Origin of the sequence: Flavobacterium myungsuense, from assembly GCF_042677265.1 — a bacterium.
Lineage (GTDB): Bacteria > Bacteroidota > Bacteroidia > Flavobacteriales > Flavobacteriaceae > Flavobacterium > Flavobacterium myungsuense.
The window spans coordinates 1-109,862 of the sequence record NZ_JBHTIZ010000022.1 but is presented as its reverse complement, the minus strand read 5'-3'; the positions used below and the strand labels follow the sequence as shown (position 1 = coordinate 109,862).

Annotated in this window: 79 protein-coding genes, 1 tRNA gene, 1 other RNA gene, 2 pseudogenes and 1 riboswitch; of the genes and pseudogenes, 58 read left to right on the top strand and 25 right to left on the bottom strand. The window is 33.6% G+C overall.

The window, feature by feature from the left end; all coding sequences use genetic code 11:
• The first annotated feature begins 508 nt into the window (after positions 1–508).
• The 3 genes from ACFQ0S_RS08350 to ACFQ0S_RS08340 all read left to right on the top strand — a co-directional run bounded on the left by ACFQ0S_RS08350 (position 509) and on the right by ACFQ0S_RS08340 (position 6,285).
• Complete coding sequence (locus tag ACFQ0S_RS08350; RefSeq protein WP_379759090.1) at positions 509–2,776, top strand: aconitate hydratase; 2,268 nt, start codon at positions 509–511, stop codon at positions 2,774–2,776.
• Between the two features lie 336 nt (positions 2,777–3,112).
• Positions 3,113–4,705 (top strand): DUF4832 domain-containing protein, encoded by a 1,593-nt coding sequence (locus ACFQ0S_RS08345; protein ID WP_379759087.1) that lies wholly within the window; start codon positions 3,113–3,115, stop codon positions 4,703–4,705.
• 170 nt (positions 4,706–4,875) lie between these two features.
• Positions 4,876–6,285, top strand: coding sequence for an APC family permease (locus ACFQ0S_RS08340; RefSeq protein WP_379759084.1), 1,410 nt, complete (start codon positions 4,876–4,878; stop codon positions 6,283–6,285).
• An 81-nt stretch (positions 6,286–6,366) separates the two neighbouring features.
• Here the strand turns inward: ACFQ0S_RS08340 and ACFQ0S_RS08335 are convergent, their stop codons facing one another.
• Entirely contained in the window at positions 6,367–7,758 is a 1,392-nt protein-coding gene (locus ACFQ0S_RS08335) for a trypsin-like peptidase domain-containing protein (protein ID WP_379759081.1), read from the bottom strand.
• A 132-nt stretch (positions 7,759–7,890) separates the two neighbouring features.
• Between ACFQ0S_RS08335 and dapF the strand changes: the two genes are divergently transcribed.
• The 5 genes from dapF to ACFQ0S_RS08310 all read left to right on the top strand — a co-directional run bounded on the left by dapF (position 7,891) and on the right by ACFQ0S_RS08310 (position 11,914).
• Positions 7,891–8,694 (top strand): diaminopimelate epimerase, encoded by an 804-nt coding sequence (dapF, locus tag ACFQ0S_RS08330; RefSeq protein ID WP_379759078.1) that lies wholly within the window; start codon positions 7,891–7,893, stop codon positions 8,692–8,694.
• The gene (locus ACFQ0S_RS08325; RefSeq protein ID WP_379759076.1) at positions 8,688–9,218 is read left to right on the top strand and encodes a GNAT family N-acetyltransferase; all 531 of its coding nucleotides are present in this window, start codon (positions 8,688–8,690) and stop codon (positions 9,216–9,218) included. Before dapF ends, ACFQ0S_RS08325 begins: the two co-directional genes overlap by 7 nt.
• A 10-nt stretch (positions 9,219–9,228) precedes the next feature.
• A complete protein-coding gene (mltG, locus tag ACFQ0S_RS08320) occupies positions 9,229–10,272 on the top strand; it encodes an endolytic transglycosylase MltG (RefSeq protein WP_379759073.1) in 1,044 nt (347 codons plus the stop codon).
• A gap of 3 nt (positions 10,273–10,275) precedes the next feature.
• The gene (locus tag ACFQ0S_RS08315; protein WP_379759070.1) at positions 10,276–11,181 is read left to right on the top strand and encodes a DUF2279 domain-containing protein; all 906 of its coding nucleotides are present in this window, start codon (positions 10,276–10,278) and stop codon (positions 11,179–11,181) included.
• Positions 11,182–11,278: 97 nt separating this feature from the next.
• Positions 11,279–11,914, top strand: a complete 636-nt coding sequence (locus ACFQ0S_RS08310; protein WP_379759067.1) for a peptidoglycan-binding protein LysM — start codon at positions 11,279–11,281, stop codon at positions 11,912–11,914.
• Between the two features lie 44 nt (positions 11,915–11,958).
• Here ACFQ0S_RS08310 and ACFQ0S_RS08305 read toward each other — a convergent pair whose 3' ends face one another.
• The 3 genes and pseudogenes from ACFQ0S_RS08305 to dnaA form a co-directional block, all read right to left on the bottom strand.
• Entirely contained in the window at positions 11,959–12,672 is a 714-nt protein-coding gene (locus ACFQ0S_RS08305) for an SAM-dependent methyltransferase (protein WP_379759100.1), read from the bottom strand.
• Positions 12,673–12,738: 66 nt separating this feature from the next.
• Positions 12,739–13,140 (bottom strand): annotated as a pseudogene (locus ACFQ0S_RS08300) (low molecular weight protein-tyrosine-phosphatase); the annotation flags it as partial.
• 18 nt (positions 13,141–13,158) lie between these two features.
• Positions 13,159–14,586: a chromosomal replication initiator protein DnaA gene (gene dnaA / locus ACFQ0S_RS08295; RefSeq protein ID WP_151106501.1), complete on the bottom strand. Its 1,428-nt coding sequence runs from the start codon at positions 14,584–14,586 to the stop codon at positions 13,159–13,161.
• Positions 14,587–14,784: 198 nt separating this feature from the next.
• Here dnaA and ACFQ0S_RS08290 point away from each other — a divergent pair, with 198 nt between their 5' ends.
• Positions 14,785–15,192 carry an acyl-CoA thioesterase gene (locus tag ACFQ0S_RS08290; RefSeq protein ID WP_379759064.1) on the top strand — a complete coding sequence of 136 codons (408 nt, stop codon included), beginning with the start codon at positions 14,785–14,787 and terminating at the stop codon, positions 15,190–15,192.
• A gap of 6 nt (positions 15,193–15,198) precedes the next feature.
• Here the strand turns inward: ACFQ0S_RS08290 and ACFQ0S_RS08285 are convergent.
• The 3 genes and pseudogenes from ACFQ0S_RS08285 to ribD form a co-directional block, all read right to left on the bottom strand.
• Positions 15,199–15,808 (bottom strand): annotated as a pseudogene (locus ACFQ0S_RS08285) (IMPACT family protein).
• Complete coding sequence (locus ACFQ0S_RS08280; RefSeq protein ID WP_379759061.1) at positions 15,809–16,411, bottom strand: HAD family hydrolase; 603 nt, start codon at positions 16,409–16,411, stop codon at positions 15,809–15,811. It abuts the pseudogene before it with no gap.
• On the bottom strand, positions 16,404–17,411 hold the full coding sequence (gene ribD / locus ACFQ0S_RS08275) for a bifunctional diaminohydroxyphosphoribosylaminopyrimidine deaminase/5-amino-6-(5-phosphoribosylamino)uracil reductase RibD (protein WP_379759096.1): 1,008 nt from the start codon (positions 17,409–17,411) through the stop codon (positions 16,404–16,406). The genes ACFQ0S_RS08280 and ribD overlap by 8 nt, the downstream gene beginning before the upstream one ends.
• Before the next feature lie 150 nt (positions 17,412–17,561).
• On the opposite strand from ribD, the gene prmC reads away from it, so the two are divergent.
• The gene (gene prmC, locus ACFQ0S_RS08270; protein WP_379759058.1) at positions 17,562–18,479 is read left to right on the top strand and encodes a peptide chain release factor N(5)-glutamine methyltransferase; all 918 of its coding nucleotides are present in this window, start codon (positions 17,562–17,564) and stop codon (positions 18,477–18,479) included.
• A gap of 15 nt (positions 18,480–18,494) precedes the next feature.
• On the opposite strand, the gene ACFQ0S_RS08265 is transcribed toward prmC, so the two are convergent.
• Complete coding sequence (locus ACFQ0S_RS08265; RefSeq protein WP_379759056.1) at positions 18,495–19,739, bottom strand: ABC transporter permease; 1,245 nt, start codon at positions 19,737–19,739, stop codon at positions 18,495–18,497.
• Positions 19,740–19,910: 171 nt separating this feature from the next.
• Here ACFQ0S_RS08265 and hisS point away from each other — a divergent pair, with 171 nt between their 5' ends.
• Positions 19,911–21,287 carry a histidine--tRNA ligase gene (gene hisS, locus ACFQ0S_RS08260; RefSeq protein ID WP_379759053.1) on the top strand — a complete coding sequence of 459 codons (1,377 nt, stop codon included), beginning with the start codon at positions 19,911–19,913 and terminating at the stop codon, positions 21,285–21,287.
• Between the two features lie 77 nt (positions 21,288–21,364).
• Here hisS and ACFQ0S_RS08255 read toward each other — a convergent pair whose 3' ends face one another.
• Both ACFQ0S_RS08255 and ACFQ0S_RS08250 read right to left on the bottom strand, forming a co-directional pair.
• On the bottom strand, positions 21,365–29,557 hold the full coding sequence (locus tag ACFQ0S_RS08255) for a T9SS type A sorting domain-containing protein (RefSeq protein WP_379759050.1): 8,193 nt from the start codon (positions 29,555–29,557) through the stop codon (positions 21,365–21,367).
• A gap of 397 nt (positions 29,558–29,954) precedes the next feature.
• Positions 29,955–30,028 (bottom strand) — tRNA-Met (locus ACFQ0S_RS08250).
• A gap of 150 nt (positions 30,029–30,178) precedes the next feature.
• Here ACFQ0S_RS08250 and ACFQ0S_RS08245 point away from each other — a divergent pair.
• Together ACFQ0S_RS08245 and ACFQ0S_RS08240 are read left to right on the top strand one after the other, a co-directional pair.
• Positions 30,179–30,571 carry an START-like domain-containing protein gene (locus tag ACFQ0S_RS08245; protein ID WP_379759047.1) on the top strand — a complete coding sequence of 131 codons (393 nt, stop codon included), beginning with the start codon at positions 30,179–30,181 and terminating at the stop codon, positions 30,569–30,571.
• A 57-nt stretch (positions 30,572–30,628) separates the two neighbouring features.
• Positions 30,629–31,465 (top strand): aminotransferase class IV, encoded by an 837-nt coding sequence (locus ACFQ0S_RS08240; protein WP_379759044.1) that lies wholly within the window; start codon positions 30,629–30,631, stop codon positions 31,463–31,465.
• Here the strand turns inward: ACFQ0S_RS08240 and ACFQ0S_RS08235 are convergent.
• The 5 genes from ACFQ0S_RS08235 to ACFQ0S_RS08215 all read right to left on the bottom strand — a co-directional run bounded on the left by ACFQ0S_RS08235 (position 31,462) and on the right by ACFQ0S_RS08215 (position 36,048).
• Positions 31,462–32,022: a YqgE/AlgH family protein gene (locus ACFQ0S_RS08235; protein WP_379759041.1), complete on the bottom strand. Its 561-nt coding sequence runs from the start codon at positions 32,020–32,022 to the stop codon at positions 31,462–31,464. The genes ACFQ0S_RS08240 and ACFQ0S_RS08235 overlap by 4 nt on opposite strands.
• A 119-nt stretch (positions 32,023–32,141) precedes the next feature.
• Positions 32,142–32,414 carry an HU family DNA-binding protein gene (locus ACFQ0S_RS08230; RefSeq protein ID WP_379759038.1) on the bottom strand — a complete coding sequence of 91 codons (273 nt, stop codon included), beginning with the start codon at positions 32,412–32,414 and terminating at the stop codon, positions 32,142–32,144.
• Between the two features lie 177 nt (positions 32,415–32,591).
• Positions 32,592–33,539, bottom strand: a complete 948-nt coding sequence (gene fmt, locus ACFQ0S_RS08225) for a methionyl-tRNA formyltransferase (protein ID WP_379759035.1) — start codon at positions 33,537–33,539, stop codon at positions 32,592–32,594.
• On the bottom strand, positions 33,539–35,434 hold the full coding sequence (locus ACFQ0S_RS08220; protein ID WP_379759032.1) for a RecQ family ATP-dependent DNA helicase: 1,896 nt from the start codon (positions 35,432–35,434) through the stop codon (positions 33,539–33,541). Before ACFQ0S_RS08220 ends, fmt begins: the two co-directional genes overlap by 1 nt.
• A 47-nt stretch (positions 35,435–35,481) precedes the next feature.
• On the bottom strand, positions 35,482–36,048 hold the full coding sequence (locus tag ACFQ0S_RS08215; protein ID WP_379759029.1) for an AAA family ATPase: 567 nt from the start codon (positions 36,046–36,048) through the stop codon (positions 35,482–35,484).
• Positions 36,049–36,196: 148 nt separating this feature from the next.
• Between ACFQ0S_RS08215 and ACFQ0S_RS08210 the strand changes: the two genes are divergently transcribed.
• The 4 genes from ACFQ0S_RS08210 to ACFQ0S_RS08195 all read left to right on the top strand — a co-directional run bounded on the left by ACFQ0S_RS08210 (position 36,197) and on the right by ACFQ0S_RS08195 (position 39,497).
• Positions 36,197–36,493: a DUF493 family protein gene (locus tag ACFQ0S_RS08210; RefSeq protein WP_379759027.1), complete on the top strand. Its 297-nt coding sequence runs from the start codon at positions 36,197–36,199 to the stop codon at positions 36,491–36,493.
• Between the two features lie 3 nt (positions 36,494–36,496).
• A complete protein-coding gene (locus tag ACFQ0S_RS08205) occupies positions 36,497–37,216 on the top strand; it encodes a DUF4290 domain-containing protein (RefSeq protein WP_379759024.1) in 720 nt (239 codons plus the stop codon).
• A gap of 80 nt (positions 37,217–37,296) precedes the next feature.
• Positions 37,297–38,607 (top strand): UDP-N-acetylglucosamine 1-carboxyvinyltransferase, encoded by a 1,311-nt coding sequence (gene murA / locus ACFQ0S_RS08200; RefSeq protein WP_379759021.1) that lies wholly within the window; start codon positions 37,297–37,299, stop codon positions 38,605–38,607.
• A gap of 23 nt (positions 38,608–38,630) precedes the next feature.
• Positions 38,631–39,497, top strand: a complete 867-nt coding sequence (locus tag ACFQ0S_RS08195) for a cation diffusion facilitator family transporter (RefSeq protein ID WP_379759018.1) — start codon at positions 38,631–38,633, stop codon at positions 39,495–39,497.
• A 7-nt stretch (positions 39,498–39,504) separates the two neighbouring features.
• Here the strand turns inward: ACFQ0S_RS08195 and aroQ are convergent, their stop codons facing one another.
• Entirely contained in the window at positions 39,505–39,918 is a 414-nt protein-coding gene (gene aroQ / locus ACFQ0S_RS08190) for a type II 3-dehydroquinate dehydratase (protein ID WP_379759015.1), read from the bottom strand.
• Positions 39,919–40,307: 389 nt separating this feature from the next.
• Here aroQ and ACFQ0S_RS08185 point away from each other — a divergent pair, with 389 nt between their 5' ends.
• The 4 genes from ACFQ0S_RS08185 to ACFQ0S_RS08170 all read left to right on the top strand — a co-directional run bounded on the left by ACFQ0S_RS08185 (position 40,308) and on the right by ACFQ0S_RS08170 (position 44,066).
• A complete protein-coding gene (locus ACFQ0S_RS08185) occupies positions 40,308–41,021 on the top strand; it encodes a hypothetical protein (protein ID WP_379759012.1) in 714 nt (237 codons plus the stop codon).
• Between the two features lie 74 nt (positions 41,022–41,095).
• Positions 41,096–41,992: a site-specific tyrosine recombinase XerD gene (gene xerD / locus ACFQ0S_RS08180; protein ID WP_379759009.1), complete on the top strand. Its 897-nt coding sequence runs from the start codon at positions 41,096–41,098 to the stop codon at positions 41,990–41,992.
• 171 nt (positions 41,993–42,163) lie between these two features.
• On the top strand, positions 42,164–43,681 hold the full coding sequence (locus ACFQ0S_RS08175) for a PAS domain-containing protein (RefSeq protein WP_379759006.1): 1,518 nt from the start codon (positions 42,164–42,166) through the stop codon (positions 43,679–43,681).
• On the top strand, positions 43,674–44,066 hold the full coding sequence (locus ACFQ0S_RS08170; protein ID WP_379759003.1) for a response regulator: 393 nt from the start codon (positions 43,674–43,676) through the stop codon (positions 44,064–44,066). Before ACFQ0S_RS08175 ends, ACFQ0S_RS08170 begins: the two co-directional genes overlap by 8 nt.
• 62 nt (positions 44,067–44,128) lie before the next feature.
• Here the strand turns inward: ACFQ0S_RS08170 and rny are convergent, their stop codons facing one another.
• The 4 genes from rny to ACFQ0S_RS08150 all read right to left on the bottom strand — a co-directional run bounded on the left by rny (position 44,129) and on the right by ACFQ0S_RS08150 (position 46,495).
• Positions 44,129–45,694, bottom strand: coding sequence for a ribonuclease Y (gene rny, locus ACFQ0S_RS08165; RefSeq protein ID WP_379759000.1), 1,566 nt, complete (start codon positions 45,692–45,694; stop codon positions 44,129–44,131).
• 48 nt (positions 45,695–45,742) lie between these two features.
• Positions 45,743–45,849: non-coding RNA, 6S RNA (ssrS, locus tag ACFQ0S_RS08160), on the bottom strand.
• A 52-nt stretch (positions 45,850–45,901) separates the two neighbouring features.
• Positions 45,902–46,195 (bottom strand): cell division protein ZapA, encoded by a 294-nt coding sequence (locus ACFQ0S_RS08155; protein ID WP_379758997.1) that lies wholly within the window; start codon positions 46,193–46,195, stop codon positions 45,902–45,904.
• 9 nt (positions 46,196–46,204) lie between these two features.
• Positions 46,205–46,495, bottom strand: coding sequence for a hypothetical protein (locus ACFQ0S_RS08150; protein ID WP_379758994.1), 291 nt, complete (start codon positions 46,493–46,495; stop codon positions 46,205–46,207).
• Positions 46,496–46,683: 188 nt separating this feature from the next.
• On the opposite strand from ACFQ0S_RS08150, the gene ACFQ0S_RS08145 reads away from it, so the two are divergent.
• The 7 genes from ACFQ0S_RS08145 to ACFQ0S_RS08115 all read left to right on the top strand — a co-directional run bounded on the left by ACFQ0S_RS08145 (position 46,684) and on the right by ACFQ0S_RS08115 (position 58,718).
• Positions 46,684–48,375: a M23 family metallopeptidase gene (locus ACFQ0S_RS08145; RefSeq protein ID WP_379758991.1), complete on the top strand. Its 1,692-nt coding sequence runs from the start codon at positions 46,684–46,686 to the stop codon at positions 48,373–48,375.
• Positions 48,376–48,386: 11 nt separating this feature from the next.
• The gene (locus tag ACFQ0S_RS08140) at positions 48,387–50,864 is read left to right on the top strand and encodes a TonB-dependent receptor (protein WP_379758988.1); all 2,478 of its coding nucleotides are present in this window, start codon (positions 48,387–48,389) and stop codon (positions 50,862–50,864) included.
• 36 nt (positions 50,865–50,900) lie between these two features.
• On the top strand, positions 50,901–51,626 hold the full coding sequence (locus ACFQ0S_RS08135; protein ID WP_379758985.1) for a hypothetical protein: 726 nt from the start codon (positions 50,901–50,903) through the stop codon (positions 51,624–51,626).
• Between the two features lie 134 nt (positions 51,627–51,760).
• Positions 51,761–52,738 (top strand): pyruvate dehydrogenase complex E1 component subunit beta, encoded by a 978-nt coding sequence (locus tag ACFQ0S_RS08130; RefSeq protein WP_379758982.1) that lies wholly within the window; start codon positions 51,761–51,763, stop codon positions 52,736–52,738.
• 124 nt (positions 52,739–52,862) lie between these two features.
• Positions 52,863–55,358 (top strand): DUF5686 and carboxypeptidase-like regulatory domain-containing protein, encoded by a 2,496-nt coding sequence (locus tag ACFQ0S_RS08125; protein ID WP_379758980.1) that lies wholly within the window; start codon positions 52,863–52,865, stop codon positions 55,356–55,358.
• A 179-nt stretch (positions 55,359–55,537) separates the two neighbouring features.
• The gene (locus ACFQ0S_RS08120) at positions 55,538–56,068 is read left to right on the top strand and encodes an inorganic diphosphatase (protein WP_379758977.1); all 531 of its coding nucleotides are present in this window, start codon (positions 55,538–55,540) and stop codon (positions 56,066–56,068) included.
• 115 nt (positions 56,069–56,183) lie between these two features.
• Positions 56,184–58,718, top strand: a complete 2,535-nt coding sequence (locus ACFQ0S_RS08115; RefSeq protein WP_379758974.1) for a sodium-translocating pyrophosphatase — start codon at positions 56,184–56,186, stop codon at positions 58,716–58,718.
• A 68-nt stretch (positions 58,719–58,786) separates the two neighbouring features.
• On the opposite strand, the gene ACFQ0S_RS08110 is transcribed toward ACFQ0S_RS08115, so the two are convergent.
• Positions 58,787–59,401 carry a deoxynucleoside kinase gene (locus ACFQ0S_RS08110; protein WP_379758971.1) on the bottom strand — a complete coding sequence of 205 codons (615 nt, stop codon included), beginning with the start codon at positions 59,399–59,401 and terminating at the stop codon, positions 58,787–58,789.
• Positions 59,401–60,192: a hypothetical protein gene (locus ACFQ0S_RS08105; RefSeq protein WP_379758968.1), complete on the bottom strand. Its 792-nt coding sequence runs from the start codon at positions 60,190–60,192 to the stop codon at positions 59,401–59,403. The genes ACFQ0S_RS08110 and ACFQ0S_RS08105 overlap by 1 nt, the downstream gene beginning before the upstream one ends.
• Before the next feature lie 210 nt (positions 60,193–60,402).
• On the opposite strand from ACFQ0S_RS08105, the gene ACFQ0S_RS08100 reads away from it, so the two are divergent.
• On the top strand, positions 60,403–61,878 hold the full coding sequence (locus ACFQ0S_RS08100; RefSeq protein ID WP_379758965.1) for a M28 family peptidase: 1,476 nt from the start codon (positions 60,403–60,405) through the stop codon (positions 61,876–61,878).
• A 130-nt stretch (positions 61,879–62,008) separates the two neighbouring features.
• Here ACFQ0S_RS08100 and metK read toward each other — a convergent pair whose 3' ends face one another.
• Positions 62,009–63,259, bottom strand: a complete 1,251-nt coding sequence (metK, locus tag ACFQ0S_RS08095) for a methionine adenosyltransferase (protein WP_379758962.1) — start codon at positions 63,257–63,259, stop codon at positions 62,009–62,011.
• 363 nt (positions 63,260–63,622) lie between these two features.
• A riboswitch (SAM riboswitch) is annotated at positions 63,623–63,727 on the top strand.
• A gap of 78 nt (positions 63,728–63,805) precedes the next feature.
• On the opposite strand from metK, the gene thrA reads away from it, so the two are divergent.
• The 14 genes from thrA to metF all read left to right on the top strand — a co-directional run bounded on the left by thrA (position 63,806) and on the right by metF (position 82,287).
• On the top strand, positions 63,806–67,198 hold the full coding sequence (gene thrA / locus ACFQ0S_RS08090; protein ID WP_379759093.1) for a bifunctional aspartate kinase/homoserine dehydrogenase I: 3,393 nt from the start codon (positions 63,806–63,808) through the stop codon (positions 67,196–67,198).
• Between the two features lie 55 nt (positions 67,199–67,253).
• Positions 67,254–67,688: an OsmC family protein gene (locus ACFQ0S_RS08085; RefSeq protein WP_379758959.1), complete on the top strand. Its 435-nt coding sequence runs from the start codon at positions 67,254–67,256 to the stop codon at positions 67,686–67,688.
• 43 nt (positions 67,689–67,731) lie between these two features.
• Positions 67,732–68,904, top strand: coding sequence for a trans-sulfuration enzyme family protein (locus ACFQ0S_RS08080; RefSeq protein ID WP_379758956.1), 1,173 nt, complete (start codon positions 67,732–67,734; stop codon positions 68,902–68,904).
• Positions 68,905–69,074: 170 nt separating this feature from the next.
• Positions 69,075–69,485, top strand: coding sequence for an RrF2 family transcriptional regulator (locus tag ACFQ0S_RS08075; protein ID WP_379758954.1), 411 nt, complete (start codon positions 69,075–69,077; stop codon positions 69,483–69,485).
• Positions 69,486–69,590: 105 nt separating this feature from the next.
• The gene (locus ACFQ0S_RS08070) at positions 69,591–70,493 is read left to right on the top strand and encodes a sulfite exporter TauE/SafE family protein (RefSeq protein WP_379758951.1); all 903 of its coding nucleotides are present in this window, start codon (positions 69,591–69,593) and stop codon (positions 70,491–70,493) included.
• Positions 70,493–71,194: a phosphoadenylyl-sulfate reductase gene (locus ACFQ0S_RS08065; RefSeq protein WP_379758948.1), complete on the top strand. Its 702-nt coding sequence runs from the start codon at positions 70,493–70,495 to the stop codon at positions 71,192–71,194. Before ACFQ0S_RS08070 ends, ACFQ0S_RS08065 begins: the two co-directional genes overlap by 1 nt.
• A 111-nt stretch (positions 71,195–71,305) precedes the next feature.
• Positions 71,306–72,205 carry a sulfate adenylyltransferase subunit CysD gene (cysD, locus tag ACFQ0S_RS08060; protein WP_379758945.1) on the top strand — a complete coding sequence of 300 codons (900 nt, stop codon included), beginning with the start codon at positions 71,306–71,308 and terminating at the stop codon, positions 72,203–72,205.
• A 110-nt stretch (positions 72,206–72,315) separates the two neighbouring features.
• On the top strand, positions 72,316–73,560 hold the full coding sequence (locus tag ACFQ0S_RS08055; protein ID WP_379758942.1) for a sulfate adenylyltransferase subunit 1: 1,245 nt from the start codon (positions 72,316–72,318) through the stop codon (positions 73,558–73,560).
• A gap of 60 nt (positions 73,561–73,620) precedes the next feature.
• Complete coding sequence (locus ACFQ0S_RS08050) at positions 73,621–75,711, top strand: nitrite reductase (protein WP_379758939.1); 2,091 nt, start codon at positions 73,621–73,623, stop codon at positions 75,709–75,711.
• Positions 75,711–76,295: a precorrin-2 dehydrogenase/sirohydrochlorin ferrochelatase family protein gene (locus ACFQ0S_RS08045; RefSeq protein ID WP_379758936.1), complete on the top strand. Its 585-nt coding sequence runs from the start codon at positions 75,711–75,713 to the stop codon at positions 76,293–76,295. The genes ACFQ0S_RS08050 and ACFQ0S_RS08045 overlap by 1 nt, the downstream gene beginning before the upstream one ends.
• Positions 76,296–76,313: 18 nt before the next feature.
• Positions 76,314–77,366 (top strand): NAD(P)/FAD-dependent oxidoreductase, encoded by a 1,053-nt coding sequence (locus ACFQ0S_RS08040; RefSeq protein ID WP_379758933.1) that lies wholly within the window; start codon positions 76,314–76,316, stop codon positions 77,364–77,366.
• Positions 77,367–77,486: 120 nt separating this feature from the next.
• Positions 77,487–78,488 carry a homocysteine S-methyltransferase family protein gene (locus ACFQ0S_RS08035; protein WP_379758930.1) on the top strand — a complete coding sequence of 334 codons (1,002 nt, stop codon included), beginning with the start codon at positions 77,487–77,489 and terminating at the stop codon, positions 78,486–78,488.
• Between the two features lie 82 nt (positions 78,489–78,570).
• Positions 78,571–81,252: a methionine synthase gene (gene metH, locus ACFQ0S_RS08030; protein WP_379758927.1), complete on the top strand. Its 2,682-nt coding sequence runs from the start codon at positions 78,571–78,573 to the stop codon at positions 81,250–81,252.
• A 78-nt stretch (positions 81,253–81,330) separates the two neighbouring features.
• Entirely contained in the window at positions 81,331–82,287 is a 957-nt protein-coding gene (gene metF / locus ACFQ0S_RS08025) for a methylenetetrahydrofolate reductase [NAD(P)H] (RefSeq protein ID WP_379758925.1), read from the top strand.
• Positions 82,288–82,344: 57 nt separating this feature from the next.
• On the opposite strand, the gene ACFQ0S_RS08020 is transcribed toward metF, so the two are convergent.
• Positions 82,345–84,483, bottom strand: coding sequence for a beta-1,3-glucanase family protein (locus tag ACFQ0S_RS08020; RefSeq protein WP_379758922.1), 2,139 nt, complete (start codon positions 84,481–84,483; stop codon positions 82,345–82,347).
• A 57-nt stretch (positions 84,484–84,540) separates the two neighbouring features.
• On the opposite strand from ACFQ0S_RS08020, the gene ACFQ0S_RS08015 reads away from it, so the two are divergent.
• Positions 84,541–85,635 (top strand): acyloxyacyl hydrolase, encoded by a 1,095-nt coding sequence (locus ACFQ0S_RS08015; RefSeq protein ID WP_379758919.1) that lies wholly within the window; start codon positions 84,541–84,543, stop codon positions 85,633–85,635.
• A gap of 6 nt (positions 85,636–85,641) precedes the next feature.
• Positions 85,642–86,391 carry a head GIN domain-containing protein gene (locus tag ACFQ0S_RS08010; RefSeq protein WP_379758916.1) on the top strand — a complete coding sequence of 250 codons (750 nt, stop codon included), beginning with the start codon at positions 85,642–85,644 and terminating at the stop codon, positions 86,389–86,391.
• Positions 86,392–86,413: 22 nt separating this feature from the next.
• On the opposite strand, the gene gldA is transcribed toward ACFQ0S_RS08010, so the two are convergent.
• Positions 86,414–87,313 carry a gliding motility-associated ABC transporter ATP-binding subunit GldA gene (gldA, locus tag ACFQ0S_RS08005; protein ID WP_379758913.1) on the bottom strand — a complete coding sequence of 300 codons (900 nt, stop codon included), beginning with the start codon at positions 87,311–87,313 and terminating at the stop codon, positions 86,414–86,416.
• 493 nt (positions 87,314–87,806) lie between these two features.
• Between gldA and ACFQ0S_RS08000 the strand changes: the two genes are divergently transcribed.
• From ACFQ0S_RS08000 to ACFQ0S_RS07940, 13 genes are all read left to right on the top strand, one after another.
• The gene (locus tag ACFQ0S_RS08000) at positions 87,807–88,691 is read left to right on the top strand and encodes a prephenate dehydratase (RefSeq protein WP_379758910.1); all 885 of its coding nucleotides are present in this window, start codon (positions 87,807–87,809) and stop codon (positions 88,689–88,691) included.
• Positions 88,688–89,833, top strand: coding sequence for a pyridoxal phosphate-dependent aminotransferase (locus ACFQ0S_RS07995; RefSeq protein ID WP_379758908.1), 1,146 nt, complete (start codon positions 88,688–88,690; stop codon positions 89,831–89,833). Before ACFQ0S_RS08000 ends, ACFQ0S_RS07995 begins: the two co-directional genes overlap by 4 nt.
• Positions 89,834–89,886: 53 nt before the next feature.
• On the top strand, positions 89,887–90,738 hold the full coding sequence (locus ACFQ0S_RS07990; protein WP_379758905.1) for a prephenate dehydrogenase: 852 nt from the start codon (positions 89,887–89,889) through the stop codon (positions 90,736–90,738).
• 73 nt (positions 90,739–90,811) lie between these two features.
• On the top strand, positions 90,812–91,894 hold the full coding sequence (locus ACFQ0S_RS07985) for a chorismate mutase (RefSeq protein ID WP_379758902.1): 1,083 nt from the start codon (positions 90,812–90,814) through the stop codon (positions 91,892–91,894).
• Between the two features lie 237 nt (positions 91,895–92,131).
• A complete protein-coding gene (gene rsgA / locus ACFQ0S_RS07980; protein WP_379758899.1) occupies positions 92,132–93,109 on the top strand; it encodes a ribosome small subunit-dependent GTPase A in 978 nt (325 codons plus the stop codon).
• Positions 93,110–93,139: 30 nt separating this feature from the next.
• Positions 93,140–93,499 (top strand): four helix bundle protein, encoded by a 360-nt coding sequence (locus tag ACFQ0S_RS07975; protein ID WP_379758896.1) that lies wholly within the window; start codon positions 93,140–93,142, stop codon positions 93,497–93,499.
• Between the two features lie 42 nt (positions 93,500–93,541).
• Positions 93,542–93,994: a D-aminoacyl-tRNA deacylase gene (gene dtd / locus ACFQ0S_RS07970; RefSeq protein ID WP_379758893.1), complete on the top strand. Its 453-nt coding sequence runs from the start codon at positions 93,542–93,544 to the stop codon at positions 93,992–93,994.
• A gap of 176 nt (positions 93,995–94,170) precedes the next feature.
• Entirely contained in the window at positions 94,171–94,662 is a 492-nt protein-coding gene (locus ACFQ0S_RS07965; RefSeq protein WP_379758890.1) for a hypothetical protein, read from the top strand.
• 298 nt (positions 94,663–94,960) lie between these two features.
• On the top strand, positions 94,961–97,447 hold the full coding sequence (locus ACFQ0S_RS07960; RefSeq protein ID WP_379758887.1) for a hypothetical protein: 2,487 nt from the start codon (positions 94,961–94,963) through the stop codon (positions 97,445–97,447).
• A 71-nt stretch (positions 97,448–97,518) separates the two neighbouring features.
• The gene (locus ACFQ0S_RS07955) at positions 97,519–98,133 is read left to right on the top strand and encodes a transposase (protein ID WP_379758884.1); all 615 of its coding nucleotides are present in this window, start codon (positions 97,519–97,521) and stop codon (positions 98,131–98,133) included.
• A gap of 103 nt (positions 98,134–98,236) precedes the next feature.
• Complete coding sequence (locus ACFQ0S_RS07950) at positions 98,237–98,563, top strand: nucleotide pyrophosphohydrolase (RefSeq protein WP_379758881.1); 327 nt, start codon at positions 98,237–98,239, stop codon at positions 98,561–98,563.
• 603 nt (positions 98,564–99,166) lie between these two features.
• Positions 99,167–99,625 (top strand): hypothetical protein, encoded by a 459-nt coding sequence (locus ACFQ0S_RS07945; RefSeq protein WP_379758879.1) that lies wholly within the window; start codon positions 99,167–99,169, stop codon positions 99,623–99,625.
• 98 nt (positions 99,626–99,723) lie between these two features.
• The coding region (locus tag ACFQ0S_RS07940) for a YDG domain-containing protein (protein WP_379819077.1) at positions 99,724–109,862 on the top strand (10,139 nt) is incomplete at its 3' end.

Here is a 109,862-nt window from a genome sequence, read left to right as displayed (position 1 = left end):
GTTCAGTATATCAATAAATTCATTTTTGACAGACCTATAAACAATATTAAAAATCAAATAATTTAATTACACCCAACGGGTTAAGTTTACTATCATATTCTATTTATTTATTGCAGTATAATATTGTATTACAAGTAATGAAATTTTGCTTTAATATTAGTGCGTTTTCAATGATACAATTGCACTTTTTTACTTTTATTTACATTATATTAGTTTTTTTTCTAAGTTTTATCATGTATAAATACTTTGAAAAACTAATTATGAACTTAGGCAGCAATCAAAAATTCAATTGAATTCTCTTTTTACACCTAGATTTTTAAATATTTGAATGATAAGATTAATTTAAATTACGAATTTTCAATTATTTAAAAACATGAAAGTTTTAGTCTAATTCTTTTTTAGGATATGTTTAGGATTCCTCAGTGCTAAAAGCTTTTTATTCTCAATAAGATTGTTTAATTTTGTGCCACTTATATAAAAAACAGTAATAATATAATTCACTCATAGTATGGCTTTTGATATTGAAATGATTAAAAAAGTGTATGCAAACATGACTTCTCGTGTAGATGCAGCTCGACAAATAGTAGGACGTCCACTTACATTAACAGAAAAGATTTTATACAATCACCTCTGGGAAGGAAATCCAACCCAAGCTTTTAAAAGAGGGGTCGATTATGTCGATTTTGCACCAGACAGAGTAGCTTGTCAAGATGCAACTGCGCAAATGGCTTTATTGCAATTTATGCATGCAGGAAAGAAAACAGTTGCAGTTCCTACAACCGTTCACTGTGATCACTTAATTCAAGCTAAAGTTGGGGCTTCTAGCGATTTAGCTGTAGCAAATACACAATCTAAAGAAGTTTTTGATTTTCTTTCTTCTGTTTCTAACAAATACGGAATTGGTTTTTGGAAACCAGGTTCAGGAATTATTCACCAAATCGTTCTAGAAAACTACGCTTTTCCTGGAGGTTTGATGATTGGTACCGATTCACATACTGTAAATGCAGGAGGATTAGGAATGCTAGCTATTGGTGTTGGTGGTGCTGATGCAGTTGATGTAATGTCAGGAATGTCATGGGAATTAAAATTCCCTAAATTAATAGGCGTAAAATTGACCGGTAAACTCTCTGGCTGGACTGCCCCAAAAGACGTAATTCTTAAAGTAGCAGATATTCTTTCTGTAAAAGGTGGAACTGGAGCTATAGTTGAATATTTTGGAGAAGGAGCGTTGTCAATGTCATGTACAGGAAAAGGAACTATTTGTAATATGGGCGCAGAAATTGGAGCTACCACATCTACATTTGGTTATGATGAATCTATGAGAAGATATCTATCTGCAACTGGTCGTCAGGACGTTGTAGATGCTGCCGATACTGTAGCTTCATATTTAACAGCTGACCCAGAAGTATATACTGACCCAGCAACTTATTTTGACCAAGTAATTGAAATTAACCTTTCAGAATTAGAACCACATATTAATGGTCCTTTTACTCCAGACCGTGGAACTCCTGTTTCTCAAATGAAAGCTGAAGCCGCTGCAAACGGTTGGCCAATTAAAGTTGAATGGGGTTTAATAGGTTCTTGTACCAATTCATCTTATGAGGATATGGCTCGTGCTGCTTCAATTGTAAATCAAGCAATCGAATTAGGAATTAGCCCAAAAGCAGAGTTTGGTATTAATCCAGGGTCAGAACAAATTAGGTATACAATTGAAAGAGATGGCATGATTGCTACTTTCGAAAAAATGGGAACTAAAGTTTTTACTAATGCTTGTGGACCATGTATCGGACAATGGGATAGAGCAGGGGCTGATAAAGGGGAGAAAAACACCATTGTTCACTCTTTTAACAGAAACTTTTCTAAACGTGCCGATGGTAACCCAAACACTCATGCTTTTGTTACTTCACCAGAAATGGTTGCTGCTTTAGCTATTTCAGGTCGCTTAGATTTTAATCCTATAACTGATACTTTGATAAATGATAAAGGAGAAGAAGTTAAATTGAGTGCGCCTTATGGTGATGAACTACCTAAAAAAGGATTTGCTGTCGAAGATGCAGGATTTCAAGCGCCAGCTGAAGATGGTTCAAAAGTACAAATTGTTGTAAGTGAAACATCAGATCGTTTACAATTATTAGCTCCATTTGATGCTTGGGACGGGAAAAATATTATGGGAGCTAAATTACTTATTAAAGCTTTTGGAAAATGTACCACCGATCATATTTCTATGGCTGGACCTTGGTTGCGTTTCCGAGGACATTTAGATAATATTTCAAATAATATGTTAATAGGTGCTGAAAATGCTTTTAACCAAAAAGCGAATTCAGTTAAAAATCAAATAACAGGACAATACGATACTGTTCCTGCTGTAGCTCGTGAATACAAAGCAGCTGGAATTGCTTCAGTTGTAGTAGGAGATCACAATTACGGCGAAGGGTCATCTCGTGAGCATGCAGCCATGGAGCCTCGTTTCTTGGGAGTGAAAGCAGTTTTGGTAAAATCATTCGCACGTATTCACGAAACGAACTTGAAAAAGCAAGGAATGTTAGGTCTTACTTTTGCAAACGAAGCAGATTATGATAAGATTCAAGAAGACGATACTATAAATTTTATAGATTTAGTTGATTTTGCTCCAGGCAAACCATTAACTCTTGAATTCGTTCACTCAGATGGTTCTAAAGATAGTATCTTAGCTAACCATACCTATAATGATGGACAAATTGGCTGGTTCGTAGCTGGGTCTGCTTTAAATTTAATTGCAGCTGCAGGTAAAGCATAATTTATTCTTTAAGTTTTATAGAAATCCTCGAAGTTTTTTCGAGGATTTTTTTGTTTTTAAGTGATTTTTTATTTTACAGGCTTTTCGGTAAATACTTTTTTTTAGATTGACTAGCTACATTTTAAATTAATTTATTGATTTTAAAAATATATCTAAATTCTTACAAAAAAAATATTTTAACGTATTTAATCGAATTTATCAATCACTTAATCGATTTTTTTATTTTTTTATTTTTTTTAAATATTTATTTGTAGTGCAATATTGTTAATCCCAAATTAGCAGTAAAGCAAAAAACATTTCCCCAAATGTTATTATTAATCTTAACCTACTATTGTTATGAAAAAAGTATTACTCATGCTGCTTTTTACAGCGGCTCTGCAGGCACAAACAAAAAGTTATGTGTCTAGCACTGAAAATTTCTCAAATCCTGAAAGAGGATGGTACAAGTATTCTAAAGCTCAAAGTACAACTACATTTTCTTTCTTAAGCCAATCTTCCTTGACTAGTTCACGGATAAATGAAAAAGTAACTCTAATTTTAAGAATTTATGATTTAGGAGCGTTTAAGAATACTCCAATTTCTCAAACCTTTTTAGATAACATCCTGAAAGATTTTAATACATTACGGTTATCGGGCGTTAAGGCTATAATTAGGTTTCGATATACTGAAGTTGATGCTGTTGATGCAACTAAGGCGCAAATCATTTCTCATATCGAACAATTAAAAACAATTACTATTCCTAACCAAGACGTAATATCAAATATTGAAGCTGGATTTATTGGTCAGTACGGGGAATGGTATTATACCAATAATTTTGGTAATAACGGAGTTGTTTCTGCACAAAACCTAGCTGACAGAAAAGAAATAGGACTAAAAATATTAGAATTAGCTCCGGACAGAATGGTGGCCTTTAGAACACCAAGTTTTCAACAAATTATTAGTGGAACTACCTCAATTTCACCTGCAGAAGCTTATAATGGTTCAGCTAAATCTAGGGTTGCATTACACAATGACGCTTTTTTATCTAGTGCTTCAGATGTTGGTACTTTTAAAAATACCGCTCTCGAGTATCCTTATTTAGAAGGGCAATCTAAGTATACTTTTTGTGGTGGAGAATCCAATCAATTGAATACTACGTATCAAAATTGCACCAATGCTGTTAGTATGTTAAATAAGTTTCATTACAATTATTTAAATATAGGATATTATGGAGCTACTTTAGATTTATGGAAAACGAGCGGTTGTTATGATGAAATACAAAGAAGACTAGGGTATCGATTTGAATTGTTGAATTCTACAATTACTAATAATGATTTAACCATCAATTTGCAAAATGTTGGTTTTGGTAATGTTTTTAATCAAAGAAAAGCATTCATTGTATTAAGAAATACTTCTACTAATGTTGAATATTCTTTTCCTATAAATTCAGATGTACGTTTATGGCATAGAGGTACACAAACACAAATTGTTCAAAACTTAAATCTTGATGTGCCAGTAGGAACGTACTCATTATTTTTAAATTTACCAGACCCGCAAATAGCAAATCCTTTATTCTCTATTCAATTTGCTAATGTTGGAGTTTGGGATGCTACTAAAGGCTATAATAATTTGAATCAAACTTATACTAAAACAACTGCAACTGTATCTATAACTCCAGAACCTATAGTAATTACAGAGCCAATAATAGTTGTAGAACCGGTTGTAACTTCTACTCCAGTTGTTGTTGAACCAGTAAAAATTACTTTGATAAATAATTCGATAATTACAGTAACGAATTTGCCAGTGAAAGAATTTACGATTGAGGTTTACAATTTGTCTGGAAGATTGAGATCCAGATCAACAAATATTTCTAATTTAAGAAGTGGATATTATATAGTAAAAGTATTCTCGGGAGGAATTATATACACTCAGAAGATTTATAAAGTTTAATAAGGGAAATAAAGATTGATTTTTTTGTATTTATGTTTTCTCAAATGACAAACCTGTTCTTATATAGAGCAGGTTTGTCTATTTTTAGATGAATTATATTCTAAATTTATATTTCAGTTTCATTTTTTGATGAAAAAGTATATCTTTAGCCACACTCTAATCGAAATTTTATGTCAGATTCTAATAAAGATCAATTTAAAAGAGAACTAGGATTACTAGACGGAACAATGCTTGTCGTTGGTTCTATGATAGGTTCAGGAATATTTATTGTAAGTTCAGATATTGCTCGACAAGTAGGTTCAGCAGGCTGGTTAACCTTAATTTGGATAATTTCTGGAATTATTACAATGATAGCTGCTGTTAGTTATGGTGAATTGAGCTCCATGTTTCCAAAAGCAGGCGGACAATATGTCTATCTAAGAGAAGCCTATGGGAAATTAATTGCTTTTTTATACGGTTGGAGTTTTTTCGCGGTAATACAAACAGGAACAATTGCGGCCGTTGGGGTTGGATTTTCCAAGTTTGCAGCCTATCTATTTCCTCCAATGAGTGATGAAAATATTCTTTTTGAAATAGGTGTATTTAAACTCAATGCAGCTCAAATAGTATCTATAATTACTATTATTTTCCTAACGTTTTTAAATAGTCGTGGGGTAAAGAAGAGTAAAATGATGCAAACCATTTTAACAATTATTAAAATTTTATCGCTTTTTGGATTAATTATTTTTGGTTTTCTATTGGCTGCAAAAGCTGAGATTTGGAATGCCAATTGGTCAGATATGTGGGCTACAAAATCATTCGTTAAAGATTCAAGTTCTTGGTTACCAATAAGTGGTGTAGCATTAATTTCAGGAATTTCTGCAGCTATGGTCGGTTCTTTGTTTTCTAGCGATGCATGGGTGGGCGTTACATTTATAGCTGCTGAAATAAAAAATCCGAAACGAAATGTAGGTTTAAGTTTGTTTCTTGGAACTTTTATAGTTACCATAATTTATGTATTAACAAATTTAATGTACCTAGCGGTAATTCCTTTTGATGAAATTGCAACGGCAAAATCAGATAGGGTTGCTGTTGTAGCTTCGCAATATATTTTTGGAGATATAGGAACTTATATTATTGCCATAATGATTATGATTTCAACATTTGCGTGTAATAATGGTTTAATAATGGCAGGAGCTCGTGTCTATTATACTATGGCAAATGACGGATTGTTTTTTAAGAAAGCAGCAAAACTAAATGCATCAAGTGTTCCAGAATGGGCTTTGTGGGCGCAATGTATTTGGGCATCAGCATTGTGTTTGACAGGAAAATATGGTGACTTACTAGATTTTGTAATAATAATCGTTTTGATTTTTTATATTTTGACTATATATGGTATTTTTATTCTTCGTAAAAATATGCCAAATATAGAAAGACCTTATAAAGCTTTTGGCTATCCTTTTTTACCCTTGTTCTATATAATTGTAGCAAGTGCTATTTCTATTGCTTTATTGTTTACCAAAACAAGTACTTGTGGATGGGGAGTTTTAATTATGTTAATTGGAATTCCAATTTATTATATTTCTAAACCAAAGGAGTAATAGTAGCAAATAATATTCATTAAAAAAGCCATCTTAAAATTGATGGCTTTTTTGAAAATATTGAAAAACTAGTAAGATGAATTATAAAATTAATCGGATAATTTGTCCAGTTACAGTCATCATTTCTATTTGCACGGTTTCTTTTTCGTCAATATTAGAAAATATTTTTGATGCCGTTTCAATATCTGTAATTTTAGTATTTCCAATGCTTAAAATAATTCCACCTTTTAAATCATTTGCATAAACATTAAGACGCTCATTATTAAGTTCTTTTATTTTTACGCCATAATCCACTCTGAATTTTTTCTTGTCGGCAGCTGTAATATTTTCTAGTTCAAGTCCTTTAAATTCTGTACTAGACACACTAATTTTTGACAATGTTACTGTAGTGGTCATCGTTTTTTCTTTTCGAATAAAAGTAACTAATACCTTGTCGTCAGGTCTTTTTGTATTAACGTAACCAGATAACTCCGCAAAAGTAGATATGTTCTGATTGTCTAATTTAATAATGATATCTCCTGTTTGCAAACCTGCTTTTTCAGCTCCAGAATTTTTAGTTGTTTTTTTAATGTAAAAACCTTGTGTTTCTTTAATGCCTAATTCTTTTGAAGCAGAACCATTTAGCTCAGCACCTTCAACACCAAGAATACCTCTTTGTACATTACCAAACTCCATAATGTCTTGAATAATTTTCCGAGTAATATTTGAAGGTACAGCAAAAGAGTACCCCACATAAGAACCCGTTTGGGAAGAAATCATAGTATTGATACCTATTAACTCACCATGAGTATTGACCAATGCACCACCGCTATTGCCCGGATTTACAGCAGCGTCAGTTTGAATAAAAGATTGAATTCCGTTTGTATCTAAATTCCTCGCTTTTGCAGAAACAATACCAGCAGTAACTGTTGAGGTTAAATTATATGGATTACCAACTGCCAAAACCCATTCACCTACTTTTACATTATCAGAATCGGCAAAAACAGAATACGGTAATTTTTCGTTAGCATCAATTTTTAAAACAGCGATATCCATTTTGGCATCTGAGCCAATGAGTTTTGCTTTGTATTTTTTCTTATCATTTAAAGTAATTTCTAATTCTGATGCATCCTTAACCACATGGTTATTGGTTACAATATAACCATCCTCAGAAATAATCACTCCTGAGCCTGTTCCTACTTGTTCTTGTTGTTGCTGACCTCCAAATCCATAGAAAAATTCTAACATTGGGTTAGTAGTTGTTCTAAACGAAACATTTTTTACGTGAACAACAGTATGAACTGTTTTGTCTGCGGCCTCAGTAAAATCTATTGCCTCACTACTCAAACCTACACTTCTAGAATAATTTTCAGGCGCTAGTGTTACTATTGATTTAGGCCTTATCAAATCACTTTCAAATAATAGTTTGTATGCACCAAGTGTTGTTGCACCGCTTAATAAAGAGACTAAAAATAAATTTCCAAATCTTTTCATTTTTATTATAGTTTTAAATTATTTAAAAGTAAAAGTAAAAAAATATTTTTTCTATAAATTGAGTTTAACGCACGTTTAACAATGATTAACTTTTAATTAATAGTTGTACTTTTGTATTATTACAATTTAAAAATGCAAACAGAATTTTACAAATACCAAGGCACAGGAAATGATTTCGTGATGATTGACAATCGTACTAATTTTTTCCCAAAAGAGAACATTAAATTAATTGAACAACTATGCAATCGCCGTTTTGGAATAGGAGCTGATGGATTAATTCTTTTAGAAAATGATTCGATTGCTTCGAATCTCGCAAATGCTACTGATTTCAAAATGGTCTATTACAACTCTGATGGCAATCAAAGTTCCATGTGTGGAAACGGTGGCAGATGTTTAGTTGCTTTCGCCAAAAAATTAAATGTTATTGAAAATCAAACTGTTTTTATCGCTACAGATGGTTTGCATCACGCAACAATTTCAGAAGACGGAATCGTTTCGCTTCAAATGAAATCAGTAGATGCTGTAAAAATAACACCCGAATATGTTTTTTTGGATACAGGTTCACCTCACCACATTCAAATGGTAGACCATTTAGAACATTTTAATGTTAAAGAAGTTGGAGCCAAAATTCGCTACAGCGATTTGTACGGGAATGCAGGAAGTAATGTAAATTTTGTGAAACAAGTTTCCGAAAATACCTTTGCCATAAGAACATATGAAAGAGGTGTAGAAGACGAAACCTTATCCTGCGGAACAGGAGCTACAGCAGCCGCAATTGCTATGTATAGTATAGGAAAAACCAATTTAAATACTGTTCAAATTAATGTTCAAGGTGGCAAACTCGAAATTTCATTTGATAAAACGCATGAAAAGTTTACCAATGTTTTTCTGAAAGGACCAGCAGAATTTGTTTTTAAAGGAACGATTCAATGGTAACTTTAAAAGGTCAAAATATTTATTTACGTGCGCTCGAACCCGATGATTTGGAGTTCGTTTATTCAATAGAAAATGATGAGTCCATTTGGGAAGTAAGCAATACGCAAACCCCTTACAGTCGATTTTTGATTCGTCAGTATTTAGAAAACGCACATCAAGACATTTATGAAGCCAAGCAACTTCGATTAGCAATATGCAAAAATCAAGATTTCTCTGCCATAGGTTTAATAGATTTATTTGATTTTGATCCTAAAAATAATAGGGCAGGCATTGGTATTCTCATAAAAGATTCTAAAAACAGAAATTCTGGAATTGGTTCAGAATCATTAGATTTACTAATTCAGTATGCTTTTGCAAAATTAAATTTACATCAACTTTATGCTAATATTGATATAGAAAATGAGGTCAGTTTAGCACTTTTTACTAATTTTGGTTTTCAAAATATTGGAACCAAAAAACAATGGAACTTGGTTGACGGTCAATACAAAGACGAAGCTTTGTTTCAATTAATTAATCCATCTTAAATTTATCATTTTGAACTTTAAAAAAATTATTACACTATTTTCATTGCTATTAATTTCAAGTTTAATAGTTTACGGATACATATTATATCGTGATATTTTTGGAGCCAATACCAAGTTTAATGAAAATGAAGTTTTTGTATATATTCCAACAGAATCTGACTACGAAGCTGTAAAAAAAATAGTTTCTCCTTATATACAAGATATGGAACGATTTGAAATGGTAGCTAATAAAAAATCATATCCAGAACGAACTGAAAAAGCAGGACGATTTTTACTTAAAAAAGGAATGAATAGTAATGAAATTGTAAATGCTTTACGTATAAATGTTCCTGTTAATTTGGCTTTTAATAATCAAGAACGACTAGAAAACTTTGCTGGACGCATTGGTTCTCAAATTGAAGCGGATAGTTTGAGTTTGTTAACTGCTTTTAAAGATAAAAAGTTTTTAGAGGAAAACGGATTTACAGAAGAAAATGTTTTGAGTATGTTTATTCCCAATTCCTATGAATTCTTTTGGAATACAAATGCTACAAAATTTAGAGATAAAATGGCAAAGGAATATCGTAAATTTTGGACTGAGGCCCGCTTAGAAAAAGCAAAAAAGCTAAATCTAACACCTATTCAAGTGTCTGTATTAGCATCAATTGTGCATAAGGAAACCGTAAAAAGAGATGAAAGACCAAAAGTAGCTGGGGTTTATTTGAATAGATTAGAAAGGGGAATAAAATTAGAAGCTGATCCAACTGTTATTTATGCTGTTAAATTAAAATCAGGCGACTTTACTCAAGTTATAAAAAGAGTTTTATATAAAGATTTAGAAACCGATTCCCCTTATAATACATATAAATACGAAGGTTTACCTCCAGGGCCAATAGCTATGCCGGACATCACCGCTTTAGATGCTGTATTAAATCCTGAAAAACACAATTATATTTATTTCTGTGCTAGTGTCACAAACTTTGGTTATCATGAATTTGCAGTAACAACTGCTCAGCATGAAGTAAACCGCCAAAAATATGTGGCTTGGGTTAACCAACAAGGTATAAAAAGATAAATTTTGAAATATAAAACACCTATTTATTTAATTCTATTTGTTTTTATATTTTCTTCTTCTATTTTCTCTCAAATTTTAAAGCCTACTGATACTTTAAATACTAAGAAAAGAAATACAGTGGCCATTTCACAAGTAGCACTTTCTACAGGAGTTTTAATAGGATTGAATCAACTTTGGTATGCAGACTATCCAAAATCAGATTTCCATTTCATAAATGACAATGCCCAATGGCTTCAAATGGATAAAGCGGGTCATGTATTTTCTTCCTATCAATTAGGCAGATTTAGTAAAGAGGCATTACAATGGAGTGGAGTAAGTAGAAAAAATCAATTGTTATATGGTGCCACTTTAGGATTTGTATTTCTTTCAGCAGTTGAGGTTATGGATGGGTATTCATCTAATTGGGGCGCTTCAATTGGTGACGTTGCAGCCAATGCTTCAGGAACTGTAATGTATGTATCGCAGGAGTTGTTGTGGAAAGAGCAGCGAATTATTCCAAAATTTTCTTTTCATACCACACCTTATGCACAAGTTCGTCCAAATGTTTTAGGAAATACTTTAAGCGAACAAATTTTGAAGGATTATAATGGGCAAACGTACTGGTTGTCATTTAATTTACATTCGTTTATAAAAGGTTCTACAATACCAAAATGGTTCAATGTAGCCATTGGATATGGAGCAGAAGGAATGATTACAGGAAATAACACCTTTATAAACACTATTTTTCTCCCAGAATCAAAAAGATACCGCCAATTTTACTTTAGTTTCGATGCCGATTTGACTAAAATTCCCACAAAATCGCATGTGTTAAAAACTTTTTTTTCAATATTTAATTCTGTCAAAATTCCAGCTCCAACGTTTGAAATCAATGGCAAAGGAAATTTTAAATTTCACTTTATTTACTTTTAAAAAACTTTAACTGATTGATTTTCAGATTTGTATTTTTTGTTGTACATTTGCACTGTAGAAATTTCTTGAAGTGACAGGTTAAGAAGAAAAACAAAACATGATAAAAAAATGGTTTTTTTACACAAGTTTGATTGTAATAATTGCTTATTTAAGTTCTGGTTTTAAACCCTTCGAATTACAAAATCACAATTGGTTTCAGGCAAATAATAATGATGAATTATCATACTTATTTCCTTCAAAAGAACAAAAAGATTACCCTAATTTAAATGTCCCTTTTACTGGAAAGTTTTTTATAGGTTTTAAAGAAGCAGTTGCTTTTAAAGAATCGCAAGGCAAATACAAAAAAATAAATACTTTGGGTTATATGGGTAAATACCAGTTTGGTTTAGAGACTCTTAAAACCATTGGAATTCATGACAGCCTAACCTTTCTAAATAGTCCTAAATTACAAGAAAAAGCATTTGTTGCACTTTTATCAAAAAACAAATGGGAATTGAAGGACGAAATCGAAAAATTTTCTGGAAAAATAATTAGTGGTGTTAAAGTCACTGAATCTGGTATTTTAGCTGCGGCTCATTTAGGTGGTGCTGGTTCTGTAAAAAGATTTCTAAATTCTAATGGTGCTAAAAAATGTAAAGATAATTATGGTACTTCTGTAAACACGTACATGAGAGAATTTGGGGGTTATGAAACATCTGGTATAATAGCTGATAATGATGCAAAAGCAAAATAACAATTGTATTCATTAAAAAACAATCCTGCTATGACAGGATTTTTTTATGATTTGTGAATAATAAAAATGGTTGGTCTGTTGTGCAAATCTATAGTTGCTTTTTTCCAATCTGAAACGCGCATGGTTTTAATATACTCAGAAGGTAACGTGATATCTGCAGCAACACACAAATGAGTGTTGGGTTGCAAAGCTTGCAAAATATCATCTAGCATTTTATTGTTTCTAAATGGTGTTTCAATAAAAATTTGCGATTGATTTTTGTCCTGAGATAATTTTTCCAAATTTTTAATAGCTGTTTTTTTCTCTGCCTTATCAATAGGAAGATAGCCGTTAAATGCAAAATTCTGACCATTCATTCCAGAAGCCATCAAAGCCAAGAGAATAGATGAAGGACCTACTAAAGGTATGACCTGAATGTTTTTTTCATGGGCTAATTTAACAATTACTGCGCCAGGATCTGCAATTCCTGGGCAACCTGCTTCAGACATTAAACCAATATTTTTGCCTTCAAGACATGGTTGAATCATTTTATTGTGTTCTGAAATTAAGGTATGCTTGTTCAAAGCACTTAATCTCAATGAAGCTTGAACTTTTTCAGGATGAATACTTTTTATAAATTTTCGAGCGGTTTTTTCATTTTCAACAATGTAGTCATCAATAAAATTTACAGCTCTTTTTACCGTTTGTGGTAAAACATCTAAGGGATCACTTTCGCCTAAAGTTGTAGGGATTAAATAGAGTTTTCCGCGAGTAGAAATAGTTTTTGGTGTAGCTGTTTTGCTATGTTTTGCTATTAATTTTTCAGCAATGACTTCGCAAGATTTGTCTAACATGGCAAAAACGGAATCAAATCCGTTTTGCAACCCATAATAGGGATCAGGAACATCAACATTTTCTCCTGGAAAAAGTTCGTTTAAAATAAGTTGTACTTTACTTTTTTGTTCTTCGTTTTTGGCTAGGGATAGTACATCATTATAATTGGAGTTATCCATTACATATATGTAATCAAAAGTATCTAGGTCGGTACTCTTAAAATGTCTGCCTTTTTGATGTGAAATATCGAGTTTGTTTTTTTTGGCAACTGCAATGGCTCTATCATCAGGTTGTTTTCCAACATGCCAATTTCCTGTTCCTGCAGAGTCTACAAAAAATAAATCTTTAGGGAGTTTTGAGGCTAATAATCCTTCTGCCATAGGAGAACGACAGATATTGCCAAGACAAACCATTAAAATTTTAACGGACATTTACAGAGTTAATTTTTTATTGATGTCTTCTACAAATTTTTTGAATTGCTTGTCAGTAGAAACTAAATTATCAACTGTTTTGCAAGCGTGAAGCACGGTTGCATGGTCGCGATCGCCAATTTGAGAACCAATATTTGCTAATGAAGCTTTAGTGAATTTTTTTGCAAAAAACATGGCTAATTGCCTTGCTTGCACAACATGACGTTTTCTAGTTTTAGATTGTAAGGTTTCCAAATCCAATTGAAAATAATCAGAAACAATTTTCTGAATATAATCTATAGAAATTTCTCTCTTTACATTTTTAACAAATTTCTCTACAACATGTTTGGCTAAATCTAAAGTAACTTCTTTTTTATTGAAAGAAGATTGTGCTATTAATGAAATAATGGCGCCTTCTAATTCTCGAACATTTGTTTTGATGTTTCTGGCAACATATTCAATAATTTCGTCAGGCATTTCTACACCGTCTCGATATAAAATGTTTTTTAGAATAGAAATTCTAGTTTCATAATCAGGCTGATGCAGTTCAGCCGATAATCCCCATTTAAATCGAGAAAGCAAACGCTGTTCAATGTCCTGCATGTCAACAGGTGCTTTATCAGAAGTTAGAATTACCTGTTTTCCGTTTTGATGTAAATAGTTGAATATATGAAAAAACACGTCTTGAGTTCCTGATTTTCCAGATAAAAACTGAACATCATCTATAATTAAAACATCAATTAACTGATAGAAATGTATAAAATCATTTCGATTGTTTTTCTTTACAGAATCGATATATTGTTGCGTGAAAATTTCTGCTGAAATATATAAAACGGTTTTCTCAGGATATTTATCTTTAATTTCAACGCCAATAGCGTGAGCCAAATGAGTTTTACCTAGTCCAACTCCTCCAAAAATTAATAACGGATTAAATGATGTTCCTCCGGGCTTATTGGCTACTGCCATACCTGCAGAACGGGCAAGTCTGTTAGAATCTCCTTCAAGAAAATTATCAAAACTATAATTAGCATTTAATTGGGATTCTATTTTTAAGTTTCTAATTCCTGGAATAACAAACGGATTTTTTAATTCAGGACTTAAGTTTTTAAATGGAGCATCCACTTCTTGGGTTTTCATAGAACTTCTATGGGCACTTGGCAATTGCTCCATGAAAGGTTGCTTATTGCCATATGTATTTTCCATTTTTATTTTATACAATAATTTAGCGTTCTTACCAAGTTCCTTGGTTAAGGCTACTTTTAACAATTTTACGTAATGTTCTTCAAGCCATTCGTAGAAAAATTTACTAGGAACTTGAATATATAATGCATTATCGGTAAGCTCAACAGACTTAATCGGTTCGAACCAAGTTTTGTAAGCTTGGTCTTGGATATTGTCTTTTATGAAAGACAGACAATTTTCCCATACTGATTGCGCAGTTTTGCTCATATTTTTTGTTAAATTTGTATTTTTATTAAAGGTTATCTTACAAAGAAATAAGGATATATTTTATCTCTTTTTTGGGGTAACAAATATGTGAACAAAAATCGTTAAAAAAAAATTAAATACACATTGGTTTTTTAAAAATATTGTTGTAAGGCATATTTTTTACAATCATAAAGATACTATAAATTTAATATAAACAACATGAAAGAGCATCAAATTGAAGTAAGGGTACGTTATTCAGAAACAGATCAAATGGGAGTTGTTTATCATGGAAATTACATCCCTTATTTTGAGATAGGTAGAGTTGAATGGCTCAGAAACAAAGGGGTTTCCTACAAAAGCTTAGAGGAAAGTGGAATTGCTTTACCAATAGTTTCTATGACTATAAATTACAAAAAGTCAGCGCGTTATGATGACCTATTGGTAGTAAAAACGAAGTTCAAAAAACACAGTACTGTTAAGATAGAATTTGATTGTGAAATTTGGAGTGAGCAAAATGAGTTATTAACAACTGCTGCTTTTATTTTAGTTTTTGTAGACTTAAAAACGGGTCGTCCAACTACACCTCCTGATGCAATAAAATCACTTTTAAAGGAAATAGAAGAATAATTAATTTTAATTTTTCTCTTTTATTTCAATTTGAAACATAGAGTTAAAGATTTCAAATAACATTTCAGCATTTTTTTTTCGCGTTGCAATTTCAATTTCACAATTTAGTTCCATTTTTTGAGAAACAATTACTGCATTTTTTTCTTTTATAACTCGCATTACTTTATTCATGTTTTTATAGTCAAATGAAACTATAAAATGAATATCTATTATTTTTTCGATTATTGATGCAGATACTAAGGTTAATTGAGCAGCAGTTTTGTATGCCGAAATTAATCCTCCAACACCTAATTTTATTCCTCCAAAATACCTATACAATTACAACTAATACATTAGTTACTTCAAAAGATTGGATTTGTCCGTAAATAGGCATTCCTGCACTATTAATGGGTTCTCCATCGTCATTTATTCGATAATAAATAGACTCAGTTCCAATTTGAAATGCATAACAAAAATGAACAGCATTAAAATGTTTTTTTCTTAGAGGCTCTAGTAATGATTTAATTTCATTTTCCGAACTTATTGGAAAAGCATACCCGAAAAACTTGCTGTTTTTTTCTTTGAAAAGAATTTCCTCAGAAGGTAAGGCTATAGTTCTGTAACTATCCAAAATGATTTAAAATACTTCAATTTCAAATAAATCTACCACATCTTCTTGACCCACTTGTAAATTCCAAACCTGAATCCCTAAAGCTTTTGCTGAATCGGTATTCGCTTTTTTATCATCAACAAATAAAGTATTTCTAGGGGTTAATTCATTTTGTTTTAAAACAAAATTATAAATAGCTTCGTCTGGTTTTCTCATGCCCATTTCGTAGGAAAAATATACTCTTTCAAAACATTGGTAAAAATCTTTTGTAAAAGAGGGTCCATATTTTTTTTCAAAATGTTTGATATGAATTGAGTCAGTGTTCGATAATAAAAAAAGGCGGTATTTGCCAGCAAGCATTTGTAAAAATTCTAAACGATATAGAGGAAAATCACCTAAAATAGTGTTCCAAGCCTTTTTAATTTCTTTAAAGGTTGCGTTTGGTATGAATGTTTGAAAACTTCCTAAAAATTCTTCTTCTGTGATTTTTCCTTTTTCGAATAAGTCATTTTTTACTAATAACGGATCGTTTAAGGACTCTAAACCTAATTTTTTAAATTCATTTTCTGTTGTTTCTTTATCAAGATTGATGAATACATCTCCAAAATCGAAAATAATAGCGTTAATCATAATTTTTAAAAATTAAAAGTTCATCTTCTAAAATGAATTGCCTTTCAATCCATTTCGATTTTAAAACTGGGGCTTTAGTTCCGTTTCCTATAAACAAATTTCCTTTAAAAACTCTGGCTTCGTCCCAAAGATTAGCATCAATAAAGGTTTGTAATGTTTGTGTTCCTCCTTCAATAAGTACCGATTGAAGATTACGTTCATATAAAATTGCACAAATTTGACTAGCTATAGTATTACTAAAATCAATTTCAGACGAAGAAAGAATTATTGTTTCTGCTTGATTATCAAAGATATGACTTTCTTTTGAGATTCTATTATTTTGGTCTAAAACTATTCGAGTAGGATTTTTTCCAACCCAATCTCTAACATTTAATTTCGGATTGTCATCAACAACAGTTTGAGTGCCAACTAGAATTGATTGTTCTTCACTGCGCCATTTGTGAACCAATTGCCTTGAAAATGAATTAGTTATCCAAACAGGTTTTTGTTCTGACTTATTTTTTGGAGCTATAAATCCATCTTGACTTTCTGCCCATTTCAATACAATATAAGGACGTTTTTTCTCGTGAAAAGTAAAAAAACGTCTGTTCAATTCTTTGCATTCTTTTTCAAGAATTCCCACAATAACATTTTTGCCATATTCGATTAATTTTTTTATTCCATTTCCAGCTACTTTTATATTTGGATCTAAAGTCCCTATGACAATATTTGGTATTTTATATTCTATGATTAAATTACAACAAGGTGGCGTTTTTCCATAATGGCTGCATGGTTCTAAACTTACATAAATAGTTGCTTTTTCAAGTAAAGATTTGTCTTTTACAGTTTGTATAGCATTCACTTCGGCATGAGCACCACCATAAGCAGATGTGTATCCTTCACCAATAATTTTGTCTTGGTATACAATGACAGCACCAACCGATGGATTTGGCATCGAAGCCGGTAAGCCCTTTTTGGCAATTTCTAAACACCTTTTGATGTATTTTTCGTCTATATTCACCATACAAAAATAAGATTTAGTTTTATATAGAATTGTAATAGTAACAGATAAATATCAAAAACACATTTCTTACTTGATTTCTATTAAAGTGTGAAATAAAGTAGTGATTGAATATCTTTGCTTTTTTACTCAAAAAAATAATTTCTATCTATGCGAATTAAAGAATACAGAAGTCATTTTATTCAGGAACTTTCGCCCATTTATGATGAAGCCGAAGTGGAGAGTTTTTTTTATTTGATTTTAGAAGATAAGCGTAAGCTAAAAAGAATTGATTTGGCTTTGCAAAATGATTTGGGTTTTTCTGAAAATGAAATTCAAAATTGGAACATCATTGTCGAGCAACTCCAGCAAGAAATTCCCATTCAATATATATTAGGGGAAACAAATTTTTATGGTTTGAATTTCGAAGTCAATGAAAATGTACTTATCCCGAGACCTGAAACAGAAGAATTAGTCGATTGGATTATTGAAAGTCAAAAGTTAGAAGTGCAATCCCGAAGCTTAGGGAAGAAGACGGATTTTATAGGCGAAAATTGGAGAGTTTTAGATATAGGAACCGGAAGCGGTTGTATTGCAATTTCTTTGGCTAAAAACCTTCAAAACTTTCAAGTTTTCGCTATTGATATTTCTGAGAAGGCAATAGTAACGGCTGAAAGAAATGCTGACAAAAACAATGTTTCTATTCATTTTATTAAAACGGATATTCTAAAGCTTATCAACCTGGATGAACTTCAAACTTCGAGCTTCCCAGTTTCCATTAAATATGACATAATAGTTTCTAATCCGCCGTATGTGCGTAATCTTGAAAAAGCTGAAATCAAGAAAAATGTATTAGATAACGAACCTCATTTGGCCTTGTTCGTTGACGATAACGATGCTTTAATTTTTTACAAAAAAATAGCTGAATTGGCGCTGAAAAATTTATCAAAAAAGGGGAAATTGTATTTTGAAATTAATCAATATTTAGGAAAAGAAACTGTCGAACTATTAACAAAAATGAATTTCAAAAATATAGAATTAAGGAAAGATATTTATGGAAACGATAGGATGATTCGATGTGAAATATAATAATTTCAGTATAAACTATTCATATCTCAAAGCCTCAATTGGGTCAAGTCTAGAAGCTTTTAATGCCGGATAAGAACCCGACGCTATAGCTACAACAAATGTGGTTAAAAACGCTGCCGTAATAGCTTGCCACGGAATGACAAATATAAATGTCATAGCAGATGCAATTCCGTAACCTGCTAGTATTCCTAAAATTATTCCTAGTACCCCACCTAATTGCCCAATAATTAAGGTTTCCATAAAAAACTGTAAAGCTATTGTCCCTCGTTTTGCTCCTAATGCTTTTCTAATACCAATTTCACGAGTTCTTTCGGTAACAGAAACCAGCATGATATTCATTAATGCAATTGAAGAACCAAAAATGGTAATGATTCCTATTACCCATGCTGATACACCTAAGTATTGCGTAATGCTCAAGATGCGATTAATTAAATCATCACTTCTAGAAATTCCGAAATTATTGTCTTTTATTGGACTCAGTTTACGAACTCTCCGCATCGTACTGTTGGCTTCATCAGTTGCTTGATCTAGCAATTCTTTTTTGTCGACCATGACACTTAAAGTATAGTTTATGTCAGGTGCTGTAAATAGTGATCGGGCTACTTGTATAGGAATTAAAACTCTTAAATCTTGACTGTTTCCAAAAGTGGAACCTTTTTCTTTCAACAAACCTATAACCTTAAACTTAGCGCCTCGAATGGATAAAATTTGATCAATAGGATTTACATCTTTAAAAAGTTGCTTTACAAAATCAGATCCAATTACACAGGAATAGGTGTTGTTTGCAATATCAAAAGTGGTAAAATTTCTACCTTTTGTAGTTTCTAAACCAGAGTTTATTAAAAAATATTCATCAACACCCAAAACGGTAATTTCGGGATCGGTTTTTTTTGTTTCTGATTTTACTTCGGCATTTGAAGTCGCTGTAAAAGAAAGAGAAGTGTGTGTTAATGGATAATCGTATTTTTGTTTAAAAGCTACAGCTTCAGGATAACTAATTATTGGATTTTCTGTTTTAGCATTGTTATGGCGGTCTATTCTTTCAGAAAAATCATATTGATTAATAGTAAAAGTATTCGCACCCATAGATGCAAAATCACTAGAAACTGTATTTTCTAAAGCCGAAACAACTGTTAGAATACAAACCAAAGCGGTAATCCCAATAGCTATGATTAATACCGTAAGTATGGTACGTAACAATTGCGTTTTTATAGAGCTTAGCGCAATTCGGACATTTTCTTTAAATAAATGCAGCATCATAACAATTTGACACGAAATTACGATTTTTGTTACAAGTTTGAATTAGATGCCGTGTTATTTATTTTAAAAATAAGATATTTGCAAAGCGAATTAAAGATTCAGGATTTTCGATTTGGGATTTACCCAGCAATTAAATCCTCAATCTAAAATCTAAAATCCTAAATTTAAAAAATGGCATCAAAACCAAGTATTCCTAAAGGTACTAGAGATTTTTCACCAGCTGAGGTGGCAAAACGTCAATACATTATTTCAATTATAAAAAGCAATTTCGAGAAATTTGGGTTTCAACCCATAGAAACACCTTCGTTTGAAAACTCTGAAACCTTGATGGGAAAATACGGGGAAGAAGGGGATAGATTGATTTTTAAGATATTGAATTCTGGGGATTTTTTGGATAAGGTATCTTTAGAAGAACTACAAACTATAAACTATAAACCTTTAACTTCTAAAATTTCCGAAAAAGCACTTCGTTATGACCTAACCGTGCCATTTGCAAGATACGTAGTGCAACATCAAAACGAAATTGAGTTTCCCTTTAAAAGATACCAAATACAACCGGTTTGGCGTGCCGATCGTCCACAGAAAGGACGTTTCAGAGAATTTTATCAATGCGATGCCGATGTGGTGGGGTCTAAATCATTATGGCAAGAAGTAGAGTTGGTGCAATTATACGATGCTGTTTTTACTGCATTGGGTTTAAAAGGTGTTACCATAAAAATCAACAACCGAAAAATTCTTTCGGGAATAGCTGAAGTGATTGGTGCATCTGATAAACTAATTTATTTTACAGTAGCTTTAGACAAACTCGACAAAATAGGAGAGGAAGGCGTAAAAAAAGAAATGATTGAAAAAGGAATTTCTGAAAATGCTATCGAGAAAGTGCAACCGCTATTTAATTTTACGGGAAGTATTTCAGAAAAAATAAAACAACTTTCAGGCTTATTGACTTCATCAGCAGAAGGAATGAAAGGAGTTTCTGAGTTGCAGTTTATTTGTGATACAGTTACAAAATTAGGATTAAAGGAGTCAATTTTAGATTTAGATGTGACTTTGGCAAGAGGGTTAAATTATTACACAGGTGCTATTTTTGAAGTTGCTCCGCCCGAAGGAGTAGCTATGGGCTCTATTGGTGGAGGCGGAAGATACGATGATTTGACAGGTATTTTTGGTTTAAAAGATATGAGTGGAGTAGGGATTTCTTTTGGATTGGATAGAATTTATTTAGTGTTAGAAGAATTGAATCTGTTTCCTGAAACTATACTTGCAACATCAAAAGCGTTATTCATAAATTATGGCGAAAAAGAAGCGTTTTATGCCATGGAGGCCATTACTAAATTAAGAGCTGCAAATATAAAAGTAGAGTTGTATCCAGACGCTATTAAAGTCGGTAAGCAGTTTATGCATGCTGATAGGCGCCAAATTCCTTATGCAGTTATTGTTGGCGAAACTGAAATGAATGAGGAAAAGTTTGCATTAAAAAACTTAATTTCTGGCGAACAAATTTTAGTTAATTTTGACGAATTGAAAAATCAATTAGCAAGCATCTAGAATTTTTAGAGTTTAATAAATTAAAAAAGCTTCTCAGATGAGAAGCTTTTTTACTTTTTTTTGGGAAAAAAGGGCATTTATCTGATGATAACTTTTTTACTGATATCACCATTTGTGGTTTGTACTTTTACAATGTACGTTCCTGAGCTCACATTGGTTACAGGAATTTTAATTTTAGTCTGAGCTTGATCTTTTACATTCCATTTATTAATAGATTGACCAAGAATGTTATATAAAGTAACCGATTGAACTGTTTCGTTTAAAAGGTTATTCTTAATATTTATTGAATTATCATTGTTAGCAAATGCTACTTTAACAGCTTCATTTATGTCAAAGTTGTTTACTGATAACGATGAAGGGTTATTGAATCTTAAAGAGAATCGATCAGCAAGTGTTCCCGCTGTTAAATTAATTTCGAAATCTTTTTCTTTAATATCATGGTATAACTTGGTTACATTATCATAAATGTATATACTAGAATTTGCATCGAAATTTTCAGTTTGATTAAGAACAAATTTTGCTTTTCCTTCAATAGCTGTTTTTACACCAAGAGGGAAAGAACTTGCAGAATCAAAATAAGTATCACCTTGAATAACTAATCTAGTGTTGTTGTTTAAGAAATACATATCACTAGCTTGTGTATCCAATTGTACAGCATCATATCCAGGATCTATGGCACTAGTAGCATTTTCGTTCATAAAGCCTAACAACAACTCTCGTCTATTATTATCAGGAGAGATGTAACTAAATCGTATTTTAGCAAACTCATTGTCTTGAGGTATAGCATCTTGTCTGTTATCGAACTCTTTTTGAACTACTGTACTAGTATTAGTATTGTTTCTAAAAAGCGCATTAGAGTTTACAACATCGTCTTCTTTTATAAATAAACGTTGACTATTGTTAAAGTTAATAGTTCCTCCAGTTGCACTTCCGTTTACGAAGAAGCCTTGTCCTACAGGGATGTATCTACCAGGTATTCTAGAACTAGAACCTAAACCACTAACACCAGCAGGAGAAACAGGAGTAGTACCGCCAACAAGATTTCTTGTAGCATAACCACCTTGATAGGCCGCTAGATTGTGAGAGGCATTTGTGCTAAAATGTTCCCAGAAATACAATGTTCCTGTGGTAGAACTAAGATTAGCAGTTATAAATGCATTCGCATCTAATGCTGAAGGGTAAGGGTTACCACTTAAATTAGAATTATTAGCAGCAATAGGACTAGATATTGCACCACTGTTAGGTTTGCCTACGAAAGTATAGTTTTGAGTAGCACTTGCAGCACCGCTCCCTTTTAGAGTATAACCTTGACCTGCGAATAAAGTTCCTGTTTGTAAAACTTTAGCCCAATTGGCATAAATAGGACTCACATTTTGAAATTTAAAAATCCAATAATTACTCAAAGTGATTGGTGTTGTTGGCGCTCCGTTATAACCAGTAGTCCAAGTAAAGTTTTGAATATTTGCAGGGTCAGTTCCGTCTTTCATAACGCTATCAACTGTATACGAGTTGTTATTACTAGTCGTGCTAATTCCTCCAACAGGAGAAGACCAATAATTATAACTGAATTTATTAGATTGTCCTTGTTGATCTCTTTCTATAAAACCAGCGCTTGTAACATCTAAATCACTGTTTATAGTTTGTACCAATTGCGATCTACCTTGCAAATCTATTTTACCATCTAATTTTAAATACCAATCGTTTTGTATTTTAGTATTATTGTTCATAGTAATTGTTGCACTAGGACTAACAAACATACCCAAATCAGTATTGTTTGCAGTTTCTGTAATATTATGATTCACTTGAATTATAGAATAATCGAAGTCTACCACGTCTAAACCTCTAATGTCTTTTGTTGTGTCATTTACCGCTGTTGCAAATGTTCCTGTTCGTATTGTTGTAAATGGCATTGGAGCTTGTTGCATATTAATCACTTTATGGTTAAAAATTTCCATTCCAGTAACTAAATCAATAGATGCGGTAGTTAAATCATCAATAATATCATCTTTATAAACGTCCATTCTATAGTATCGTAATACGTTTGCAAAGGGTAACGCACCAATATCTTTAGGAACAATAGCTCCTCTTACTTGAGATGCTGTATTTTGAATTTCTTGATACACCATTCGTTGTACTTGTATGTCAGTAAGTGCTAGGTTAAAAACTCTTACTTCATCAATTTTACCTCTGAAGAAGTTAGAACTTGCACTTGGATTTTTCCCTAATGTTAAAATGTTAGAAGGAATAGTGCCAGTAGCTACAGCGGTATTTACCATTAGTCCATTTAGGAATAATTTTACTGTAGACCCGTCGTAGACAGCAGCAACATGATACCATTGTGATCTGTTTAGACTTGTGGTGTTAAAAGCCACTGTTGTCCCGTTAACTACAGCTTCTAAATTTCTTGCACTTGTAACTCGTAATAGGAAATTAGGGGTACCCATAACAACTCCAGTTGAAGAAAAAGCTGGGTTCAAATCTATCCAAGCCATTATAGATGCATTTGGTAATATACCTAAAGCAGTAGCATCTTGTGCATAATCATTTCTTCCATCAAAATCTAAAAAGAGTTTTCTGTTTAAATCTCTTGGAGAACCTATAGTTGCATCATTGGTGTCGAAAGTATCGGTAATACCATCTCGATCAGCATCACCAGGACTGTCAATTCTTCCGTCTCCATTCGCATCAAAACTTCCGTATAAACCTGTTTGAATATCATTAATACCATCATCATTTGAGTCTAGTTGCAAATAATCAGGAATACCGTTACCATCACTATCTTGAGCATAAGCTCTTGTTGTTGTTCCAAAAACTGTAGAGTTATCATAAAGGTTTAGTAGTCCATCTCCTTCAGAGTCTAATCCATCACCTCTACCATCTCCAGTAATGTCTCCATCACCATTTAATAAGTTTGCTTCATCTACATCAAATAGAGTGTCATTATCACTATCAAGGTCTAAATGATTCGGCACACCATCACCATCAGTATCAGGAATAACATATGTGCCAGCAGTAATCAATGTATCAATATAATCATTTAATCCATTTGTATTTGTATCAACCCAAGTAGCAGCATTTGTTCTATCCATTGTAGATTTATTATTGCTGTAAGCTTTAAATCCAGCTTCTTCAATATCTGGAATACCATCATTATCGTCATCTACATCAACAATGTCTGAAATTGCGTCACCATCAGTATCGATACAGTTTTGGTTAATAATAATTTGAACATCATCAATTAAATTTCCTACGGAAGCATCACCAGATGCCGTATAGCCAGCTTGAAAAGTTAAAACGATACTAGTCTGCCCTAAAGGAATTGAGTAAGTTCCTGAATATGATCCCCAAGAAGTATTTCCATCTACCATTGTAACAATTGGTGTTGACGCGATAGCATTAGCTAAATTATTTCCAAATTTTACAAAAGCTTGATCAGATCCTGCTCTTCCTCTATGTTTTATTGACCAATTGATAGTACCTCCTGCTCCATTTAAACAAAAAGTCTGATATAATATTCCTGCTATGTTTGCATTTAATTCAGCAAATTGATTACCAGCAGCAGCTGGTACTGCTCCATATCCTCCATTCATTCCAGAACTCCATATTTCGATAAAATTCTCAGCACTAGTTTGCCATCCAGTCACACTAGATGTAGGAAGAATAGCATAAGTTGCAGTCCCAATTACAGGAGTTTCAAAACTTCCATTTACAAAAACATCACTTATACAAGTGCCACATTCTACGGAATCTATAATACCATCGTTATCATCATCTTGGTCAGCATTATTTTCTACACCGTCACCATCATTGTCTAATAATCCTGTACCTTGAATCACAAATGTATACGGGTTTTCGTCACTGTCATTATTAACAATATTAATTTGAGCTAATCTTGTAAAAACCCCATTTGGATTAAATGTTACAGTAAAAGTAGTACCAGCTCCAGCACCAATTGTAAGAGTGCTAGGATTTGCAGTTATGCTAAATTCAGATGCATTAGTTCCAGAGATTGTTGGATTTGATATAGTTAAAGGAAGTGAGCCAGTGTTTACAATAGTAAAAGTACGGGTAACTGTTGCTAAATTTATATCTGCTGGACCAAAATCGGAACCAGTTGTAATTGAAGCTGTTGGAGTATTATTTGGAATTGACACACTGTTTCCTTGTAAATCAATTTCTCTTGCAGCTCCAGTTCCTTGAATGTTAAAATCATATGAAGTTTCATTACTGTCGTTATTTGCAATACTAATTGTAGCTGACCTTGTTCCAATTGCTGTAGGTGAAAAGGTTATAACAAATGTGGTACTACTAAAAGCTGCAACAGTTGTGGCTGGTGGAGTCGTAATAGTAAATTCAGATGCATGTGTGCCAGTACGAGTAATTGCACCAATATTTAATGTCATATTACCATTATTGAAAATAGTAAATGTTCTAGTTCCTGCTACTGTACTAAAATCCGTCCAATTTGAAGTTGTTGGAACAATAACAGTACTATCAGGAATAGAAATTGTATTTCCTTGAATATCAATTTCAGGGATTATTCCAAATCCTTGAATTGCAAAAGTATAAGGGTTTTCATTATTATCGTTATTTTCTATACTTATTGTAGCAGTCCTTGTGTTAATTGCACTTGGTGTAAATGTTACCACAAATGTGGTACTGCTATTTGCTGCAACAGTTGTTGCTGGAGGTGTTGTAATGCTAAAGTCAGCTGCATGTGTTCCTTCAATTGTTATTGAATCTATAGTTAATGGTAGACTTCCAGTGTTACGTATAGTGAATGTTCTAGTTGCTGTAACAGTACTAAAATCTGTCCAGTCTGCAATAGAGGGAGTAGAATCACCATTAACAATTGAAGTTGCATTACCTTGTAGATCAATTTCTTGCTCAGTTCCTGTTCCTTGTATTTCATAAGAATATGAACTTTCGTCAGGATCATTATTTATTATTGAAATTGTAGCTGTTCTAACTCCAACAGCTGTTGGTGCAAAAGTAACAACAAAAGAAGTGCTAGAACCTATTGCAACAATGCTACTTGGAGGAGTTGTTACAGAAAATTCACTGCCATTTAATCCAGAAATTGTAATTGTTCCAATAGTTAATAAGGCATTACCAAGGTTGCGTATTGTATAAGTTCTTGTTGTATTTGAAGCTCCAAAGTCTGTCCAATTTGTTATTGAAGGAGCTGCTTCACCACTTGTAATTGTTGTTGCATTTCCTTGAACCTCTATCTCAGGATAATTTACAGTAGCAATAACAACACTTCTAGGTATAGAAGCACAAGTGCCGTTAACTGCTTCTACATAAAAAGTTGTAGTTGATGTAATTGTTGGGGTAGTAAAGTTTGTTCCTGAACCTAACAAAGTACCTCCAGTTAAAGCATCATACCAGTTTAATGTGCCAATTGAAGCCGTAGCACTTAGCACAACACTTCCGGCACCTGTTCTTGTTCTAGGTGTAGTTCCTGTAATTGTAGGAAATACATTAACAGTTATAGAACCAGTTGCTGTAACTTGAGGCGCGCAACCACCAGTTGTAACAACCGAATAATTAGATGTCCCAACAGCAGTTGGAGTTCCGCTAATGGTAACTTGATTTACTGACCAAGAACCAGTAACACCAGCTGGCAAACCAGTAACTATAGCCCCAGTTGCTCCAGTTGTTGATAAAATGATGCTTGACATTGGTGTGTTAATACAAGTTGTTCTGTTAATTCCTGCCGCAATGGTATTTAAAGGAGTAACTGTAATAGTTCCTGTTGCTATTACTGGAGTACAACTACCATTTGTTGTAACTGTATAGTTAAATGTTCCTGCCTCAGTTGGAGTCCCGCTTATAGTAACTTGATTAGATGCCCAAGTTCCAGTAACACCAGTTGGTAAACCACTAACTGTAGCTCCAGTAGCCCCAGTAGTTGCTAAAGTGATGCTTGTTATTGCAGTATTAATACAAGTTGTTCTGTTAATTCCTAATGCAATTGTATGTATTGGTGAAACTGTAATAGTTCCAGTAGTTATTGCAGGAGTACAGCCACCTGTAGTTGTAACTGTATAGTTAAATGTTCCAGATGCAGTAGGAGTTCCGCTGATAGTAACTTGATTAGAAGCCCAAGTTCCAGTAACACCAGCTGGCAAACCAGCAACTGTAGCTCCAGTAGCTCCAGTAGTTGCTAAAGTGATACTTGTTATTGCAGTATTAATACAAGTTGTTCTGTTAATGCCTGCAACAATGGTATTTAAAGGTGTAACTGTAATAGTTCCTGTCGCTATTGCTGGAGTACAACCACCAGTAGTTGTAACTGTATAGTTAAATGTTCCGGAAGCCGTTGGAGTTCCACTGATAGTAACTATATTAGATGCCCATGAACCAGTAACACCAGCTGGTAAGCCAGTAACTGTTGCTCCAGTAGCTCCAGTAGTTGTTAAAGTGATGCTTGTTATTGCAGTATTAATACACGATGTTCTGTTAATTCCTGCAGCAATTGTATGTATTGTTGAAACTGTAATAGTTCCGGTAGTTATTGCCGGAGTACAGCCACCTGTAGTTGTAACAGTGTAGGTAAATGTTCCAGATGCAGTTGGCGTTCCGCTTATAGTAACTGTGTTAGAAGCCCAAGTTCCAGTCACGCCAGCTGGCAACCCAGTAACTGTAGCACCAGTAGCTCCAGTAGTTGCTAAAGTGATGGTTACTAGTGCGGTATTTATACAAGTTGTTCTGTTAATGCCTGCTACAATTGTATTTAAAGGTGTAACTGTTATAGTTCCTGTTGTTGATACGGAACAACCACCAGTTGTTGTAACTGTATAGTTAAATGTTCCAGATGCAGTTGGAGTTCCGCTGATAGTAACTTGATTAGAGGCCCAAGTTCCAGTAACACCAGCTGGTAAACCAGTAACAGTAGCTCCAGTAGCTCCAGTAGTTGTTATTGTGATAGTTGTTATTGCAGAATTATTACAAGTTGTTCTGTTAATTCCTGCTGTAATTGTATGTATTGGCGAAACTGTTATAGTTCCAGTAGTTGTTGCAGGAGTACAACCACCGGTAGTTGTAACTGTATAGTTAAAAGTTCCAGATGCCGTAGGAGTACCACTTATGGTAACCTGATTAGATGCCCAAGAACCAGTAACACCAAATGGCAAACCAGTAACAGTAGCTCCAGTAGCTCCAGTAGTTGTTAAAGTAATGTTTGATATTGAAGTATTAATACAAGTTGTTCTGTCAATACCTGCAGCAATAGTATTTAAAGGGGTCACGTTAATAGTTCCATTTGCAGTAACTGTTCCACAACCTCCTGTTAGAGTAACAGTGTAGTTAAATGTTCCAGACTCAGTTGGCGTTCCGCCTATAGTAACTGTGTTAGAAGCCCAAGTTCCAGTAACACCAGCCGGTAGTCCGCTAATAGTAGCACCCGTTGCCCCAGTAGTACTATAAGTAATATTTGTAATTGGAGTATTGATACATCTAGTTTGATTGTCAGTTCCAAGTGCAGAAGTAAATGAAATTGTATTAGAGGTACACGACCAAGTAATAACAACCTGACCATTAGCTCCATTCCCACCTATTGAAGGTGTTCCTGAGGCAATTCTCTCACCAGAACCACCACCACCAGCTCCAAAAAGTATTCCAGAAACACCATTATTTCTGTTATTACCACCGTTTCCCCCAATTCCTCCTCCAGTTGGAGCAGCGGCAGCAGTTACTGTTGTCCAAGGATTAGTTCCAGAAGTACCGTTTGCCAAAGTACCTGCAGATGATCCTCCAGGACCACCCATTCCCGTACCACTATTATTTCCATTACCTCCATTACCTCCAGAAAACTTAGTGGTTCCTATACCACTTGCAGCTGCACCACCATTTCCTCCTGCAGCTCCAGATGTAGAAGTTCCAGCAATACCTCCATTACCTCCTTTAGCAAGTAAAGTTCCAGTTGTATTAAACCACGAATCTCCTCCAGCTGTTCCGTCTACAGCAGTTCCAATTGCTCCAGTACCTACTGTTAAAGTATATGTTACCCCAGGGATAACTGTAATAGTAGAACGACTGTAAGCTCCACCGCCACCGCCACCGCCACCATCAGAATTTGAATTGTTACCACCACCAGAACCACCTGCTCCCCAAGCTTCTACTTGAATAGAGGTTACCCCTGCAGGGCATGTCCATGTTCCTGAAGTTGTAAATGTTTGAGGTGACTGAGCGTACCCAATAATAGTTACTAATAAGAGACCTATTAGTAAAAATATTTTTTTGTTTATGTAAGTAATTGTTTTCATAACTTTTTTCCCCCGAAAAATGGTTTTTAAATGTTTTTATACATTATTTAACACAACAAAAATATACTAGTAAAATGAATTGACAAAATTTTTTGCCGATAAAAAGCGTAAAACATCGATGAAATACATTAATTTTATTATTTTGTAAGTAAATATGTATAATAAATGAATTTAGATATTATGTTTTTTCTTGTGTCAAAGTAAAACTTAGGTGATTTAAAAAGAATTATGATGCTTTTTTTAGGAATAAACACACAATCAGTTTGTTGTGATTTAGTTTTAGAATGTGAGAATAGAGAGAATTTGTTTTTTTGGGATTGATTGCAATAAGACTTGAGAATATTTTAATTGTAAAAAAAAATCTCTAAACGTATATAGTTTAGAGATTTTAATAGTGTAGCGAAGACGGGAGTTGAACCCGTGACCTCAGGGTTATGAATCCTGCGCTCTAACCGACTGAGCTACCTCGCCATAAATGCATATCAAGCAGTCCTTATATGCGGGTGCAAATATAAAATTTAAATCATAGGTAACAAATATAAAAAGAGAAAAAAATTATTTTTAAAAATCCTTTTTTTTTGATTTAATATTTATATATTTCCAAAAAATTACACAAAGAAAATGGAGCTAAAATCAAGATACGAATTAGAATTTCCAATAAACTCATCACCACAATTGCTATATCAGTATATATCAACACCTTCGGGATTGTCGGAGTGGTTTGCTGATAACGTAAATTCAAGAGGAGAGTATTTTACTTTTATCTGGAATGATTCAGAGGAGAATGCTAGGCTTTCATCAAAAAAAACAGGAGAGAAAATAAAGTTCAGATGGATAGATGAAAATAAAAAAGATACTGATTATTTTTTTGAATTGCGAATACTTGAAGATGAAATAACTAAAGATGTTTCTCTTATGGTAATAGATTTTGCTGAACCAGATGAAATTGATGAAGCAAAACTATTATGGGAAAATCAAATTTCAGACCTAAAACATGTCATAGGTTCTGTTTAATATTTTATTAATTTAAACTTATATTTGTCCCGTATAATCGGGACTTTTTTATTTATTATGATTAATTATAACGGCACTATTTTTCCAGCTTCAACAAATTTATTGTATAATAATAGGGCGTTTCTATATGGAGATGGCGTTTTTGAAACGGTTAAAATTATAAACAATAGGATACTTTTTCTTGAGGATCATTATTTTAGATTAATGTCATCGATGCGAATTCTTAGGATGGAAATCCCAATGAATTTTACTATGGAATATTTTGAAGAACAAATAAAGTTAGTTGTAAATACTAATAATTATTCAGATGCTGTACGTGCTAGAATTACAGTTTATAGAAACCCAGGCGGTTATTATTTGCCTGAAACAAACACCATCTCTTTTTTAATACATTCACTACCTATAGAAAATAAGTTCTATTCTATAAATTCAAATGAATATGAAGTTGATTTGTATAAAGATATTTATGTTTCAAAACAATTGTTGTCAACTTTAAAAACGACCAATAAAGTCATAAATATTACAGCTAGTATATACGCAAAAGAGAATGACTTACAAAATTGTTTGTTATTGAATGAAGATAAAAATGTTGTAGAAGCAGTACAAGGAAATGTCTTTATGTTAATGGATAATAAATTAATTACACCACCAATTTCTGAAGGATGTCTGAATGGAATTATGAGGAAACAAATTTTAGCGATAGTGAAGAAAATGGATAATATTGAAGTGGTTGAAGAGGCTATTTCCCCTTTTGATCTTCAGAAAGCAAACGAATTGTTTATTACGAATGTTATAAAAGGAATTCAGCCAATAACGAAATACAGAAAAAAGGAATATAAAACAGCGTTTTCGCAAAAAGCTTTGAACCTATTGAATGATTTTATTGTAGCTTAATTCAATAATGGATTTTCGGGGGCATTAGACCATAAAATATAATCACCTCCTAATTCTAAAATTTTTTCTTTCCAAAAATCGGTTGTCGATTTGCCTATTATCTTATTTTGATACAAATTTTCGGCAATAATCCAAGAATTTGATGCCATTTCGTTTTCTAACTGTTGTGTTTCCCAACCAGTATAACCAAGAAAAAAACGAATATTATCTTTCTTTATCTTTCCTTCATTGATTAAATTTCTTGTCAATTCAAAATCACCACCCCAGAAAATACCACTCGAAATCTCTATACTTTCATTAATTAAATTAGGGACATTATGGATAAAATAAAGATTGTCTTGCTCAACTGGCCCACCGTTATAAATTTTAAAATTAGCCTCAATATCGGGAACTAAATCTCTTATAGTATATTTTAGAGGTTTATTTAGTATAAATCCTACCGATCCTTCGGAATTGTGTTCTGCTAATAAAATAACAGAACGATTAAATGATAAATCACCAATTATAGAAGGTTCTGCAATAAGTAATTGCCCTTTTTTTAATTTTTCTGAAATCATTTTGTAGTAATTTTCAATAAATTTAACACTATTTTTTTTAAATACATAAAAATTTTTAATAAAAGTAAAAAAAAAGTCTTCCAAAAGGAAGACTTTAATGTATTTGAGACAAACGTATACTAGTTTACTGAACCTTCTAATTCTGCACCAGCTTTAAATTTCACTACATTTTTAGCAGCAATTTTTATTGTTTTTCCTGTTTGAGGGTTTCTTCCGTCTCTTGCAGCTCTGTTAGAAACTGACCAAGATCCAAAACCTACTAAAGAAACTCTTCCGCCTTTTTTCAAAGTAGCTCCTACATTACCTAAAAATGATTCTAAAGCTAATTTTGCAGCAGCTTTTGTGATTCCTGCATCAGCAGCAATAGCATCGATTAATTCTGATTTATTCATAATAATAATTATTAATTGTTGGTTAAACATTTTGTTACTGATAACAAATTTAATAGGAATTCCTTACTGCACAAGCGTTTCGCAATGTTTTTAGTTAATTTGTTGATAACTCGAATCATTTGTTGATAAAGCGACTTGTTTTTGTCGAAAATTCGTTCGTTTCAGTGTTTTCGCAACCTAACAAACTTTTGTGTTTTCTGAAAAAGTCATTCCATTGAGCAATTCATGAATTGTCATTTTTTTCTTTCCTGGAAATTGAAGACTTAAAATGGAAAGAAATCCACCTAATACAGCTACTTTTAATTCCTTTTTATTTGAAAAAATGGTGCCAATATTTTCTATATGTTCTATAGCATTAAATTGGGCCTCATAAATTTTCACATTCCATTCTTGACTATCGTCCTTAAAAATGCACCATGCAGTTGGGTATGGCGAAAGTCCCCGAATAAGATTATGAATTTCAGCTCCTGATTTTGACCAATCAATTTTGCAATTGTCTTTATCTAGTTTATAGGCTGTTTTTATTTCTTGATTTTCTTTTTGAATTGTAGTAACCACATTTCCTTTTTCAATTAAAGCTATTGTCTCAACAACGGTTTTACTTCCTAATTGCATTAATCTGTCATGTAAGTGTCCTGCATTTTCATTTGCCGAAATCTCAATTTCGTTACTTAGAATCATAGCGCCAGTATCAATTTTGTCGTCTATAAAAAAAGTAGTTACCCCAGTTTTGGATTCACCATTAATTATAGCCCAATTTATAGGAGCTGCTCCACGATAATTAGGAAGGAGTGAAGCATGAAGATTAAAAGTGCCTAATTGTGGCATTTCCCAAACTACTTTTGGCAACATTCTAAAAGCCACAACAACTTGCAAATTTGCATTTAGCGATTTTAATTCTTTTATAAAATTTTCGTCTTTTAAGTTTGTGGGTTGTAATAAAAACATGTTATTAGCTAGGGCATATTCTTTAACTGCTGAATATTTTATTTTTTGTCCACGTCCAGCAGGTTTATCGGCGGCAGTAATTACTCCAACTACGGTATAGTTGTTTTTTAGTATTGTATCAAGAATTCCAACTGCAAATTCTGGTGTTCCCATAAATACAATTCGTAGTTTTTCCATTATAATTTTATTGAGTATTTATTATTTGGTTTTACCATTATGGTATCATTATCTAATAATTGTTGCAGCGCAAAGATAATATCCTCAGCATTGTATTTTAATTTAATTTCAATTTCTCTAGAATTTAAATCCCCTTTATTTAAAAGTATAATAATTGCTTCTGTAGTAGTTGTGGTATTCCTTTTTTTACTGTTTTTAGCAATGCAATAGGAGCAGACCCCACAATCTGAATCTGTTTTTTCTCCGAAATAGTTCAAAATTAATTTGCTTCTACAAACATTTTTTTCTTGAATATAATGAAGAACGGCGTCAAGTTGTTCTTTTTTTAAATTGTTTTGGCGTTCTAAATATTTTGAAACTCTATTGATAGTCCTCTCATCTTCACGAACTTCATTGAAAACGAGTGTAGCATCATTATTTTTAGAATGGTAGTCAATAATTTCTTTTTCTTTAAGCTTGTTTAAAACAGCTAGGATTTCGTTTTCAGAATGATTTGATTTTTTAGCAATTAATTGTAAATTAAAAGCGGTTTGCATGTCATATACTCCTGGATATGTTCGTAAAATGGTTAAGATTATAGATTCGTCATTTGGGTTTAAACTCATATAGCGAATCACTTCTTTTGAAGAAATGATAAATTGAAGCGTAATTTTTTCTGAAAATTCTTGTGATAAATTAATAATTCCTTGTCTGTCTAAAAATTGCATCGCATTGTAAGTTTTTAAAATAGGAAATCCATATTTTAAACAAAAATGATTCAAGTTGAAAGAAAATTGTTCGTTAATACCTTCTCCGTATGCAATTTGAAAATAATTACACAGTTTAATATACATAGTATTTAAAAACGATTTGTCTGGAAGTACAGCAATAAACTGACTTTCAGCCTGAACAATATCTGATGGACTTGTAAGTATCACAGAAAATGCTTTTTCGCCATTTCGCCCACACCTACCTGCTTCTTGATAATAATTTTCTAGATTCTCGGGAAGTTGGATATGTATAACCGTTTTCACATTGGCTTTGTCAATTCCCATTCCAAAAGCATTGGTAGCCACAATTACTTGTGCGTCTTCTTGCATCCACAATTGCATGTTTTTATCTTTTTCTTTTGGTGATAGACCTCCGTGGTAATAGGTAGCTTTTATACCTAAGGATTGTAACTGAGAAGACACATCCAGACACGATTTTCTATTGCGTACATATATAATTGAAGGTTGCGGATTTTTTTTCAAAATTTGTTCGATGCGAAATAGTTTGTCCTCTACCTCAAAAACCATGTAGGCAATATTTTTTCGAGCAAATGATTTTTGAAAGATTTGAGGATTTTTCAAGCTCAATTCAGCAATAATATCTTCTTTTACTTTAGGAGTTGCAGTTGCGGTTAACGCTAAAAAAGGTGCTTTCGGAAAATGAGGTTTTAGTTCAGCTATTTTTAAATACGCTGGACGAAAATCATGACCCCATTGCGAAACACAATGCGCTTCATCAATTGCAATTAAATTGATAGGTAGATTTTTTAGTCGTTCTAAAATCCAATCCGATTGCAAACGCTCAGGCGATAGGTATAAAAATTTATAGTTTCCGAATTCACAATTGTCTAAAAGATGAATCATTTCTTCTGACTTTATGCCGCCAGTTAAAGCAATTGCTTTTATGTCTTTTTTTTGCAAATTGGCAACCTGATCTTTCATTAATGCAACTAGTGGCGATATTACCAAACAAATCCCCTCTTTCATCATGCCAGGTATCTGAAAACAAATCGATTTTCCTCCGCCTGTAGGCATTAAAGTAAAGGTGTCATTTCCGCTCAAAACAGCATCAATTATTTCGTTTTGTAACGATCTAAAAGCGTCATGTTTCCAGTGTTTTTGAAGAATTTGTAACGCTGTTTGCATAGATTTCAGATTTGTTTCTGGTATTTACCTGAAAAGTGAGAATCCGATTAATTAAAATCCAACTGAATTTGATTGGAATTAGAAACTTTATCTAAAATAAATAGAATTCTATTGGCAACACTATCTTTTGGAACTTCTATGAGTTCATAACCATAATTTTGGTAAGTTTCAGTGAGATGAGTGTAAATAAGCTTAGCTTGTTCATAATTTTCGTACCGAGCATCGTCACTTTCATAAATTTCTTCCCATGGCGGAAGAATAAAAATTTTAGAATAAATATGTTCTCTACAAGCAACATCAAAAAAAGCAGGATAACTATCGCCTATGTAGTGCATGTAGGCTAAAACATCGGGAATCCCCCTGTCTAAAAAAACAATTTCATGCGGCTCGTTTTGAGCGTTTTTATATTGTTTTTTTCTTCCTTCTAAAAGCAATTCACTAAATAATAAGGGGTTTTCAAGAAACAATTGTTCAATACCTTGTTTTTTTGCTTCTAAGGTAACCTCACGCGAAATCTCAGGATAGCAACAGTATCCTTTTGCTATCAATGCATCAATGATAGTGGTTTTTCCAGTTCCTGGACCGCCTATAATAACTATTATTTCTTTGTGCACGATTTAAAAATAAGGAGCAAACTTACTTAAACTTATTGGGATTTAAAAAAATGAATGAAGTTAATAATTCAGTTTTACCAAAAATTCATAATACATCATTCATAATTGTCATTTGAAACTGTATATTTGCTTTTATTTTAGTTTAAGAATGGACAACGAGAAAGAAAAAGAAGTAGCTGAGTTTTATGAAAGGTTAAAAGTGGAGTTAGACATGAGCAATACTTGGCCTGCAGAATATTTATTTAAATTTATTGTTCCCTCAGTTGATGATAATGTTTTTCGTGTAGAGGAAGCATTTAACTGTATGGGAGCTGTAATAAAGACTACAAAATCTAAAACCGGAAAATTTACTAGCGTGTCAATAGATGTAACCGTAAAAAATGCTCAAGAAGTAATCGATAAATACCAAGAAGTATCTACTATAAAAGGTATAGTTTCCCTATAAATTATGAATTCAAAGTATATAAAAGAAAATGCGAATGATACAGTCTTTAATTTAGAATACAATTCTGAAAGACAACATTTAATCATTCCAGAATACGGTCGTCATTTGCAAAAATTGATAGATCAAGCTACCGTAATTGAGGATGATGTTGAGCGGAACAAAGCCGCTAAATATATCATTCAAGTCATGGGAAGCTTAAATCCTCATTTGCGTGATGTGCCTGATTTTCAGCATAAATTATGGGATCAACTATTTATTATGTCTGATTTTAGGATGGTTGCCGACTCTCCGTATCCAATTCCATCTCGTGAAGTTTTACAGCTTAAACCAGATGTTTTGAAATATCCCCAAAATTTTCCTAAATACAGATTTTATGGTAATAACATCAAATATATGATTGATGTTGCCAACAAATGGGAAGAAGGCGAAATGAAGAATGCTTTGATAAAAGTCATTGCTAATCACATGAAGAAATCCTATTTGAGTTGGAACAAAGACACCGTAAAAGATGATGTGATTTTCGAACATTTATTGGAGTTATCAGAGGGAACCATCAACTTAACTCAAAGTACGGAGGAGCTTTTGAATACAAACGATTTAATGCGAACCAATAAACGAGTTTCAAATAAAATTATTCCGTCTGGAGGTATAAAACCAAAAAATTCTAAAAACGGAAAATCAAACAATCCGATTCATAAAAATCAAAATAGAAAACCTTTGTAAAATAGTTGTGCGTTATAAGTTATGTGTTTGTCTTTGATAACATGAAACCTAATAACCCATAACCCATAACATCAATAAAAATGGGAACCTTTAAAATTGAAGGAGGAATTCGTCTAAAAGGCGATATTACTCCACAGGGCGCAAAAAATGAAGCATTACAAATTTTGTGTGCCGTTCTATTAACTGAAGAAAAAGTTACAATCAACAATATTCCTGATATTATTGATGTCAATAAGTTAATTACATTGTTGGGGAATTTGGGTGTAAAAATTCAAAAAAACGGACAAAGTTCCATTACTTTTCAGTCAGATGATGTAAATGTAGGTTATCTTGAAACAGAAGCATTTAAAAAAGAAGGCGGTTCATTGCGAGGATCTATAATGATTGTTGGACCACTTTTAGCGCGTTTCGGAAAGGGATATATTCCAAAACCTGGTGGGGATAAAATAGGAAGGCGAAGATTAGATACCCATTTTGAGGGATTTATAAATTTAGGAGCGAAATTTCGTTACAATAGAGAAGATCATTTTTATGGTGTAGAAGCTCCGGAAGGACTTACCGGTTCTGATATGTTGTTAGATGAAGCTTCAGTAACTGGTACTGCAAACATAGTTATGGCAGCAGTTTTAGCCAAAGGAAGAACAACGGTTTATAATGCTGCATGCGAACCGTATTTACAACAGCTTTGTAAGATGTTGAATTCAATGGGAGCCAAAATATCAGGAGTTGGGTCTAACTTATTAATCATTGAAGGGGTAGAAAAATTAGACGGATGTACGCATAGAATTCTTCCTGATATGATAGAAATTGGTTCTTGGATAGGATTGGCAGCAATGACCAAATCTGAAATTACCATTAAAAATGTAAGTTGGGAAAATCTTGGAGTTATTCCAAATGTATTTAGAAAACTAGGAATTACGCTAGAAAGAAAAGGAGACGACATTTATATTCCTGCTCACGAAAAAGGATATGAAGTAAAAACAGATATTGACGGTTCTATTCTTACTATATCTGACGCACCTTGGCCTGGATTCACACCAGATTTATTAAGTATCGTTTTAGTAGTGGCTACCCAAGCAAAAGGCGATGTTTTAATTCATCAAAAAATGTTTGAAAGCCGTTTGTTTTTTGTAGATAAATTAATTGATATGGGGGCAAAAATTATTCTTTGTGATCCCCATAGAGCCGTGGTTATTGGACACGATTTCAAATCACAACTAAAAGCAACTACTATGTCTTCGCCTGATATTCGTGCTGGAATTTCATTACTGATTGCAGCTTTATCAGCAAAAGGAACTAGTACCATTCAAAATATAGAACAAATAGATAGAGGTTACGAAAGAATTGATGAGCGACTACGCGCTATAGGTGCAAATATTGTTCGGGTATAAACTAAAATATAAAGTTTATTGACATGAATAACGAGCAAACAGCTATTAAAGCTACTTATTTTAGTATTGTAGGTAATTCATGTCTAGCTATTATAAAATTTTTAGCTGGTTTTTTCGGAAATTCTTACGCTTTAATTGCTGATGCTATAGAATCTACTACAGATATTTTTGCATCCTTTTTAGTGTTATTTGGAATTAAATATTCTAACAAGCCTGCAGATGATAATCATCCATACGGTCATGGTAGAGCAGAACCTTTAATTACTTTTTTAGTTGTAGGGTTTTTAATTACATCGGCTACAATTATTGCTTATGAAAGTATTATTAACATACAAATAGCTCATGATTTACCAAAATCATGGACACTTTATATTTTAGGCGCGATTATCGTTTGGAAAGAATATTCATTTCGATTAGTAATGAAGCGAAGCAAAGAAAGCAATAGTTCCTCATTAAAAGCAGATGCTTGGCATCATAGGAGTGATGCTATAACTTCAATTGCGGCATTTATAGGAATAGCTTCAGCACTAATTTTGGGAAAAGGATATGAATCGGCAGATGATTGGGCGGCGCTTTTTGCCTCAGGATTTATCATTTATAATAGCTATCTTATTTTTAGACCAGCTCTTGGAGAGATTATGGACGAGCATCTTTATGATGATATAGTAGATGAAATTCGAAAAGTTGCTCTAACCGTTACTGGAATAATAGCTACTGAAAAATGTTTTATTCGTAAAGCAGGAATGAAATATCATGTCGATTTACATGCAATAGTAAACGGAAAAATTTCAGTAAAAGAAGGGCATGATTTATCTCATAAACTCAAAGATTCCTTGCGACATGAAATCCCTGAATTGGGACATGTGTTAATACATATTGAGCCTAATTAATTTTTTACTACAGAAAAGACAATAACGCCAACTCATAACTTTTCATTCCAAACCCAAGAACAACACCTTTAGCATTTCCAGAAATATAGGATTGATGCCTGAAACTTTCTCTAGAAAAAGTATTCGAAATATGTACTTCAACCACTGGAGTTGTAATGGCTTTTAAGGCATCTCCAATACCAATGGAGGTATGTGTATAAGCACCAGCATTTACAATGATTCCGTCATAGGAAAAGCCTACATCTTGAATTTTAGTAATCAATTCACCTTCAATATTACTTTGAAAATAATGCAATTCTATTTGTGGAAATTTACTTTTTAAAGATTCAAAATAGTCTTCAAAAGTTGCACTTCCATATATCTCAGGCTCCCGTTTTCCTAATAAATTGAGGTTGGGACCATTTATGATAATGATTTTCATAAGTTGGTATTTATTATTTTTTATCGGTCATATGTAATTGCTTTGCCTATTCGCTACTCTTGGGTCTCATAACGCCATTGATTTTTGCGACCAATTTTAGGACATGCTCATTTCATACTTATTTTTTTGTAAAAATAGGAAAAACATTGATGAGTTAGATACTAATTTTAGTTTGATTTTTTAGATGTAACAAGTTTTGGATTTATAGCCCCAAAGACTTTAAAAATTACATTAATCGTATTTTAATTAATTTAGATTAATAAATTTATTTTTTTTTAACGTGAAAATAATTATATGTTAATAAAATTGTTGACAACTCAAAAATTTGTTAAAATTTTAAGATTTAATAATCAATACTTTTGATATATAAACTTTAAACAAAATTTATTATGAAAAAAATTATTTTAACAGCTGCTGCTGTTTTTGCATTTAGTTTTGCAAATGCTCAGGATTTAAAATCTAAAAAAGGTGAAAACTATTTGCCTGAAGCTGGTGATTGGGCAATTAGCTTTAACGCTACTGGTGTTTTCAACTATGTAGGGAATGCCTTTAATGGTAGTTTAGCTAACACTGCACCAACAGTTGCAAATGCTACACCTAATTCTTTCGTTGGGAAAAAATTCATTGACGCTAAAAGCGCTTATAGAGTAGTGGCTAATTTAGGTTTTGGAAGCAATAACAATCCAGGCGGCGTAGTTTCAGGATATGCTTTTGGTGCATATAAAGCATCAACATTTAATCTTACTGCAGGTGTTGGTAAAGAATGGAGAAGAGGCTCTACGAGATTACAAGGTTTCTATGGTGCTGATGCATTAGTAGGTTTTACTTCTACAAAATGGACTGAAGATGGAGCTCCTAAACAAATTTTTAATGCAGGGACATCTATTAACTTAGGGGTAAATGGTTTCATTGGTGCTGAATATTTCTTATTCCCAAAAATAGCTATTGGTGCACAGTACAACTATGGTTTGCGAATCGCGTCAAACGGTGCTTCAAAGTATTCAGCTACAGGTGTGCCTGAAGTTGAAGTTAGTAAATCTTCTTCAAACATTAACTTAGGTAACGTAACTTCAGCTTCTATGAACTTGACGTTACACTTTTAATATGTTTCAAATTAAATTAAAACCTCTCAATTTGAGAGGTTTTTTTTTGCTCCAAAATAGCGTTACTTTGCATCATGAATTGGCAAACCTATATAAAAAGTTATCAATCCTATCTTAAAATAGAACGGGGATTATCAAAAAACACTATTGATAATTATACGTTTGATATAGAACGACTTATCCTTTTTTTGGAGGCTAATCACATTGAAATATCTCCTGTAAAGATAACAGAAGAAACACTCCAACAATTTGTTTACAGTGTTTCTAAAGAAGTGAATCCGCGTTCGCAGGGGAGAATTATCTCTGGATTAAAAAGTTTTTTTTCTTATTTAATTTTTGAAGATTATCGTACTGATAATCCTTTAACTTTAATCGAATCACCCCGTATTGGTCGTAAATTGCCTGATACATTGTCTCTTGCTGAAATTGACGCTATCATTGATGCGATTGATTTAAGTACTCCCGAAGGTGAACGCAATCGGGCGATTCTAGAAACCTTGTACAGTTGCGGACTTAGAGTGTCAGAGTTAGTTGCATTAAAAATATCAGATTTATTTTTTGAGGAAGGCTTTGTTAAAATTACAGGAAAAGGCAACAAACAACGATTTGTTCCGATAGGAAGTACTACACAAAAGATTATTTTAGATTACCATAATCTTGTTCGAGTGCATCTCCATATTCAAAAAGGACATGAAGATACTTTATTCTTAAATAGACGGGGACGGCAATTAACTAGAGCAATGATTTTTACAATAATAAAGGATTTGACTGTAAAGATTGGTCTTAATAAAACAATTAGTCCACACACTTTTAGGCATTCATTTGCAACACATCTTCTTGAGAATGGTGCCGATTTGCGTTCTATTCAATTAATGCTCGGACACGAATCTATAACTACAACTGAAATTTATGTGCATTTAGACAGAACGCATTTAACTCAGATTATGAATACATTTCATCCTCGAAAATAAAATTCACACACCCTAATTATTATAATAATAAACTTACAATATTGATAATTTTATGTATTTTATCGTATTTATTTGTATTTTAACGATATTAATTATTAAGTTTGACTTGTGTTAAATGGTAATAGCAAATAGTGAATCAAGTTTTGCTATATACAAATTTATGATACAATTATGAAAACCAAAAACCATTCAAACCTGAAATTACTGGAAGAAAAGAATAGCTTTTATAAGAAACTGTTATTCCAATCTCCTGATTTAATTTTTCAATTTACATTTACAAAAGAGGGAACTATATTTTTTCCTTTTTTAAGTAAATCGGTCATTACACATTTTGATTTAAAAAGTGAAGAAAAGAGCATGACAGCTTTTGATAGCTTAAAAAGTAGAATTATTCCAGAGGATTTTAAAGCTTTTATAGCTAGAGTCTATAAAGCTAAATTAGAATTAAAAACATGGGAACATGAGTTTAGAGCTAAAATTCCTTCTAAAGGTATCAGATGGTTTAAAGGTGTCGCTTCGGTAGAACAAGAAGATAATGGGGATATTAATTTTTATGGTAAGATTACTGACATTACAATCTATAAAGAACAAGAAAAAGAAATTAAACTTTCAGAACAGCGTTATTTGTTTGCTCTAGAAGCTTCTTCTGAAGGAATTTGGGATTATGATGTTAGAAATAAAACGGTTTTCTATTCTTCACAAACCATGAAAATTTTAGGATATGACGCAATTGATACAGTGGATTCTATTTTTTTCTGGGACAGTAAAATACATTCTGATGATAAAGTAAGGTACTTTAAAGATGTTCAAGATCATATAGATGAAGAAACACCCTATTATGAAAACTCCCAAAGAATGTTAACAAAAAATGGAGAATACAAATGGATATTAAGCCGTGGAAAAATTATCGAAAGAGATGAAAATAATTTACCCTTGCGAATAATTGGAACACATTCTGATATTTCTATTCAAAAAGAAAAAGAAGAAAACTTAATACGTACGCTTCAAATTGTTGAAGAGCAAAATAGCAGATTATTAAATTTTGCACATATTGTATCTCATAATCTCCGATCTCATTCTGGAAATATTCAAATGCTTTTAAATATTATTGAAGAGGACAACGGTTTAGAAAACATATCTGAAAACCTTAGCTATCTGAGGTCTTCATCAAATGCTTTGACACAAACCATAGACCATTTAAAAGAACTGGTAGAAATACAAACGGTGTTAGTTAATAAAAAAGAGAACTTAAATTTAAATGAATTCTTAGCAAAAACATTAGATATTTTAGCAGATGAAATTTCTAAAAATAAAGTGATAATAAATAACTCTATTTCAGAAAACGAAACATTAACATACAACCCAGCTTATCTAGAAAGTATTTTACTTAATCTTACAACTAATGCAATAAGATATTCGCATCCTGAGAGAGTTCCCATAATAAGTTATTCAATTACTACTAATGAGGATAAAAAAGTATTGAATATTAGTGATAATGGTTTAGGAATAAATCTAGAGCGCCACGGTAAAAAACTATTTGGTATGTATAAAACATTTCATAATCATAAAGATTCTAGAGGCATTGGTCTGTTTATAACCAAGAATCAGATAGAGGCAATGGGTGGTAGTGTATCGGTAAAAAGTGAAGTAGGAGTAGGAACAACTTTTAATATTTGTTTTAATGAGTAAATTTAAAGATGTTTTTGTTGTAGACGATGATAAAGTATATCATTTTATAATTAAGAAATTATTGACTAAAAATAATATAGATGTAAAACCTTCCTTTTATTTGAATGGTCTTGAGGCTATAGAAGAAATTAAAGGGAAAATTAAGTTAGGTACAAGTTTGCCCGATTTAATTCTCTTAGATATAAACATGCCAATAATGGACGGATGGCAGTTTTTAGACGAACTTAAAAAAACTAATAATACAGTAGATAAAAATACTACAATTTATCTTGTAAGCTCCTCTGATAGTGTTTCTGATATAAATAAAGCAAAAGAATATCAAGATCAAATTAAGGATTTCTTTTTTAAGCCAATGACAGCTCAGGATTTGTGTAAGATATTTTAAAAAGAAAAGCCCCTAAATTTTAGAGGCTTTTTAAATGTTGTATTATTGTTATTATTGAATTTTTATTTAGCAATATTTACCGCCCTCGTTTCTCTAATAACTGTCACTTTTACTTGACCCGGATAGGTCATTTCTGTTTGAATTTTTTGAGAAATTTCAAAAGACAGGTTTGAAGCATTTTCATCTGAAACTTTTTCACTTTCTACAATGACACGCAATTCTCTTCCAGCCTGAATAGCATAAGCATTCTTTACTCCTGTGAAGCCATAAGCTACTTCTTCTAAATCTTTCAAACGTTGAATATAAGAATCTAAAACTTGACGTCTTGCTCCTGGTCTTGCTCCTGAAATTGCATCACAAACTTGAACGATTGGCGATAACAATGATTTCATTTCTATTTCGTCGTGGTGAGCTCCAATAGCATTACAAACCTCTTCTTTTTCGCCATATTTTTCAGCCCATTGCATTCCCAATAAAGCGTGAGGTAAATCGCTTTCAGCATCAGGCACTTTACCAATATCGTGGAGTAAACCAGCTCTTTTTGCCAATTTTACGTTCAATCCCAATTCGGCGGCCATAATTCCGCAAAGCTTTGAAACTTCGCGCGAGTGTTGCAATAAGTTTTGACCGTAAGAAGAACGGTATTTCATTCTTCCAACCACCTTAATTAATTCAGGATGCAAAGCATGAATTCCTAAATCGATTACAGTTCTTTTACCAACTTCTATGATTTCATCATCAATTTGTTTGGTAGTTTTAGCTACTACTTCTTCAATTCGAGCAGGGTGAATTCTTCCGTCAGTTACTAATTTGTGAAGTGATAAACGAGCAATTTCTCTACGAACAGGGTCAAAACAAGAAAGAATAATTGCCTCTGGAGTATCGTCTACAATGATTTCTACGCCAGTTGCTGCTTCAAGCGCACGAATGTTTCGTCCTTCACGACCAATAATTCTACCTTTTACATCATCAGATTCGATATTAAATACCGACACGCAATTTTCTACGGCTTCTTCAGTACCAACTCTTTGTATGGTATTGATTATGATTTTTTTCGCTTCTTGTTGGGCAGTAAGTTTAGCTTCCTCAATAGTGTCTTGAATGTGAGACATCGCTTGAGCTTTAGCCTCGCCTTTTAAACCTTCCATGAGTTGTTCTTTGGCTTCTTCGGCAGATAGTCCAGAAAGCACTTCCAGCTGATTCAATTGGCTTTTGTGCATACGCTCTACTTCATGTTGCTTTCTCTCTAATATTTCAATTTTACTATTGTATTCATTAGTTTTAGCTTCATAATCGTCATTGATTTTTTTAGCTTTTGCCAATTCATTTGATACCAAAGATTCTTTGTCACGGATTCTTTTTTCTACTTCAGCCATTTTTTTGTCGCGAGAAAGAATGACTTGCTCATGTTCTGACTTGAGTTCGATAAATTTTTCTTTAGCTTGAAGAATTTTATCTTTCTTAGTGTTTTCAGCTTCAAGATTAGCGTCTTTTAAAATCGATGCGGCTTCCTTTTTAGCGTTTTTGATAAGATTAGAAACATTGCTTTTTTCGATGAATTTGGATATGATAAAACCGCCTGCAATTCCTGCAATTCCTGAAATAATTATTACTAGTGTACTGTCCATTGTTTGTTAAAATTTATATATAAAAAAACCTACATTAGGTGAATGAATAAACTCGAAAAGACAAGTTTTGAGCTAACTCGTTGTTCAAGCTTCCGTATTGAAACGGCTTGCTATAGTAACGATGATTTGCTCATTCTAATTTGTTAGTGTTGAGTTTACCATATATGAACTAATGTAGGCAGTATTTTAGTCTATGTAAAGAACGTATTACTTGTCGAGATAACGACTCAATAAGTCATTAATTTTGCTAATTCTCTCTATGGTCTCTTTTCCGTCAATTGAATTATCAATTTGCTTTTGTTCTAATTGTGAGGCAAATTGCAAGGCACACATGGCCAAAACATCTTGTTTATCACGAACTGCATAATTTTCTTCAAACTGCTTAATCATAACATCAATTTTTTTTGAAGCACTTCGTAATCCTTCTTCTTGAGACATTTCTACCGTTAGTGGATAGACTCTGTCTGCAATTGATAATTTAATTTTAAGCTTTTCGTCCATAATAATGTACTAGTCTGATAGCTGTGCTATACAGTAATCAATTTCACGAATTAATGAATTTATTTTAAGCTTTGTATCTCTTTTGTTTTCGTCACTGCCTAGTAATGAATTGGCTATTTTGAGTGTTTCACAATTCTTTTTCAAGGTATCAATTTCATTAGATTGATTTTGTATAATAGTTGTAGCTTTTTTTAATTCCTGATTTAACTCTAGTGAATTTTGTTCTAAATAATCTATTTTTGCTAATAGTTTTTTAAGCTTTCCTTCAAGAGTATCAATAATTTCTACAATCTCACTCATTATAATTTTAAGTTCATTACTTATCTCAACAAAGTTAACATTCCTATTGAATTAAACCAATACTTTTCCTAAAATTTTAGTTTTGACAAAATATTTTATTGTAATATTTTGAAAAATAGCTAGTTATAACTTTGTAAATATGCAGTAAATGTATTGGCTTTTTTTTATATTAGCAAAAAAGCATTTTCATGAAATTTTTATATTTTTTGTTATTTTCTACCACGGTAATTTTTGCTCAAAGCAACTATCCAAAAGATTATTTTAGGTCACCTCTTGATATTCCTATGAAACTTGCCGGAAATTTTGGAGAAATAAGACCTAATCATTTTCATGCAGGATTCGATTTTAGAACCATGCAGAAAGAGGGTTTTAATATCTATGCTGTTGCCGACGGTTATGTGTCTAGAATTAAAATATCCACTTTTGGAAATGGGAAAACAATTTATATAGATCATCCTAATGGCTACACTTCCGTTTACGGACATCTTCAAAAGGGAGTTGGAAAAATAGAAGAGTTAATTAAAAAAACACATTATCAAGAACAATCGTATGAAATTGAAATTTTTCCGAAACCCAATGAAATACTAGTGACTAAAGGAGAAATTATTGCGCTTTCTGGAAATACAGGAAGTTCAGAAGGACCTCATTTGCATTTTGAATTTCGAGATACAAAATCTGAAAAAGTGATTAATCCGTATTTTTTTGGGTTTGATAGTTTTATGAAAGATACTAAAAAGCCACAAATTTCTAGTCTTATTGTTTATCCTCTAGATGAAAATAGTGTGGTCAATCAATCAAAGCGATCAGTTACTGTAAATTTGTCGTTGCAACCCAACGGAACCTATGTTTCGCAAGCCATTACAGCAAAAGGTAGAATTGGTTTTGGTATTCAAGCTCATGATGTATTTGATTTTTCGTATGATAAATACGGTCTTTATAAAGTGCAAACTTTTTTAAATGGCAGTCCATCTTTTGGGTGTCAATTTGATACTTTTTCGTTTGACGAAACTAAACATATCAATGCTTTTATAGATTTTTACAGGTACAGAAAAACCAAGCAAAAAGTGCAAAAATTGTTTATGAAAAATCCATTTCCGTTAAGTATTTTACATCCCGATTTTGAAAACGGAATTATAAATGTATCAAATAATTTTACTAATTTATACCGTATTGAGCTTTCGGATTTTTACGGAAATACAACTCTTGTTTCTGTCCCTATTCAATATTCAACTGTCGAAGCAACCATTCAGGAAGAAATTGTTAAGACTAAATACTTTGTTCGAGCCAAAACTGATTCAAATTTCGAAAAAGACAATGGTTCTGTTTTTTTTCCGGCAGGAACTTTTTATGATGATTTTTATTTAGACTTTGAGGTTAACGATTCAACTATGACTGTTCATAATGATTTGGTTCCCGTAAACAATTCTTTTTTAGTAACAATGATTGGTAATGCTAAATTTAACGACGATAAAACCTTTATTGCATCAATAAAAGAAAAAAAATTAAGTTACAACGCCACTAAAAGGAAAGAAAATACGTTTACTACTTATACAAAGAAATTAGGGCAGTTTGTTTTAGCTAAAGACACCATCGCACCAAAGATAAGTATTGCAAAGCCAATACAAGGCAAATGGTTAACAAGTCAAAAAACGATTCAACTCTCCATTAGAGATGCTTTGTCAGGTATAAAATCATATAAAGGGTATCTTAATGGAAAATGGATTTTATTTGAATATGAAAATAAAACTAACTCTATCACTCATTATTTTGATGATGGAATTGTAGCCGATGGAAAAAACGACTTAAAAGTTGAGGTTACAGATAATGTAGGAAATTCTACTATCTTTGAAACGCAATTTTTTAGAACTCAAAAAAAATAAAAATATAGCATTTGAAAACGAAATCATTTTTAATTATACTCTTTTTCTTCTTCTTAGGAATATATAGTTATGCTCAAAACGCCAGAGTTAAAGGGATTATTCTTGACGAAAACAACAATCCAGTAGAAAACGTAAATATAAATGCTCAGAATAAATCGGCTAAAACAAATGCAAATGGTTTTTATGAAATTAGTATTCCAGCCAACCAGAAAATCAGTATCATTTTTAGTCATGTTTCTCTTCAAAAAACTACAGTGACACTGCAATTAAAAACTAATGAAGATTATGAGTTTAATGTTACCATGAATAACAAAGCCGAGCAAATGGGTGAGGTCGTTATCGTGAATAATAAAAAGCGTGTTCAAGGAATTACAAACATAGAACCTGAAGTTATTAGAAGAATTCCTGGAGCAAATGCTGGAATTGAAAATATTTTAAAAACTTTGCCAGGAGTATATTCAAACAATGAATTGAGTACGCAATATGCAGTTCGAGGGGGAAATTATGATGAGAATTTAGTATATGTTAACGAGATTGAAGTGTACAGGCCATTTTTAATTCGGTCAGGGCAACAAGAAGGACTAAGTTTTACCAATACTGATTTGGTTCAAAATGTAGACTTCTCAGGAGGTGGTTTTCAAGCTAAATTTGGAGACAAATTATCTTCGGTTCTAGATATTACGTACAGGCGGCCTACAAAATTTGGTGCTACTGCCGAAGCTAGTTTTCTGGGCGGAAGTTTATCGGTTGATGCTGTTTCTAAAAATCAAAAATGGTCTGCCTTAACAGGAGTTCGTTATAGAGATAATAGCCTTTTAGTAAACAGTCAGGAAACTGAAACTAATTTCAGACCTACATTTGCTGACGTTCAAACGAATATTAATTATACCGCTTCTACAAAATGGCAATGGAGTTTTTTAGGAAATATTTCACAAAATAAGTACAACAATCAACCGCTAACACGCCAAACGAATTTTGGTACAATAAACGACCCTATAGCATTGTTGGTGTTTTATCAAGGGCAAGAAAAGAGCAAATACGATACTTATTTTGGCGCACTAAAATCTACTTTTACCGTCAATGAAAATTTTATTTTAAAGTTTATTGGATCTGGGTATCACACCTTAGAACAGGAATATTTTGACATTAATGCTGCCTATTCTTTAGGCGAAGTAGACGGAAATATTGGTGGAGAAAATTTCGGAAACGTTACCTTTAGTAGAGCTATTGGTAGTCAGTTGAATCACGCTAGAAACGACTTAGACGCTTTAATTGTTAATACTGAAGTTAAAGGTTTTCAAACTGTAAAGAAACATCAAATAGAATGGGGAATTAAATATACTCGAGAAGATATTCGCGACCGAATTATAGAATGGGAAGTTATTGATTCTGCGGGATTTTCAATAAACCCACCAAAATTCCCAAAAGGAATAAAATTGCCTGCAAACAATCAACCGTATGAACCTTATGTTGGGCCTTTGGTGCCTTTTCAAAATGTAAGAGCTAAAAATTTTGTAACCATTAACCGTTTTTCAGGCTATGCACAGTGGAGTCTAAAAGATAAAATAGGGAGTGCCGATGTTTGGTATAATGCAGGAGTTAGAATGCATCAATGGCAAGTATCTGGTGATGGTTTAGACGGAAACAGCCAAATAACAGTAAGTCCAAGATCCCAATTTGCCTTAAAACCCGATTGGAAAAAAGACATGGTCTTTAGACTTTCTGGCGGTTTTTATCATCAGCCACCGTTTTATAGAGAGTTACGAGATGCTCAAGGTGAAGTCAATCCTAATGTAAAAGCGCAGCAATCTATACATGTTGTTTTGAGTAATGATTATAGTTTTAAAATGTGGAAGCGCCCTTTCAAAATGGTTACCGAGGCCTACTACAAATCGTTAACTGATGTAAATCCGTATACTATTGACAATGTCAGAATACGTTATGCTGCCACAAATAACGCTACAGCTTATGCACAAGGATTTGATATGCGACTAAACGGTGAGTTCGTTCCCGGAACAGAATCTTGGTTCAGTTTTGGCTATCTAAAAACTAAAGAAAACATTGATAATAGAGGAGATATTCCTAGACCAACAGATCAAAGACTTAAATTTGCCATCCTATTTCAGGACTATATGCCTAACATTCCAAGTGTAAAAGTATATTTGAATTTAGTGTATAATACAGGTTTACCAGGTGGTTCACCATCGTATGCCGATCCTTATGATTATATCAATCGTTTAAGAGATTATCGTAGAGCCGATCTTGGATTTTCGTATGTTTTTACTGAAAAAAACAATTTACGGCCAGAGGGTCATTGGATGAAAAGATTCAAAGATTTGTCTTTAGGATTTGAAATTTTTAATATGTTCAACAATCAGAATGCCATTACCAATACATGGGTTAGAGACGCTTACACTAAAAGTCAATATGCCATTCCAAATTATTTAACCACTCGTGTATTTAATGTTAAATTGTCGGTGCGATTGTAATACATTTGTATTTTAAAATATTTAATTTTTTTTGAAATGAAAAATAGTTCAATATTCTGCATGCTATTTGTGCTTGTTTTTTTAATAGGATGCAAAGAAGAGGTTGAAAAACCAAAAGTGATTTACGAGAATTCAACGAAGCAAAAGGAGCAACCAAAAACAGATTCGACTCAAATAAAAATTGCCGATTTGCCTATTCAAATGCAAGGCACAAATTATTTATTGCATCCAGTAGCCGACATTAGTGTTAGCGGAGCCAATGCAAAAATAAAATACGATTCCACTTCGAGCGCAAATGACTTAAGTCTAAAGGTTTCAAATTACAGCGAATATGAAATTACAGGTTATTTGCAAAATTTAAAATTTCAAGAAATAGGTTCTGATTCTATTCATTCATTAACAGATAAACCAATACTTATTCAAAATGTAATGTATTTAAAATCGGTTTCAGATAAAGCCAAGCAACAGGTTTTAGTATATTCATTAGCCGATTTAGATACCAACAAAGACGGAAAATTAGATGAAAATGATATCAAATCGCTTTATATAAGTGAAATTTCAGGAAAACGATTTACTAAAGTATCAGTCGATTTTCAGGAATTGATAGACTGGAATGTAATAGAATCCAGAAACCGTCTGTATTTCAGAACCATTGAAGACACCAATAAAAACGGACAATTTGATAAGAATGATGTTGTGCATTATCACTATTTAGATTTGTCTAATAAAGACTGGAAGGTTTTTGATTATAATCCGATATAAAAGAAGTGCGTCAACAGTAATTGAAAATAATTCAATTATTCAATACTGGTAATTATTTTAAACTAAAATTATGCTTTTAACTGGTTTAAAATATTTATTTTTGCTCTTCGAAAAACAAAGACATACATTATACTATGAGAACGATACAATTTAGAGAGGCCATTTGCGAAGCTATGAGTGAAGAAATGCGACGTGATGAAACCGTATATTTAATGGGTGAAGAAGTTGCTGAATACAATGGTGCCTACAAAGCTTCAAAAGGAATGTTAGCAGAATTTGGACCAAAAAGAGTTATAGATACTCCAATTGCAGAGCTAGGTTTTGCTGGTATTGCTGTAGGTTCTACCATGAACGGCTGCCGACCAATTGTAGAGTACATGACTTTTAATTTTGCTTTGGTTGGTATCGATCAAATTATAAATAATGCTGCAAAAATGCGTCAAATGAGTGCTGGTCAGTTTCCTATGCCAATGGTTTTTCGTGGGCCAACGGCTTCTGCAGGACAATTAGGGGCAACACACTCGCAAGCATTCGAAAACTGGTTTGCCAATACACCAGGTTTAAAAGTAATAGTTCCATCAACAGTTTATGATGCTAAAGGTTTATTAAAAGCAGCAATTCGTGATAATGACCCAGTTATTTTCATGGAATCGGAGCAGATGTATGGTGACAAAGGAGAAGTTCCTGATGGCGAATACATATTGCCAATTGGTGTTGCCGATGTAAAAAGAGAAGGAACAGATGTAACTATCGTTTCATTTGGAAAAATAATTAAAGAAGCCTTTATTGCAGCAGACGCATTAGAAAAAGAAGGTATTTCATGCGAAATAATCGACCTAAGAACTGTTCGTCCTATGGATCATGAAGCGATATTAACATCAGTAAGAAAAACAAACAGATTGGTAATTCTTGAAGAAGCTTGGCCTTTTGCTAGTGTTTCGTCTGAGATAACTTATATTGTTCAAGAACGTGCTTTCGATTTCTTAGATGCACCAATTCAAAGAATTACTACCGCAGATACTCCAGCACCCTATTCGCCAACATTGTTAAAAGAATGGTTGCCTAATGCTAATGATGTCATTAAAGCTGTTAAAAAAGTATTGTACAAATAGATTCAGGATGTTTATTTTACCTAAAATTTAACAAATTCAGGACAAAAGGCTTAGGAATCTAGAATTCAAAATAACTATATTTGAAACTTCATCATAGTACAACTGATGAAGTTTTTTTTTGCAGATGAAAAATAAATTAATTGTATCGTTTTTTGTACTAATTTCAAGCGTACTATTTGCTCAAACTAAAGTTAGTGGTATCGTTGTAGACAATACCAATCAGCCGGTTCCTTATGCAAATGTGGTTTTTAAAGGATCTAATGAAGGAACAGTAACTAACGAAGATGGTCGTTTTTACATCGAATCAGAAAAAACATATGCAGCGTTAATTGTTTCTTTTGTAGGTTTTGAGACTAAGATTGTGCCTTTATCAAAAGCAGTAAATTATAATTTTAAAATTCTATTAAGCGACGGACAACAGCTTAACGAGGTCGTTATTTTCACAGGAAAAACTTCTAAAAAAAACAATCCTGCACTTGATATTCTTAGAAAAATTTGGGAAAGAAAGCGCAAAAATGGCTTGCGTCAATTCAATCAATACCAATTTGATAAATACGAAAAAGTGGAGTTCGATATGAATACGATTGATAGTGCTTTTATGAAAAATAAAATTTTTAAAGGCATGGAATTTATTTTCAATCAAGTCGATACTTCAAAAATTACCGGTAAAACCTATTTGCCTATTTTTATTAACGAAGCCTTGTATGATGTAAGCGGTGATAATAAATTTAATAAAAGAAAAGAGAAATTAAAAGCCAATAAAACATCAGGTTTTGAGGGCAATCAGAATATTTTGGCTTTTGTAAAAGATTTATATACTGATTTTGATATTTACAACAACTACTTGACTTTTTTTGACAAAAGCTTTACCAGTCCGCTTTCTAGAACGGGTATTGATACCTATAATTATGTGCTGAAAGACAGTTCTTACATCGATAATAAATGGTGTTATAATATTGTTTTTTATCCAAGGCGAAAAAACGAATTGACTTTTAAAGGTGATTTTTGGGTTAGCGATACCACATTTGCAATCAAAAAAATTAACATGGCAGTTACCAAAAGTGCCAATATCAACTGGGTGAAAGATATCTATATTGAGCAGGAATTTGAGGTCATGAACGATTCTGTTTTTTTATTGACTAAAGATTATATGATGTCCGATTTTGCATTAAACAAAAAAGAACAATCAAAAGGGGTTTATGGAAAGCGAACTACATATTACAAAAACCATCAGTTTAATAAAGAAAAACCACTTGCTTTTTATAAAGATGAAATAAACTTTATTGATAATGAAGTGTATAAAAAATCAGATGACTATTGGAAAGAAAACCGATTCGAAGATTTAAGTAAAGACGAATTGGGAGTATATAAAATGTTAGATACTTTGCAAACCGTAAAAAAATTCAAACAAATTTATAATTTGGTTTCTATACTAGGAAGTGGATACGTGCAGTTTGGAAATTTCGATTACGGTCCTATTTTCTCCTCTTTTGGATTTAATGAAGTGGAAGGAATTCGATTGCGTGCGGGCGGAAGAACCTATTTTGGACCAAATGATACTTGGCGTTTGCAAGGTTATACTGCGTATGGATTTGATGACAATAAATTTAAATACGGGGTTTCAGGAAAATGGATGGTCGATAAAAAAAACAGAATCATTATTTCAGGAGGAAACAGAAGAGATATTGAGCAAATAGGAGCAAGTCTTACTACTACAAATGATGTTTTAGGAAGAAGTTTTGCCTCATCGGCATTGTTTACAACAGGTGCAAACGGAAAGCTTACAAATATAAACCTAACTAATGTTGCAATAGAAATAGAACCTATCAAGAATTTGATTTTTTCAACAGGAATTTCCTATCGTACATTAGAATCTGCTTCAAACACTTTTAGTTTAGATTATTATACCACTTTACCAAGCGTTACAAATCCTTTGGGTGAAACAAAAAGTGAAGTAAAGCAATCAGAAGCCAATTTTGAAATAGAATATACTCCAAAAAGGAAAACAATTGGATATGGTGTCGAGAGAGCAAATGTTGACAGTCCGTATAGTAGATTGTATTTAAATTATAGTCATGGTTTTAAAGGCGTTTTAAATAGTGATTTTAAATACGATAAAATTCAGTTGTATTACAAACAACCTATAATTATAGGTCCTTTAGGGAGAACCAATTTAATTATGGAAATAGGTAAAACTTTCGGAACTGTGCCTTTAGGATTAATGAGTGTTATTCCAGGAAATCAAACCTATTTTATAATAGAAAATACCTTTAACAACCTCAATTTTTATGAATTTGTTTCCGATCAGTATGCTACTTTTCAATGGAATCATAATTTTAATGGAAGATTATTTTCTAGAATTCCCTTCATGCGAAAGCTCAATTGGAGAGAAATTATAGGAATTAAAAGTGTTTACGGAACCATATCAAATACAAATCGCGCTATAAATGCATCTGGTTTACCTTACAATGCGCCAGAAAAAGTCTATTGGGAATACAATGCTGGAATTGGCAATATATTTAAAGTGTTCCGAATTGACTTTGCTTGGAGAGGAAGCTATTTAAATGTGCCTCAAACCAATAACTTTTCTGTAAAAGGTTCATTTGGGTTTTATTTTTAAAAACGCTACTTCATATACAATTATTCAAAGTTAGCTAAATGTTTTTTCTACATTCATTTTAGGTTAAATAATCTTTTTTACGAATGAATATGCCGAAAACGTAATAGTAGATTAACCTCGTTTTTTATTGTAAAACCCCACACTTTCTTTAATTTTGCCCAAAATAAAAAAAGAATAAAATGACTGCAGCAAAATTAAAATCGTTCGATGTTTTAATCGAAATTCCAAGAGGAAGTAGGAATAAATACGAATATGATTTTTCAATAAACAGAATGCGTTTCGATAGAATGTTATTCTCTTCAATGATGTATCCAGCAGATTACGGATTTATTCCAGAAACATTAGCTCTCGATGGCGATCCATTGGATGTGTTAGTATTGATAAACGAACCTACTTTCCCTGGTTGTGTTATGGAGGTAAAACCAATAGGAGTTTTCCACATGGCAGATGATAAAGGACCAGATGAAAAAATAATATGTGTCCCAGTATCTGATCCTATTTGGAATTCACTTGAAAATCTATCTGATATTAATCCACATTTATTAAAAGAAATTGAACACTTTTTTCAAGTCTATAAAGATCTAGAAAACAAAATTGTGGATGTAGAAGGTTGGGGAGATTTGGATGAAGCTTTTGCTATTATTCAAGAATGTACAGATCGTTTCAATCAAATTGAAAACAAGCCAGAAGGCTTATTTAGCATAAAATAATTTTTTTGGTATAATTTTTATACAAAAAGCAATATTCTAATAAGAATATTGCTTTTTTATTTATTTCTGTTTTGTTACATTTGCAGCCTATTATTTAATAAACAACAATTTTAATATGGAATCACTAATGATTTATGTGCCAATAGTTATGGCAATAATTGGACTGCTTTTTATGGCAGTTAAAAGAAGCTGGGTTTTAAAACAAGATGCTGGAGACGGTAAAATGAAAGAGATTTCAGATTACATCTACGAAGGAGCACTGGCTTTCTTAAAAGCAGAATACAGATTATTAGCTATATTTGTGCTATTAGCAAGTATTGTTTTAGCGGGTATCACTTTTATCCCTGGTGTTCAAACGGATATATTAATAGTTGTAGCTTTTATTTTTGGAGCCTTCTTTTCTGCATTAGCTGGAAATATGGGGATGAAAATTGCTACAAAAACCAATGTAAGAACTACACAAGCTGCTCGTACTAGTTTACCACAAGCCTTGAAAGTTTCTTTTGGCGGTGGAACCGTAATGGGATTAGGAGTTGCTGGTTTAGCAGTTCTTGGTTTAACAGGCTTCTTCATTGTTTTCTTTCAAATATTTATGAAAGGCGCTTGGACTTCTACTGAAGATATGACTGTAGTGCTAGAAACTCTTGCCGGGTTTTCACTTGGAGCTGAATCTATTGCTTTATTTGCTAGAGTAGGTGGTGGTATTTATACTAAAGCTGCCGATGTTGGAGCTGACCTTGTAGGTAAAGTAGAAGCGGGTATTCCTGAAGATGACCCTCGTAATCCAGCTACAATTGCAGATAACGTTGGAGATAACGTAGGTGATGTTGCAGGAATGGGTGCCGATTTATTTGGTTCGTATGTAGCAACAGTTTTAGCTGCTATGGTTCTTGGAAATTATGTCATTAAAGATATGGGTGGGAACATTCAAGACGCTTTTGGCGGAATAGGTCCAATTTTATTGCCTATGGCAATTGCAGGTTTCGGAATTTTATTCTCAATAATCGGAACCATGTTAGTAAAAATATCAGATGATAATGCAAAAGAAGCGCAAGTTCAAAAAGCTCTAAACATCGGAAACTGGGCATCTATAATACTGACAGCTATTGCTTGTTACTTTTTAGTAAACCTAATGTTACCAGCAGTAATGACAATGGAATTCTTTGGTGAAGGAGCTCAAGAAATTTCATCTATGAGAGTATTTTATGCTACACTTGTAGGTTTAGTTGTAGGTGGTGCTATTTCATCAGTAACCGAATATTACACAGGATTAGGGACAAAACCCGTTTTGGCAATTGTACAAAAATCTTCCACTGGTGCGGGGACAAACGTAATTGCCGGTTTGGCAACTGGAATGATTTCTACTTTTCCTACAGTTCTTTTATTTGCTGCAGCAATTTGGTCTTCTTATGCTTTAGCAGGATTTTATGGTGTAGCATTAGCAGCATCTGCAATGATGGCAACTACGGCTATGCAATTAGCGATTGATGCTTTCGGACCAATTTCTGACAACGCTGGTGGAATTGCTGAAATGAGTGAATTACCAAAAGAAGTTAGAACAAGAACGGATATTTTAGATTCAGTAGGTAACACTACAGCTGCAACAGGAAAAGGTTTTGCAATCGCTTCGGCAGCATTAACATCATTGGCTTTGTTCGCTGCCTATGTAACTTTTACAGGAATTGACGGAATTAACATCTTTAAAGCGCCGGTATTAGCAATGTTATTTGTAGGTGGAATGATACCTGTAGTTTTCTCCGCTTTAGCAATGAACTCGGTTGGTAAAGCAGCCATGGATATGGTATACGAAGTACGTCGTCAGTTTAAGGAAATTCCAGGAATTATGGAAGGAACTGGAAAACCAGAATACGGTAAATGTGTCGAGATTTCTACAAAAGCAGCTTTGCGTGAAATGATGTTGCCAGGTATCATGACTATTGGTTTTCCAATTGCAATTGTACTTTTAGGGAAACTAGTTTATGGTGATAACAACCAATTAATTGCTGAAATGTTAGGGGGTTATATGGCTGGAGTTACTGTTTCTGGGGTGCTTTGGGCAGTGTTCCAAAACAATGCTGGTGGTGCTTGGGATAATGCTAAAAAATCGTTCGAAGCTGGAGTTATGATTAATGGCGAAATGACGTATAAAGGTTCAGACGCTCACAAAGCAGCGGTAACCGGAGATACTGTTGGAGACCCGTTTAAAGATACTTCAGGACCATCTATGAATATTTTGATTAAATTGACTTGTCTTATCGGATTGGTTATCGCTCCAATTTTAGGAGGTGGAAGCCATGAAGGAGCAACTGCAACTAAAGCAGCTTGTTGTGCTACTGAAATGAAGAAAGAGACAGGATGCGATAGGATTAAGTGTGCTACAATGACAAAAGACGAGTGTGCTAAAATGTGTGACGAAAATGGGTGTTCTCCTGAGCAAAAAGCAGAATGTATGGCCATGTATGGTGAAGATGGTAAATATATTGGAACACCAAAAAATAGTATTTCAGAAAAAGCCGTAAGAGTTGAAATTACAAATACTGACGGAAAAGCGAAAGCAACTGTTACTACAACCGTAAATGGTGCTTCTGCCACTCAAAATTTTGAAGGAACAGAAGCTGAAGTAAAAGCTAAAGTGGATGCTTTGAAATAAAGTAAGTCTTGATTCAAAATTAAAATGCCTCGCAATAGCGGGGCATTTTCATGTAATTTTTTTAATCTCTAAAACAAACCGTTTATCTCTGCATCAATTTTATTGATAATCATTCCTAAATCTTCGGGGTTGTCTACAAAATTCAGTTGGTCAACATCAATAATGAGGAGTTTGCCTTTATCGTAAGTATGGATCCAAGCTTCGTATCGTTCGTTTAATCGACTTAAATAATCTATGGAAATAGTGTTCTCATATTCTCGACCACGCTTGTGAATTTGTCCTACTAAGTTTGGTATAGAACTTCTAAGATATATCAACAAATCAGGCGCGCCTACTAAGCCTTCCATTAATTCAAATAATAAAGAATAATTCTGAAAATCACGATTGGTCATCAAACCCATTGCATGCAGGTTGGGTGCGAAAATGTGAGCATCTTCATAAATCGTTCGATCTTGAATGATTTTTTTACCACTTTGTCTTATTTGTAATACTTGACGAAAACGACTGTTTAAGAAATAAATTTGCAAGTTAAAGGACCAACGTTCCATTTGATGGTAAAAATCATCCAAATACGGATTGTCGACCACGTCTTCAAAATGCGGTTCCCATTTGAAATGTTTGGCTAATAAACGTGTTAGTGTAGTTTTTCCTGCTCCGATGTTTCCCGCTATTGCTATGTGCATTATGGTATAGTAATTTTATAATTCGTAATTCCTTCGACTGTAAAAATAGATAAAATTTGGTCTTTGTAATAAAATTTTTCAAAGGTTTTTTTATCAAATTCAATTAAAGTAGATTTATTTCCATTTAAAGCGTAATTATACAAAGCATTCCCTTTTCTGAAAATTAATTCTGAATCGGATAGTACTTGTACAGTATCAAATCCTGGAACTTTTCCTACGAGACGCACTTTCCCAAAAATAGAGCATTCATACCAATTTTGTTCCTCATCTATCCATTGAAACGTATTGTAATCAGACGAATAGTAAACTATAGTACCATTAAAAGGGGTGGTGATAATTTTATATTCTGATTTTAAGAAATCGAATAAGCCTATCTGTTGCGATAAGTTATTGTAAATCCATAGTCGGTTGCCAAAAGCCAATCCTGTAGCAGTAGCTAGAATTGGAATTGAGTTTTCTGAAAAATTAATTCGCTGTGTTTCGTTGAGCTGATTGTCAAGTAGAATGACAGTATTAAAATCTTCGTAAAAAAGAACAATATTTAATGGGTTTTGAATATCAACATTCGAAATTTTACCAAAAGAAAGGTTTTTATATTGCCAAATTTGAGTTTTTGTCTTCTTGATAAAAACATTATTTTTAATATAGTATTGAGCGCCAAAAGAGTCAAAACCAATATAAGCATCTGCATGAAAGGCAATAGTGTCTCTCTTTGTTAGGCTCCATTTTTTATCTTGTGCAGACAAAAGTGCAGCATAAAAGAGCACAAGTAAATAGATTAGTTTTTTCATAGTAGGCTAAATTACAATTTTAGGCTAAATTTTTTCCTAACTTTAAGATATTAATTTCATTAAAAAACTATTCTATCTAAACATCACTTCGAAAGTATTTATAAAATCTATTATTTGGAATAAATAGAAAAATTATGTTTACTGTAATTTAGGTTAAAAGACAAACTATTAGAAGTTAATTTTCTACATTTGAGAATAAATAGTTAAGTGATGAAAAGTAAATTAGGTGTCTCATTTTTGATTTCAATTTTTATAGTAAATAGCGTTTTTTCACAAGTAATAAAAAAACCTTTAATTGCTGCAATTTCCACTAAAGATTTGCGAACTGATATGTTTGAAATGTCTGGGAATCATTTTAATGGACGAGAGGCAGGAACTTTAGATGAGCTTAAAGTTTCTATGTGGTTGGCTAATAAAGCTAAGGAGGCTGGAATGAAACCTGCAGGAGACGATGGGACATTTTTTCAATATTTCAATTTACATCGGCATCAAGTGTCACCTTCAACTTTCGTAACTGTTGGTTCTAAAAGTTATGAATTATGGAAAGAGGTATTGATTTCAGAGACCAATCCGTCTAAGGTCAATGCTCCAATTCTTTTTGTAGAAAATACTGCTTTATCAAATTTAGAGAGTATAGATTTAAAAGGAAAAGTTGTGGCAATACAAGCATCTCAAGATGGTATTTTAAATGATATTTCTTTATTTGAAAGACGGTATCCAGGCTATGTACGCAACAAGTTTTATGAAACTGTAGTAAAAAAAGGAGCATCCGCTTTAATTATTATTGCAGATGAACAAGGTGAGAAAAGTTGGGATGCTGTAACGCCTCAGATGTCTCGTGGTATATATGGTATCACTGGTGTTAGAGATGCGGTAGTTGCCGCTATGCCCGTTTTTTGGTTGCATAATTCAGAATTAGATTTTATCAAAAACACTAAAGATTTTTTAAAATCCGAAGTTCATGTAGCATCCTATCAATATCCTTCGGTAAATGTTATTGGCAAAATAGAAGGAACAGATCCTGTTTTAAAAAAGGAGTTCGTTTTAATTAGTGGACATCAAGATCATGATGGCGTGCGACAAAAATACGATCAGGATTCTATTTATAACGGTGCAGACGATAATGCTAGTACTTGTGTTGCCATGTTAGCCATGGCAAGAGCCTATAAAAAACAGCCAGGAAAAAGATCAATTTTGTTTGTGTTTCATGGTGCAGAAGAGCGTGGCTTACTAGGATCTCGTTGGCATGCTTCACACCCTGTAGTTCCTGAAAAAGAAATAGTTGCAGTATTAAACGGAGACATGATAGGTAGAAATAATGTGAATCAAGCGGCATTATTAGGTTCTACATCGCCTCATGAAACGTCTTCAGATTTAGTACGTATTGCAAAACAAGCGAATGATGATGGTCCAAAATTCGAATTGGATAAACTTTGGGATAGGCCTGAACATCCTGAAGTTTTCTTTTTTAGATCTGATCACTTGCCCTATGCAAGAAAAGGAATCCCAAGTGTTTTCTTTACGAGTGTTTTGCACAGCCAATATCATACTCCTATGGATGAGGCAGAAAACATAGACTATGCCAAATTGCATAAAATGACCGAATGGATGTACAGAACTAGTTGGTATTTAGCCAATGATAAAAATCGTCCAAAACCTTTGCCGAATATCAATTTTGAAAGATAGAATCTTATAAAGGTAAATTAAATATATATTTTTTGAAAATTTTAATTTAAAGTTTCTTTTTAGAAGAATTAAATTTGACTAGTTCTAAAATAATCATTTTCTATTATTTAGAACTAGTCATTTCAATTAATTATATTCCAAAAGCAGTTTTTACTTGCTCTACAAAATCTAGTTTTTCCCAAGTAAATAATTCAACCGTTACAGTTTTTTCATTTCCGCCGGGAGCAGAGAATGTTTTTGTTATTGTTTCTGGAGTACGTCCCATATGGCCGTAAGCTGCAGTTTCACTGTAAATTGGGTTTCTCAATTTCAAACGTTGCTCAATAAAGTAGGGACGCATATCAAAAATAGCCTCAACTTTTTTCGCAATTTCTCCATTAGTTAAATTTACTTTTGATGTTCCGTAAGTATCAATAAAAATCCCCATAGGTTTTGCAACTCCAATTGCATAGGATACTTGTACTAAAATTTCTGAAGCGACTCCAGCTGCAACTAAGTTTTTGGCAATATGACGAGTAGCATAAGCAGCACTTCGATCTACTTTACTTGGATCTTTTCCAGAAAATGCGCCACCACCATGAGCCCCTTTTCCGCCATATGTATCTACAATAATTTTTCTTCCTGTTAAACCGGTATCGCCATGAGGGCCTCCAATTACAAATTTCCCAGTAGGATTGATATGGTATTGAATTTTTTCATTAAATAAATGGGCATGTTTAGGATTTTTTGCTATGATTCGAGGAATCAAAATTTCAACAATATCTTTTTTGATTTTAGCAAGCATAATTGCTTCATCATCAAAATCGTCATGTTGAGTAGAAATCACAATAGCATCAATACGAGTTGGTTGGTTATCATCACTATACTCCAAAGTTACTTGAGATTTAGCGTCAGGACGTAAATAGGTTATTTCTTTATTTTCACGACGTAAAATTGCCAATTCTTGCAATAATTTATGTGATAAATCTAAAGCCAACGGCATGTAATTTTCTGTCTCATTGGTAGCATAACCAAACATCATTCCTTGGTCGCCAGCTCCTTGCTCTTCTGGGGTTTTTCGATCTACTCCTTGGTTAATATCTGCAGATTGTTCGTGAATAGCTGAAAGTATTCCACAAGAATTGGCTTCAAACATGTACTCACTTTTAGTATATCCAATTTTACGAATAACCTCACGTGCAATTTGTTGAACATCTAAGTAAGTGTTTGATTTTACCTCACCCGCCAAAATCACTTGACCCGTAGTAACTAATGTTTCACACGCAACTTTTGAGTCAGCATCAAATGCTAAAAAGTTATCAATTAAAGCATCCGAAATTTGATCTGCAACTTTGTCTGGGTGTCCTTCACTTACAGATTCTGACGTAAATAAATAAGCCATAATAATTATAGTTTTTAAAAATTAAACGAGAAAAACAATTGCTTAAAAAGACTAAAGTAGAATTTCTGCTTTAGCATTTTTACTACTGAAATTTTTCAGTACCCATAATGAATTTAAGTCATTATGAAGAGGTTGCAATCAGTTCAAATTTTTCCTCTTGTATTCGGTTGCAAATGTATGAAACCATTTTGAATTGCAAATTATACCTGACTATTTTTTTGATTTTAATTATAAACCTTATTTTATCTTCAAATTCAATGTTGTTCTTAATAATTCTTATCAGTAAAATCTATTAGACTAAAAATTTGTATGATTAAAAAAATAGTAGTAAATTTGCACTGTTAAGTTCATTACCGTATTGAAATGTTATAAAGAAAGGCAGAGGGATTAGACCCGATGAAGCCTTAGCAACCCTTCGGTTAACGAAGAAGGTGCTGCATTCTACCATTTTTTATGGACAGATAACAACAAGAAGTCTTCTAATTCAATTCGAACTTTCTTTTTAATATTTCCAAATACAAATCATCAAACAATAAAGATTTGAAATTGGATTATAAACCTAAAAATATAGTTTTACAAAATTTTGTCACAGAAAGTGGTGTGTTTTGTCCTATAATAAATCTAAGCTATCAAGTATTTGGACCTGAATTGAATTCGGTACCAATAATAGTTGTAAATCATGCATTAACTGGAAATTCCCAAGTAGTAGGTGAAAACGGTTGGTGGAATGATTTGATAGGAATTGACAAAACCATAGATATTAGCAAATATACTATTGTATCATTTGATGTTCCAGGAAATGGTTTTGATGGTCATATAATTGATAATTATTTAGATTTTAATACTCGAGATATTGCCAGAATGTTTCTTGAAGGACTTCAGTTTTTACAAGTAAAGCGATTGTTTGCACTTATTGGAGGTTCCGTTGGAGGAGGGATTGCTTGGGAAATGGTAGCACTAGCACCCAAAATAACTGAGAATTTAATTCCTATAGCAACCGATTGGAAATCGACAGATTGGTTAATTGCTAATTGCTATTTGCAAGAACAAATCCTCAATAATTCGCGTAAGCCTATTGAAGATGCTAGGATTCACGCCATGTTGTGTTATAGAACTCCTGAATCATTTAAGGAAAAATTTCAGCGAAATACCAGCGATCAGCTTGAAACGTTTAAAGTAGAAAGTTGGTTAAATCATCATGGTGAAAAGTTGCAAAAAAGATTTCAACTCTCAGCCTATAAAATGATGAATCAATTGCTTAAAACCATTGATATTACTCGAAACAGAATTTCTTTCGAATCGATAATCACTGAAGTAGATGCTAATATTTACATCATCGGAATCAATTCAGATCTCTTTTTTACAGCTAATGAAAATCGTGAAACCTATCAAGAAATTAAAAAGTTTAAAGAAAATGTTTTTTATAGCGAAATAGACTCACAACACGGTCATGACGCCTTTTTAATGGAATATGATCAATTAGACAATTTATTAGAAGTTGTTTTTAAAAATAAAAAAGACAAACAAATGAAAATATTGAAATTCGGAGGCAAGTCATTAGCCAACGGTGAAGGAATAAACAAAGTTTTAGATATTATTATTGACAAGAAAAATAAAGGTGAAAATATTGCTGTAGTTGTTTCTGCAAGAGGAAATGCAACAGATGAATTAGAAGATATTTTAACAATAGCTGCTAAAAACGGAAACTACAAGCCTTTATTACAAAGTTTTAAAGAATATCAAAAAGAGGAATACAAGGATGTAGATTTGTCTGAAGAATTCGAAAAATTAGATAAGCTTTTTGAAGGAGTAAGTTTGATAGGCGATTATAGCGATAAAATAAAAGATCAGGTGTTATCGCAAGGCGAATTATTGGCTGCCAAATTAATTACCGCAGTTTTAATAAAAAAAGGGATTAATGCTAACTTTACCGATACTAGAGAGCTTATAATAACCGATTCAAAGTTTGGCGATGCGCAGCCTTTAGATCAAGTTTCAAAGAAAAATATTGTTCAGTATTTTAAAGAGAATAAAGATTCGGTTAATATAATTACAGGTTTTATTGGGTCGAATAATAAAAGCGAAACCACTACTTTAGGAAAAAATGGAAGCAATTATACTGCTTCGTTAATAGCCAATTACCTAAATGCATCGGAGCTTCAAAATTATACACATGTTGATGGCATTTATACTGCCAATCCAGATTTAGTTTTAGATGCAAAAAAAATAGATCATTTATCTTTTAATGAAGCCAACGAATTAGCCAATTTTGGAGCTACGATTTTGCATGCTAAAACAATTATTCCATTATTAGAGAAAAATATTCCTTTACGAATTTTAAACACTTTTAACAATGATAATGATGGAACTTTAATCACATCAAATTCAAATAAAGAAGGAATTAAATCGCTTTCAGTTTTAGATAATGTCTCGCTTGTAAATCTTGAAGGGCGAGGATTATTAGGAAAAACAGGAGTTGATGCTCGTATTTTTAAAGTTATGGGCGACCATAATATAAGTGTAAGTATTATTTCGCAAGGCTCATCAGAGCGAGGAATTGGTCTGGTTGTATCTGCTGATAAGGCTACTAAAGCCATGATTGAGTTAGAAAAAGAATTCGAAAATGATTTTTATTCTAAAGATGTCAATAAAATAACCGTTACCGATAATGTAGCAGTAATTTCGATTATTGGTCAGGATTTAAGTACGTTTCATAAACCATATACTGCGCTTATCAAAAATAAAATAATTCCAATACTTTTCAACAATACGGTTACTGGAAAGAACGTGAGTTTAGTAGTAAAAAAATCGGAACTTAACAAAGCGTTGAATGTAATTCACGGTGAGATTTTTGGTGTTTCTAAAAAAATAAATATTGCCATTTTCGGTCACGGATTAGTAGGAGGCACCTTAGTCAATCAACTTTTAGAGTCGGCTGCTGCCATTGAAAATAGAAAAGGAATTAAGTTAAATGTTTTTGCCATTGCAAATTCTAAAAGCCTTTTGTTAAATAAAAATGGGGTTTCTACCAATTGGAGAAATGAAATTCAAACCAATGGAAGTTCTTATACAATTAACGACGTTATAGCTTTTGTAAATGAACATAATTTGGAGAATTTAATTGCAATTGATAATACTGCAAGTGCTATTTTTGTGGAGAATTACATCAAGTTGGTAGAGAATAGTTTCGATTTAGTTTCCTCAAATAAAGTTGCAAACACCTTGAGTTATGCTTTTTACAAACAATTGCGAAAAGTATTAGAAGACAATCAAAAAACATATCTATACGAGACTAATGTTGGTGCCGGATTGCCATTAATCGATACTATAAAATTATTGCATCTTTCAGGTGAAAACATAACTAAAATAAAAGGAGTTTTCTCAGGGACTCTGAGTTATTTATTCAATAATTTTTCTGCTAAAGACGTTCCGTTTAGCGAAATTCTGAAAGAAGCAATCGACAATGGCTACACCGAACCCGACCCCAGAGAAGACCTTTGTGGCAATGATGTAGGTAGAAAATTATTGATTCTGGCAAGAGAATTAGATTTGCAAAATGAGTTTGAAGAAATAAATATTCAAAATTTAATTCCAGAGCATTTGCGTCAAGGAAATGTAACAGATTTTCTATATAAATTGACCGAGTTTGATGCAATTTATAGCAAAATAAAAGCAGAACAAAAACCAAATCACGTATTGAGATATATAGGCGAATTATCAGGTAATTTGCAAAACGAGAAAGGAAATCTTGAAGTAAAACTAGTTTCAGTGCCATCAGATACTGCTTTGGGCGGATTAAAAGGTTCTGATTCGTTCTTCGAAATTTATACAGAATCTTATGGTGACAGGCCAATAGTAATTCAGGGAGCAGGAGCAGGATCGGCAGTTACAGCTCGTGGTGTTTTTGGCGATATTTTAAGATTATCCGATAAAGGGTAGGGATTTCAGATTGTAGAATTGAGATTTTTGATTTCAGATTTAAATTAAATATAAAATGAAAATTACATTAAACAGAGTAAATGAAAACTTTCACTTCGAACTAAAAAACGATCGAGGACACATAGTAAATGTAGATGCTAGACCCGATTTTGGTGGAAATGATATGGGGCCAAGTCCAATGGAATTAGTATTAATGGGAGTTGCAGGTTGCAGCGGAATCGATATGATTTCAATTTTAAAAAAACAACGTCAAGAAATCGCTTCTTTTAAAGCTGAGGTAGAAGGAGAACGGGTTCAAGTTGGAGAGGCAAAACCATTCAAAGATATTTACGTAGTTTTTTATTTGGAAGGTAACATAAAAGGGGATAAAGCGGCAAAAGCAGCACAATTGTCTTTCGAAAAATATTGCTCGGTTTCTAAAACTTTAGAACCAACAGCAACTATACATTATAAAGTAGTTTTGAATGGTTTGGAATTAGCCAAAATTTAAATCCAACAACTATAAACTAAAAACAACAAACAATAAACAAAAAATGAACGATTCAGAATACGGTTTTGAAACCCAAGCCATACGAACACAATTAGAAAGAACAAAATTTCAAGAACACTCAGTGCCTTTATATTTAACATCAAGTTTTGTATTTGAAGATGCTGAGGATATGCGAGCTTCTTTTACCGAAGAGAAAGAGCGCAACATTTACAGCCGTTTTAGCAATCCAAATACTACTGAATTTGTAGATAAAATTTGTAAAATGGAAGGAGCAGAAGCCGGTTATGCTTTTGCAACAGGAATGGCTGCGGTATATTCTACTTTTGCGGCTTTGCTAAACGCTGGTGATCATATTGTTTCTGCGGGAAGTGTTTTTGGTTCGACTCATGCTTTATTTGTAAATTATTTTCCAAAATGGAATATTCAAACCACTTATTTCGATATCAATAAACCCGAAACTATTGAGAGTTGTATTCAACCCAATACTAAAATTTTGTATGCAGAATCGCCTACAAATCCAGCCATTGATATTATCGATTTAGAATTACTGGGAGCAATTGCTAAAAAACACAATCTGATTTTAATTATCGATAACTGTTTTGCAACACCCTACATTCAGCAACCAATAAAATTTGGCGCACATTTAGTAATTCATTCTGCTACAAAATTAATTGACGGTCAAGGTCGTGTTTTGGGAGGAGTTACAGTAGGTAGAGAAGATTTAATTCGTGAAATATATTTGTTTTCAAGAAACACTGGGCCAGCTTTGTCACCATTTAATGCATGGGTTTTATCTAAAAGTTTAGAAACTTTAGCGGTTCGTTTAGACAGGCATTGTGAGAATGCTTTTAAAGTTGCCGAGTTTTTAGAAGCACATCCTAATGTTAATACTGTAAAATATCCGTTTTTGAAATCGCATCCACAATATGAAATTGCCAAAAAGCAAATGAGTTTGGGAGGAAATATTGTTGCTTTTGAGATTAAAGGCGGAATTGAAGCTGGAAGAAAATTCTTGAATAACATAAAATTATGTTCGCTTTCAGCAAATTTAGGTGATACAAGAACAATTGTTACACATCCAGCCTCTACAACGCATAGTAAGTTATCTGTTGAAGAAAGGTTGGCAGTAAGTATTACCGATGGTTTAGTGAGAATTTCAGTAGGTTTAGAAACTGTAAAAGATGTTATTGACGATTTAAAGCAAGCTTTGGCTTAGGATTTTAGAAAGTTCATTATCTATTTTATATTTCTAAAACAAGAATATTTGTAATCTTAATTATTTTTCAATTCAAAAACCTAAGTTTGTAATTACTAATAAGATATATTGATTTTGGATTATTTTAAATCAGAAATCAGTAATCGTCAATCAGCAATCTAAAACCAATTATGCTTTCAAAGAAAACAAAATACGGAATAAAAGCATTGACTTTTTTGGCACGCCAAGAAAATCAAACTCCAGTTCAAATTGCTGAAATAGCAAAGGCAGAACACATTTCTTTAAAGTTTTTAGAAAGCATTTTGTTGCTTTTGCGCCATTCAGGATTTTTAGGAGCAAAAAAAGGAAAAGGTGGCGGTTATTACTTAATTAAAGATCCTAAAGAAATAAACATGGCTATTGTTTATCGCATTCTTGAAGGACCAATTGCTTTGTTGCCTTGCGCGAGTCATAATTTTTATGAAAAATGTGACGATTGTTCTGATGAAGCACTTTGTGCCGTTCGAAAGCTAATGATAGAAGTTCGTGATAATACTTTAAAGATACTCGAAAACAATTCTCTCGCAGATATCGCATTTTAACAAATAATTTATAAAATAAAGTTTTGTAGTTTATATAAAAATATTACTTTTGTGCTTTAATCTATCATTCCGATAGGGTAGTAGATTTTAATAAAAATTATAATTATGATTAAACGATTTGTCAATAATTCTGTTGGAACTATTCAAAATAGTGATTTTGCAAAACGACTTTGGGTTATTGTGCCTGTTTCTTTGATATTAGGATTAATTTCAATTTTAGTATATAAACATTACGATGATTTTTCGTGGGCAGGATTTGTTGCAGGATTTGATAAAGAATTTTTAGTTTTTTTCTGTATTGGTGTTTTTGCTCAATTAGTCGACGGAACTTTAGGAATGGGCTATGGAGCAACATCAACCTCATTTTTATTAGCTTATGGAGTTCCGCCAGTAATTAGTAGTACAGGAGTTCACGTTGCTGAGATGTTTACTACAGGTGCATCAGCAATTTCACATCATCGTTTTGGAAATATTAATAAAAAATTAGTTCGTCATTTATTAATACCAGGTGTTTTGGGTTCTATTACGGGAGCCTACTTGTTGTCAGATGTTATTGATGGCGATGTTATAAAGCCCTTTATTGCTGTGTATATGATGATTTTGGCTGTCATTATTATTAGGAAAGCGATTCAAAAAAATATTGTAAAAAAGAAAACCAAACGTTTGGGAATCTTAGCTTCTTTTGGAGGTTTTATGGATTCAGTTGGTGGCGGTGGTTGGGGGCCGATTGTTACCTCTACATTACTCGGTAGAGGCCGAAATCCTCGTTATACAATTGGGTCTGTAAATGCTGCTGAATTTGCGGTTTCTTTTGCCAGCGGAATTACTTTTATGCTTTTTGGAGGCATTCATGGGTGGCAAGTAATTATTGGTTTAATTTTAGGAGGAGTAATTGCTGCACCATTGGCAGCCTATCTTGTAAATAAAATTCAAAGAAAACCAATGATGATTATTGTTGGAATATTGATAATCATTTTGAGTTTAAGAACCTTATCTAAATTAGTATAATGAGTACAGCTATAGTAAATAATTTATTAGATAAAACAAAGGATTTCTCTATCGAGGAAACATTATCTTTTTTAGCTAATGAGTACAAAGATAAAGTGGTTTTTTCGACTTCTTTCGGGCAAGAAGATCAAGTGATTACCGCTTTAATTGCTAAAAACAATTTGCCAATTACTGTTTTTACATTAGATACAGGAAGATTGTTTCAAGAAACCTACGATGTTTTTCATAAAACAGAAAAAAAGTATAAAGTAGGTATTAAAACGTATTTTCCTGAAACCGCCGATGTAGAAAATTTATTAAATACAAAAGGGCCAAACAGCTTTTACGAATCGGTAGAGAACAGAAAAGAATGTTGTTTTATCCGCAAAGTAGTTCCATTAACAAAGGCCTTAAAAGGATATGAAATTTGGATTACAGGACTTCGTGCAGAGCAATCGGAGAATCGAAGTGATTTGTCGGCTTTTGAATACGATGCTCATTTCAATATCATTAAGTTTAATCCGTTGCTAAAATGGAGTCTTGAAGAAGTTCAAAAATATATTGATGACAACAATGTGCCTCAAAACACTTTACACAAAAAAGGATTTGTAAGTATAGGTTGTGCTCCGTGCACTAGAGCTATTGCCGAAGGAGAAGATATTAGAGCCGGACGATGGTCTTGGGAATCAAGTCATAAAGAATGTGGTTTACACCAAAAATAGAAGAAAGAAGTTAGAATAAAGAGAAAAGAAAAAATAATAATAGTTAAGAGATTTTTAGTGGAGGTCACAACAACCTGAAACTTTAAATTTTAAACTTTTAAAAAAATAAAAATGAGTTCAATATTAAAAACAAATGCTTTAGAAAGCGAAGCAATTTATATATTCAGAGAAGTAATTTCTCAATTCGACAAACCCGTTTTACTTTTTTCTGGGGGAAAAGATTCAATAACTTTGGTGCGTTTAGCACAAAAAGCATTTTTTCCTGCAAAAATTCCTTTTCCTCTGTTGCATGTTGATACAGGTCATAATTTCCCTGAAACAATCGAATTCAGAGATAAATTAGTAGCTGAATTAGGATTAGAATTGATTGTTCGTAATGTGCAAGATGCTATCGATGAAGGAAAAGTAGTGGAAGAAACAGGAAAGTATTCTAGTAGAAATACACTTCAAACGACTACTTTATTAGACGCTATTGAAGAATTTAAATTTGATGCTTGTATAGGAGGAGCTCGTCGTGATGAAGAGAAAGCAAGAGCCAAAGAACGTATCTTTTCTGTTCGTGACGATTTTGGTCAGTGGGATGAAAAAAACCAACGACCTGAATTGTTTGATTTACTCAACGGAAAGATTGAAAATGGTCAAAACGTGCGTGTATTTCCCATTTCAAACTGGACAGAATTAGATGTTTGGAGTTATATCGAACAAGAACAAATAGAAATTCCATCAATATACTTTTCGCACAAGCGCAAAGTTTTTTTAAGAGATGGGTTAATATGGTCACATTCTCCTTTTGTTTACCAAGAAGAAGATGAACAAATTGAAGAAAGAATAGTTCGTTTTAGAACTGTTGGAGATATGAGTTGTACAGCAGCAGTTGAATCCTATGCGGCAACAATTCAAGAGGTAGTGGGAGAGATTCGTTCTTCGACAATTTCTGAAAGAGGAGCAAGAATAGACGATAAACGTTCAGAAGCTGCCATGGAAAAAAGAAAACAGCAAGGGTATTTTTAGAATTTAATTTTTAGAAATTTAAGAAGTAAGTATAAAAAAATAAGAAGTTTATAAGTGAAGTTTTCAAAACGTGAAACCTTAAACTTTTAAACTTTAAACAAAAAATAAGAATGGAAGTTTTAAAAATAGCAACAGCAGGAAGTGTAGATGATGGGAAAAGTACTTTAATCGGAAGATTATTATACGATACGAAATCATTGACTACAGATAAAATTGAAGCAATAGAAAAGAGTAGCAAGCAAAAAGGATATGATTATCTTGATTTTTCTTTAGCCACCGATGGTTTAGTTGCTGAGAGAGAACAAGGAATTACTATAGATGTAGCACATATCTATTTTTCGACTGCCAAAAAAAGTTACATCATTGCAGATACTCCAGGTCACGTAGAGTATACACGTAACATGGTTACAGGAGCTTCGACTTCACAAGTATCTATCATTTTAATCGATGCGCGTAAAGGAGTAATTGAGCAAACGTACCGTCACTTTTTTATCAATAATTTATTAAGAGTAAAAGATGTGATTGTAGCCATTAATAAAATGGATTTAGTTGATTATTCAGAAGAAGTTTTCAATAAAATCAAAACAGATTTCCAAGCTTTAAACGCAAAAAGTGCTTTCAAAGAGCAAAACGTAAGTTACATTCCGCTAAGTGCTATTAATGGTGGAAATGTTGCTGATAAGTCTGAGAATATGCCATGGTACACTGGGCAAACTGTTTTAGAACATTTAGAAAATCTTGAACCAAATGATATTTACGAAAACGGAATTGCACGTTTTCCTGTTCAAACCGTTATTCGTCCAAAAACAGAAGAATATCATGATTTTAGAGGATATGCCGGAAAATTATACGGAAACTCCATTAAGGTTGGTGATGCTGTGACAGTTCTTCCTTCATTAACAGAATCTAAAGTAACGAACATTCACTTTTTTGATAAGCAATTTGATGAAGCTACAGCTGGTTCTTCAATCACCATTGAATTAGAAAATGATATCAATGTGACAAGAGGCGATATGATTGTAAAATCAACCGAACTTCCAAAAGTAGAAAAAGACATCACAACAACTGTTTGTTGGATGGATAGCAAAAAATTAGTAGCAGGAGCAAAGTATTTTGTTCAGCACAACACTAATAGGGTTTTGGCCAAAATTGATAGCGTAAAAAATGTTATTGCTACCGATTATTCAGGAAAAACTCCTGCCTCTCAATTGACAATTAACGAAATAGGAGAAGTATCCATTAAATTAAGTAAAGCCATTTATTTTGATGCTTATACTGATAACAAATCAAATGGTGCATTTATATTAATTGATGCTGCAACAAACACAACTGCAGGAGTAGGATTTATAAAATAGTTATTAGTTTGTTGTATAGCAAAGGATTCATCCACAAACTATAAACCAAAAACAATAGAAATGGAAAGTTTTCAAACAGAAATAGAAAATCCGATAGTACAAAAGGATATTATCGATTTAGAAAGAAAAATTGCTTTATTCCGTGATGGTAAAATCGATGATGAACGTTTTCGTAGTCTGCGTTTAGCTCGTGGTGTTTACGGTCAGCGTCAGGAAGGCGTGCAAATGATTCGTATTAAATTGCCTTTTGGTAAAGTAACAAGCGAACAATTAACTCGTATTTGTAAAGTTTCTGAGGAATATTCAACAGGACGTTTGCATATTACAACACGTCAGGATATTCAAATTCACTATGTAAGCTTAGATAGAACACCGCAACTTTGGGCAGAGTTAGAAAAAGATGATGTCACCTTGAGAGAAGCTTGTGGAAACACCGTACGAAATATAACCGCTAGCGAAACCGCTGGTATAGATCCCGATGAACCTTTTGATGTGTCGCCTTACGCACACGCATTATTTCAGTTTTTCTTGAGAAATCCAGTGTGTCAGGAAATGGGACGTAAATTTAAAATGTCATTTTCATCATCGGATAAAGATACAGCGTTGAGTTATTTACACGATTTAGGATTTATTCCAAAAATAGTAAATGGTGAAAGAGGATTTAAAGTTATGCTAGGAGGAGGATTAGGTTCACAACCTCACCATGCAGAATTGTTATCGGAGTTTGTTCCTGCGAATCAAATAATTCCAACAACCGAAGGAATTCTTAGAATATTTGATCGTTATGGCGAAAGAGCAAAACGTCTAAAAGCTCGTATGAAATTCTTAATCAAAGAAATTGGTAAAGACGAGTTTTTACGATTGGTTGAAGAAGAGAAAAAAGCATTATCATACCAAACGGTAGAGATTGATCCTACTGCTTTTGAAGGAGAAATCCCAGAACCATTACAAGCAGCACCAAAAGTAGTTATTGATGATGTACAGGCATTTGAAGCTTGGAAAAAATCAAACGTAATTGCCCAAAAACAAAAGGGTTATGTAGCCATAGGAATTAAAATTGCTTTAGGCGATTTTTATTTAGACAACGCTAGACAATTGGCTTATTTAATTAAAAATTATGCTACAAATGAATTGCGTTTTACATTAAGACAAAACATATTAATTCGTCACGTAAAAGAAGAAGACTTACCATTTTTCTATCAAGAATTGGCCAAGTTAGATTTTGTAACTTTAGGGTATAATAGTACTGCTGACATTACCGCTTGTCCAGGAACCGACACTTGTAATTTAGGTATTGCCAGTAGCACAGGAATTGCAGATGAATTAGAAAGAGTGCTTGCGGCAGAGTATCCAAAGTATGCAAACAATAGCGAAATCACTATTAAAATTAGTGGTTGTATGAACGCTTGCGGACAACATAATATGGCAGAAATTGGTTTTCAAGGAATGTCAATCAATTCAGGAAAACTAGTAGCGCCAGCTTTACAGGTACTTTTAGGTGGTGGAAATTTAGGAAACGGAGAAGGACGTTTTTCAGACAAAGTAATCAAAATTCCAAGTCGTCGCGGACCTGATGCTTTACGTCTCATTTTAAATGATTTTGAAGCAAATGCTAACGGACAATCGTTCTTGAATTATTATGATGCCAAAGGTGAAAAATATTTTTATGAATTCTTGAAACCTTTAGCTGATGTAACTAATTTAACCGAAGCCGATTTTATAGATTGGGGAAATGCAGACAACTACGTAAAAGCTGTTGGAGTAGGAGAATGCGCCGGAGTAGTAATTGATTTAGTAGCTACTTTAATTTATGAGGCTAAAGACAAATTAACATTTGCGCAAGAAGCTTTTCAAGAAGAGAAATGGTCAGATGCTATTTACTTGGCTTATGCAGGATTTGTAAATGGTGCTAAAGCTTTATTATTAGCTGAAAACCAAAAAACAAACCACCACGCTGGGATTATCGATTTGTTTGATACCGTATTTACAGCAACTAATAAAATAGAGTTGAATGCCACATTTGCAAGTATAGTATATCAAATAAAAGAAAACGAACCAATTAAAGAGTTTGCACAAAAGTATATTCAAGAAGGAATTGCCTTTTTTGATACAATTGAAGAATATAGAGCCAAAGATTTAGCTAAAATATAGTGGAAAGAAACGAGTTATATCCAATTTTTTTAAAGTTACACAACCTCAATGTACTTATTGTAGGTGGAGGTAATGTGGGTTTAGAAAAGTTATCGTTTATGCTAAAATCCAGTCCAAATGCAAATGTAGAGGTGGTGGCACCAAAGTTTTTACCAGAATTAGAAGCTTTAGCACAAAAACATCCTTCAGTAAAATTGACGTATAAAAAGTTTAATCGCTGGATGCTTCGCAAACGCAATATGGTTATAGCATGCACCGATGATTTAAAAGTAAACAAAAGAGTTTACGATTTATCTAGAAAGAGGTATCTGATTTGCAATATAGCAGATACTCCACCATTATGCGATTATTATTTGGGAGGAATTGTAACTAAAGGAAATGTAAAAATAGCCATTTCTACTAACGGAAAATCGCCAACAACCGCAAAAAGGTTAAGAGAATTTTTTGAAGAAATTATTCCAGAAGACATCAATAAAATGGTAGAAAACCTTAATGAATATCGTAAAACTTTAAAAGGAAATTTTGAAGAGAAAGTCCAAAAAATGAATGAAATTACAGAAGCATTAAAAAATAAAGAAGCATAAATAGTAAAGAATAGAAAGATGGTTAAAACAGACATACTTATAATAGGGGCAGGACCAACAGGTTTATTTGCCGTTTTTGAAGCAGGATTATTAAAATTAAAATGTCACATTTTAGATGCATTGCCACAACCAGGTGGACAATTATCAGAATTATATCCCAAAAAACCAATTTATGATATTCCGGGATTTCCAGATATATTGGCAGGAGATTTGGTTAATAATTTAATGGAACAAATTAAACAGTTTGAACCAGGATTTACACTAGGAGAACGTGCAGAAACGATCCAAAAACAAGAAGATGGAACTTTTATTGTAACCTCAAATAAAGGTAAAAAATTTCACGCTCCTGTTGTTGCTATCGCTGGTGGTTTAGGAAGTTTTGAACCAAGAAAACCATTAATTGAAGATATAGAGTTCTATGAAGACAAAGGGATTAAATATTTCATTAAAAATCCAGAAAAATTCAGAGACAAAAAAGTTGTAATTGCAGGCGGTGGAGATTCTGCCTTAGATTGGAGTATTTTCTTGTCTAATGTTGCAACTGAAGTAACTTTGATACATAGAAGAAATGAATTTAGAGGTGCTTTAGATTCTGTAGAAAAAGTACAAGAATTAAAAAATGCTGGAAAAATAAAAATGATTACTCCAGGAGAAGTTGTTGGGTTAAACGGAGCTGAACATTTAGAATCTGTTGATGTAGATATAGAAGGCGCGCATAGAAATATTCCGACAGATTATTTTATTCCACTTTTTGGACTTACACCAAAATTAGGGCCTATAGGTGACTGGGGTCTTGAAATTGAGAAAAATGCGATTAAAGTAAATAATGCTTTAGATTATCAAACCAATATTCCGGGAATTTTTGCCATTGGAGATGTAAATACGTATCCTGGAAAGTTGAAATTGATTCTTTGCGGATTTCATGAAGCTACTTTAATGTGTCAAGCGGCGTATCAAATTATCAATCCAGGTAAAAAATATGTTATGAAATATACAACTGTTTCTGGTGTTGACGGATTTGACGGAACCCGTAAAGAAGCTCCAAAAGCAGTGGTAAAGGCAATAACCTAAAAATTTAAGTTAGTATATACTATCAAAATAGCCTTATCATTTGCAAGTGGTAAGGCTATTGCGTTACTTTGCAATTCGAATTTAAAAATACATCTCTAAGTGAGATTTTCATAAATAACTATGTCAACAATTCAAGAAGCGATACAAAAAAGAATTCTCGTCCTCGATGGGGCAATGGGAACGATGTTGCAACGTTATAATTTTTCGGAAGAAGATTTTCGTGGAGTACAATTCAAAGATTTTCCACATTCTCTAAAGGGCAACAACGATTTATTATCATTAACACAACCACAAGCCATAAAGGACGTTCATGCCGCTTATTATGAAGCTGGTGCTGATATAGTTGAAACTAATACTTTTTCAGGTACAACAATCGGGATGGCCGATTATCATCTAGAAGACTACGTATACGAACTAAACTATCAATCTGCTAAAATTGCTCGAGAAGTCGCTGATGAGTTTACAGCTAAAAATCCTGATAAACCTCGATTTGTAGCGGGTTCTATTGGTCCAACAAACAGAACGGCCAGTATGTCTCCAGACGTTAACGATCCAGGATATAGAGCCGTAACTTTTGATGATTTACGCATAGCTTACAAACAACAAGTCGAAGCGCTACTTGATGGTGGTGTAGATTTACTTTTGGTAGAAACCATTTTTGACACTTTAAATGCCAAAGCAGCACTTTTTGCCATTGAAGAAGTTAAAGACGAACGCCATATCGATATTCCGATAATGGTTTCAGGAACGATTACGGATGCTTCGGGAAGAACGCTTTCTGGACAAACGGTAGAAGCATTCTTGATTTCAGTGTCGCATATTCCGTTGTTGAGCGTAGGATTTAATTGTGCCCTTGGTGCCGATTTGTTAAAACCCTATTTGCAAACTTTGTCGCACAACACTTCGTTCAATATTTCGGCGCATCCTAACGCAGGTTTGCCTAACGCTTTTGGAGAATACGACGAAACGCCGGAGCAAATGCAAGCCCAAATTCGTAGCTATCTCGAAGATAATTTAGTAAACATAATAGGCGGTTGTTGTGGAACAACCCCAAATCATATCAAACTGATTGCTGATATTGCGAAGGAATATAAACCGAGAGTTTCGACGGCGGTGATGTAAATATAAACAGACACGATTTAGTGTCTAAATTATAACTAATGATTCACAAAACAAGAGTGAATTAGCAGTAAAAAAATAAAAAATGGCACAAGCAGAAAGTAGAAGAAACCTAGTATTATCAGGATTAGAACCCTTAATTATTACGCCAGAAAGCGTATTTGTTAACGTTGGCGAACGTACTAATGTTACAGGTTCTAGAAAATTTCTTCGATTAGTTAAGGAAGAAAAGTACGAGGAAGCATTAAGCATTGCAAAAGAGCAGGTTGAAGGCGGTGCGCAAATCATCGATATTAATATGGATGAAGGAATGTTGGATGGTCAATATGCTATGACAAAATTTCTGAATTTAATTGCAGCCGAACCCGATATATCACGCGTTCCTATCATGATTGATAGCTCGAAATGGGATATCATCGAGGCAGGCTTGAAAGTCGTTCAAGGAAAATGTGTAGTGAACTCCATTTCGTTAAAAGAAGGAGAAGAGCAATTCATTCATCATGCCAAATTAATTAAAAGGTACGGTGCTGCAGTAATCGTTATGGCTTTTGACGAAGTAGGTCAAGCCGATAATTATGATCGAAGAGTGGAAATTTGCCAACGATCCTATGATATTTTGGTCAACAAAGTAAATTTTCCGCCGCAAGATATTATTTTCGATTTAAATATATTTCCTGTAGCAACTGGTATGGAGGAGCATCGTTTGAATGCTTTAGATTTTTTTAGAGGAACCAAATGGGTTCGAGAAAATTTGCCTCATGCACACATCAGTGGAGGAGTGAGTAACGTTTCGTTTTCGTTTAGAGGAAATGACACAGTTCGTGAAGCGATGCATTCGGTTTTCTTGTACCATGCCATTAAAAACGGAATGACAATGGGAATTGTAAACCCAGAGATGTTGTCTATTTATGATGAAATTCCAAAAGATTTATTAGAACACGTTGAAGATGTAATTCTAGATCGCCGCGATGATGCTACTGAGCGGTTATTAGACTTTGCAGAAAATGTAAAAGGCGATGTTAAAAGTAATGATAAAGCAGTTCAAGAATGGCGTTCAGGAACTGTTCAAGAGCGAATCACTCATTCCTTGGTAAAAGGAGTTGACGCCTTTATAGAAATTGATGTCGAAGAAGCTAGATTGGCTGCTTCAAAGCCAATTGAAGTAATCGAAATCAATCTAATGGCTGGTATGAATGTGGTAGGAGATTTGTTTGGTTCGGGAAAAATGTTTTTACCTCAAGTAGTAAAATCAGCTCGAGTGATGAAAAAAGCAGTTGCCTATTTGTTGCCTTTTATTGAAGCGTCTAAACAAGTTGGCGACAAGCAAGGCAATGGAAAAATATTAATGGCTACTGTAAAAGGTGATGTACACGATATTGGTAAAAACATAGTTTCGGTAGTTTTGGCTTGTAATAATTACGAAATCATCGACCTTGGTGTAATGGTTCCACCTGAAAAAATAATTGCTGCTGCTGTAGAGCACAATGTTGATATAATTGGTTTGAGCGGTTTGATTACACCGTCATTAGATGAAATGGTTTACCTCGCTAAAGAATTAGATAAACGAGGAATGAAAGTTCCAATAATGATTGGAGGAGCAACAACTTCACGTGCACATACAGCAGTAAAAATAGCACCGCAATATAGGGAAACGGTTATACACGTTAATGATGCTTCTAGAGCTGTTACTGTTGCAGGAAATTTATTAGACGACAATAGAGAAAAATATACTCAAGATATTCGTGCAGATTATGATTTGTTTAGAGAGTCGTTTCTGAACCGTTCTAGAGATAAGAATTTCTTGACTATAGAACAAGCACGAAAAAATAAATTGCAATTAGATTGGGCAAATTTTACTCCTGTTAAACCAAATAGAATTGGAGAGCAAGTTATAGCAGTAGACTTAGATGTTTTGGTTCCTTATATCGATTGGACACCATTTTTTAGAACATGGGAATTGTTCGGAAAATATCCAGCGATTCTAACCGATGAGCTTGTGGGTGAACAAGCAACTTCTGTTTTTGCGGATGCTCAGGAAATGATGAAAGTCATTTTGAAAGAAAAGAAATTGCAAGCTAAAGGAATTTATGGAATCTTCCCAGCCAATCAAATCAACGATGACGATATTGAATTGACAGATGAAAACGGAAAGCCATTGCAGACATTCTTGACCTTGCGTCAACAATCCCAAAAAACTAAAGGAGCTCCAAACATTGCATTAGCTGATTTCATTGCTCCAAAAGATAATGGAGTCGTCGATTATATGGGTGCATTTTGTGTGACCACTGGTTTTGGTGTTGACGAATGGGCTGCTGAATTCGAAAAGGATTTAGATGATTATAACTCCATAATGGTAAAAGCTTTAGCTGATCGATTTGCTGAAGCCTTTGCTGAATATTTACACGAAAAAATCCGTAAAGAAATTTGGGGTTATTCTAAAGAGGAAGCTTTAAGTGCCGAAGCAATGATTGATGAAGAATACAAAGGAATTCGACCAGCACCAGGATATCCAGCTTGTCCTGACCATCTTGAAAAACCAACAATTTGGAAATTGTTAAATGTGGAAAAAGAAATTGGTGTAACTTTGACCGAAAGTATGGCGATGTGGCCAGCATCATCTGTGTCTGGATACTATTTTGGAAACCCAGAAAGTAAGTATTTCGGACTTGGAAAAATAAAAGAAGACCAAGTAATTGATTATGCCAAACGAAGAAATATTTCAACTGATATGGCCATAAAATGGTTGAATCCTAACATAGCAGATTAAAAAAGTTTATTGTTTGCAGTTTGTTGTTTATGGTTAGTCAACAACAAACTATAAACTATAAACCATAAACTAAAAAAAATGAAAGTAACACAACATATAGAAAACGCTAAAGGAGAAACCTTATTTTCCTTCGAAATTATACCGCCACAAAAAGGGAAAAGCATTCAAGAATTATACGACAATATCGATCCTTTAATGGAGTTCAAACCTCCTTTTATAGACGTAACCACTTCTCGTGAAGAATATATATATGTCAATAAAGGCAATGGTTTATTAGAAAAAAAGTTAACTAGAATGCGTCCTGGTACTCTTGGTATTTGCGCTTCTATAAAACATAAGTATAATGTAGATACTGTTCCTCATGTACTTTGCGGTGGATTTACAAAAGAAGAAACAGAATATTTATTAGTCGATTGTCATTATTTAGGAATAGATAATGTTATGGCGCTTCGAGGAGACGCTATGAAAGATGAACAATCTTTTGTGCCTAAAGAAGGCGGAAATAATTATGCTACAGATTTAGTAACTCAAATTTACCAACTTAATCAAGGGAAATACCTTCATGGACTATTAGATGTAGATAACAAAGCTGATTTTTGTATTGGTGTTGCCGGTTATCCTGAAAAGCATTTAGAGTCACCATCTTTAATTTCTGACTTAAAAAGATTGAAGGAAAAAGTAGATGCTGGTGCAGATTATGTGGTTACACAAATGTTTTTTGATAATACTAAATTTTTTGACTTTGTAAAAAAAGCAAGAGAAATAGGAATAACAGTTCCAATTATTCCTGGTATAAAACCAATTGCTGTACACCGACATTTACAGGTGTTACCACAAATTTTCCGAATAGATTTACCCGAAGACTTAATAAATGCGGTCGATCAATGTAAAAATAATGCAGCTATAAAAGAGGTGGGAATTGAGTGGGCAATTCAGCAATCATTAGAATTAAAAGCAGCAGGAGTTCCAGTTTTACATTATTACTCCATGGGGAAATCAGAAAATATTAGAAAAATAGCTAGTAAAGTTTTTTAGAAACAAAGACACCATTTTATTTGATTGTGTCTTTGTTTTTAAAATCTGAAAAAAAGATTAATTCACGTATATTTTAAATGTTTTAACTTGACGTGAATTTTTCTGTATTACCTTCAATAGGTACAAACCTTTCGATAAATCTGTGGTATTTATTAATAGTTCATTTTGGTCTTTAATAACTTTACTTTTAACTAACCCACCAATTAAAGAGTATATTAAGATTTCAACTTTTTCAATTTCACCTAAAATTTTAAGATTTTGACCATTTGTAGGATTTGGATAAACAACAATTTTATCTGCAAACGCATTATTTGAAATATTTAATGAATTACAGCCCCCAATTGTTAAAGTATGTAATTTGTTTATAGTTGTGTTTTCTCCGCCTGATGCTAAAGAATAAGTGTAATAAAAATAAATTTTTTCGCCAAGTGTTGCATTAATTTGATAAGGTACATTTGGGGTTACATTATATCCGTTAAATGGACCTGTCGCACTTTTACTATAATAAAGGATACAAACTTTGTTTCCAGTTGTTGAAATGGTTGGTTTAAATGTAATAGTTGGATTGGATGTATTGGTTACCGTATAGCTGTATTGTCCATTTGTAGCAACTGAATTACAAGGATCAGTAATAATGGGTGTTGTGTCTTCAACCATAAATGATAATGTAGTACTAACTAACCCGTCAGTTGCTTTAATAGTTACAGGGCCGGAAAGTGTTGGGCTAAATAATCCATTCGGTGCTATTGTGCCATTTCCACTTGTAATGCTCCAAATAATATTGGTTGGAAATGTATTGTCATCAACATCATATCCTTGTGCTGAAAATTTTTGAGTTGAATTTAGATTCAAACTTGTAATTTGAGGCATAATAGAAATTTTAGATAATGAAGCATTTTTGCCAACTAATCCTCCAATTATTACTTTTACATTAGTTGGATAAGTACATTGAATAGTTGATGAATGATCTCCAACATCATCATAGGCGAAAGCATAAGTTTTAGAGTCATAACTTATATTATCTTTATGAAAAAAAGCAACATATTCATTATAAGGTTTTATTTTAAAAAATAAAGAGGAGTCATGCGTATATTGTATAGTTGAGCCAGTTATATTAGTATTAATAGCATGGCGATTTATTGCAGCTGAAATTTGAGCTTGAATCATTAAATCTTCATTATATTTAACATTATTGGTACTTGTATTTACTGGGGTATAGGCCATAGATCCAGACCCATCAATTGCGTTTGCAGTCGTTGGTTTTGAATAAATAGTTGCAATTGATCCATCTCTTGAATCAGTAAAGTTGAATGCATTACCAGTTACTCTCCCAACCCAGACTCCATTTTCGCCAATATTTATTGTCAAATCTTTTGATGAATAGGTATTCCAAATGTCATTGATGTAAGAATCCAATGCCGTTTTTGAAAAAACCGGTAGCTTTGTAGGCTGCTCAATTATTGGCTTCCCATCCAATGAATTGGTTTTTATAGTTTTGCAAACTAAATATTCATTAGAAACTGAGGTGTCCCACAAAGACATAATTTCATTATGTGATAACAATTCTCCAACTTTACTGTATTTTGGAATGCCTTCACCAGCTATTGCATTTGCATAGTTTTGTTCATAGTTTAAACTTGAGTTTACTGACCCTGTAAAACCATATACTTCAATTCCCATAGGATATTGGTAAGCATCAACTCTACTGGTGTTGGTAAAAAGTCCAGAACCACCCCATGTAAGTTCAATTAATTCCCAACGAATTCCGTCATTAGGATCGCTAGAGGAATTTAAATTGGCTCCAGCATATCCTCCTGTTTTAAGAAAATGCAAATACATTGGTGATTTGAATGAAATAAAAATTCTACTGGCAAATAATTCTTTAGGTATTTGGATAGTTTTATTAGGAATATCACTTAGTTTCATAAAAATATTAGGGTATTTCCATTCTGCTGGAGAACTCCAAGAGGGCCCTGAAACGGTGTTGTCAGCAGCATTCATTTTTATAAGATTACTAGTACTCATATTCATCCATACGTCTCCCATTGTTTCATACTTTCCTACTAATGCTATATAAATTTCAGAATCTAAATATTCAGAATTATTTTCAAAAACATAAGGAAGTTTTAGAGTTTGAGAAAAGCTATTGGGAACAAAAAAAAGTAAACTGATAAGAAATAGAGTAATTATCTTCATATTTGTAATTTAAACCTATAAATGTACTAATAAAATCCTCTAGGACTATTTTTATTAATGAAATTATTTATTCTGTTGCCTATAATTCTATTTACAAATTTAACTTTTTCACAAGAATTTGAGAATTCATATACAATTGATTTAAATTACTTTAGAGGAAATGTTATGGCTCATTCCCCAGATTTACACCAACTAATTACGGGGCATCCAGATGGTTTGTTGGTAAGTTTTTCTCAAAAAACAAATGGTAATAAAGATTGGCATGCTTTGTATAATTATCCTGAATATGGCGGTTATTTTTTATATCAAGATTACAAAAATGAATTACTTGGAGAGAATTTTGCCGTTGGTGCTTTTTATAATTTTTATTTTTTAAACAGAAAACTAAGTTTTAAAATAGCCCAAGGAATTGGAATTACCTCTAATCCATACGATAAAGAAACAAATAGCAAAAACAAGGCATTTGGATCAAAAGTAATGGGAAACATTAATCTTGGTTTATATTATAAGAAAGAAAATGTAATTGATAATTTCGGATTTCAATCGGGATTTCTCTTCACTCATTTTTCTAATGGCAGAATAAAATCTCCTAATAGTGGTATAAATACCTATTGTTTAAATGTGGGTGTGAATTATGTTTTTGATGAAGTTATAACTATAAAAAAAGATACCGTTTTTGTAAAATCAAAATTTACAGAACCTCTAAAATACAATGTTTTATTTCGCACTGGTTTTAATGAAAGTCCAATAGTTGGAAGCGGTCAAAAACCATTTTACCACATCGGGTTTTATGCTGATAAAAGAATCAACAGAAAAAGTGCCATTCAGCTTGGAACGGAACTTTTTTTAACTACTTCTATTAAGGAGTATATACGATTTAGATCTATTTCTTTTCCAGAAAAACCAGTTGATATTGATACCGACTATAAAAGAGTTGGTATTTTTGTAGGTCATGAATTATTCATCAATAAAATAGCTATTGAAGGGCAAATAGGATATTATGTTTACAGGCCATTTAAGGATGGTGCTCCAATTTATGATAGAGTGGGTATGAAATATTACTTTTCAAAAAAAGTATTTACAGGAGTTTCTCTTGTAACACATGGTTTTTTAGCGGAAGCGATGGAGTTTGTAATAGGTGTTCGATTGTAATTAATTATGAGAATAGTAGTTTCCATTTTGTTTGTTCTTTTTTTTACAAGTTGTGAAAAACCATTCGATTGCGTAAAATCGAGCGGAAAGTTAACCACTAAAGTATATGAAGAGTTAAAATTTACTAAAATAATTGTTCATAAAGGAATTGCTTTAGTCATTACCCAAGGCGATAATTACAAAGTTGAGGTCAAGACTGGTGAGAATTTAATAAATGACATTGAAGTAACTAGCGAAGGCACTACATTAACGCTAGAAGACAATACGACTTGTAACTGGGTTCGTGATTATGGAGAAACTGTAGTGTATATTACAGCTCCAAATCTTACCGATATTTATTGCAAAACTGAAAAAGAAATTACCTCAAATGGCATCTTAAAGTATGAAAATTTGCGATTAATTTCAATGAATACAATAGATGGGTATAAAGGTGTTGGAACAGGCGATTTTATTTTACAATTAGATTGTGAAAACGTATTAGTAGAAAGCAATGAAGTTTCACGATATTATATTTCAGGAAAAACGAACAATGCTAGTATCAATTTTTACGAAAATGATGGGGTTTTTAATGGAAAAAATTTAATGTGTAATGCAATTAGCTTTTTCCACCGAGGTTCAAATGATATGTTTGTTCATCCACTGGTATCAATATCGGGCGATATTTATAATATTGGTAATGTATATTGTTACTCAAGACCTCTAGCTACAAACATTAAAGTGAAACAACATTACAAAGGAAAATTAATTTTTAAATAGAAGTTTTGACTAAAATAAAAATCTAGTTTTGAGTAATCTCTCTAAATACCGTTTCTAAGTTTTTGTTTTTCTGGTTCAGTTGTAACGTTTTCAAACCATTTTCATGAGCAAAATCAAAAACGGAAGGCCTCATGTCTTTATCTGAAATAAAAGTCAGTTCCCAAGTCATATCATGAGTGTTTTTATAGGACTTTAAATGCGGGATCTTAGCAATAGCTTCTTCTTCAATTTTATAATCAAATTCAACTTCAATAATTTGCTCCTTGTTAGCAGAAATTAAAACATCAAGTTTTTTGTCAGCAACAATTTTTCCTTTATCAATAATGATTACTCTGTCGCAAATTGCCTCTACTTCTTGCATAATATGCGTTGACAGAAAAATAGTTTTGTCTTTGCCGACACTTTTTATAACATTTCTAATTTCTACCAACTGGTTTGGATCTAAACCGGTTGTGGGTTCGTCTAAAATTAATACTTCTGGATTGTGCAAAAGCGCATTGGCCAGACCTACTCTTTGACGATATCCTTTAGAAAGTTGACCAATTTTTTTATGACTTTCAGATGACAAACCAGTTAACACAATCACTTCCTCTATTCTAGAATGAGCGACTTTATAAACATCGGCATTAAAAGCCAAATATTCTCTCACATACAAATCCAAATACAAAGGATTGTGTTCCGGCAAATATCCTATAGATTGCTGCACTGCTTTTTGTTGCGCATTAACATCGTTTCCATTTACAGAAGCAGAACCTTCATCAGCAGCAATATAAGTAGTTAATATTTTCATTAATGTTGATTTTCCAGCTCCATTCGGACCAAGAAAACCTACAATTTCTCCTTTTTTTATAGAAAATGAGATATTGTCTAAAGCCTTTTGAGCCCCATAACTTTTTGAAATAGCATTAACTTCTATTGACATTTAATTTTTATTTAAAGCAAAAGTAAACAGAAAAAACTTCTTTAAGGGTATAGAATTAAAAAATATATAATCTAAATTTTCCTTTAAAAGATTGTTATTATTAACGAATAAAACAAATAAAATTCACTTTAAATCATATTTCAAGCAAAAGTAGCTACAGATGATGTTGTGTTTTGTAAAGATATAATTCAAATTCAGTAGATAATTAATTAGTTTTCTTGCCTTTTTTATAAAAAAAAACACGTTTCACAAAGAATTCTTTTTTTGTTAGATAAAATTAATTTTTTTTTTTGAAACACTTAAAATAAAGTATACATTTGCAAAGCATTTATTTAAAAAATACGATAATGTTGAATAACCGTTTTTATTTTAGTAACACATATTACTTCTTTTTTAGGAAGTAAAGGATTGTGCTATGGTTATTTGAAATATAAGAAACAAATAAAACTAATATACAATCCTGATGAAAATCAGGATTTTTTTTTGAGTAGAAATGAGAACAACAAATAAGCAATCTTTTTACCAAACTTCTCCTTCTCCTTTGGAGAGGGTTGGGGTGAGGATAGCGATACAAGGTATAAAAGGATCTTTCCACCATCAAGTGGCTCAAGATTATTTCTATCAGAATGTAGCAGTAGATGAATGTTTGTCTTTTGAAGAATTAGTAGATAGTTTGATGTCTGGAAAATCAGATCAGGCGGTTATGGCGATTGAAAATTCAATTGCAGGACCAATTATTCCTAATTATGCTTTAATCGATAAAAATAACTTGCATATTATTGGCGAACATTATTTAGATATTCATCAGAATTTAATGGCGCTAAAAGGTCAAAAAATTGAGGATATTCTAGAAGTACATTCGCACCCTATGGCATTGTTACAGTGTATGGAGTTTTTAAAAAAGCATCCAAATATAAAATTAGTTGAAGACAAAGACACAGCCGAAACCGCTAGAAGAATTCACGAAAATCAACTCAAAGGAATTGCTGCCATTGCCAGTAAAACCGCTTCAGAAATGTATGACTTAGAAATATTGGCACCAGAAATTCAAACTATTAATAATAACATGACCCGTTTTGTTATTATAAATAAAGAGGATTCGTTTGCCGACGAAAATGAAATTAACAGAGCTTCTATCAAATTCGAATTGGATCACAAACGCGGAAGTCTTGCTGCCGTATTGAATGTGATGAGCGATTGCAAATTAAATTTAACAAAAATTCAATCCTTACCTAAGATTGAAACGCCTTGGAAATATTCTTTTTTTGTAGATGTGACGTTCGAAAAATATGAAGATTATGCAAAAGCGAAAGCATTATTGACCATTATGGCAGAATACTTTAAAGTTTTGGGAGAATATAAAAATACTAAGCCATGATTACTACTGCGAAACGATTAGATATCATTGAAGAATACTATTTCTCCTCAAAACTGAGAGAAGTACGACAATTGGCTTCAGAAGGAAAACCAATTATCAATATGGGAATTGGAAGCCCAGATTTAAAACCTTCACAAGATGTTATTGATGCTGTTGTTGATGCCATGAAAGATGAAAATGCGCATCAATATCAAAGTTATCAGGGTTTGCCAGAATTGCGTCAAGCAATGGCCGATTTTTATCTAAATAATTACGGAGTTGCACTTAATACTGTAACCGAAATTTTGCCCTTAATGGGGTCTAAAGAAGGGATTATGCATATTTCGTTGGCTTTTTTAAATGAAGGCGATCATGTTTTGATTCCAAATCCGGGCTATCCAACGTATACATCGGTAACGAATTTAGTTGGAGCTGTTCCAGTTTATTATGATTTAAGAGAAAGTAATAATTGGGAACCTGATTTTGAAGCTTTAGAAAAATTAGACGTATCAAAAGTAAAGTTAATGTGGATAGGCTATCCTCACATGCCAACAGGAGCAAGAGGAAGTATACAATTGTTTGAGAAATTGGTGGCTTTTGCCAAGAAACATAATATTTTACTTGTAAATGACAATCCATACAGTTTTGTTTTAAATGACAATCCGATGAGTTTACTGCAAGTAGATGGGGCCAAAGAGGTAGCATTGGAACTAAATTCGTTATCAAAAACGTTCAATATGGCAGGTTGGCGAGTAGGAATGGTTTTAGGAAATGCCGCTTGCATTGATGCCGTTTTGAAGGTAAAAAGCAATATGGACAGTGGTATGTTTTACGGTATTCAAAAAGGCGCTATTGCAGCATTAAGAAGTGATAAATCTTGGTTTGAATCAATGAATGTGATTTATAAAAAAAGAAGAATTCTTACCGAGCAATTGGCAGAAAAATTAGGTTGTGAAGTCTATAAAGAAGGTGTAGGTTTGTTTGTTTGGGCAAAATTACCAGAAGGAATTACATCTGCAGAAAAGTTTATAGATGCCATATTATACGAAAAATCAATATTTATTACTCCAGGAACTATTTTTGGATCTAATGGAGAAGGATACATTCGATTTGCACTTTGTGTCAAAGAAGAAAAAGTACAAGAAGCAATAGATAGGTTTTAGATGGCAGATTTTCCTGCAAGGTTTTAAAACCTTGTAGGTATAAAAATTAGAAGATGAATATACACGTAATAGGAATAGGATTAATTGGAGGTTCGATGGTATTGGACATCAAATCATTGCATCCTGATGCGACTATATATGGAATAGACACCAACGAAAATCATTTGGCGGAAGCAATCGCTTTAGGCGTTATTAATAAAGCAGCTACATTTGATGATTTAGTAAATGCCGATTTTGTAATTGTTTCTGTACCAGTCGATGTAGCGTTAATCGTTTTGCCAAAAGTTTTGGACGCTATTGGAGAAAATACCATAGTATTTGAAGTTGGTTCGACCAAAACACCTATTTGTGAGGCAATTGCCAATCATCCGAGAAGAAGAAATTTTATTGCTACCCACCCAATTGCAGGAACAGAATTTTCAGGTCCTTCAGCAGCGATAAGAAACTTGTTTCAAGGCAAAACGAATATCATTTGCGAAGTCGAAAAAACAACATTTAAATTGCAGGAAAAGGCAGTCGAGTTGTTTAAAAGCATGGGAATGAGAATCAGATACATGGATCCGAAATCACATGACAAACATATTGCTTATGTGTCTCATTTATCGCACATAAGTGCATTTATGCTAGGGAAAACAGTAATTAATAAAGAAAAAGACGAACAGGATATTTTTGATATGGCAGGTTCTGGATTTGAAAGCACGGTTCGTTTGGCTAAAAGTTCGCCAGCCATGTGGACACCCATTTTCAAACAAAACAAAAAGCACGTCGTAAAAACTCTAGAAGAGTATATCTCTAATTTATCAAAGTTTAAAGACTTATTGATAAACGACGATTTTGAAGCAATTTATAACGAAATGCAAAGTGTAAATAAAATAAAAGAAATATTAAACGGAATGAAAAAATAATAAATAACCTTAAAAATAATTTTAAAAAACAATACGAATAAAATAAATTTTAAAGAATAAATAACTAGAAAAGATGGAAAACAAGAAAGAAATGAGAGATTGGTTAAACGAATTCAATTTAACTCATCCCTTTGTAATTGCAGGACCTTGTAGTGCTGAAACTGAAGAGCAAGTATTAAAAATAGCTCATGAATTAAAAGATTCTGATGTAAGTGTTTTTAGAGCAGGAATCTGGAAACCAAGAACGCGTCCAGGAGGATTTGAAGGTGTGGGTGAAATAGGATTAAAGTGGTTGAAAAAAGCAAAAGCTGAAACAGGATTGCTAATGGGAACTGAAGTGGCTACTGCTGCACACTGTAAATTAGCTTTAGAGAATGATATCGATGTGCTATGGATTGGTGCTCGTACAACTGCTAATCCGTTTGCGGTTCAAGAAATTGCGGATACTTTAAAAGGAACAGATAAAATCGTTTTGATTAAAAATCCAGTAAACCCTGATATGGCTTTATGGCTAGGTGGAGTAGAGCGTTTGTATATGGCTGGAATAAAAAAATTAGGCGTAATTCACAGAGGATTTTCTACCTATGAAAAAACAAAATACAGAAACATTCCAGAATGGCAAATTGCTATCGAATTGCAAAATAAATTCCCTGATTTACCTTTAATCATTGACCCATCACACATTACAGGTGATCGTAAAATGATTCTTGAAGTAACTCAAGAAGCTTTAGATTTAAATTATGACGGAATGATTATCGAAACGCATTTCGACCCTGATAATGCTTGGAGCGATGCCGCACAACAAGTGACACCTACCGCTTTGAAACAAATTTTTAAAGATTTGAAAGTTAGAAAAGTAAGTGGCGATACGCCTGATTTTGACAACAAAATGACAAAATTAAGAGCAAACATTGATGTTTTAGATGCTAATTTATTAGAGCTTTTAGGAAAACGTATGAAAGTGGCTGACGAAATTGGTCAAGTGAAAAAAGACAATAATGTGGCCGTTTTACAAAGCAATCGTTGGAACGAAATTCAAGAAAAAATGGTTGCCGAAGGTTCTAAAAAAGGATTGACTGAAGAATTTATCATCAAATTATTCAAAGACATTCACCAAGAAAGTATTGGACACCAAGAAAAAATATTGAATTCGTAAAAAAGATTTCAGAATGATGATTAACGATTTTTGATTTCAGATTGCTAAGTCGTAAAATTTAAATTTTCGATAAAAATCCCAAGGCATATCGTTTTGGGATTTTTTGCTTATTTCGGAGTCATTCAAAATCATAAATCTAAAATCCTTAATCTAACATCATAAATCATATATCTTTGCAAAGATTTCGATTCTAAATCTGAAATCTAAAATCAGAATTCGTAAATCGCAAATCAAAAAATGACAGGACTCGTTTATAAATCTACTGGAAGTTGGTACACCGTAAAATCCGAACAAGGCGATTTTATAGAATGTCGTATGAAAGGAAAATTCCGAATCAAAGGAATTAAAAGTACCAATCCTATAGCTGTTGGCGATGTTGTAGACTATGAACTCGAAGAAACATCAGACACCGTAACAGGTACCATTCATAAAATTCACGACAGAAAGAATTATATCGTTCGTAAATCTGTAAACCTATCGCATCAAATGCATATTATTGCATCAAACATCGATAGGGTTTTCTTGTTGGTAACAATCAATAATCCGCCAACAACCTTCAACTTTATCGATCGGTTTTTAGTAACTGCTGAGGCTTACGGAATTGAAACCATATTAGTCTTCAACAAAATAGATACCTTTGATGACGCTACTTTAAACGAGCAATTGTACATGCAACATGTCTATCAAGAAATAGGCTACCAATGTTTACGGGTTTCATCAACTCAAAGAAAAGGAATTGATGCCTTAAAGGAAATGATGATGGGCAAAGTCAGTATGTTTTCAGGACATTCTGGAGTAGGAAAATCCACTTTGGTCAACGCCATGGAGCCTTCTTTAGATTTAAAAACAAAAACCATTTCTGAAGCCAGCAAGCAAGGACAACACACCACCACTTTTGCCGAAATGTACGATTTGTCATTTGATGCTAAAATTATCGATACACCGGGAATTAAAGGTTTTGGCGTTGTAGATATGGAGCCTGCTGAAATTAGCGGTTATTTCCCAGAATTTTTCAAGCTGAAAGACCAATGCAAGTTCAACAATTGTTTGCACAAAGACGAACCCCATTGCGCCATAAAAACAGCTTTAGAAAACGATGAAATAGCATGGTCACGCTACAAAAGCTACCTTAAAATTCTTGAAGGCGATGACGAGCATTACCGAACTGATATTCATAATGAAGATAGGATAATTAGCGATAAATCTAGAGAATAGTTGTAAATTGTGAATGGTAAATTGTGAATTATGGCAGATAATATTATAAAAATAAAATCATTTAGTTTTGCTTTAAGGATTGTGAAATTATATCAATTTTTAAGTATCGAAAAAAAAGAATTTGTTTTAAGTAAACAATTATTACGAAGCGGAACTTCAATAGGTGCATTGGTAAGAGAATCAGAACACGCAGAAAGTAAATCAGATTTTATTCATAAACTTGCCATTGCACAGAAAGAAGCTAATGAAAGTGATTATTGGATTGAATTATTGTTTCATTCTGAATATTTGAATGAATCTCAATTCGAGTCATTAAATTCTGATATAGTTGAGATTAATAAAATTTTAGCTTCTATAATTATTTCGACTAAAAATAACCTAAAAAAATAATTATTGATATTCACAATTCATAACTTATAATTCATAATTATTTTGAAAACCGTAATCCAAAGAGTATCCTCAGCCTCTGTAACAGTTAACGGAAAAATCGTAGCCGAAATCCAAAAAGGGCTACTCGTTTTGGTAGGAATTGAAGATGCCGATACCCAAGAAGACATCAATTGGCTGACTTCAAAAATCACAAATCTTCGCATTTTTGGTGATGAAAACCACGTTATGAATCTATCCGTTCAGGACATAGCCGGCGATATAATTGTCATCAGTCAATTTACGCTTCAAGCCTCAACAAAAAAAGGCAACCGACCCTCTTATCTAAAAGCTTCAAAAGCCGAAATCGCCATCCCACTTTACGAGCGTTTTGTTCTAGAATTAGAAAACCAACTAGGAAAAAAAGTACAAACCGGCATATTTGCTGCCGATATGAAAGTTTCTTTGCTCAATGACGGACCGGTAACGATAGTAATAGACAGTAAAAACAAAGAGTAAGAAGCTTTTTTAAACACTACTTTATAAACATCCTGCAAAGGGTGTTTTTTTTTATGCAAAAAAATCATCCAATTACGGTTTCCCGTAAAAAAATCATTTTCAAACGGCCTAAGTTTAAAAATTATTAATCCAAAAGTCATTTTAAACAACACTGACTTTTTAAAAATCATGTAAGTATGCCATTTGAAAACCTGAACAACGTGCATTACACCGCAGCCGAAAAAACGCTGACCACAACTGCATTAACAGCCTTAGAAACCGCCTTGGCAACTAAGTTTAGAAACCTCTCTCCTGAGGAACGCAAGAAATACGGGAGCATCAATGAGCAAAACAAACTCATTGTAAACAAAATTCTAGATTACAGAAACAATCAATCGGGTTTGAGCAGTGCCGATGTAGATTGGGACGAGTTTCAAAGCGATTATGATTCCAGGGCGTTTATTCAAGCCATTATTTCTAGGTTGCAAAGCCTCATCGACGGATTAGACAATAACAAAATCCTACACGATTATGACAACTACCAAGCGGCGCTTACTGATTATGGCTATAGCCAATACAAAGCAGGAACTAAAACCGCAGGTTATGAAACCAAAGTAAACGAGTTGTCACAATTTTTTAGCAGAACAGGTACTTCAACTACTCCTGCATCTGACACTGCTACCCCATAAATACTGCAGTTGCAACAATGACAGTACCCTTTCAGACAATCTTAAAGGGTATTTTTTTTGTCTCAAAATGCCAAAAAACGCCAACGTTCACGTCAGGCACGTAAAGTTTTACGTCAAGTACGTGAAGTTTCACATCAAGCACGCCAAATTTTACGTCATATCACGTAAAGTTTCACATCAAGAACGTGAAGTTTCACATCAAGGACGTAAAGTTTCACGTTTTTAAGATAAATCACGCACAATACATACTTAACACGGCACAATTATTTATATTTGTTCAATACATCACAAACAAGGCATGAGATATAAAAACATCCGAGAAGAAGAATTAAAAAATAAAGTTGGAGCCGATTGGTTCAAACAATTTGATACTACCGAAATTATAGGAAACATCGATTTTACTGTTTTTCCGCAACAAGATAATTTATTTGGGCGCACACCTTTGCTTTGGGCAGAAGCTAAAACAGGAAATTTTGATGTAGCTACTATGTTTGTGCAACTCATTTTAACTATTGGCAAAGCACGAACTTTTGATAAAACCATGCCACCTGCTTTTTTGGGTGCTTTCGATTTTAAAAAAGTAGCATTTGTTCCTTACATTAATATACAAGATATTTTTTATCTAAACGATTTCAATTGGAACGTTACGCCTAGTAATCACGAAACCAAAGAATTTCAGCTCATTAAACAACGTATTGAAGCGACACTAAAGCAAAATACCTACGTTTATGATTATCAAAAAGACGAAAAAGAACTCCAGACGTTTATAAAAAACAATTTAGCCAAAGCCACAACAACCAGTAAATTAAAAATTGATAAAAACAATTTCATCCCAATATATTTACGTTGGTTAGAAATTGTAAAACCCATCATTGACGTTAATTGGGACGATTTAAAAAAAGCCAATATTTTAGACAGCGATTTCTATTTGGCTGATTTGTTTGTTGATGATAAAGACACCCAAAACATTGGAGACGATTTATCGATTCGCGAAAATTTATTTGTGATGTTTCAAAATGAAGGGTATAAAATAGCTAAGGAAAACCTCAAGCAAATGTTTGATGCCAACATTATGCTAAAAAACAAAGACACCTATTTGCATTTTTGGAAGCGCTACAAACGACCACCACTCAAAGAGTTTCAAGATTATATTATAGAACGTCGCGATTTACTCGTGCCACAAGACATTCGGGAACGAAAAGGTGCTTTTTTTACACCCCGTATTTGGGTAGAATTATCACAAAAATATTTAACCGATTATTTAGGCGAAAACTGGCAAGACGAGTATTACATTTGGGATTGCGCCGCAGGAACCGGAAACCTTTTAGCCGGATTGACCAACAAATACAACATTTACGCCAGCACACTAGACCAAGCCGATGTAAACGTAATGCACGAGCGTATTGATCATGGCGCGAACTTGCTTAAAAACAACGTGTTTCAATTTGATTTTTTGAATGATGATTTTTTCAAGCTACCACAAAGCCTGCAAGATATTATTAATGATGAGGAGAAGCGAAAAAAGTTAGTGGTGTATATTAATCCGCCGTATGCTGAGGTTTCTAGTATTGGTATAAAGGGAAAATCAGGTGTTAATCAATCAAAAACTCATACAAAGTTTAGTAATGAATTAGGAGGTGCAGGACGTGAATTATTTGCACAATTTTTATTTAGAATATTTTCCGAAGTTAAAGGATGTATTATTGGAGAATTTTCGACGTTAAAAATTTTTAACGGTTCTGCGTTTAATAGTTTTAGAAATAATTTTAAATCTAATTATGAAAATGGCTTTATCGCTCCTGCATATACATTTGATAATGTGAAAGGAAAATTTCCTATTGGATTCAAAATTTGGAACACTTCAAAAATAAATAATATTTCAAAAATAGAAATAGATGTTTACAATGTAAAGTCAGAATATATAGGCATTAAAGCTTTTTATGTTAACCATAACAAAAATAATTACATCAATAACTGGATTTCATCTTTCAAAATAGATAAGGACTTTATAGGCTTTCTAGCTGGTACAAACGGAAATGACTTTCAACAAAACGCTATTGTATATTTACTGAATAGCAAAGATCAAATGGCTAATCCAAGAGGTATATGGGTAAATCATAGTAATTTAATTCAAGTATCTATTTATTATACTGTTAGGAAATTAATTGAACATACATGGATAATTCATAATGATCAATTTTTATATCCTAATAATAAATGGATTTTAGATAAAGAATTTCAAAATGACTCTTTAACCTATATTTTATTTCATGAGAAAAACAACATCCAAAGTCAATTTGGCACCAACCATTGGATTCCTTTTACAGAATATGAAGTCAATGCACAAGCCAAGTTTGAAAGTAATTTCATGACCCATTTTATAAAAGGTAAAATAAAACAAGAAGCTCAAACCACAGATTTATTTAGTTCCGCAATAAGCCCTAACAGGGTTTCAAACCCTGTTAGGGCTATAGAAGTAACTGATGCAAGTCGTAAGGCTGCAGATGAAAATGTAAAATTGCAATTTTCTGACGAAGCTGTTGCAGTGTTTGATGCCGGTCGTGAATTATGGAAATACTATCATGCGCAAAAAGACGTAAATGTTAACGCTTCTTTATATGACATCAGAGAATATTTTCAAGGTAGAAACGATAAAGGCAGAATGAATTCTAAAAGCAATGATGCAACCTACTCGCAACTAATTGCTAACCTTAGAAGTAAGCTGTCAGTTTTAGCCGATAAAATAAAACCAAAAGTATATGAATATGGTTTTTTGAAGGAGTAATTCGCAAAAACCCTAACTCTAACCCTAACAGGGTTTTGAACCCTGTTAGGGTTAATAAATTATATAATAAAATGGAACAAAAACAACCCATACTTCACGGAAATTATTACCACATTTACAATCGAGGTAATAACGGAATTGATGTATTCTTAGAAAACGAAAATTACTATCATTTTCTTCGGTTGTATGCTAAATATATAGAGCCTGTTGCCGAAACCTTTGCTTGGTGTTTGTTGAAAAATCATTTTCATCTTTTGGTAAGAATCAAAGAAAAATCAGAAATAAACAATGAAGAATTGAGTTATTCAACAACTGAAAAACCTAAAACAGTTGATCCATCAAGGCAGTTCTCGCATTTGTTCAATGCTTATACACAAGCAGTAAATAAACGCCATAATAGAACAGGAAGTTTATTTGAAACCACTTTTGAAAGAAAATTGGTTTCCTCTGAAAAGTATTTTCAACAATTAATTTTTTACATACATAACAATCCAGTACATCACGGTTTTGTTACGCAAATGAGTTTGTACCCATGGTCATCTTATGAAACGGTACTCTCGGATAAACCATCTAAATTAAAAAGGAAGGATGTAGTTGAGCTATTTGGAGGTTTAGAAAATTTTCTTTTCTATCATAATCAACAACAAGATTTAAACGAAATAAATAATTTAATAATTGAGTATTAATTTTTTCAACCCACCCTGTCAGGGTTCCACACTCTGACATTAATTTTTATAATCCACCCTGTCAGGGTTCAAAACCCTGACAGGGTTAATATACAAAAAAACTATGAACCTAAAATCCTCCCAACTAGAAGTCGACACTTGGATAAAAGAACACGGTGTGCGCTACTTTAACGAACTAACTAATATGGCGCAACTTACTGAAGAAGTAGGCGAAGTAGCCCGCATTATTGCCCGACGTTACGGAGAACAATCGGAAAAAGAATCAGATAAAAACAAAGACTTAGGAGAAGAATTAGCCGATGTCGTTTTTGTTGTCTTATGTCTCGCCAACCAAACCGGAATCGATTTGCAAGCCGCTTTCGACAAGAAAATGGATTTAAAATCAGTGCGCGATAAAGACCGTCATAAGAATAATGATAAATTAAAATAAGATGGAAGTTAGGAGTTGGAAGTTTAATGTTTCTATACCTATATTTGCACTTTCTGTGAAATAATAAAAAAAGGAACCTATTTTTACAGGCTTTAAGCCTCTAGCTCCCAGCTTCAATCTCAATTACGGGCTCCAAATCTGAGACTAATAGACTATTACTATTACAAGCTTTGTTCTTGGTTTATGAGAACAAAACGAATTCTTTCGAACAATCAATCTAATGATTTTTCAACTTGTACAAAAAAACAAATAATTCACTTCGGAATTGCTCCAAATCGTTTGTAAATTAAAACTTTCTTAAAAAAAGCAACTAATTACAACAATACCATTGCTTAATTAAAAAATAGATTTAAGCCATTGCTAAGCCTTTCAAATTTGAGAGGCTTTTTTTATTGCATCTCATTATATTTCTTAAGTAATTTTATTTTAAATTTGTAAGTTTTTTACCATTAAAAATGATTAAAAGTGTATTTAATCGGTAAAAAAATACACTTAATCTTGTTTTTATTTTTTTTTCCCAAATAATAAAATTATGTTTGTCATGTTAAATAAAATAGTGAATACTATTTGTTATAAACTGAATGTTTATTTAAATGGAATAGCATGAAAAAAATATTAACTAATTCTAAAAATCAAACTGTATTAAATTTTGCAATATCCTTGTTTTTTATAAGTGGTATTTCAGCACAAACTTCGTCAACAAATAAATCCCTTTTTGCCCCAAGCATGTTCAGGTTAAATTTTACAAGTGACAGAGAAGTTTTTAAACAGATGGAAGAAAGGTATACTCTGGATGCAACATTAGTTGTATCCGGAGTTATCTTTGGAATCAGCACGAATCAGTACGAAAAAAAACAGGAATTAAAATGGCTCCAATTTGATTCTAAAGGCTATTTAATTAAAAAAATAGATTGTTTACAACAAAGGCTAAACAGTGCAGTGCATTTCATCGATTCGTCTATTTTAAAATGCATTACAAAGAAAAGTATTCTCGATGAAAATCATAAAATTTTAAAGAAAATGCATTTTATCAATTTTATAAGCCTTTCATCCTATAAATAATTCAATTATTAATTCGCAAATTAAATTTGCAACGAAAATATTTTATTAAAACAAACCCAAAACTATACAATAAATTATTTAAACCAAAAATTATTATTATGAAAACAATTTTTTCAAATAAAAAAATAGTACATGTCGTCTTCTTGGCACTAACCTTATTTTTTGTAGAAAGTTCTTTTGCTCAAACTACTTACTATTCACGACTTACTGGTGGTTGGAATGCTGCTGTTTGGTCAACTACAGTTAATGGTACCGCTACAACTGCAACAATTACATCCAATGATAATGTAGTTATTCAAGATAATCACAATATTACTGTGAATGTCGCAAATGCTGTGTGTAAGTCTATTTCTATGGGAACAAGCAACGCTGTAGCTACTCTAACTTTCGCAGTTTCCTCACAACTTACAGTTTCGGGAGCAGTTACTTTGGGTAATTCTGGTGATAATAATCGGCGTGGTGCCATTGTAATGGCGGCAGGCGGTAAATTGATTTGTAATTCACTTGCATTAGGAAATGCAGGAACAAATACTTTTACGTCTGGAACAGGAACAGTAGAGCTTGCAGCAACCAATACGTTGCCAGCAACTATTTTTACGACTTTTAATAATCTTATTATTTCGACCGGTAAAACGACGACTGGTCGTGCTTTGACTATTACTTCACTTACAGTTAATTCTGCCGATGAATTTGAATTGGCACATGCTGTAACGGCAAATGCACTTTCATTAGAAGGTGGTTGTGCGGTAACAGGTGCAATTGTTTCAGGGTCATCTACATTAACTTTAGGTGGTAATGTAACAGTAACAGACAATACAGGAGGTACAGCAGGTGCTGTTATCTCTTGTCCAGTTGCTTTGAGTGCTACTAGAACCTTTACAGTAGCTGATGATGGTACATCAGCAAATGATTTAACTATTAGTAGTGTCATCAGTGGTACTGCTTTTGGTATTACAAAGGCTGGAGCTGGTACTTTATTTTTAAGTGGTTTGAATACCTATACTGGAGCTGTTACTGTTAGTGCAGGAACTTTGTTGGCTAATACTATTGCTAATGCTAGTACCACTAGTTCTCTAGGAACTGGTGCAGGGACTGCTGCAATTTCAATAGGAGCTTCAGGTACACTTGCGTATAGTGGATCAGGAAATACTTCTAGTAGAGCAATAACCTTAACAGGAAGTGGAGCAACAATCAATGCCTCTGGTACTGGTGCATTGACTTTATCTGGAGGAATTACAGGAAATACTTTTAATCTTATTTTAACTGGGACAGGAAATGCTACTCAAAGTGGTGTAATCAATACCACTACAGGAACTGTTACCAAAAATGGAACAGGAACATGGGTGCTTTCAGGAACTAATACCTTTACAGGAGCAACAAACGTAAACGCTGGTACTCTGAATATTCAGAATGCTCAAGGAACGGGAACAACTGCGGGAGGAGTTACAGTAGCCAGCGGTGCTACATTGCAATTGCAGGGAGCAATAACAGTAGGAGCTGAGGCTTTGTCACTAGCAGGTGGAGGCGTTGATGGTAATGCAGCATTTGATAATGTAAGCGGTAACAATAGCTGGGGCGGAGCCATAACTTTGGCGGCTGATGCTACTGTAAGAAATCAATTAAATAATCTAACGATTTCTGGTACTGTAGCCTTAGCAGGTCGTCAGCTTACTTTGGGAGGTGCTTCGACCGGAGGATCAATCAGTGGAGTCATCAGTGGTTCGGGTAGTGCAGTTAGTGCTATACGAAAAGTGACTTCAGGGACATGGTCTTTATCCGGTGCCAATACTTATACTGGAAATATCCTTATTCAATCAGGGACTTTAACTGTAGGTAACGCATCTGCACTAGGGGCTAATACAAATAATTTGTCCATCTCATCTGGAGCTGTAGCTAATCTATCATCAAGTGAAACCGTTGCTTCTTTAACATTAGATGTTTTAGGGACTCAAAACGGTACTTGGGGCTCTGGTTCATCGTCAGCTACATTCAAGGATGATATTTATTTTACTTCAACAGGTATACTCACTTTTTCTAATGATACAAGAACAACCCCAACAGTTACTCCGACAATTGGTAGCTATACTTTTTCAGGATCAGCACAAGGACCGAATACTGCAACGAATACCGGAACGGCAACAAGTTATACTTACAGTTATGAAGGTACAGGAGGAACAACTTATGCAGCTAGTGCCACAGCACCAACCAATGCAGGAACCTATACGGTAACAGCAACTGTTGCAGCTAATAGAAATTATCTATCAGCGAGTTCATCAGCAACAGCATTTACCATTGGAGTAGCAACACCTACAGTTACCGTAACTGTTGGTACCTACACCTTTTCTGGATCCCCTCAAGGACCAAATGCCGCTACCAATACTGGGACAGGAACAAGCTATACTTACAGTTATGTGGGTACAGGTGGGACTACCTATACAGCGAGTGCCATCCGTCCAACTAATGTGGGTTCATACACGGTAACAGCAACTGTAGCTGCTAATGGTAACTTTGGTTCAGCAAGTTCAACAGCAACAGCATTTACAATTGGAGTAGCAACGCCTACTGTTACTGTAACTGTTGGTACCTATACCTTTTCAGGATCTCCTCAAGGACCTAATGAAGCAACAAATACTGGAACGGGAACTAGTTATACTTACAGTTATGTGGGTACAGGTGGAACTACTTATACAGCGAGTGCCACTCGTCCAACTAATGTGGGGACCTATACGGTAACAGCAACTGTAGCTGCAAATGGTAACTTTGGAGCAGCGAGTTCAACAGCAACAGCATTTACAATCGGACTAGCCACACCGACAATAACACCAACAATTGGTACCTATACCTACACAAGAACAGTTCAAGGACCTAATGCTGCCACGAATACTGGAACAGGAACTTCTTATACCTTCAGTTATGCTGGAGTGAACCCTACGGTTTATGGTCCAAGCGCTACTCGTCCAATTAATGTAGGAAGCTACACGGTAACAGTAAGTGTTGCTGCTAATGGAAATTTCGCAGCTGCAACTTCTTCACCTACTGCATTTACAATCAATTCAATAGCGCTAACCATTACAGGAGTAACGGTTAGTAACAAAATATACGATAATACCACTACCGCTTCATTAAATACCGCTTCAGCTACTTTAGTTGGAGTATTAAGCCCCGATGTTGTGACTTTAAATTCAGCAAGTGCTTCAGGAACTTTTGCTTCTGAAAACGCAGGAGCCGGAATAGCTGTAACGACTAGCGGATTTAGTATTGGAGGCGCCAATTCAGGGAATTATACCTTAACACAGCCTACAGGTTTAACGTCTACGATTAGCCCTAGACCTGTAACTTTATCTGGAACGAGAGTGTATGATAATACTGATGTTGCAGCTGCAACAGATTTGACTATAACCAATAATTTAGATGGAGCTAATTTAACTTTATCTGGAAGCGGATCTATTTCACTAGAAGATGTTGGTACCCATAGCATTAGTGTTGCTTCATTACCGGCAAGAGTTCAGTTTGCTACAGCAAATACGGGAGGAAATCCTGCAACAAGTTGTATAGCAACCTTTAGTGCTACTCCAACCAATGGGAATACGTTAATAGCTGTAATTACTACAAGAAATAATGCAGCAAATACGGTTTCGAGTATTACACAAACAGGAGCAACATGGACTCGAGCCACACAAGGGGTAAATACAAATGGTACTACCACAGAGATATGGTTTGCTCCGGCGAGAACTACAGTAGGTGCTTCTGTTACGGTAACTTTAAACCAAGTTAGCACTAGAACTTCTCTTGTGGTTATGGAATACAGTGGGATTTTAGCATTAAATCCATTAGATGTTGTTAATAATTCCACTGGAAATAGTGCAACCGCGACTACAAATACTATCACCACTACTCAAGCGAATGAGCTGTTAATAGCGGGTGTAGGGTTGGTAAATAGCACTTTTACACTTAATTCAATAACTAATTCGTTTACAACTGTTGCTAATGTAGCTACAACAAATGGAACATCCAGTAATAATGCTGAAACCTATGCTTTAGAAAGAATAGTAAACACAGCAGGAACCTATTCTACGGGAGGAACAGTAAGTACTTCCTCTCAATGGTCGGCTGCCATTGCTTCCTTTAAAGCGGTTATACCATCAGGAAATGCTTTTGTATTGGGTGGTTCAGCAGCTTCAAATTATACCTTGAATGGAGTATCGGGTTCAATGGAAATTACGCCTAAAAACCTAACCATTAGCGGTGTATTTGCAACTAACAAAGTATATGACGGTACAACCGTTGCTACTTTAAATTCAGATCTAGCCTCTTTATCGGGTGTGATATCCTCAGATGCGGTTTCTTTAAACAGCTCCAATGCTACCGGTACTTTTGCTTCTGCAAATGTAGGAACAGGAATTGCCGTTACTGCTAGCGGATTCAGTCTTACAGGAGCTAATGCAGGTAATTATTCAGTAACACAGCCTACCGGTTTGTCAGCCAACATAACTTCAAAAGGGATAACCATTTATGCCAATAATAGAAATAAATGTTTGGGATCTACCCTCACTTTTGCTGGGAATGAGTTTACTACCAGTTCGCAAGAAAGTGGGCTTACAATTAGTGGCGTTACCCTTACAAGCACCGGCGCTACCTCGTCAGCAGCCTTGGGAACGTATACAATTGCTGCCTCAAATGCCACAGGAACAGGATTAGGTAATTATGCTATCAATTATGTTTCAGGAACATTAACGGTAATGAGCTCACCTGCTACAACTGGTGCGTCTATTTGTCCAGGAGGTAGTGGTGCATTGACATCATCTGTCTCTTGTATTTCAGCATCTATTTTAGGTGGTGTAAAAAATCCAGGCGCAGTAGTTAATACTAGTAGTATCGGAAATGTTGCTTGGAGTAATCCTTCAAACGCTATGACCAATAATGGTGCTTATGCTAGCGTGACGCTTTCTAATTCCTCACAAGTAAGTAATTATCTAATGTCTGCTAATCATTCGTTTGCCATTCCTACGAATGCAATTATTCAAGGAATTACGGTAGTTATACAAAAATATGCGACTAATTTTATTGGGTTTACTCGTTTTAGAGATAATGAAGTAAGGTTAGTTAAAGCTGGAACAGTAGTTGGAGACAATAATGCAAACGCTGGCCAAGACTGGCCTCAAACAGCACAAGATTTTACGTATGGAAGCGTAAACGATTTGTGGGGTACTACTTGGACCGCTGCTGACATCAACAATGCTAATTTTGGAGTTGCCTTGTCTGCATTAAGCGCTACCAATCCATTTATACCTATCCCTTATTCTGGAGAGGTTGATGCTATAACTATTGAAGTTATATATGGTTTACCAGGAACTCTTAATTGGTTTACAGCATCATCAGGTGGTTCTGCTATAGGTTCTGGTTCATCTTTTAATCCAGTTGGTGTTGCAGGTTCTCCTTTAGCAAATACCAATACGCCAGGAACGACAACATTTTTTGCCGAATGTTCATCCTTACCAGGATGTCGTACCGCTACTGATTTTGTTATCACTGCGAATCCGACGGCACCAACGGCTATTAACAATACAAAAACCTATACAGGTATTGCCAATACAACAAGTATTTCTGCCACGCCTCAAGCCAATCAAACTATCGATTGGTATCAAGATGCTACAGGTGGTAGTCCATTAGTATCAGGAAGCACTACCTATATTCCAACAGCAGTTAATGTAGGAACATATACTTTTTATGCAGCTGCAAGAGCTAATTCACTAGGTTGTACGAGCACTACTAGAACAGCAGTTACTTTAACTATTACTAAAGCACCTTTAACGATAACAGCAAATAATCAATCTGTAAGTTTTAAAACGGCAGTAGCAACAGTAATAGGCGCTGGTACTTATACCGCTTCTGGTTTTGTAAATGGTGAAACGGCTGCTGTAATCAGCGGAACAGTCACATATACCACTACTTATACTGCAACTACCAATGCAGGTACATCGGGTGTAACGATTACTCCAAACGTTTCTGGATTGACAGCTACCAATTATAGTTTTGGTACTATTGCAAATGGTACTATTACCATAGGTAATGCCACACCAATTGTAACTCCAATAATAGGAAGTTATATCTATACGGGTGTGCCACAAGGACCAAATTCGGCTACAAATACAGGAACAGGAGCGACCTACACCTACAGTTATGTAGGAGTGTCGGGTACTGCATATAACGCAAGCGCAACTCCTCCAACAGCAGTAGGAAGTTATTCGGTAACAGCTACCGTAGCAGCTGATGGGAATTATTCTGCAGCAAGTTCGGTTCCAACTGCCTTTACTATTGGTAAAGCGGTATTAACAATTACAGCAAACAATCAGGCAGTTTCTTTTGGTGTTGCTGTGGCTTCAGTAACAGGAGCAGGAACCTATACGGCGACTGGTTTTGTAAACGGAGAAACAGCTTCTGTTATTAGTGGCGCTGCAACATATACTACAACATATACTACAACCACAGCATTAGGCACTGCAGGAGTAACCATTACTCCAAATGTTACTGGACTTAGTGCTGCCAATTACAGTTTTGTTGGAGCGAATGGAACCATTGCCATCAATAATAAAATTACGCCAACACTATCAGTTACTATTGCAAGTTATACCTATACGGGTTTACCTCAAGGACCTAATACAGCTACTAATTCTGGAACAGGAAGCACTTATACCTATAGTTATTCTGGATCAGGAAGTACAGTTTATGGACCAAGTGCTACTTTGCCAACAGTTGCAGGTAGTTATACTGTAAAAGTTGCAGTTGCAGCTAGTATTGACGGTGTGTACAATTCCGTTACTTCTGCAGAAACAGCTTTTACTATTAATAAAGCTACATTGACACTAACAGCATCAAATGCCAATAAAACGTATGGCACTGTAATAACTACACCTATATCAGGTTCAACTGCCTATACGATTACAAGTGGTTCTTTAAAAAATGGAGAAACTATAGGTAGTGTAACTTTAACTCATGGAGTAGGAGCATTAGCGGCAACGGATGCAGTAGGAAGTACGTCAATAATTACTCCAAGTGCCGCAACAGGAGGAACTTTTTCAATAAATAATTATACGATTACGTACAATACTGGGACTCTAACAGTAACGCCATTAGCTATAACTGTAACTGCTACTGGTCCTGCGAAAATTTATGGTACAGCTTTAACTACTGGTACTAGTACGTCTAATTTTACGGTTACCGGTACATTGCCTTCAGGACAAGCATTAACTAGCGTTACGCTTACACCAAATGCAAACGGTTTATCTGCTACTACAGCAGCTGGAGCCGCATATACAGTAACGCCATCATTGGCAACTGGATCAGGAGGTTTTATAGCAAGTAATTATTCAATTACTTATGTAGCTTTTTCAGGAGTTGTAGCAACTAAAGCATTAACGATAACTGCTAATCCTGTTAGTAAAGTGTATGGTGAAGTATTAACTACTCCAGAAACAGGTTCAACTTTATTTACAACTAGCGGGTTAGTAGGCAGTGAAACAGTAGGTACTGTTACTTTAAACTATGGCTCTGGGGCCTCTGCAATTAGTATAGTTGGGACTTATGCTAGTGCTGTTGTGCCTTCAGCGGCCATAGGAGGTACGTTTAACGCTTCTAATTATACGATTACCTATGTAGGCGGTACTACAACAGTAACTACAGCGGCATTAACGGTAACTGCTCAAGATCAATCGAAATGTTTCGGAGCTAATGTTGTGTTTTTTGGAGATGAATTTTTGACAGCGGGATTAAAAAATGCTGATGATGTTACTACAGTATCTTTATCGAGTACTGCATCATCTACAGCAACAGTAGCAGGAACCTATGACATAGTTCCTTCTGCAGCAACGGGAACGGGTTTAAGTAATTATACGATTACCTATGTTAACGGAACATTTACAGTAATTTCATCGCCAGCACCTTCACTTTCTGTAACTCCTGCTACTGCAACAGTATGTAGCGGAACTCCTGTTGCTATTACAGCAACGGTATCGGGAGGTAGTCCTAACAAGGTGTATACAGGTGTAAATACTAGACGAGTAAATATTCCAACTAATAGTAGTAATTCAGTTTCACAATTTGGTGAATCAACAATTGATCTTACAGATGCCACTTCAGCTACAGTAAGTAGTGCTTCTGTAATTTCTGTTCAATTTAGTATTACTCATACTAATGTTCAGGAGTTAGATGTGTATCTTGTTGACCCTTCTGGAACAAGAGGAATGTTGTTGACTGCAAATAATGGGGGAAATGGTGATAATTACACCAATACCATTATTAGTACGAGTGCAACAAACAAAATAGGTTCGTCAGGAAATAATTCAGCACCTTTTACAAATACATATGCTCCTGAAGGAGGTATTTCAACAGAACCTGCGACAAATACTCAGAATGGTAATAATAGTGGAAGTTATAGTACAGCCAATATTGGTTCCTTAGCTTTAAATGGTGCAACAATCAATGGAACTTGGTCTATAAAGGTTTTTGATGTGGATGGCAGCACTACAGGAAGATTAGACAACTGGACGCTTACCATTACAAATCCAGGGGTATATACGTCTACACTTGTAGGGCCAGAAGCGAATGAAACCATTACGTATTCAGGAACAAACAATCGTAACGTGGCTATTAGCATGACACCACCAGCAGGAGTTAACAATTACTATGTAGAAACTACTGATGCCATAGGGTGTAGTAATATTTCTAGTGCAATTGCAACAACAGTCAATACGGCTCCAGCTATAACGGTTCAGCCAACAGCTCCTGCTGCAGTATGTTCAGGAAATGGTATAAGAACGATAAGTGTTACTGCTACAGGAGCTGGATTAACCTATTCATGGAGAAGAGCAGGTGTAGCACTTACTAATGGAGGAGTAATTAGTGGTCAAGGAACAGCAACCTTAACTTTAACAAATCCTTTAGCAGCAAATGCTGGAAGCTATGATGTGGTAATAAGCGGTACCTGTACCCCAACGGCTACGTCTAATCCGGTTACTCTGACTGTTAATCCAAACTTACCAGCGAGTGTAAGTATAGTATCTAATGATGCTGATAATACAATTTGTGCGGGTACTAGTGTTTCTTTTAACGCTACTCCAGTTAACGGAGGAACACCAAGTTACCAATGGAGATTAAATGGTACTAATGTTGGAACCAACAGTGCTACCTATACTACATCAGATTTGGTGAATAACGCAGCTGTTTCAGTTTTGTTGACATCTACAGCTACTTGTGCTACTGGTTCACCAGCGACATCCAATACGATTACTACGACTGTAAATCCTAATTTACCTGCAAGTGTAAGCGTTGCCTCTAGCGATGCAGACAATGCAATTTGTCCTGGAACTAGTGTTACTTTTACTGCTACTCCAACCAATGGTGGCACCTTGCCATCTTATCAATGGAGATTGAATGGTACTACTATTGGAACTAACAGTGCTACATTTACTACAACAACATTAGCCAATAATGATGTAGTTACAGTAGTAATGACATCTAATGCTACACCTTGTTTGACTGGTTCTCCAGTAACTTCAAATAGTATTACTACATTGGTAAATCCAAATGTAGTTGCGAGTGTAAGCATATCTTCTAGTGATGCCGATAATTCTATTTGTTCAGGATCCAGTGTAAGCTTTACTGCTACTCCAACTAATGGAGGAAGTTCGCCTATTTATTTATGGAGATTGAATGGTATTAATGTAGGAACCAATAGTGCTACCTATACTACAGTTGCATTAACAAATAATGATCAAATTAATGTGATAATGACATCTAATGCAAGTTGTGCTTCTGGTTCACCAGCCACTTCTAATACGATTACTACTGTTGTAAATCCAAATTTACCAGCAAGTGTAAGTATTGTGTCTAATGATGCTGATAATTCAATTTGTTCAGGAGCGAGTGTAACATTTACCGCTACGCCAACCAATGGAGGAACACCAAGCTATCAATGGAAATTGAATGGTGCGAATGTAGGAACCAATAGTCTTTCATATACTACAACAGCATTAGTCAATAATGATTCGGTTTCAGTGGTGATGACATCCACAGCTACTTGTACTTCAGGTTCACCAGCCACATCCAATACGATTACTACTGTTGTAAATCCAAACTTACCAGCAAGTGTAAGCGTTGGAGCAAGTGCTACTACAATTTGTCCTGGAACAAGTGTAACATTTACCGCTACACCAACTAATGGAGGTACAGCACCTTCTTA

Excerpts from the sequence above, each read along its gene's own strand:
- ACFQ0S_RS08350 (WP_379759090.1), top strand. The coding sequence starts at position 509 with ATGGCTTTTGATATTGAAATGATTAAAAAAGTGTATGCAAACATGACT.
- ACFQ0S_RS08345 (WP_379759087.1), top strand. The coding sequence starts at position 3,113 with ATGAAAAAAGTATTACTCATGCTGCTTTTTACAGCGGCTCTGCAGGCA.
- ACFQ0S_RS08340 (WP_379759084.1), top strand. The coding sequence starts at position 4,876 with ATGTCAGATTCTAATAAAGATCAATTTAAAAGAGAACTAGGATTACTA.
- ACFQ0S_RS08335 (WP_379759081.1), bottom strand. The coding sequence starts at position 7,758 with ATGAAAAGATTTGGAAATTTATTTTTAGTCTCTTTATTAAGCGGTGCA.
- dapF (WP_379759078.1), top strand. The coding sequence starts at position 7,891 with ATGCAAACAGAATTTTACAAATACCAAGGCACAGGAAATGATTTCGTG.
- ACFQ0S_RS08325 (WP_379759076.1), top strand. The coding sequence starts at position 8,688 with ATGGTAACTTTAAAAGGTCAAAATATTTATTTACGTGCGCTCGAACCC.
- ACFQ0S_RS08310 (WP_379759067.1), top strand. The coding sequence starts at position 11,279 with ATGATAAAAAAATGGTTTTTTTACACAAGTTTGATTGTAATAATTGCT.
- dnaA (WP_151106501.1), bottom strand. The coding sequence starts at position 14,586 with ATGAGCAAAACTGCGCAATCAGTATGGGAAAATTGTCTGTCTTTCATA.
- ACFQ0S_RS08290 (WP_379759064.1), top strand. The coding sequence starts at position 14,785 with ATGAAAGAGCATCAAATTGAAGTAAGGGTACGTTATTCAGAAACAGAT.
- ACFQ0S_RS08280 (WP_379759061.1), bottom strand. The coding sequence starts at position 16,411 with ATGATTAACGCTATTATTTTCGATTTTGGAGATGTATTCATCAATCTT.
- prmC (WP_379759058.1), top strand. The coding sequence starts at position 17,562 with ATGCGAATTAAAGAATACAGAAGTCATTTTATTCAGGAACTTTCGCCC.
- ACFQ0S_RS08265 (WP_379759056.1), bottom strand. The coding sequence starts at position 19,739 with ATGATGCTGCATTTATTTAAAGAAAATGTCCGAATTGCGCTAAGCTCT.
- hisS (WP_379759053.1), top strand. The coding sequence starts at position 19,911 with ATGGCATCAAAACCAAGTATTCCTAAAGGTACTAGAGATTTTTCACCA.
- ACFQ0S_RS08255 (WP_379759050.1), bottom strand. The coding sequence starts at position 29,557 with ATGAAAACAATTACTTACATAAACAAAAAAATATTTTTACTAATAGGT.
- ACFQ0S_RS08245 (WP_379759047.1), top strand. The coding sequence starts at position 30,179 with ATGGAGCTAAAATCAAGATACGAATTAGAATTTCCAATAAACTCATCA.
- ACFQ0S_RS08240 (WP_379759044.1), top strand. The coding sequence starts at position 30,629 with ATGATTAATTATAACGGCACTATTTTTCCAGCTTCAACAAATTTATTG.
- ACFQ0S_RS08235 (WP_379759041.1), bottom strand. The coding sequence starts at position 32,022 with ATGATTTCAGAAAAATTAAAAAAAGGGCAATTACTTATTGCAGAACCT.
- ACFQ0S_RS08230 (WP_379759038.1), bottom strand. The coding sequence starts at position 32,414 with ATGAATAAATCAGAATTAATCGATGCTATTGCTGCTGATGCAGGAATC.
- fmt (WP_379759035.1), bottom strand. The coding sequence starts at position 33,539 with ATGGAAAAACTACGAATTGTATTTATGGGAACACCAGAATTTGCAGTT.
- ACFQ0S_RS08220 (WP_379759032.1), bottom strand. The coding sequence starts at position 35,434 with ATGCAAACAGCGTTACAAATTCTTCAAAAACACTGGAAACATGACGCT.
- ACFQ0S_RS08210 (WP_379759027.1), top strand. The coding sequence starts at position 36,197 with ATGGACAACGAGAAAGAAAAAGAAGTAGCTGAGTTTTATGAAAGGTTA.
- ACFQ0S_RS08205 (WP_379759024.1), top strand. The coding sequence starts at position 36,497 with ATGAATTCAAAGTATATAAAAGAAAATGCGAATGATACAGTCTTTAAT.
- murA (WP_379759021.1), top strand. The coding sequence starts at position 37,297 with ATGGGAACCTTTAAAATTGAAGGAGGAATTCGTCTAAAAGGCGATATT.
- ACFQ0S_RS08195 (WP_379759018.1), top strand. The coding sequence starts at position 38,631 with ATGAATAACGAGCAAACAGCTATTAAAGCTACTTATTTTAGTATTGTA.
- aroQ (WP_379759015.1), bottom strand. The coding sequence starts at position 39,918 with ATGAAAATCATTATCATAAATGGTCCCAACCTCAATTTATTAGGAAAA.
- ACFQ0S_RS08185 (WP_379759012.1), top strand. The coding sequence starts at position 40,308 with ATGAAAAAAATTATTTTAACAGCTGCTGCTGTTTTTGCATTTAGTTTT.
- xerD (WP_379759009.1), top strand. The coding sequence starts at position 41,096 with ATGAATTGGCAAACCTATATAAAAAGTTATCAATCCTATCTTAAAATA.
- ACFQ0S_RS08175 (WP_379759006.1), top strand. The coding sequence starts at position 42,164 with ATGAAAACCAAAAACCATTCAAACCTGAAATTACTGGAAGAAAAGAAT.
- ACFQ0S_RS08170 (WP_379759003.1), top strand. The coding sequence starts at position 43,674 with ATGAGTAAATTTAAAGATGTTTTTGTTGTAGACGATGATAAAGTATAT.
- rny (WP_379759000.1), bottom strand. The coding sequence starts at position 45,694 with ATGGACAGTACACTAGTAATAATTATTTCAGGAATTGCAGGAATTGCA.
- ACFQ0S_RS08155 (WP_379758997.1), bottom strand. The coding sequence starts at position 46,195 with ATGGACGAAAAGCTTAAAATTAAATTATCAATTGCAGACAGAGTCTAT.
- ACFQ0S_RS08150 (WP_379758994.1), bottom strand. The coding sequence starts at position 46,495 with ATGAGTGAGATTGTAGAAATTATTGATACTCTTGAAGGAAAGCTTAAA.
- ACFQ0S_RS08145 (WP_379758991.1), top strand. The coding sequence starts at position 46,684 with ATGAAATTTTTATATTTTTTGTTATTTTCTACCACGGTAATTTTTGCT.
- ACFQ0S_RS08135 (WP_379758985.1), top strand. The coding sequence starts at position 50,901 with ATGAAAAATAGTTCAATATTCTGCATGCTATTTGTGCTTGTTTTTTTA.
- ACFQ0S_RS08130 (WP_379758982.1), top strand. The coding sequence starts at position 51,761 with ATGAGAACGATACAATTTAGAGAGGCCATTTGCGAAGCTATGAGTGAA.
- ACFQ0S_RS08125 (WP_379758980.1), top strand. The coding sequence starts at position 52,863 with ATGAAAAATAAATTAATTGTATCGTTTTTTGTACTAATTTCAAGCGTA.
- ACFQ0S_RS08120 (WP_379758977.1), top strand. The coding sequence starts at position 55,538 with ATGACTGCAGCAAAATTAAAATCGTTCGATGTTTTAATCGAAATTCCA.
- ACFQ0S_RS08115 (WP_379758974.1), top strand. The coding sequence starts at position 56,184 with ATGGAATCACTAATGATTTATGTGCCAATAGTTATGGCAATAATTGGA.
- ACFQ0S_RS08110 (WP_379758971.1), bottom strand. The coding sequence starts at position 59,401 with ATGCACATAGCAATAGCGGGAAACATCGGAGCAGGAAAAACTACACTA.
- ACFQ0S_RS08105 (WP_379758968.1), bottom strand. The coding sequence starts at position 60,192 with ATGAAAAAACTAATCTATTTACTTGTGCTCTTTTATGCTGCACTTTTG.
- ACFQ0S_RS08100 (WP_379758965.1), top strand. The coding sequence starts at position 60,403 with ATGAAAAGTAAATTAGGTGTCTCATTTTTGATTTCAATTTTTATAGTA.
- metK (WP_379758962.1), bottom strand. The coding sequence starts at position 63,259 with ATGGCTTATTTATTTACGTCAGAATCTGTAAGTGAAGGACACCCAGAC.
- ACFQ0S_RS08085 (WP_379758959.1), top strand. The coding sequence starts at position 67,254 with ATGAAAATTACATTAAACAGAGTAAATGAAAACTTTCACTTCGAACTA.
- ACFQ0S_RS08080 (WP_379758956.1), top strand. The coding sequence starts at position 67,732 with ATGAACGATTCAGAATACGGTTTTGAAACCCAAGCCATACGAACACAA.
- ACFQ0S_RS08075 (WP_379758954.1), top strand. The coding sequence starts at position 69,075 with ATGCTTTCAAAGAAAACAAAATACGGAATAAAAGCATTGACTTTTTTG.
- ACFQ0S_RS08070 (WP_379758951.1), top strand. The coding sequence starts at position 69,591 with ATGATTAAACGATTTGTCAATAATTCTGTTGGAACTATTCAAAATAGT.
- ACFQ0S_RS08065 (WP_379758948.1), top strand. The coding sequence starts at position 70,493 with ATGAGTACAGCTATAGTAAATAATTTATTAGATAAAACAAAGGATTTC.
- cysD (WP_379758945.1), top strand. The coding sequence starts at position 71,306 with ATGAGTTCAATATTAAAAACAAATGCTTTAGAAAGCGAAGCAATTTAT.
- ACFQ0S_RS08055 (WP_379758942.1), top strand. The coding sequence starts at position 72,316 with ATGGAAGTTTTAAAAATAGCAACAGCAGGAAGTGTAGATGATGGGAAA.
- ACFQ0S_RS08050 (WP_379758939.1), top strand. The coding sequence starts at position 73,621 with ATGGAAAGTTTTCAAACAGAAATAGAAAATCCGATAGTACAAAAGGAT.
- ACFQ0S_RS08040 (WP_379758933.1), top strand. The coding sequence starts at position 76,314 with ATGGTTAAAACAGACATACTTATAATAGGGGCAGGACCAACAGGTTTA.
- ACFQ0S_RS08035 (WP_379758930.1), top strand. The coding sequence starts at position 77,487 with ATGTCAACAATTCAAGAAGCGATACAAAAAAGAATTCTCGTCCTCGAT.
- metH (WP_379758927.1), top strand. The coding sequence starts at position 78,571 with ATGGCACAAGCAGAAAGTAGAAGAAACCTAGTATTATCAGGATTAGAA.
- metF (WP_379758925.1), top strand. The coding sequence starts at position 81,331 with ATGAAAGTAACACAACATATAGAAAACGCTAAAGGAGAAACCTTATTT.
- ACFQ0S_RS08020 (WP_379758922.1), bottom strand. The coding sequence starts at position 84,483 with ATGAAGATAATTACTCTATTTCTTATCAGTTTACTTTTTTTTGTTCCC.
- ACFQ0S_RS08015 (WP_379758919.1), top strand. The coding sequence starts at position 84,541 with ATGAAATTATTTATTCTGTTGCCTATAATTCTATTTACAAATTTAACT.
- ACFQ0S_RS08010 (WP_379758916.1), top strand. The coding sequence starts at position 85,642 with ATGAGAATAGTAGTTTCCATTTTGTTTGTTCTTTTTTTTACAAGTTGT.
- gldA (WP_379758913.1), bottom strand. The coding sequence starts at position 87,313 with ATGTCAATAGAAGTTAATGCTATTTCAAAAAGTTATGGGGCTCAAAAG.
- ACFQ0S_RS08000 (WP_379758910.1), top strand. The coding sequence starts at position 87,807 with ATGAGAACAACAAATAAGCAATCTTTTTACCAAACTTCTCCTTCTCCT.
- ACFQ0S_RS07995 (WP_379758908.1), top strand. The coding sequence starts at position 88,688 with ATGATTACTACTGCGAAACGATTAGATATCATTGAAGAATACTATTTC.
- ACFQ0S_RS07990 (WP_379758905.1), top strand. The coding sequence starts at position 89,887 with ATGAATATACACGTAATAGGAATAGGATTAATTGGAGGTTCGATGGTA.
- ACFQ0S_RS07985 (WP_379758902.1), top strand. The coding sequence starts at position 90,812 with ATGGAAAACAAGAAAGAAATGAGAGATTGGTTAAACGAATTCAATTTA.
- rsgA (WP_379758899.1), top strand. The coding sequence starts at position 92,132 with ATGACAGGACTCGTTTATAAATCTACTGGAAGTTGGTACACCGTAAAA.
- ACFQ0S_RS07975 (WP_379758896.1), top strand. The coding sequence starts at position 93,140 with ATGGCAGATAATATTATAAAAATAAAATCATTTAGTTTTGCTTTAAGG.
- ACFQ0S_RS07965 (WP_379758890.1), top strand. The coding sequence starts at position 94,171 with ATGCCATTTGAAAACCTGAACAACGTGCATTACACCGCAGCCGAAAAA.
- ACFQ0S_RS07960 (WP_379758887.1), top strand. The coding sequence starts at position 94,961 with ATGAGATATAAAAACATCCGAGAAGAAGAATTAAAAAATAAAGTTGGA.
- ACFQ0S_RS07955 (WP_379758884.1), top strand. The coding sequence starts at position 97,519 with ATGGAACAAAAACAACCCATACTTCACGGAAATTATTACCACATTTAC.
- ACFQ0S_RS07950 (WP_379758881.1), top strand. The coding sequence starts at position 98,237 with ATGAACCTAAAATCCTCCCAACTAGAAGTCGACACTTGGATAAAAGAA.
- ACFQ0S_RS07945 (WP_379758879.1), top strand. The coding sequence starts at position 99,167 with ATGAAAAAAATATTAACTAATTCTAAAAATCAAACTGTATTAAATTTT.